The organism is Nocardia sp. NPDC003726 (assembly GCF_053586955.1).
Genome location: NZ_JBSFNF010000018.1, coordinates 1 through 113,136 on the forward strand (window position 1 = coordinate 1; position 113,136 = coordinate 113,136).

The following is a 113,136-nucleotide window of genomic DNA, read 5'->3' on the forward strand; positions in this document are numbered from 1 at the left end:
CATTCCGAACCCGGAAGCTAAGCCTGCCAGCGCCGATGGTACTGCACTCGACAGGGTGTGGGAGAGTAGGACACCGCCGGAACATCCTTTCACGATAGGGGACCCAGAATCTGGGTCCCCTATCGTCGTTTGAGCACCTGGTGGAGCTCCGGCGAACCGCCGTGACCGCGCCCCACCGCAGGTGCGTGATTCAATTTGTGGCGAATACCGACTTTTCGCGGAACAAAGAAAGGGAGCACCGTGCCGGAACAAAACGACGATCGGAAGCCCTTCCGGCGCGGCGCTCCCGATCCCGGGTCCGGCCGGCGAGGCGACAACCAGGGCGCGGACCGCCGCGGTGGGGGATTCAGCCGTCGCGGTGACTCGGGGGAACGCGGCGGCTACAACCGCCGCGGCGAATCGGGCGGTTACGGCGCGCGGGAAGGCTCGTCCGACCGGGGGAATTTCCAGCGCCGCGACAATTCCGGTGGTTTCGATCGTCGCGGAGACAGCGGCGGCGCCGACAAGCGCGGTGGATTCGGACGCCGGGACTCCGGCGACCGGACCAGCGACACCGGTGGCTTCCGCCGGGGAGGCGACGCACCCAAGCGCGGTGGTTTCCAGCGTCGGGACGAGTCGGCAGGCCGTGGTGGGCCGGGCGAGCGCGGCGGCTTCAGACGGTACGACGATTCCGGCGACCGTGGTGGCTTCAACCGCCGCGGCGATTCCGAAGAGCGGCGCGATGAGTCACGCGGTGGTTTCCGTTCGGGCGGTGATTCCGGCGCTCGCGGTGGTTTCCGCTCGGGCGGTGACTCCGGCACACGCGGTGGTTTCCGCTCAGGCGGTGACTCGGGTTCTCGCAGCGGATTCCGCTCGGGCGGTGACTCCGGCACTCGTGGCGGTTCCCGCTCCGGCGATGCCTCCGGCGCTCGTGGCGGGTTCCGTCGTGGTGACTCCCCCCGTGGTGAGTCCCCCCGGGGCGGGTTCGACCGCCGCCGTGACGATTCCGGTGACCGGGGTGAAGCACGCCGCGGTGAGGCGGGCGAGCGCGGTGGATTCAAGCGTCGTGGCGACTTCGATGATCGCGGTGACGCCGGGCGGCGCGGTGAGTCCGGCTTCCAGCGCCGCGATGACGATCGCCGTCGCCAGGGATCGGAGCGTGAGGGTCGGCGCGACGCGGACCGTGAGAGTTCGGCACCGCGTGGCGAGACGCCGCAGGATCGGCGCAGGGGCGGCGAAGGAGCCCGTGTGGGCGCCGGCCGTTCCCTCGACCGCCGCCCGCCGCGGCCGGAGGAACCCGATCTGCCGGACGAGGTGCAGGCGGCCGATCTCGACTCCGCCGTGCGGCGCGATCTGCTCAGCTTGGACAAAGGCAACGCGGAGACGGTCGCCAGGCACCTGGTGATGGCGGTGCGCCTGCTCGACGACGATCCCGGGCTCGCTCTCGCGCATGCCAGAGCCGCACGGCAGCGTGCCGGGCGGATCGCGGTCGTGCGTGAGACTGCCGGAGTCGTCGCCTACCACGCCGGTGAATGGGCGGAGGCCTTGTCGGAGCTGCGGACCGCGCGCCGGATGTCCGGTGGTTCCGGATTGCTGGCCGTCATGGCCGACTGCGAGCGCGGCCTCGGCCGTCCCGAACGCGCGATCGAGCTCGGCCGCAGTGACGAGGCGCGCGCCTTGCGCGGCGATGAAGCCGCCGAACTGCGCATCGTCGTGGCGGGCGCGCGCATGGACCTCGGTCAGTACGACCAAGCCGTCGTCACTCTGCAGACCTCGGATCTCGACCCGTCCCGCACCGGATCGGCCGCGGCTCGCCTCTTCTACGCCTACGCCGATGCCCTCGTGGCGGCGGGACGCACCGACGAAGGCCTCACCTGGTTCCTCAACGCCGCCTCCGCCGACCTGGACGGAGAGACGGACGCCGAGGAACGCGCCGCCGAACTCACCGGCGACAGCGACATCTGATTCTTCTGTGACCGGGCGCAGTCGCCGATGCCCTATGGCGTCGGCGGCCTAGACCGGAAAGTCTTCGGTGACGGGTAGTTCCGGGACCATACGTCGATGCCCTTGTGGCGGCGGGGCGCACTCACGAAGACCCCACCCTGGTTTCAAGGCCGCTTCTGCCGACTTGGACGGGGAGACGGACGCCCGGGAGCGTGCCGCCGAACTCACCGGGGACAGCGGCATCTGATACGTCCGTCGACGCGGCCGCGGTCCACCTGCCGCCGCGACGGCGGTTATAGAAGTCAGGTGACGCACGTGGTGTTCGCGGCGGTTGAAGGTGACGGCCGACCCGCGAGGCGGTGCAACAGCGAATATCGGGCTGACGATGTGGCCCTTGTTCAGGTGCTTCTGTCCGGAACACGACAACGGGACGTGGGTTCGTCGGCTTGCCATACCTTGATGACATCCTGGATGGCGAGCGTGTGGAGAGTGGCTGACGCCATGTCTTTTCGGTCCGCTCGCTGGCGTAGTGTCGATGTCCCGGACTCGGCGGGTCCGGTGGTGATGAGTCGGCACGGCGCCGATCGGTGACACGGAGTGAGAGTGGTGTGACGCGACTACGAGATCGCTACCGAGCCCTGCTGCTGGATCTGGACGGAACGCTGTATCGCGGTCACGAGGTGATCGAGGGGGCGCCGGAAGCGCTGGTCGCGGACGGGCAGGCGGGCCAGCGGCTGGTGTATGTCACCAACAACGCCAGCCGCGGGCCGCAGGTGGTGTCCGCCCATCTGTCCGAGCTCGGCTTTCCCGCGTCCGGCGACGACGTGGTGACCAGTGCGCAGGCGGCGGCGCGGCTGCTGGCCGAGCGGCTCGACCCGGGCGCGCCGGTGCTGGTGGTCGGCACCGACGACCTGGCCGCCGAGGTGGAAGGTGTCGGGCTGCGGCCGATCCGGCGCTTCGACGGTGCCGCGCCCGCCGCTGTGGTGCAAGGACATTCGCCGCACACCGCTTGGCCGGACCTCGCCGAAGCCGCCTACGCTCTGCGTGCGGACGCGCTGTGGGTCGCGGCGAACACCGACCGGACACTGCCGAACGAACGCGGCCTCGCGCCGGGCAACGGTGCGATGGTCGCCGCGCTGCGCGCCGCCTCCGATCGGGAGCCGATCGTGGCGGGCAAACCCTATGCCCCGCTGCTGGAGGACGCGCTCGTGCGGGCCGGTTCCCGCGCCGCGTTGGTGGTGGGCGACCGTCTCGACACCGATATCGAGGGCGCCAACCGCGTCGGTCTCGACTCGTTGCTCGTGCTCACCGGTGTCAGCACGCTGGACGAATTGCGCAAGGCCCCGGACGGGCAACTCCCGACGTTCGTCGCCGACTCCCTCGACGCTCTCAATCACGCCGCCGTAGCCGCCGAGCCGGAAGCCGATCTCGGCGAATCGCTGCAGCGCCATCCGGGACGAGCTGTGACGGTGCGCGCGTCCGATTCGGAAATCCGATAGCGTTGACGCCACGATGACTACTGCTACGCCTCGTCCGAACGGCCCCGGTACGGCCGCCGGTGCGCCGGGCCCCCGTCCTGGGGTCCCACTGCCCGGCCGGCACCTGCCGGGTGCGCAAGGACACCAGGAGCCTGCCGACCCGGATCGCGTCCGCGGTGAGGTCGACAGCCTGCTCGCCGAACTCGACTTTCCCGGCCGAACCGGGGTGGCGACCGACAGCGCCGAGGCCGGAGTCGACATCACCCGTCGCGCTCGCATCCTGGAGCAGGCACATGACGTGCTGGTACAGGCCTTGGCCACGGTGGACAAGATCTGAGGTGGCCAGACGCGCGCGGGTGGACGCGGAACTGGTTCGCCGCGGGTTGGCGAGATCGCGGGAACACGCGGTCGAGCTGATCGGCGCGGGCCGCGTCCTGATAGCTGGAACGGTAGCGGTGAAGCCGGCGACCGCGGTCGAGGCGGGCACGCCGCTGGTGGTCCGGGAGGAGCCGGACGAGGTGTCGTGGGCCTCGCGCGGTGCGCACAAACTGCTCGGAGCGCTGGAGCGGTTCGAGCCGGAAGGGCTGTCCGTAGCGGGTCAGCGCTGCCTGGACGCGGGGGCATCGACCGGAGGTTTCACCGACGTGCTGCTGGCACGCGAAGCGCGGGAGGTCGTCGCGGTCGACGTCGGCTACGGCCAGCTCGTCTGGCGTCTGCGCAACGACGAGCGGGTCCGGGTGTTCGACCGGACCAACGTGCGCAACCTGACGCCCGAGATCATCGGCGGCACGGTCGAGGTGGTGGTTGGTGATCTGTCGTTCATTTCGCTGAGCCTGGTGCTGCCCGCGCTGGCCGCGTGCGCCGCGCCGGGCGCCGACCTGCTGCCCATGGTGAAACCGCAGTTCGAGGTCGGTAAGGAGCGGGTCGGCTCGGGCGGTGTCGTGCGGGATCCGGCGTTGCGCGCCGAAGCGGTGCGCGCGGTGGCGGCGGCGGCCGCACAGCTGGGCCTGCGCACCGCCGGTGTCGTGGCGAGCCCGCTGCCGGGCCCGTCGGGCAACGTCGAATACTTCTTGTGGCTGCGCAATGATGGGCCGTTCGAGTACGACGGCGAGCAGGTCGCCGCGTTGGTGGAGCGGGCGGTCGAGGAGGGTCCACAGTGAACGCGCTGGCCCAGCCCTGCGGCCGGGAGATCCTGCTGGTGTCGCATCCGGGTCGCGCGGAGATCATCGAGACCGCGCACCGGGTGGCGAAGATCTTCGCGGAGGCGGGGATCTGCTTGCGCGTGCTCGCCGATGAAGCGGACAGCACGCGGTTCGAGGAGCAGCCGGGCGGTTTTCCGGTGCGCGTGGTCGAGCACAGCCCGCAGGCCGCCGTCGGCTGCGAGATGGTGCTGGTGCTCGGTGGCGACGGGACGTTCCTGCGTGCCGCCGAGCTGGCGCGCCCGGCCGGAGTGCCGGTGCTCGGCATCAACCTCGGTCGCATCGGATTCCTCACCGAGGCCGAGGCGGAGCACTTGGACGAGGCGCTCGCCCAGGTGGTGCGGCGCGACTACACGATCGAGCACCGGATGACCATCGACGTCACGGTGCGGGTCGAGGACGAGGTCGTCGAGAGCGGATGGGCGCTGAACGAGGCGAGCATCGAGAACGCTTCCCGCATGGGCGTTCTGGAAGTGGTGCTCGAGGTCGACGGCCGCCCGGTGTCCTCGTTCGGCTGCGACGGCATCCTCATCTCCACACCGACCGGGTCGACCGCCTACGCCTTCTCCGCGGGCGGGCCGGTGGTGTGGCCGGAACTCGAAGCGTTGCTGGTGATTCCGAGCAATGCCCATGCCCTGTTCGCGCGACCGCTGGTGACCAGCCCGGATTCGCGGATCGCGGTCGAGTCGGTGGCGACCGGACACGATGCGATAGTTTTCCTGGACGGCAGGCGCACGCTCGCACTGCCCAGCGGTGGACGGGTCGAGGCGGTTCGCGGCGCTCGACCGGTGCGCTGGGTGCGGCTGGACTCCGCACCGTTCGCCGACCGGATGGTGCGCAAGTTCCAGTTGCCCGTGACAGGCTGGCGTGGCCGACGGCGAACGGAGAGCACAAGTGCTGACAGAGATCAGGATTGACGGGCTTGGCGTCATTTCCACGGCGACCGCGCAGTTCCACGCGGGCCTGACCTGCCTGACCGGCGAGACCGGCGCGGGCAAGACCATGGTGGTGACCAGCCTGCATCTGCTCAGCGGTGCGCGCGCGGACGCGGGCCGGGTCCGTCTCGGCGCCTCCCGTGCCGTGGTCGAGGGCCGGTTCACCATCGACGATGTCAACGATGCCGCGCGCGCCGAGGTCGCGCAGGTGCTGGAGGCGGCCGCGGCCGAGCAGGACGACGACGGCAGCGTCATCGCGATCCGCACGGTCGGCAGCGACGGACGCTCGCGTGCGCATCTGGGCGGGCGCGGCGTGCCCGCCTCGGTGCTGGCCGATTTCACCGCACCCTTGCTGACCGTGCACGGTCAGAACGATCAGCTGCGTTTGCAGCGCCCCGACCAGCAGCTGTCGGCACTGGACCGGTTCGCCGGCGACACGGTGGGCGCGCTGCTGCGGAAATACCAGGTGCTGCGCCGATCGTGGCTCGACGCCCGTACCGAATTACTCGAACGGACCGCGCGCAGCCGGGAATTGGCGCTCGAGGCCGAACGGCTCGAGCACTCGTTGCGCGAAATCGACGCCATCGCGCCGGAACCCGGCGAGGACGTGCGCATCGTCGACGAGGTGCGCAGGCTCAGCGATCTGGACTCGCTGCGGGAAGCGGCGGCCACCGCGCACGACGCGCTGGCCGGGCCCGCCGACGCGCCGGAAGACGGTTCCGGCGCGCTGGAAGCGCTCGGCGCCGCGCGCGCCCGCATCGAAGCCGCCGACGATCCGGCGCTGGTCGCGCTCGCGCCGCGCCTGGCCGACGCCATCGCCGTTGTGGTCGACGTGACCACCGAGCTGAGCGGGTATCTGTCGGATCTGCCTTCGGATCCGGGTGCGCTGGATTCGCTGCTCACCCGCCAGGCCGAACTGAAGACGCTGACCCGCAAATACGCACCCGACATCGACGGCGTACTGGTCTGGGCGCAGGAGGCCCGCGCTCGGCTCGGCTCGCTGGACGTCTCGGAGGAGGCGCTGGCGAAGCTGGCCGCCGAGGTGGACACCGCCGCCGAGCGGGTGCGGGAGGCGGCGAAGAAGCTGAGCGCCGCGCGGGCCAAGGCGGCGGGCAAGCTGGCGGCCGCGGTGAGCGCCGAACTCGGTGGTCTGGCGATGGGCAAGGCGCGTCTGGAGGTGGAGGTGCGGCCGGTGCCCGCGGGCGCGCAGGACTCGGCGCCGCTCACCGTCGACGGCACGGAACTGCACGCCGGGCCCACGGGTATCGATGAGGTCGAGTTCCGGCTGGCGGCGCATTCGGGCGCGCAGTCGTTGCCGTTGAGCAGAAGCGCCTCCGGCGGTGAGCTGTCCCGAGTGATGCTGGCGCTGGAGGTGGTGCTCGCCGGGTCCGAGCACGGCGCGACCATGGTGTTCGACGAGGTCGACGCGGGCGTCGGCGGGCGAGCCGCGGTGGAGATCGGTCGCAGGCTGGCGCGGCTGGCGCGCACGCATCAGGTGATCGTGGTGACCCATCTGCCGCAGGTGGCGGCGTTCGCCGACACTCACCTGGTGGTCGACAAATCCGACGACGGCAAGGGCACTGTCAACAGCGGCGTCCGCGCGCTCACCAACGACGAGCGGGTGGTCGAGCTGGCGCGGATGCTGGCCGGTCTCGACGACACCGAGACCGGCCGGGCGCACGCGGAGGAACTGCTGGCGACGGCACGCGCGGAGAAAGCGGGCGCCGAGGTGGCCGCGCGCTGAGCGCGCCGGTCAGCGCACCGCCTTCTGCGCGCCCTTGATGAACACGCCGATCAGGTTCTTCAAACCGAACTCGAGCACCTTGGCGGGCACCGGAAGCGACGGGTCGGACTCCATCGTGTAGGAGACCCGGGTGCCGTTGTCGGCGTCGGCGAAGGTGACGATGCCGACGTGCCGCTTCACCGGCGCTCCCTTGACGATCTTGTACTCCATCCGCTCACCGGGCACCAGCTTGGTGATCTCTTCCGTCACACCGACCGGGCCGAGGCCGATCAGGTGCTGCGCGCCGACGCCCTCCCGCTCGGTCAGGCCGGGCTTGACCAGCTTGACCTGGGCGGGAATGTACGGGCTGATGCTCTCGCGGTCGGCGAAGAGCCGGTAGACGACCTCGCGCGGGGCGGCGATGACGGCGTCGACGGTGGTGCTGGCCATGAATTCTCCTCTTCCAGTTACGTGTGACCGGCAGCATATAGGTACACCGGTCGCGGCTCGGTGATCGTGTCGTTCGCATCACACTCGAAGGTGAGCCGTCCGGGTTGCCCGGCTACCGCGCGGGCACGCAGTGTCGTAGTCCGCCGGGTGTGAGGCGCACGATCGGACGATCTACTGAGGATACTCGTGGAAAAGCCCGTTTCGGGCACTGCTGGCCGTCGCAGGCCAGGGCTCTCATGGGCAGTTCGCTGTGACAAAGCTCAGAGCGATCAACGGCTTTCGTACTCGATGCTCAACTCTTGGCCAACTTGTGCCCGTAATGTCCGATTCATCATCTACTATTGAACTCAGTAGATGAACGGCGGGTGAATTCCGCCGGACAGCGGGAAGCGCCGAGGCGAAGGGGCCATCATGCGCAGTGTTCTTCCGATGACGATCGAGGCGGGCGGAGCGCGCTTTCGCGGCTCGGCGACGGGAGGGAGCGGGGGACGGTCGAAGAAGGGCGCGTTCGCGCTGTTCATCGCCGGTCTCGCCGCGGGAACGGTTGCCGCGGCGGGTGGTGCCGCGGCGGAGTCGCTGTCTCGTGGCGACCACTCGGGACGCTCGGGTTCGCACGGCGACTCGACGGGGTGGCACAAGATCGATCCGTTCGGATATCAGCACTCCGATCCGAATCCGCTGCGGCAGAACGAGCATCAGCATGCGCTGCGGGAATACCACCGGCAGAGCAAGCCGCGGCCGGATGAGAGTGGTGCGGGCAACGAGGCGGGGGAGTCGGCATGGACGCGCACCGAACGTCCGGACGGCAGTGGCTGGACCGTGTGCCGTCCGCAGGCGAAGTGGTGCTGAGGATCCGATTCGATCGAACCGTACGGCGAGTGCTCGAGCCGCTTCACCTGGCGGATCGGTTCTCGTACATGTAGCTGGCAATTCGCCGTCGGCTTGGGGGTGGGTGCGGACCTGGCATTGCTGGAACTCGAAGCGGGATTCGCGACTTGATTGCTGGTGGCGAAGCATGTGCTCGTTGCGTCGAGCTGGCCCTCGGTCGAAGCGGTCGGAATCGCCGCACGAGGACGCAAGAGCTGGAGCTGGAGCGTGGATCGAGGGCGGTGATCGTAGCTGAGGTGAGATTGCCGCCTTATAGCGAGAGGTCGGATCGAGCCAGGAGATAACGGCGCGCCTCCACCAATGGTTGAGAGTTAGCGGTCATCATCGCTTCATGAGGATGCCGGCGCTGTTGTCGCGAAACACCGAAACGCTTCCTGGTCTGATCGGGACGGCCCGGGTGGATCGCAACACCCGGCGGCTGCTCGGACGGATCGGGCCGGGGGACATCGTCGTCCTCGACGAGATGGACCTCGACCGGATGACCGCCGACCGGCTGGTCGAGGCGCGCGTCGGCGCGGTGATCAACACCTCGCCGTCCATCTCCGGCCGCTACCCGAACCTGGGGCCCGAGGCGCTGGTGTCCCACGGCATCCTGCTGCTGGACACGGTGAGTTCGGATGCGTTCAAGAAGATCAAGGACGGCGTCAAGGTCCGTGTCGACGGCGGCGTGGTCTACGCCGACCGGCTGATCAAGAAGGACCCCGAGGTGCTCGTCGAAGGCATCGAACTAACCGAGGCCGCCATCGCGGAGCGGATGATCGAAGCGCGCAACGGCCTCGCCGATCACCTCGAGGCCTTCGCGGGCAACACCATCGAGTTCATCCGGACCGAGAGCGCGCTGCTCATCGACGGGTTCGGCGTCCCGGAACTGGATCTGGTGATGAGGCAACGGCATGTGGTGGTCGTCGCCGACGGCCCGGAGCACGCCGAGGACCTGCAGCGGCTCAAGCCGTTCATCAAGGAGTACGCCCCCATCCTGATCGGCGTCGGCCGAGGCGCGGACACCCTGCGCAGGCGTGGGTACCGGCCCGACGTCATCGTGGGCGACCCGGAGGAGATCACCACCGCGACGATGAAGTGCGGCGCCGAGGTGATCCTGCCCGCCGACACCGACGGCCACGCCAAGGGGCTCGAACGCATCCAGGACCTCGGCATCGGCGCGACGACCTTCCCTTCTTCCGGCTCGCCCGCCGATCTGGCGCTGCTGCTGGCCGACCATCACGGCGCCGCGCTGATCGTCACCGCCGGAGCGCCCGCCTCGCTCGACGACTTCTTCGACCGGGGACGCCGCGACAGCAACCCGGCCACCTTCCTGACCCGGCTCAAGGTGGGCACGAAGCTGATGGACGCCAAGGCGGTGGCCACCCTGTACCGCACCCGCGTGTCCGGGGTCGCCGTCGCGCTGGTGGTGCTCGCCGCGCTGGTGGCGGTGATCGTCGTGCTGCTGGCCTCCAACAGCGGCGGTGACGCCCTGGACTGGGGTGTGGACACCTGGAACCGCCTCGCGCGGTGGGCGCAGGGGCAAGTCGCCGCTCGTCAACTCTGAAGGAGAACGATGATTTCGATGCGCCAGCACGCCATCTCGATCGTCGCGATCTTTCTCGCGCTCGCGATCGGTGTGGTGCTCGGATCCCAGACACTCGCGGCCGATCTGCTGTCGGGATTGCGCGCGGACAAGGCCGATCTGCGCCAACAGGTGGACGCTCTGACCGAGCGGAACCGGCTGCTCGACGACCAGACCGCGGCCGCCGACCGTTTCATCGCCGGTTCGTCGGGCCGCATTCTCGGCGGTACGCTCGCCGACCGCGGTGTCGTCGTGTTCACGACCCCCGACGCCGACCCGGGAGACGTCGACGCGGTGAGCGCAGCGCTCGCGGCGGCGGGCGCGACAGTCACCGGCCGGATCGCGCTCACCGAGGCGTTCGCCGACGGCAGCGAGGGCGATCGGATGCGCACGGCCCTGACGAACGTCATCCCGGCCGGTGCGCAGCTGCGGACCGGCGCGGTGGATCAGGGCAGTATGGCCGGCGATCTGCTCGGCCTGGTGCTGCTGCTCGATCCGGCCAGCGGGCAAACTCGGAGCACCCCGGAGGAACTCGGGCTGGTCCTGGAGACCATGCGCGGCGGCGGTTTCCTCGCCTACGGTGACACGCCGGTGCGGCCCGCGCAGCTCGCGGTCGTGATCACCGGCGACGGCGCCGCCGCGGCCGAGGACGGCGCAGGCCCGAACATCGCGCGCTTCGCGGGCGCCCTGCGCGGCCGCGGCGCGGGCGTGGTGCTCGCCGGTCGCGCTGGCGCCGCCGACGGGCAGGGGCCGATCGCCGTGGTCCGTGCCGACGCCGCGCTCGCGGCCCAGGTGAGCACCGTCGACAACGTCGAGCGCGAACTCGGCCGGGTCACGACCGCGCTGGCGCTGGGCGAACAGCTCAACGGGGGCGCCGGGCGCTACGGCACCGGCGCGAAAGCGGCCTCGCTCACCCTGGCCGTCGTGCCGGGCTGACCGGTCGCCGACAGCATCGCGGCCGCCGGTCGACCAAGGGGTTGTCAGCTCCGGGCCTCGATCGAACGCTGTCACGGCACCGACTCCCGCCGGACACCGGCGGCCCGGGAGAGACCCGCCCCACACTCCGGACGCGCGGGCTCTCATCGACCTCCCGCGATCGGCGGGCAAACGCGCGTGGCAGTCGAACGGACGGGCGGATCCGTGTTACCGTGAAGACCCGTGGGTCAAACACGGATTCAGGCGCGAACAGACACGAAGCACATCTTCGTCAGCGGTGGTGTCGCCTCCTCATTGGGTAAAGGTCTTACCGCCTCCAGCCTCGGTCAGCTGCTGACGGCGCGTGGGCTGCGCGTCACGATGCAGAAACTCGACCCGTACTTGAACGTCGATCCCGGCACGATGAACCCCTTCCAGCACGGCGAGGTGTTCGTGACGGAGGACGGCGCGGAGACCGACCTCGACGTCGGCCACTACGAGCGTTTTCTCGACCGGGACCTGTCCCGCGACGCGAACGTGACCACCGGACAGATCTATTCGTCGGTCATCGCCAAGGAGCGCCGCGGCGAGTATCTCGGCGACACGGTGCAGGTGATCCCGCACATCACCGACGAGATCAAGCACCGGATCCTCGCGATGCGCGGCCCCGATCTGCAGGGCCAGACCCCGGACGTGGTGATCACCGAGATCGGCGGCACCGTCGGCGACATCGAGTCGCAGCCGTTCCTGGAGGCCGCCCGCCAGATCCGCCACGACGTCGGCCGCGACAACGTCTTCTTCCTGCACGTCTCGCTGGTGCCCTACCTGGCGCCCTCCGGTGAGTTGAAGACCAAGCCGACCCAGCACTCGGTGGCGGCGCTGCGCAATATCGGCATCCAGCCCGACGCGCTGATCCTGCGCTGCGACCGCGAGGTCCCGCAGTCGCTGAAGAGCAAGATCGCGCTGATGTGCGACGTCGAGGTCGACGCCTGCATCTCCACCCCCGACGCGCGGTCGATCTACGACATCCCGCGCGTGCTGCACCGGGAGGGCCTGGACGCCTACGTGGTGCGCAGGCTGGGCCTGCCGTTCCGCGACGTGGACTGGACGGTGTGGGGCGACCTGCTCGACCGGGTGCACTCGCCGCGCGAGACCGTCGAGGTCGCGCTGGTCGGCAAGTACGTCGATCTGCCCGACGCCTACCTCTCGGTCACCGAAGCGCTGCGCGCGGGCGGGTTCGCCTCGCGGGCCAAGGTGAACATCCGGTGGGTGCCCTCCGACGAGTGCGAGACGCCCGCGGGCGCGCAGCACGCGCTGCGCGACGTGGACGCGGTGCTGATCCCCGGCGGCTTCGGCATCCGCGGCATCGAGGGCAAGGTCGGCGCGATCGGCTACGCGCGCACCCGCGGCATTCCGCTGCTCGGCCTGTGCCTCGGTTTGCAGTGCGTGGTGATCGAGGCGGCGCGCAGGGTGGGGCTGGTGGAGGCCAACTCGGCCGAATTCGAACCGGACACCCCGCACCCGGTCATCTCCACCATGGCCGACCAGGAGCAGGCCGTGGCCGGGGAGGCCGATCTCGGCGGCACCATGCGGCTCGGCGCCTACCCGGCGACCCTGGAGAAGGGCTCGGTCGTCGCCCAGGCCTACGGCAGCGAGCACGTCTCCGAGCGTCATCGCCACCGGTACGAGGTGAACAACGCCTACCGCGACAAGATCGCCGAGAGCGGCCTGAGGTTCAGCGGCACCTCGCCGGACGGCCACCTGGTCGAGTTCGTCGAGCTGCCCGCCGACGTGCACCCGTTCTTCGTCGCCACCCAGGCGCACCCGGAGTTGAAGAGCAGGCCGACCCGCCCGCATCCGCTGTTCGCGGCGCTCATCTCGGCGGCGCTGAAATACAAAGCGGCCGAACGGCTCCCGGTGGACATTCCCGGCGAAGAACTGGCGGGTGCGGCGGAACAGGCGTAGCGGCATGAGCAACGGGGGCGCTGCCGAGCCGGGCAGCCACGATTTCGAGATCGAATCCAGCAAGACGGTCTACACCGGTGCGATTCTCGCGTTGCGACTCGACCAGGTGCGCATGCCGGGCGGCAAGGTCGTGGAACGCGAGGTGATCGAGCACCACGGCGCGGTCGCCGTCGCCGCGATCGACGACGACGGCAATGTGGTGCTGATCAACCAGTACCGCCACCCGATCGGCAGACGGCTGCTCGAACTGCCCGCCGGGTTGCTCGACGTGCCCGGCGAGGACCCGCTGGTCGCGGCGCGCCGTGAGCTGGCCGAGGAGACCGGGCTGGCCGCCAGGGACTGGGCGGTGCTGGTGGACGTGGCGCTCTCGCCGGGGTTCACCGACGAAGCGCTGCGGGTCTACCTGGCCCGCGGGCTGTACGAAACCGAGCGCCCCGACCCGGAATTCGAGGAGGCGGACCTGGAAGTGGTCCGCATGCCGGTCGACGCGGCGGTCCGCGCGGCGCTGAGCGGGGAGATCGTCAACGCGACCGCGGTCGCCGGCGTGCTCGCCTTGGCGGCGGCGCGGGCGGCGGGCATCGAACCGCGGCCGCCGGACGCGCCGTGGGACGGGCAGCCGACGACCTTCCTCCGCCGCAAGGCGGCCGAGAAGTCCGAAGACTGACCGCAGGTGCTCGGTCGCGAGCTCGACACCTATCTCGACCACCTCGCCGTCGAGCGCGGCGTCGCGCCCAACACCCTGGGCGCCTACCGGCGTGACCTCGGCCGGTATCTGGACTTCCTGACCGGCCGCGGCATCGAGTCGCTCGACCGGGTCGACGAGTCCGACGTCGCGGAGTTCACCATGGCGCTGCGCTCGGGCGGTCCGGGACGCCCGCCGCTGGCGGCGAGTTCGGTGGCCCGCGCGCTGATCGCGGTGCGCGGGTGGCATCGCTTCGCCGCCGCGGAGGGACTCACCGACACCGATGTGGCGCACGCGGTGAAACCGCCGGCGTCGGGGCGCAGGTTGCCCAAGGCGCTGCCCTATGACCAGGTGCTGAAACTGCTGGAGGCGGCCGGAGGTGGTCAGGGCGACCCCGCCGCGGGCGTGGACGGCGGGCCGCGCGGCCTGCGCGACCGAGCGCTGCTGGAATTGCTGTACTCCACCGGCGCGCGGATCTCGGAAACGGTCGGGCTGGACGTCGACGATCTCGACATCGACCAGCGGGCGGTCGTCCTGCGCGGCAAGGGCGGCAAACAGCGTCTGGTACCGATCGGGCGGCCCGCGCTCGCCGCCGTGGACGCCTACCTGGTGCGCGGGCGGCCCGTGCTCGCCGCGCGCGGAAAAGGCAACGCCGGAGCCCTGTTCCTGAATGTCCGCGGCGCGCGGCTGTCCCGGCAGAGCGCCTGGCAGGTCCTGCACACCGCCGCCGAACGCGCGGGCATCGCGGCGGCGGTGTCGCCGCACACGCTGCGCCATTCCTTCGCCACCCATCTGCTCGACGGGGGCGCCGACGTCCGGGTGGTGCAGGAACTACTCGGCCACGCCTCGGTGACCACGACGCAGATCTACACCCTGGTCACGGTCAACACCCTGCGCGAGGTGTGGGCCACCGCGCATCCCCGCGCGCGGTAACCGTTGCCCCGCCGCGAGCTTCACGCATGGGTAAGGCGCGGAACAAAGTGGACTGCAGTCCGGTTGTGCTGGTCTGCCGGGTGCGCGGCGTGCCGCCGACGGTCCGGTTCCCGACCACAACGCGAGGTGAAGTGCATGGCAAAGTCTTTCATCGTCCACGAGGCCGATGTCGAAACGATTCCGCTGCCCGGCGGCGGTTCCTTCCGGCTACTGGAGGACAGCGAGAACTCCGAAGGGCTCTTCGGCGCCAACCGGCTGACCCTGGCCGCGGGTGCGGACGGCACCCGGCCACACCACCACACGAAGTCGACCGAAATCTTCTATGTGCTCGGCGGCACAATGGATTTCCTCGTGGACGGCACCCGCAGCGCCGTCCGCGCAGGTGGCCTGGTGGTGGTCGCGCCGGGCACGGTGCACGCCTTCGGAGCCGCCGCCGACGGCCCCGCCGAGTTTCTGGCTGTGCTCACACCCGGTATCGTCCGCTTCGAATACTTCCGGCAACTCGGCCGGATCGCGCGCGGGGAGGCGGACTGGGACAGTATGAACGAGTTGCACGACCGGTTCGACGTTCATTTCGATGGCGGACCGCAATGGCGCTGACCAGCGCGGCACGAACACGCCGCGCCGAGGCGCGGCACTCGAGTGCCGTCAAGCGGTAGCGTCTATCGAGAGCTGGACCGCACGAAAGCGAGGTCGGCCCATGATCGGCCTCGCTACGCTCGGCGAGGCAACGGGCAGGAACGTATAAGGAGCAGCGGATCGTGACGACAGCCGGCGCGGCAGAGCCGCCGATGGGTGCTGGGGCGGAGCCGCTTACGGGCTCGCGACCGGGTCCGTACTCGGACGCCGCGGCGGAAACGCTGTGGGGCCACGGAGTGGAGCCGGTCCCGGAGGACGCGACGCTCGGCCCGACCGGACGGCCGTTGCGGCTGGTGCCGGACCCGCCGCCGGTCGGCCAGCACGGGGACGCGCTCATCGTGGCCATGTGCAACCAGAAGGGCGGCGTCGGCAAGACCACCTCCACCATCAATCTCGGTGCGGCACTGGCCGAATACGGCCGCCGCGTCCTGCTCGTCGATCTGGACCCGCAGGGCGCGCTGTCGGCCGGGCTCGGTGTCGCCCACCACGATCTCGACTCGACCGTGCACGACCTGCTCATCGGTTCCAAGGTGTCGATCGACGACGTGCTGATGCAGACCCGGGTACCGAACATGGATCTGCTGCCCAGCAACATCGACCTCTCCGCCGCCGAGATCCAGCTGGTCAACGAGGTGGGCCGGGAACAGTCGCTCGGCCGCGCGCTGGAGCCGATCCGCAACCGCTACGACTACATCCTCATCGACTGCCAGCCGTCGCTCGGCCTGCTCACGGTCAACGCCTTGGCCTGCTCGGACGGCGTGATCATCCCGATGGAATGCGAGTACTTCTCGCTGCGCGGGCTGGCGCTGCTCAACGACACCGTGGAGAAGGTGCGGGACCGGCTGAACCCGCGGCTGAGCCTGTACGGAATAGTGGTCACCATGTTCGACTCGCGACTGCTGCATTCCCGCCAGGTGATGGCGCGCGTGGTCGAGGTGTTCGGTGATCTGGTCTACGACACCGCCATCGCGCGCACCGTCCGTTTCCCGGACGCCAGCGTCGCGGGCGAGCCGATCACCACGTGGGCGCCGAAATCCAGTGGCGCCGAGGCGTATCGGTCGATGGCTCGGGAAGTCATCCACCGATCCGGCCGGTGACCGGCCGCTCCGACCCCTCGTCTGCGTCCCACCACGACCCGTCCGGCCAGGGGTCTTCCGCGGCCGGACCGACTCCAACGCGGGACGATCAGGCACCCGAGGCCGGTGAGCGGCCCGAATCCAGGCAGGCCGCGCCCGCGCTCGGAAACGCGGCGGCGGCGTTCATCGCCGCGGGCCGCGACGCCGCCCCCCGTCGCCCGAGCCCGGCCATCGCCGGAGGTTCCACCGGACGAACCGCGCCGGAGACGGCGGCGGACGCCCCGCTCGCGTGGGACCGTAGGGACGAAACCGTCCCGAAACCACCCCCGCGGCCTGGCGGGACGATCGTCCCGGAGAGACCGGACGATCAGTCCGTCGACGCACCTGATGTCCCTGTCGTGGGTCACGATGCGCCGGAGGAGCCCGGCTCCTCGCCCGACCCGCTAAAAGCACCGGCCCTCTCGCAGGACGCGCCCGGCGCACCGGAGGCCGGAGCGGCAACGTCGCCCGAGCCGCAGGCGACCGGGTTCCGTCTGCGCCTGAGCAACTTCGAGGGACCGTTCGATCTGCTGCTCACCCTGATCAGCTCGCGCAAGCTGGACGTCACCGAGGTGGCGCTGCACAAGGTCACCGACGAGTTCATCGCCTACACCAAGGCGCTGACGGCGAACATGGCGCGGCAGAACACCTTGCGCGCGGACAAGATCTTGGACCAGACCACGGAATTCCTGGTCGTCGCCGCCACGTTGCTGGATCTGAAGGCGGCGCGGCTGCTGCCGTCCGGCGAGATGACCGACGCCGAGGACCTGGAGTTGCTCGAGGCCCGCGACCTGCTGTTCGCGCGGTTGCTGCAGTACCGCGCGTTCAAGCAGGTCGCCGAACTGCTCGGCGAGCTGGAGGCGGCCGCGCTGCGCCGCTATCCGCGCGCGGTCGGCCTGGAGGAGCGTTACGCCGGACTGCTGCCCGAGGTTAGGCTGGGTGTCGGGGCGGCCGAGTTCGCCGCGATCGCCGCGGCGGCCTTCCGGCCCCGTCCGGTGCCCAAGGTCGGGCTCGACCACTTGCACACGCACGCGATCTCGGTGGCCGAGCAGGCGGCGCTGGTGCTGGAGCGGCTCAAACAGCGTGGTGCGGGCGCGTGGACCTCCTTCGGCGAGCTGGTCGCCGATTGCGAGGTTCCGGTCCAGATCGTCGCCCGCTTCCTCGCGCTGCTCGAGCTGTATCGCGGCAAGACGATCGAGTTCGACCAGCCCGATCCGCTCGGTCCCTTGTCGGTGAGCTGGATCGGCGACGACGCCGCGCAACAGGTGGAGACCGTGACGATCGAGGAGGACTACGGGTGAGCGAGCACAGCGCGAGGGCGCGGAGGCGCGATCGTGAGTGAGGCAGTGGTGGAACTCACCCCCGAACCGCTCGCCGACGCCGATCTCCGTTCGGCGCTCGAGGCCATGCTGCTGGTCGTCGACTCGCCCGCACCGGTTGACCAGCTCGCGGCCGCTCTCGGCGAGAGCGCCGAGCGGGTCGAGCGGACCCTGCGCGAGATGTCGGCCGAACTGTCGGCGCGGTCCAGCGGGATAGATCTGCGTTTCGTCGGTGACGGCTGGCGCTTCTATACTCGCAGCGAGTACGCGCCGTATGTGGAGCGGATGCTGCTCGACGGCTCCCGATCGAAATTGACCCGGGCGGCCTTGGAGACGCTGGCGGTGGTGGCATACCGTCAGCCGGTGACCAGGACCAGGGTCAGCGCCGTGCGCGGCGTGAACGTCGACGGGGTGATGCGCACGCTGCTGGCCAGGGGCCTGATCGCCGAGGCAGGCGTCGACCCGGAGACCAACGGAACGCTGTACTGCACGACCGAGCTGTTCCTGGAACGGATCGGACTGGCTTCGCTGAGCGATCTGCCGCCGCTGGCGCCCCTGCTTCCGGGCGTCGACCTGATCGATGAGATCAACGAGAGCCTGGAGACGGACCCCCGCTACACCAGGTCGAGGAAACCCGCCGAGGCCGATTTGGACCTCGGCACCGAAGAGTGACAGGACAACATGAATACGCCCGCTCGCCGAGATGGCACACCGGATCGTAGGAAACGCGGCGCACAGCCCGAACGCGGCGGCGCGAGCCGCGGCTCGAGTTCACGCGACGCCCGTTCGGCCCAACGGGGGATCACCGCCCGTGGCGCCCAGCAAGGCGGCGCAGGCCGGACGGCACAGCGCGGATCCGCCGCCGCTCCCAGCCCGCAGCGGCACACCGCCGCGGCGAGCAAGAAGAAGCCCAAACCGCAGCGGCAGGTCGCACCGCCGCCGCTGCTGAGCAACGCCAAGCCCGCGCGCCACCAGAACGTGGAGCCCGCCCCGTCCGGCGGCCACACCAAGCTCCCGTGGGGCGAGGGCGAGCGGTTGCAGAAGGTGCTCGCCAAGGCGGGCGTGGCCTCGCGCAGGGCCGCCGAGGAGATGATCGCGCAGGGCCGCGTCGAGGTCGACGGCATGATCGTGCGCGAGCAAGGCCTGCGCATCGACCCGCAGCACGCGGTGGTGCGCGTCGACGGCACCCGCGTGGTGGTGCGCGAGGAACTGGTGCACGTCGCGCTGAACAAGCCCAAGGGCTGGCAGTCGACCATGTCCGACGATCTGGGACGCCCGTGCGTCGGCGACATCGTGGCCGAGCGGATCGCCGCGGGCCAGCGGCTGTTCCATGTCGGAAGGCTTGATGCCGACACCGAGGGCCTGCTGCTGCTCACCAACGACGGCGATCTGGCCCACCGGCTGATGCACCCGTCCTACGAGGTCTCCAAGACCTATCTGGCGACGGTGCAAGGCGAGGTCAACAATCGCGCGGTCGGCAAGCGGCTCAGAGAAGGCGTCGAGCTGGAGGACGGTCCCGCCAAGGTCGACCGTTTCCAGGTGCTGGAACTGGGGGAGGGACGTTCCTTGGTGAAGGTGGTGTTGCACGAAGGGCGCAAGCACATCGTGCGCCGCCTGCTGGACGCGGTGGGCCATCCGGTCGTCCGGCTGGTCCGCACCCATATCGGTCCGGTCGCGCTGGGCGACCAACGGCCCGGCACGCTGCGTGTGCTCGGCCGCGATGAAATCGGCAAACTCTACGAGGCGGTGTCGTTGTGAACGGTGTGGAGATCCCGGTGCAGGCGCCGGCGCGGATGGCCGGTACGAGCCCACTGGTGGTCGCCATGGACGGGCCTTCTGGTACCGGGAAGTCGAGCGTGTCACGGCGCCTGGCCACCCGGCTCGGCGCCCGCTACCTCGACACCGGCGCGATGTACCGGGTGGCGACGCTGCGCGTGCTGCGCGCAGGCATCGAACTGACCGACACCGCGGCCATCGCCGCCGCGGTCAAGGAGCTGCCGCTGTCCATCGGCACCGATCCCAGCCGCGAGGTGATCGAGCTGGACGGCGAGGACGTGCGATCGGAGATTCGCGGCGACGCCGTCACCAAGGCGGTCTCCGCGGTCTCCGCGGTGCCGGAGGTGCGTGAACTGCTGGTCGCCATGCAACGCGAGATCACGGCGGCGGCGGGCCGCATCGTGGTCGAGGGCCGCGACATCGGCACCGTCGTGCTGCCGGCCGCGGACGCCAAGATCTACCTGACCGCTTCCGCCGAGGCGCGGGCGCACCGGCGCAATCAGCAGAACATCGCCGAGGGCCGGGGCGACGACTACGCGGGCGTGCTCGCCGACGTGCAGCGCCGCGACACGCTCGACTCGACCCGCAAGGTGTCCCCGCTGCGTCCCGCCGAGGACGCGGTACCGGTCGACACCAGCGAACTGTCCATGGACGAGGTGATCGACGAGCTGTACGGCGTGGTCGCGCAGCAGGTCGCCGCATACGGAGCCGGAGGGGACCGATGAACGGGGACGTGCTGGCCGGCGACGGCGTCTGGAGCGACGAAGCCGACTGGGAACTGACCGATCTCGAGGGTGAGTTCGAGGACTCCGCGCATGTCGCGATGCCGACGCTGGCCGTGGTCGGACGCCCGAACGTGGGCAAGTCGACCCTGGTCAACCGCATCCTCGGCCGCAGGGAAGCGGTCGTGGAGGACATCCCGGGAGTAACCCGCGACCGCGTGTCCTACGAGGCGAACTGGGCCGGTCGCCGGTTCCTGGTGCAGGACACCGGCGGCTGGGAGCCCGACGCGAAGGGATTGCAGCAATCGGTGGCCCGCCAGGCCGAGCTGGCCATGCAGACCGCCGACGCGATCCTGCTCGTGGTCGACGCCGTGGTCGGCGCCACCGCCACCGACGAGGCGGCGGTGAAGAAGCTGCGCCGCTCCTCGGTGCCGGTGATCCTGGTCGCCAACAAGGTCGACGACCAGCGGGTGGAAGCGGAAGCGGCGGCGCTGTGGTCGCTGGGACTCGGCGAGCCACGCATGGTCAGCGCCGCGCACGGCCGCGGCACCGGTGACCTGCTCGACGACGTGCTCGCGGTGCTCCCGGAGACCCCGCGCGAGGGGACCGGGGGTGCCGGTCCGCGTCGGGTGGCGCTGGTCGGCAAGCCGAACGTCGGCAAGTCCAGCCTGCTCAACAAGCTGGCCAACGACGAGCGTTCCGTGGTGCACGATGTCGCGGGCACCACGGTCGACCCGGTCGACTCCCTCGTCGAACTGGGCGGCAAGGTGTGGAAGTTCATCGACACCGCCGGGCTGCGCCGCAAGGTGGCCAATGCCAGCGGCACCGAGTTCTACGCCTCGCTGCGCACCAAGTCCGCGCTGGAGGCATCGGAGGTGGCGATCATGCTGATCGACGCCTCCCAGCCGATCACCGAACAGGACCTGCGGGTGATCAGCATGGTCGCCGATTCCGGGCGGGCGCTGGTGCTGGCGTTCAACAAGTGGGACCTGGTCGACGAGGACCGCCGCCTGCAACTGGAACGCGAGGTCGACCGCGAACTGGTTCGGGTGCCGTGGGCGCAGCGGGTGAACATCTCCGCCCACACCGGCCGCGCGGTGCAGAAGCTGGTGCCCGCGATGGAGACCGCGCTGGAATCGTGGGACAAGCGCATCCCGACGGGCAGGCTCAACACGTGGCTGAAGGACGTGATCGCCGCGACGCCGCCGCCGATGCGCGGCGGCAGGCTGCCCCGCGTGCTGTTCGCCACCCAGGCGACCACGCGGCCGCCCACGTTCGTGCTGTTCACCACCGGCTTCCTCGAGGCGGGCTACCGGCGTTTCCTGGAGCGCAGGTTGCGCGAGGAATTCGGTTTCGACGGCTCGCCGGTCCGTATCTCGGTGCGGGTGCGCGAGAAGCGGGATCGCTCGAAGAAGTAGGCGACGACGGCGAGGCCTCTGGCATGTCCCGGCCTCGCCGCCCGCAGTCTGGCTACCTATTGGCGAGTCGCTTTTCTCCGCTGATGATTCGGGCAAAATGCCTAATGGGAGCCGATATTCTCTCGTATACGTGACGATATGGCCAGTACGCTTCGCGATGGCGGCAAACACCTGGCATCATCCGGGCATGGTCATTCCCAGCGTCCTGCCGGAACCACCGGCCGTCCTGACTCCGTTCGAGACGGGATGGCCCGTGCGCCTCGCCGACACCGATCGCGAGCAGCGCCTGCGCTTGGACGGTGTCGCGCGCTACCTGCAGGATGTCGGCTACGACCACCTCGACGTCCTGGAGGACGGCGATATCCATCGCCTGTGGGTGATCCGCAGGACGGTGATCGACGCGCTCAAGCCGCTCGGCTTCGGCGAGCGGGCGACGTTGCGGCGGTGGCCTTCGGCGACGTCCACCCGGTGGTGCGCGATGCGGGTCCAGATCGGCGGCAGCGCGGGCGGGCTGGTGGAGACCGAGAGTTTCCTGATCCATTTCGGCACCGAATCCGGCGTGCCGACTCGGATGAGCGACCGGTTCCTCGCGCCCATGCTGGCCTGCACGACCGAGCACCGGCTGCGCTGGAAGGCCGAACTCACCGATCCCATGCCCGCGGCGGACGAGCCCGGCGTGCAGATCCGGCCCTTCCCTCTCCGGGTCACCGACATCGACCTGCTCGACCATATGAACAACGCGGTCTACCTCACCGCGCTGGAAGAAGTGCTCGCTGATCACGCCGAACTGAAATCGGGCCCGCACCGCGTGGTGGTCGAGTACGGGAAACCGGTGCGGTCCGGCGAGGACGTCGAACTGGTCGCCCGCCGCACCGACTCGAGCTTGGACGTGTGGTTCGCCGTCGGCACGGACTGCCGGGCGGTCGCCCGGGTCACCTCGCGCTAACCGGCCAACTGTTCGACGGTGGCGCGCGCTCCTCGGGTGCGCAGGCTCTCCAGAGCCGCCAGATACGCGGCCACGAACCGGGGATGATCGCCCAGGTCGCCGAACAGCGAGCGCTCGCCCAGGAAAGCGGTCGGCTGCTGCCGTTGCCGCCGGGCCAGGGGAACCAGCCGATCGCGGAGCTGGTCGACGACCTCGATCGGCTGACCCTGCTCGTCCACGCCCTCGGCATAGCGGGCCCAGCTCGCGACGACCGCCGCCGCACAGTCGATCGGGCCGCCGGCGGCCAGCTGTGCCCGCACCACCGGCAGCAGCCACTTCGGGATCCGGTCGGAGGATTCCGCGCACAACCGGGCGATGGTGTCGCCGATCGCGGGGTTCGCGAACCGGTCGAGCAGCGTCCGCTTGTAGTCGCCCAGGTCTACGCCGGGTACCGCGCGCAGCGTCGGCGTCGCCTCGGCGTCCATGTAGCGCGTCAGGAACCGCCGGAAGGCCGGATCCTGGGCGGCTTCGTGCACCAGCCGGTATCCGCTGAGGTACCCGAAGTAGCACAGCGCCTGGTGGCTCGCGTTCAGCAACCGCAGTTTCATCAGTTCGTACGGGGTGACGTCGGCGACGACCTGCACGCCGACCTCCTCGAGGGCCGGGAGGCCGAGAGCGAAGGAATCCTCCAGCACCCACTGGGCGAACGGCTCGGTCACCACCGGCCAGCGGTCGGTGAGCCCGTAGCGCCGCTCGATCTCGCCGGTCGCCCCCGGCGGGGTCACCGGGGTGATCCGGTCCACCATCGAATTGGGGAAGCGCACCTGCTCGGCCACGAAGGCTCCGAGCCCGGGATCGCGCAGCCCGGCGAACGCGCCGAACATCCGGCGCGCGACGTTCCCGTTACCCTCGATGTTGTCGCAGGACAGCACGGTGAACGGCGCGACACCGCGGGATCGGCGGCGGGCCAGCGCTTCGGTGACGAGGCCGAAGACGGTACACGGCGGCGCGTTCCCGGCCAGGTCGGCGCGGATTCCGGGGTCGTCCGGGTCGAATTCCCCGGTAGCGGCGTCGATGTGGTAGCCGCCTTCGGTGATGGTCAGCGAGACGATGCGGGTGGCCGGATCGGTGAGCTTCGTCACCACGGCCTCGGGATCGTCCGGCGCGTAGCGGTATTCGACCAGCGAGCCGATCGTGCGCGTGGTCCACGTGCCGTCCGGCGCGACCGTCGACAGCGTGTACAAGCCGTCCTGCGCCCGCAGCACGTCGCGCATGCGCCGATCGCCGGGGAGCACGCCGACTCCGCAGATGCCCCACTCGTCGCCGAGGCCGCGTTCGAGCAAGCGGTCGACGTACATCGCCTGGTGAGCCCGATGAAATCCGCCGACACCGAAATGCACTATGCCCGTGCTGATCCGAGATCGGTCGTAGCCCGGTGTCGAGACACGATCGGCGAAGCCGGTCATCGTCGCCGCCCGCAAGGGCGTGGCCGTGGGTTCCGGCATCCCGCACCTCCCGTGTCGTGTGGATCACACCATAGTGCAGCGGCGGCCCGTAAACCCTCGTCACGCGGCCCGCATGGGCGGTTGATCGGGCCGGGGCGATTACCCCGTTTCGCCCGGTGGGGTCGGCCACCGGGAGGTTTATCGCCGTGGAGCTGGGTAGACCGTCCGTGACCCGATCGACGGCAGAAAGGCTGAATGCGATGTCTCAACCCATCACCAGCACGCTGGACCCGGAGCAGCAGCGCATCGCGGGCGAAACGCTCCAGGCAACCGTGGTCGACCTGATCGACCTGTCGCTGATCGCGAAGCAGGCGCACTGGAACGTGGTCGGCTCCAACTTCCGCTCGGTGCACTTGGCGCTGGACGAATTGGTGACCGTGGCACGGGAGTTCACCGACTCCGCCGCGGAACGCGCCACCGCCGTCGGCGTGAGCCCGGACGGGCGCGCGGCGAGCGTGGCCAAGAGTTCCGGCGCGATCGGCATCGGCGAGGGTTGGCAACAGGACACCGACGTCATCGACGCGATAGTCGGCAACCTCGCCGCCGTCATCAAGCGGCTGCGTGAGCGCATCGCGGCGACCGAGAAGGCCGATCCGGTGACCCAGGATCTGTTCCTGGCGATCGCGGCGCGGCTGGAACAGTTGCACTGGATGTGGCAAGCGCAGCTCGCCACGGCCTGATGCGGGTGATCACGTGCGCGTTCGGCGCGCCTGCCACCGAGACCGCGGTCGCGGTGCGGATCCCCGCCGAAGCGCGACAGCTCGCCCTGATCCGCGCGATGACCGACACCGTGTGCCTGGTGGCCGAACTGCCCCTCGACGCGGCGTCGGACATCCGCTTGGCGATCAACGAGGCGGCCACGATGCTGCTGGCGGACGCCATGCCCGGCTCGATGCTCGGCTGCGCGTTCACCTACGGCGCGGGCCGGATGAGCGTGCGCGTCGACGCCGTGGCCGCGTTCGATGACGACGTGCACGGCGATCCGCTGAGCTGGGAATTGGTTCGCATGCTCACCCGTTCCCTCTCGATTTCTCGTGACCCTTTTGATTCCGAACTCGGCGGGTACCCGACCGTTATCGAATTCAGTTGGGAACGAGGACCATTTGATGACACGTGAGTTCACGACCGACGGAAATGACGCGGCAGGCCGCGCCCGTGGCGGCGACAGCTACGACAACATCGAGCCGTGGTTCGAGAAGCTGGCCGCGATGGACGAGGGTGATCCGCATCGCGCGGCGCTGCGCGAGGAGGTGACCCGGCGGTGTCTTCCGCTGGCCGAGCACATCGCCAGGAAGTTCTCCGGCCGCGGTGAGTCCTATGAGGATCTGCTGCAGATCGCCCGGGTCGGGCTGGTGCTCGCGGTGGACCGTTTCGACGTCTCGCGCGGCAGTTCCTTCCTGGGATTCGCGGTCCCCACCATCATGGGCGAGGTACGCAGGCACTTCCGCGACCACACGTGGTCGCTGCGAGTGCCGCGCCGCCTCAAGGAGATTCAGCTGCGCATCGGCCCGGCCACGGAGACGTTGTCGCACCGCCTCGGGCGGATGCCGACGGCGAGGGAGATCGCCGAGGAACTGGACGTCGACCTCGGTGAGGTCACCCAAGCGCTCATCGCGGGCAACGCCTACCAGGCCAACTCGCTGGACGCGGCCGGGCGGGAGGACGCCGACGGCGCGCCGCAGTCGCTGGCCGACACGCTGGGCGCCGAGGAACCCTGCTACGACCTGCTGGAGCAGGCGATGGCCGTGCGTCCGCTGATCGCGGAGTTGCCGCCGCGCGATCGGCAGGTGCTGATCATGCGTTTCTACGAGTCGCGGACCCAGAGTCAGATCGCCGAAGAACTGGGCGTTTCGCAGATGCAGGTCTCGCGCATCCTCGCCAGGATTCTCAAGGACCTGCGCGAACGAGCGCTCGGCCCGGAAGAACAACTCGTGTCGAGCGCGGCGTGATCCATCACGTGCTCGGACGGACGACCGAGCCGGTCATCGGCGTCGCGGACACCTCACCGGTCCAGCCGCAGGGTAAGGCGCAGCTGGCGATGACTTTGGTCTCCAGGTCGCCGTTGTCGTAGCGCACCGTGGTGGTCTCCGCGTAAGCGGGATATCCGCACGCTCGGCATTTGCCGAAGAAGTCGAGGATCTCCTCGGCGCGGGAGTGCGCGATTCGTCGTGCGGGCTTGTCGTCCATAACCTCTCCAGCCAGCGTGCGGTCCTGCCGAGCAGGCGTCTGCGACGTTAGGATCGGCGCCCGGCGCCCGGCGGGAGTTTCGGTGATCATTGGGCTGATTCACAGGTGCCGCGCGGGTGATTTGGGCCGGTTCCCAGGCGCAGGTGAATGCTGGGCAATCGCAGCGTATTCCCTGCGTATCGCTGGTAGTGGGGACGGCGCCCCGGCTACTTGACCTCGCCTGTGACTGACGTTACAAAGGAGCTACCCGCCGACCCGAAGTTCTTCGAACCGGCCGACGAGAAGTGCACAAGTTGGTTACCGATGTCATCGACGTAGTCGCCGAATTCGCGATCGCCCGCAAGACCATCTGGGATCTGCTGCTCGAACCGCAGACGTATCCGCGTATGTTCACCGGTATCGGCGCGTGCGAGCAGATCCAGTCCGCCGACGGCAATGTGGTCTGGCAGATGCGCGTCGGCACCTACGCGTCGGGCATTCGCACCCACCAGATCCGGGTGAGCGTGGGCCGGTGGTACGAGAGCTTCGAGATGCAGTACGCCGCTTTAGGCAGTTTCGCGTCGGTGCGGCTGCACGGCGACGAGGAGCGCACCAAGATCACGGTCACCTATTTCGCGCCGAGCCGGGTGCACCCGCGGGTGGCCGAGCTGTCCAACGTGGCGATCGCGGAGTGGACCAAGAGCGGACTGAAGCGGGTGGCCGACGTCGCCAAGGGCGCGCGGACCTCCCTGGTCGTCAACGGCGAGGATTCGCCGATCCGGCGCAACGCGGGCGTGGCGCGGCAGATGGTGGCCACCGGCGTCGTGCTGCCGGTTCGCCTGGATCGGAGTCTCAAACAGCTTCGCTCCCTGGCGAAGTGGGGTTTCAACCTGGCGGGCGGGTACGCGGCGGGCGCGGCGTACGCCCCGGATCGGACCGCGATCATCGACGACCGCGGCACCCGGTCCTTCGCCGACATGCACGAGCGCACCAACGCGCTGGCCGGCGCGATGGCCGCGCACGGCCTCGGTCCTGGCGACGCCGTCGGACTGCTGGCGCGCAACCACGCGGCCATGGTCGAATGCATGGTCGCCGCAGGTAAATTGGGCGTGGACGTGGCCCTGCTGAACGCCGGGCTGGCCGGGCGAACCATCGAGGAGATCGTCCAGCGCGATCGCCTCTCGGCGCTGTTCGTCGATGGCGACCTGGAGGAATTGGTGCGCTATCTGCACGCCGACATCCCGCGGTACAACACCGACGAGCGTCCTCCCGCGCCGGACCGGACGACCGTGAACCAGCTCGTGGCCGAGGGGCACACGACGTTCCGCACGCCTGCCCAGCCGGGACGGCTGATCGTGCTCACCTCCGGGACCAGCGGGACGCCGAAGGGCGCGCGCAGGCCGCATCCGAAGGGCTTCGGGTCCATCGCGGCACTGCTGTCGCGCATCCCGATGCAGATGAACGAGACCATGCTGATCCCCGCGCCGCTGTTCCACACCTGGGGGCTGGCCGGCCTGCAACTGAGCACCGCGCTGCGCGCGACCGTGGTGCTGGCCGAGCGGTTCGACGCGGAGGACTGCCTGCGCCGCATCGCCGAGCACCGGGTCAACACGGTGATCGTGGTGCCGACCATGGTGCAGCGCATCCTCGACCTGCCCGCGCACGTGCGCGCTCGCTACGACACCTCCAGCCTGCGGCACATGATCAGCTGCGGTGCGCCGCTGGCCGGTGCGACCGTCGAGCGATTCATGGAGACCTACGGCGACGTCCTCTACAACGTCTACGGCTCCACCGAGGTCTCCTGGGCGACGATCGCCACGCCCGAGGACCTGCACACCTCGCCGACCACGGCGGGGCGGCCGCCGCTCGGCACGAAGGTCGCCGTGCTCGGACCCGACCACCGCAGGCTGCCGATCGGCGCGACCGGGCACATCTTCGTCGGCAACCACATGCTGTTCGACGGCTACGTCAACTCGGCGCCGCCGGACGAGGCGCACGGCATGCTCGACACCGGCGACCTCGGCTACCTCGACGCCGCGGGCCGGCTGTTCATCGCCGGACGGGACGATGAGATGATCATCTCCGGCGGCGAGAACGTCTTCCCCCGCCCGGTCGAGGAGGCGCTCGCGCACCTGCCGCAGGTCAGCGACGTCGCCGTGGTGGGCGTGCCGGACCGCGAATTCGGTCAGCGACTGGCGGCGTTCGTGGTGAAACGCGAAGGCTCCGGCCTCGATTCGGATATGGTGCGCACCTACATCCGCAACCGCTTGAGCCGCTTCTCGGTGCCGCGCGATGTCACCTTCCTCTCGGCGCTGCCGCGTGGCGACACCGGCAAGATCCTCAAGCGCTTGCTCGCCGGTCCCGGCGCGACCGAGCCGGAGCTGCCGCCGTCGATCAACGGTCTCGGCACCGCCGGATCGCCCTGACCTTTCCGGCGGCGCTCCCGCCTGCCGGGCCCGGCAGGTCTCAGTAGACGGTGTCCTCCAAGTCGGTCAGCGCGGTCTCCAGGTGATCGAGCAGCCTGGCCACGTCCGGCACGCCGCGACGGCAGGCGACGATGCCGATGTCCAGGCTGTCGGCATTGCTGGTGAGGGTGATGTTCACCGCCTGCCCGTCGAGCGGGATCGACAGCGGATAGCTGGCCGCGACGCGCGCGCCGTTCCAGTACTGCGGTTCGCGCGGCCCGGGGATGTTGGAGATGACGATGTTGAACGGCGGGCTGGTCAGCGCGGCCGTGGCGGGAAGCAGCAGCGACAGGGCGAGCGGACTGAGCGTCAGCGCCGACAGCGAGACGGCCTGGACGGGGGACAGCGCGCGGTAGATCTCTTTGCTGCGATGCATCGAGGAGCTGATCGCCGCCAGCCGCGCGGCCGGATCGGGCAGGTCGGTGGCCAGATTGCACAGCAGCGCGGCCACTGCGTTGCCCCCGCCGTCACCGTCGTCGGATTCGGGACGCAGCGAGACCGGCACCATGGCGATCAGCGGCTTGTCCGGCAGGGCGAGGTGTTCGAGCAGATAGGCGCGCAGCGCGCCGGCCGACATGGCCAGTACCACGTCGTTGAGCGTGGTGCCGGTCATCTTCTTGACCTGCCGGATCCGGTCCAGCGGCCAGGAGCGGGCTGCGCAGCGGCGGGCCCCGCCGATCGGGACGTTGAACATGGTGCGCGGTGCGGCGAAGGGCAGCGTCAACTGCTGCTCCAGCAGCGCGGTACGGGCCAGGCGCAAAGCCGATGGCGCCGAGCCCGCGGCGGCGAGCAGTGCGCGCGCCCGGCCGGTGAGGGTCTGCCGCTCCCGCGGTGCGTGCGCGCTGCGGCCGGTCGAGGGCGGAAGATGCCAGGGCACCAGCGCTTCGCCGGATTCCGGGTCGGTGGTGAGCGTTCGCTGCAACAGCCGTTGGGCGCCGACGCCGTCGATGAGTGCGTGGTGCATCTTCGCGTACAAGCCGACCCGGTCGCCGGCGAGCCCTTCGATCAGATGCGCCTCCCACAGCGGCCGGTGCCGGTCGAGCAGCCTGCTGTGCAGTCCCGCGGCCACCTCGGTCACGGCGTCCAGGCCACCCGGTTCCGGCAGCGCCCATCGCTGCACGTGGTAGTCGAGTTCGACGGCGCTGTCCACGGTCCAGGCCAGCTGCGGGGTCCCGAACAGGCGAGCCGGGCGCTTGCGGAACGTGGGGTGGAAGTTCTGGTCGGCCGCCAGTGTGGCGTACGCGCGCCTGGCGAATTCGGGTCCGGTGCCATCGACCGGGTCGAAGATCGACAGCGAACCGACGTGCATCGGATGCTCGCGTGATTCCGCGATGAGGAACAGGGCGTCCACCGGCGAGATGAATTCCATGGGCAGTTCCCTCCTGGCGACGCCGCGGCTGCGCCACGGTTCGGTTGCGCCACGGTTCGGTTGCGGACGTGGAAGGTCGCCGGACTGCCCACGGCGCGGGAGAGCTGTGCCGGTCGGCCGACGATCCATCACCCGATTGATTCGGTGCCGAATCCGGACCGGCTGGGCGGTTCGTCGCGGAATTGTGCGGGCCTGCCTCAGGACAGGCGGCTGACCGGCCAGTCCTGCGGCAGTTCGAGACGTTCGCTGATCATGCTGATCGCGGTGTGCAGCGCCTGGATCTCGTCGACGCCGCTGGCCAGCGACGCGCCCTGCCTGCTGATGTGGAATCGGCACAGGTGCTCGCGCCGGTCGGCCGCCAGATACGGCCTGCCGATGATGATCGACAACGAGCTGTCGGCATCGTGCAGGGTGCGCGCGGCGATGAGCGCCTGCGGCTCGCTGGTCACCGTCGTGGCGGCGCGCGAGGGCCGGGTGGGGGCGGCGGGGAAGCCGGGATCGGAGGGATCGGTCACCGGGAAATGCGCGCCGTGGCTGTTCGCTTGCCGCAGCTCGTGCGCGATCTCCTGGAACGCGCGGTAGAGCGCGGCGATGGAATCGACGCCGTGCGCCCATCGTTCGCCGATGCCCTGGATGCGGAAACCGCACACCACACCGGTGTCACCCGGCGCCATCTGCGGTTTGCCCACCTCGATGGAGACTTCTCGCGTGGCATCGGAGACGGTGCGGGTGGCGATCACCTCTCTGATCCGCCGCCACTTCATGCTCGCGATCGCACCGCTGTGCTCGGATTCGCGCACTGCGGACGTGGTCGTGTCACCAGTGACCCGCGCCGATATCGCTCTCATGCAATGTGGAGTACCCAAGTTCGCCCCGGGTTTATCCTGCGGTTGCAGGTGACCTTGACCGCAGCGCGGAGACACGCCGTATCGGCAAAAGGGCTACCGAACGGTTAACACGCCCCGCGTTTGGCAGGCTGTCGCCGAGGGTGTGTTGGTGGGGCCGCGACGATGAGGAGGGGCGGACGAAGTGGTAACGATTGCGCAGTTGCGAGCGGTTCTGTCGATCTTGCGCGTCGACCCGGACGAGGTCGGCGCACGCGTGGGCGACACGGGTCTGCACGGTCCTGACGCCGAACGTGTCCTACTGATCGGTTTGCTACACCGGATCGCGAGCAGCGAACTGCGCCACGTGGTCACCACGACGATGGACGAGGAGGAGGCGGCACGGGCCGCCGCGGTCAGCACCCTGCCGGTGAACGGCGAGAACCCCACGGAGCAGGTGCGTTTCGACGCGCACTGGCTGCACGACCGCATCGGCGCGCTGGCGGCGGGCACCACCGTGGATCCGGTGCCGGTCCTGCTGGACGCCGCCGCGCGGTCGACGGACGCGGCCGAGGCGCTGCTGCTGCTGAGCCGCAATCCGCGCGGCCGGGACGCGGACACCAGATGGGAGCGTGCGCTCGACGATCTGGGGCGCGCCTATCACCTGATCAACGACGAGCGGGTGGGCCGCTCGAACACGACGACCGCGCCGCTGTAGCGGCGCGGTCGGTCGGAGGTCTCGCCCGGCGGCATGCGGCGCGCCGCCGGGATCGAGCTACTTGGCGGGTTGGGCCGGAGCGGACTGGACCGGCTTGTCGGCGAAGCGAGTGGTGCCGTCGGCCGCCTGCAGCGTGGTGAGCAGATCGACGCCGGCCACGACGAGCGTGGGTCCGCCGACCGCGATGGTTCCCAGGATGCCGCCGAGGCTCGCGCCGGTCAGCAGACCGGCCACGCAACCGACGGCGATGGTCACCAGGCAGCCGATCGTGGCGCCGATGGCGGTGCCGACGAAACCGCCGATGGCGGTGGCGAGTCCGAACTGGCTGGCGAATTCGTCCCTCGCGCGCTGGTTCTCGGTCATGGAGGCGACCGGCTTGGCCACCAGCGGCTCGGTGATCGCGATGCCGTCGGGCCTGGTCGGCTTCAGCTCGAGCACCGTGCTGTCCTTCTTCAGCTCCGGGCGGACCGGGATGACGGTGCCCGCGATCCGGAAGTCGAGCGGCAGCGTCATCGCGACGTGGCCGTCGCGGTCGCGGACGTCGACCACGTCGATCACTTGCGCGATGTCGGCCGGGGCGCCGGTGTGATCGACGAGCACCCCGTCGCGCTCGGTTAGTCGAGCGTTCTCGTCGCCCGCGGGCTGATCGCGCAGCGCCTTGGACAATTCGAAGGTTCCGCCCCTGAGCGCGGCGACCACCGTCTGATCGATGAGCTTGGCCGAGTAGGTGATGTCGGGGGCGGGCTCGGCGTGCGCGACGCCCGCGCCGACGGTCAGCGAGCCGATGGCGAGTATCGCTGCCGCAGTGATGCCGCGGAGTTGCATGTTTCGTCCATTCCTTCATCGGGTTCACACCTGCGTCCAGCACGGCCGGACCCGCGCACTCCGGCGGCGCAAGAGCAGTCGTCTAGGGTCGCTGAGCAGCCTAGCAGCGCCCACAGCAACCTATGAGCGTTCCGGCTCGACCGGTCGGAGATAGCGAAAAATTCTCCGACCGGCCGTGATTCGGATCCTCCGGCTCAGCGGGCAGCGGCGAGTTCGCTTGCCCGCTCGGCGCGCAGGATCGTCGCGCTGGTGCCGGGCGGCCATTCGAGTCCCGTGTCGAGCCGGTCGAGGACATCGGCATCCGGCCGTGGATTGCGGGACCGCTCGATCTCGCTGATCACCTTGGCCGGCGGGCCGCCGTTGCCCGCCACGTCCGCCTGGGTCCATTTCATCTCTCGCCGCCGCGCACGCACGCGCGTGGCCAGCGCGTCGAGATCGAACGCGACGGCCGTCTCGGCTGCCTCATCCCGCGCCGGCCGCGCCGGTGCGACCGTCTCCTCCTCGCGGTGCTTCTCCCGCAGCATTCCGCTGGTGATCAGCCTGGACCGCTTCCGCCTACCCATTTTCGCCACACGCTCTCCCATCCTCGGTCGAGTCGATCGATTGCGTCGCACTGCTCCGGCGGGCGGGCGGCGCCCACCGCGCCGGGAACGCTGAACATCATGGGGGAGCGCGGGTGCGGACCTCGCTCGACGCGCCGGGTCAGTCCGAGCTGTCCTCCGGTTGCAGAATCAGCACCGGTATCTCGCGCTCGGTCCAGGATTGGTAGGTGTCGAAGTCCGCGTAGAGGTCTACGAGCAAGGGCCACAAGCGATTCTTTTCCTCCGGGCTCGCCACCCTGGCGCGGACGCGACGGTGCTCGGCACCGATCTGCACCCGGGTCGTGGGGTGTGCCAGGAGGTTGAAGTACCACTGCGGATGATCGGGCAACCCGCCTTGGGAGGCGACCACCACCAGGTCGGGGCCGTCGACGAGGTACAGCAGCGGGGCGGTGAACAGCTTGCCCGATTTGCGGCCCCGATGCTCGAGCAACAAGGTCGGTACCGGCTTACGGAAACCGGCGCCGATCCGCCATCGACCGCCGACGCGCCCTCCGGTCCGGCGGTATGCCCAGGTCTGCGCCCTGGACATGTATTTGATGACGGTCGTGACCAGCGGCGAATCGAGGTTGCGCGGTCGGTTCGGCATCAGCGCTCACCCCCTTCGGGCCGGAGTGCGGCGGTGGCATCGGGGGCGGTGTCGAATGATTGATCCATACCTTTGTCCGTAGTATCGTCCAGACAGTTGTCCGGTTACTATTCCATAGACGTGCCGGGCGCGTCGCAGGGGTCACGGCAACCGGCGGAGAGCACGGTGGAGGAAACATGGATCGGGTCAGTGGCAAAGTCGTCCTGGTGACCGGTGCCGGACGCGGGCAGGGCCGCAGCCACGCGCTGGCCCTGGCCGAAGAGGGCGCCGACATCATCGCCTTCGACATCTGCGCCGATATCGCCAGCAACGAATACCCGCTGGCGACCGAAGCGGATCTCGCCGAGACCGAGGATCTGGTCGCCGAGACCGGTCGTAGGGTGGTGGCCAGGAAGGTGGACGTGCGGGATCGGACCGCGGTGCAGGAGGCGATCGCGCAGGCGGTGGCCGAACTCGGGCGCTTGGACGTGGTCGTGGCGAACGCCGGGATCTGCCCGCTGGGGCACCACGTGCCGTTGCAAGGCTTCGTCGACGTCTTCGACGTCAACTTCGTCGGCGCGGTGAACACCGTGCACGCCGCGCTGCCACATCTGGGCGCGGGCGCGTCGATCATCGTGACCGGCTCGGTCGCGGGCCTGGTGCCGCAGACCGGATTCAACGGCCAGCAGGCGCTGCAAGGTCCCGGCGGCGACGGCTACGGCTTGTCGAAGAAGATGATCCGTTCCTACACGCAGACTTTGGCATTGACGCTCGGGCCGAGTTCGATCCGCATCAACGCGGTGCACCCGACGAACGTCGACACCGACATGCTGCACAACCCCGGGATGTACCAGATCTTCCGTCCGGACGTGCGGAATCCGACGCGGGAGGACGCCGAGGTGACCTTTCCGTTCATGCAGGCCATGCCGATTCCCTTCGTCGAATCCTCGGACATCTCGCATGCGGTCACGTTCCTGGCTTCCGACGAATCGCGCTATGTGACGGGCTTGCAGATGTTCGTCGACGGCGGGGCGTCGCTGAAACTGGGTCTCGCCGGGCAGTGACGCGAAAAGCGCTGTCACTTCAGAATGAGCATCGCGGACCGCTCGAGGCGGTCCGCGATGTCGGCATAGGATTCATAACCCATACCGGCGTGTACCAGCGCCCCCGCATAGAGTAATTCGAGCGATTTCACGATGTCCGGGTCCGGATTTCCGGACAACGCATGCGCGATCCGCTCGCGAATTTCCAGGCCGATGCGGGCCCGCAAATGTTCCACGTCGGGATCGCGGCCGAGCAGCGCGCTGGTGACCGCGCCGGACAATGCGGGTTCGTCGGCGACGAGCAGCGCGATGCCGCGGAGTTCGGCGATCACGCGCACGGTGGCGTCCCGGTCCTCGCTCACCGGCGACGGCGCCGCGCGCAGCCTGCGCCAGAAGATCTCCGCGACCAAATGCTCCTTGGAGGAGAAATAGGTGTAGGCGGTGGCGGTGCCGACTTTGGCGTTGGCGGCCACCATTCGGATGGTCATGCCCGCGAAGCCCTCGCGGGAAAGCACTTCCATCGCCGATCTGGTGAGCTTCTCGACGGTGTCGGCCTGCTTTCCGGACAGGCGCCGCCGCGTTGCCTCCACGGTTCTGGAATACTTTTCGGACATGTGTCTAGATGGTAGTGTCGCGATGTCGTTCCAGCAACTTCCACGCTGCGGAAATCGATCGCCGTCTGGGACCGTCGGCGCTACGCCTGATGTGCCGCGCCGAGCGGCAGGCCGAGGCCGGTGAGTTTGCCGGACAACCGCTCGAGGTAGGCGAGCGCCGCGGGCTCGTCCTTGTCCGGCAGTCCGTACACGACGTCGGTGACGCCGGCGCGGTCCCACTCGGCCAGGCGTCGCGCGTCCGGCTTGTAATCGAGGGCCACCACGCGCGGACGTCCCGGCCGCCCGGCCTGCCGCCAGATCTCGTGCAATGACGCGAGACGATCGGAGATCTGTGTTTCCCCCGGCGTGGTGATCCAGCCGTCGGCGGACTCGGCTATCCAGCGGAACGTGCGTTCGGTGCCGGCCGCGCCGATCAGCACCGGAACCGAACGCCGCACCGGTTTCGGCCATGCCCAGCTCGGGCCGAAGCTGACGTACTCGCCGTCGAAACCGGCCTCGTCCCGGCTCCACAGCGCCCGCATCGCCGCCAGATATTCGCGCAGCACCGTGCGCCGCTTGTGCGCGGGCACGCCGTGGTCGGCGAGTTCGTCGGTGTTCCAGCCGAATCCGGCCCCGAGCACGACCCGGCCGCCGGAGAGGTGGTCCAGGGAGGCGATCGTCTTGGCCAGGGTGATCGGGTCGTGCTCCACCGGGAGCGCGACGGCGGTGGCCAGCTCGATGCGCTCGGTGACGGCCGCCGCCATGGACAGCGCGACCCATGGGTCGAGCGTGCGCAGGTAGCGGTCGTCCGGGAGCGAAGCGTCACCGGTCTGCGGGTGCGCCGCGTTGCGCGCCACCGGGATGTGGGTGTGTTCGGGGACGTAGAAGGAGGCGAAGCCCGCTTCCTCGGCGGCTCCGGCCGCCGCGGCGGGGGTGATGCCGCGATCGCTGGTGAACAGGACGATGCCGAAGCGCATGGGGATCCTCGCCTTGTCTGGTCGTTCGACGAACTGTCGTGGCGGTGAGGCGCACGGCGACACGCCGTGTCTGGACACCTGTGTGGAATATAGTCCGAATGGCGATACGCCTACAAGAACGTGTTCTTGATTTTCCTGCGAGTCGGCCTGGTGGCGCCGCGGCGACTTTCTTCTCGCGAGTTCTCGCTTTCGGGATTGTCCTGAAAAACTGTCAGTGGTACCGTCCAGACACATGTCCAGCTATGTGTCTCTTCGGCGGGTCGTGCGGACGATCATCGTTGAGAACTTGTTATCGAATTCGGAGGGTGGGCGATGACGGCTGAGGTGGACCCGCTGGTGTTCGGCCCGTACGACGACTCGCATCCGGCGTATCGGCGGCCGCCGGAAGAAGCTGCGCGGTATGCCGACCCTGACCTCGGACTCCGGGCGTTGTCGCGGCACGGACACCCGACGCGCCGCCCACCCGGGCGGCTCCGCGAATCACTGTGCGAACCCGTGCGGAGCCGGTCGTGAGAATCCGCGCCGACCTGGATCTGTGCCAAGGGCACGCGGTCTGCCAAGCCGAGGCTCCCGAGGTGTTCACGGTGCCCAGACGCGGCCAGGTCGAAATCCTGCGCGACGTGCCGGACGCCGGACTGCGGGCCGCCGTGGCGGACGCGATCCGCTACTGCCCGACCCAAGCCCTGTCGATCGCCGACGAAGACGCGACCGACTCCTCTCCGAAAGGTACCGACTGATGCCAGGTTTCGACCGCGCCGAGCTCGACGAGATGATCCAGCGCTGGATCACGGAGAACCAGCGCTGCGAGGAAAAGGGCGACTGGAAGCCCCTCGCGCAGATGTACACCGAGGACGCCACCTACGGCTGGAACTACGGCCCGACGCAGGAGTTCATGGCCGTCGGACGCGACGAGATCCGCGACCTCGCCCTCGGCCAGGAGATGGCCGGGCTGGAGGGCTGGACCTACCCGTACCAGGAATTCGTCGTCGACGACCGCACCGGCACCGTCATCGGGTTCTGGAAGCAGATCAGCGAGGCCAAGCGGCCCGATGGGCGCAACTATTCGCCCGAGGGCATCGGCGGCAGCTGGTTCCGCTACGGCGGCGACTTCCAATGGTCCTGGCAGCGCGACTTCTTCGACTTCGGCAACGTCTCGGCGCTGTTTCTGGAGATGATCACGAACAAGGCCATCACCCCTGGCATGCAGAAGCGCATCGAGCGCTCGGTGTCGGGGCAGCCGCTGCCGGGCTGGTATCGCATCGGCGAATCGCCCGTCGCGCTGTGGTGACCGACATGACCGGATCACCGAGCCGATTCGCCTGCCTCGACCGCGCGACGCTGGCCGCGCTGCTGCCCGAACTGCTCCTGTGCGGGCACCTCATCGATCGCTCCGGCATGGCGCACTCGATCGCCGCGTTCGGCCGCGAAGGCATGACCGCGATCGCCATCGAGGAGTGGCAGGTGGCCAGCCCGGTCTACACCCGGCGCATGCAGCGCGCGCTCGGCTTCACCGGCGACGGCGTGGAGACCATCTTCAAGGGACTGCAATTGGACATCGGCGCGCCACCGCAGTTCATGGACTTCCGTTTCCGGGTCGACGACCACCACCACGGCGAGTTCTGGCTCGACCACTGCGGTGCGCTCGCCGACGTGGAACCGATGGGCGAGGACTTCGTCGTGGCGATGTGTCACGACATCGAGGATCCGACCTTCGACGCGACCGCGCTGGCCACCAATCCGCACGCCCAGGTCCGGCCGATCCACCGCCCGCCCCGCCGTCCGGCCGATCGGAAACCGGTGTGCGCGTGGACGGTCGTCATCGACCCGGCCCACGTGCCGCCGCCGGTGCCGCCCAACGCCGAGTTGGTCGCCGGGTCGGTGGCGGCCGGACTGGAGCTGGCCGCCATCGACCCCGCCGACGAAGGGCGGCCGGACTACTCGGGACCGTTGCTCAGCGATGTGCGCTTCGCGGACTTCTCCCGCTCCGCGCTGGTCCGCCTCGCCGACGAGGTCTGCCTGCAACATCACCTGCTCACCCTCGGTTTCCTGATCGCGGTGCGCGCCCGGGCCGACGCCGATGCGGCGCTGGAGATCGGGCGCAAGCAGTTCACTGGTATCGCCGGCCTCACCAGTGAACGCCTGCGCGATTGCCTCGGCCTCGGCGACGACGCCGCCGCGCTGGCGACGGTGCTGCGGTTGCATCCGGCGCTGAATCCATTGCCCTACAACGGAATCGAGATCGCGCACACCGGCGACACGGTCACGGTGACGTTCCCGGCCGCCAGCGGCGCGCACACCGACGGCACGTGGCCGTCGATGCTCGACCCCGAGCACGTGCAGCCGCTGAATGCCCTGGTCCGCGGCGTGAATCCGCGTTTCTCCGCCGAGGTCGTCGCCGCGGGCGAGGACGGCTGGCGCGCCGCCGTCACGCTCGGTGACACACCGTTCCGGGAGGCGACGGAGGTCGCGCTGACCCGGTTCAGCACCGGCGCCGCCTTCACCTTCACCGACCGGGGGATACCCCTTCCGCTCACCGTCGTCTGACCGCACCCAGAGATGGAACGACATGGCCAACAACTTCGCCGACCTCTTCGAGCACTCCGTGGACGCCATGCCCGAGCGGGTGGCTCTCGTCCGGTCCGGCCGCCGCGTGACCTACCGTGAGCTCGACGTCCGCGCCAATCGGCTCGCGCACCATCTGGCGAGTATCGGCGTCGGCGCCGGGACGCACGTGGGTTTCCAGATGCACAACAGCGTCGAGACGATGGAGACGCTGATCGCGTGCTTCAAACTCGCCGCCGTGCCGATCAACATCAATTACCGGTACGGCGTCGCGGAACTGGCCTACGTCTACGACAACGCCGACCTCGAGGTGCTCGTGCACCACTGCTGTTACAGCGAAGCCGTCCAGGAGGCCCGGCAGCGCACGCCGGGGTTGCGGCACACGATCCGCGTCGCCGACGAGTTCACGCCGGAAGCGGACGATGCCGCGGCGACGCAGTACGAGTCGGCCCTCGCCGCCGCGGCGACAGACCGTCCGATCGTCGAACGCAGCGCCGACGACCTGTTCATGATGTACACCGGCGGGACGACCGGCATGCCGAAAGGCGTCATGTGGCGGCAAGAGGACATGTGGCGCGTGCTCGGCGGCGGCATCGACTTCTACACCGGCGAGCCGGTCGCCGACGAGTTCCAGCAGTCCCGCACCGGCGCTCAGGCGGATCCGAGCGCCTGGCTGGTGCTGCCGCCGCTGATCCACGCCGCCGCCATGATGCCGACCTTCACCGCGCTGTGGTCGGGCAACACGGTGATCTTCGAATCCCGCTTCGACGCCGCCCGCGTCTGGCGGACCGTCGCCGAGCAACGCCCGCAGGTCATGGTGATCACCGGCGACGCCATGGCCAGACCCTTGATCGAGGCGTACCGCAGCGAGCCGGTGGACGCCTCCTCGCTGCTGGCGATCGCCTCCGGCGCCGCGCTGCTGTCGCAGCCGGTGAAGAACACGCTGCTGGAGATGTTCTCGTGGGCGGTCGTCTCGGACTCCATCGGATCGTCGGAAACCGGGTTCGGCGGCATCGGTTTCGCCCAGAAGGACGATGATCCGGCACGCGGCCCCCGCGTGCAGACCGGTCGCGGCGCGGTCGTGGTGGACGACGACGGCCGCCCCGTCGCGCCCGGCTCGGAAGGCTGGCTGGCCAAGACCGGCAACGTGCCGATCGGCTACTACAAGGACCCCGGCAAGACCGAGCGGCTGTTCAAGACCGTCGACGGCGTGCGCATGGTCGTCACCGACGACCGGGCCCGCGCCGAGGCCGACGGGTCGATCACGCTGATCGGCCGCGGCAACATGGTGATCAACACCGGCGGCGAGAAGGTGTTCGTCGAAGAGGTCGAAAGCGTGGTGAAGGCGCACGACGCGATCTTCGACGCGGTGGTGATCGGCGTGCCGCACGAACGCTGGGGGCATCAGGTCGCGGCGGTGGTGTCGTTGTCCGGCCCCGGGCCCGTGGAGTTCACGGAACTGCAGGCGCACGTGCGCCGCTTCCTGGCCGGATACAAAGTGCCCAAACAGATCTGGGTCGCCGACGCCATCGTGCGGGCGCCCAGCGGCAAACCCGACTACCGGTGGGCCAAGCAGTACGTCGCCGCGCGCGGGCCCGACCACAAGGCGGACTGACATGATCCGGGTGATCCAATGGGCCACCGGCGGAGTCGGGCGGGCCGCCATCGAGGGCATTCTCGACCATCCGGAGCTGGAACTGGCCGGAGCCTGGGTGCACAGCGCGGACAAGGACGGCATGGACCTGGGCGAACTCGTCGGCCGCGCGCCGATCGGGGTGCGCGCGAGCACCGACGCCGACCGCTTGCTCGCCACGCAGGCCGACTGCGTGCTCTACAGCCCCTTCACGGCCGCCCCGGAGACGATGCGCGCGATTCTGCGGTCCGGCAAGAACGTCGTCACACCGCTGGGCTGGTTCCATCCGCGCCGCGCGGAGCGGCAATGCTACGACGAGCTGTGCCGTGCGGCCGGAGTCACCTTGCACGGTACCGGGATACATCCGGGCGGCATCACCGAGAAGATCCCGCTGGTGGTATCGGCGCTGTCGGGCTCGATCACCGCGGTGCGCGCCGAAGAGTTCTCCGATATCCGCACCTACGGCGCGCCAGAGGTGGTCCGGGACTGGATGCTGTTCGGCGCCACGCCGGAACAGGCCGCGACCAGCGTCATGGCGAACGTGCTCGCAGGCGGCTACAGCCAGTCGGTGTGGATGATCGCCGAAGCGCTCGGCATCGCGCTCGACGAGCGGTTGCGGGTGACGCACGACATGGCGGTGGCCACGGCGCCGATCGATTCGCCCATCGGACCGATCGCGCCGGGGCGTGTCGCCGCGCAGCGCTTCCGCTGGGAAGGGACCGTTCGCGGCGCTCCGGTGATCACGGCCGCGGTGAATTGGTTCATGGGCACCGAGCACCTCGATCCACCGTGGACCTTCGGGCCGGCGGGGGAGCGATACGAGGTCGAGGTCGTGGGTGATCCCGGCGCGACGGTGACGTTCACCGGCATGCACGCGCACAGCGCCGCCGCCGGTCTGGTGCGCAACCCCGGCATCGTGGCCACGGCCATGCACTGCGTGAACTCGATCCCCTACGTGGTCGCCGCCGAGCCCGGCGTGCGGACCTATCTCGACCTGCCGCTCGTCGCCGGTCGCGCCGCCGCATGGCTGCGCGGAACCGGCGGCGACGCGGCCTGCGCTTCGCCCGCCGCGGCGGATACCGGCGTCGCGCGTCGTCCTTCGCGCTGACCGGCTCGCACGTTTTCATCCAGGAGGTAGCAATGGCAGCACCGGCATTACCCGTCGGATTCGATTTCACCGACCCGGCGCTGTGGGAGAACCGAAGTCCGGTACAGGAATTCGCGCAGCTGCGCCGCACCGCCCCGGTGTGGTGGAACGCGCAATCCGACGAGACCTCCGGTGGTTTCCGCGACGGCGGCTACTGGGTGGTCAGCAAGCTCGCCGACATCAAGGAGATCTCCAGACATCCCGAGCTGTTCTCCTCCGAGCGGAAAGGGGCCATCATCCGCCTGCCCGGCGACATCACCCCGGAGCAGATGGCGCTCACCGGCGCTCTGCTGGTGAACATGGACCCGCCCAAGCACTCCAAGATCCGGCGGATCATCGCCAAGGGGTTCACCCCGCGTGCGGTGGAGAGCCTGCGGGCGGCGCTGACCGAACGCGCCGCGCGGATCGTGCACGAGGCCAAGAAGTCCGGCGGCGGCGACTTCGTCGAGCAGGTCGCGTGCGAGCTGCCGTTGCAGGCCATCGCCGAGCTGATCGGGGTGCCGCAGGAGGATCGGCGCAAGTTGTTCGACTGGTCCAACCAGATGCTCAACTACGACGATCCCGAGTACGGCGATCCCGCGATGGCATCGGCCGAGATCCTCGGTTACGCCTGGAACATGGCCGAGCAGCGCCGCGCGTGCCCGGTGGGCGACATCGTCAGCGAGCTGGTGCACGCCGACGTCGACGGTGAGGCGCTCGGCTCCGACGAATTCGGCTTCTTCGTCATCCTGCTCGCCGTGGCGGGCAACGAGACCACTCGCAATGCCATCACCCACGGCATGAAGGCGTTCGTCGACCGGCCCGAGCAGTGGGAGCTCTACCGGCAGCAGCGTCCGCGCACCGCGCCCGACGAGATCGTGCGGTGGGCGACCCCGGTGACCGCCTTTCAGCGCACCGCGACGGAAGACCTGGAACTGGGCGGGCAGCGGATCCGGCAGGGACAGCGGCTCGGATTGTTCTACAGCTCGGCCAATTTCGACGAGGACGGGTTCGCGGATCCGTTCACCTTCGACGTGCTGCGCGACCCGAACCCGCACGTGGGTTTCGGCGGCACCGGCACGCATTATTGCGTCGGCGCGAACCTCGCCCGGCTGGAGATCGATCTGATGTTCAACGCCATCGCCGACGCGATGCCCGGCCTGCGCCAGGTGTCCGAGCCGGTGCGCCTGCGGTCGGGGTGGATCAACGGCATCAAGAGCTGGCGGGTGCGCTACGAATAGCGCCGGGCGCGGGCTCCCCGTCACCCGACGGGGAGCCCGCCGCGTGTCCGGCCGGTCAGCTGTCGCCGTCCTTGCGGCGCCTGCGGTAACGGACGGTGCATGGCTGCGCGAGCTGCACGACCATCTTGGAGTGGTCGTTGCGGTAGCTGTCCGGCGGCTGGGTCATCTCGAATTCCCAGTCCCGCAGCAGCAGGGAGAAGATCGCCTTCAGCTGCATCAGCGCGAACGCCGCGCCGACGCAGCGGTGGCGGCCCGCGCCGAACGGAATCCAGGTCCAGCGGTTGACGAGGTCGGCCTGGTTGGGATCGATGTAGCGGCCGGGATCGAACGTGTCCGGATCGGGGAAGTCCTCCGGGATGCGGTTGGAGATGGCGGGAGTGGCAGCGACGTGATCGCCGGGTTCGATGCGATGACCGCAGACGTCGAATTCGCCGCGCGCCACCCGCATCAGGATGATCAGCGGCGGGTGCAGGCGCAGCGTCTCCTTGAGCACGGATTCCAGTACCGGGATCTGGCGCAGCGCGCCGAAGCTGATGTCCGAGCCGTCGGCGTAGAGCTCGTCGAGTTCGGCGACGACCCGGTCGAGCACCTCGGGGTGGCGCAGCAGTTCGATGATCGTCCAGGCCGCCGTGCCGGAGGTGGTGTGATGGCCGGCGAACATCATGGAGATGAAGATGCCGGTGATCTCGCTGGCGCTGAAGCGCGGTGCGCCGTCCTCGCCGGGGATCGAGATGAGCACGTCAAGCATGTCCCGGTCGTCCTTGCCGGTCGGCGGGTCGGCGGCCCGCCGATCCATGATCGCCTGCACCAGTTCGACCAGCTCGGCCCGCGCCTGGTCGCGGCGGCGGAAACTGTCGATGGGCGCGTAGGGGTCGACGTAGGCCAGCGCGTCGGTGCCGCGTTCCAGGTCGTGGTAGAGGTGGGCGAAGCGGTCGTCGAGGTCGTTGCGGAACTTCACGCCGATCAGGCACGCCGAGGAGGTGTAGATGGTCAGTTCGGCGAAGAAGTCGAGCAGGTCGATCTCGCCCTCCTCGCCCCAGCGCGCCAGCATCCGTTCCACCTCGCGGGCGATGGTGGCGGCGTGCCCGCGCATGTGCTCGGCGCGCAGCGCCTGGTTGTGCAGCATTTCCTTGCGGCGTTCCGGACTGGCGTCGAAGACGACGCCCTCGCCGAAGATCGGCTTCATGAAGGGGTAGGCGGCGGCCTGGTCCAGATCATCGTCGCCTGCGCGGAAGAAGAATTCGTTGGCCTCCGCGCCCGACAGCAGGATGACCTGGCGCCCGGCCAGATCGAACGAGCCGACGTCACCGCATTCCGCGCGGACCCGGCGCATCAGCCCGATCGGATCGACGCGGAACTCCTCCAGATGACCGTGCTCGTGGTCGCCTCCGGATACCCGGCGTGGTTTCACCAGAGTCATTGGAAATCCTTCCCCAGATAAGTGTCCGAGTTTTATGATGGACACGTGTCTGGACAGTACTACGGTTAGCGAGCCTCCGGCAAGACGCCGACCGTGACCGTCGTCTGTCCGGCCACAGGTGTGCCGCCGTCTGCGCACAGCCCGCGACGAGAAGTGATCGGTGGTTTCGAGATGAGGTTCGGCAGCCGAGCCATGCTGGTGACATGGCGGTTACTGCGGTTGAAAATCGCCGGAGCGGCGTTGATCCTGCTCGTCGTCGCGGTGGTCGCGGTCGCCGCGGCGATGTACGCCGGGCGCTTCCGCTCGACGGTGGCCGTCACCGTGGAGACGCCCCGCTCCGGCCTGGTGCTCGACACCGATGCCAAGGTGCGGATGCGCGGCGTGGAACTCGGCACGGTGAGCGCCGTCGAGTTCCGCGGCGACCGGGCGCGTCTGCGCCTCGCGCTCGATCCCGAGCTGCTGCGGCTGGTGCCCGCCAACGCCACGGTGGATATCCGTTCGACCACCGTATTCGGCGCCAAATACGTGAATTTCGTGGTGCCGAGCGCTCCGTCGCCGACGCCGCTGCGCCCGGGCGCGACGATCCGGGCCGAATCCGTCACCGTCGAATACAACACGCTGTTCCAGCGTCTGAGCGAGGTGCTGGCGAAGGTCGAACCGGGTGAACTCAACGCCACGCTGGCCGCGTTGGACACCGCGCTGCGGGGACGTGGCGAGCGGTTGGGCGATCTGCTCGCTCGCGCCGACGACTACCTGCGGCAGATCAACCCGAGCCTGCCCGCGCTGCGGCGCGATCTGTCGTCCGCAGGGCGGGTCACCGGACTCTACGCCGACACCGCCCCCGACCTGCTGCGCACGGCCGCCGACGCCACCGCGACCAGTGAGACGCTCGCCCGCGGCGCGGACGATCTGGATGCCGTGCTGCTCAATCTCATCGGTTTGGCCGACACCACCCGGTCGGCGCTGACGGACAACGAGCAAGGACTCACCGCCGCGCTGGAGACCCTGCGACCAACGGGCTCGCTGCTCGATACCTATTCGCCCGTGCTGTTTTGCGTGGTCACCGGCATCGCGAAGGCTCTTCCCGCGGCGGAAGCCATTATCGGCGGGAACAAACCCGGGGCCATCTTCAACGCGAGTTTCATGTATGGCGCGCAGCCCTATGAATATCCCGGCGACCTGCCGAAGGTGAACGCGACCGGCGGGCCGCGCTGCGACGGGATTCTCGACCGGGTTCCCGATAGTCACGCCGATTATGTGGTCACCGACACCAACGAAGGCGCGCCGTTCACTCCGTCCATGACGGTCGTGCCCAACGCCCCCAAGGTGTTTCAAATCCTTTTCGCCGGCATGCCGGGAGTGCCGCGCTAGTCGACGGCGGCTGCTTCCGGTTCGGAAGTGTGCTCACGTAGGACGGTGTGCGGAGTGCCGTGATCGGCGACCCGGCCGTCTCGCAGCAGCAGGCAGTGGTCGGCGCGCAGGGCGTCTTCGCGCCGGTGTGTCGCGTGCACGACCGTCACCCCGTGGGCTCCGACCAGGCGGATGGCGTCGGAGATCTCCCGCTGCGCGGCCGCGTCCAAGCCGGTGGTGGGTTCGTCGAGCAGGAGCAGGTCGGACTCCTGGGCCAGTGCCTGGGCGAGCAGCGCGCGTTGGCGCTGGCCGCCGGAGAGGCTGTCGAGCCGGCGCTCCGCTAGGTCGGCGATGGCCATGCGGTCCAGGCACGCGCGCACGATGGCGCGATCCTGGCGGGTGAGACGCCGCCATGCGCCGCGCCGCGCCCAGCGCCCCATGGCGACCGTTTCGCCGACGGTGAGCGGCAGGGTGGCGGGAACGGCGCTGTGCTGCACCACGAATGCCGGTCGCCGCAGATGTTCCCTGCGCACGGTTCCCGCGGTGGGTGCGATGACACCCGCCAAGACGCCGAGCAGGGTGGATTTGCCGGAGCCGTTGGGCCCGACGAGGGCGGTCACCTGGCCGCCCGGGATCGTGGCGGTGACCTCGCGCAGCACCGGATGTCCCCGGTAACCGGCCGTCACCGCGGCGACATGGACAGCTGACGGCATGAGACTCCGATCACTCATTGAAATGAAAACCGTTATCATTGTAGAGTGCTGCGTCATGGAGTGGTTGGCCCCGTTCGAGGTGTCGTTCGTGCAGCGGGCGCTGTGGGGCGGATTGCTCGTGTCGTGCCTGTGCGCGCTGGCGGGGACCTGGGTGGTGGTGCGCGGCATGGCGTTTCTCAGCGAGGCGATGGCGCACGGCATGCTGCCCGGCATCGCGATCGCCGCGCTGCTGGGCGGGAATCCGCTGCTCGGCGCGGCATTCAGCGCGGCGGCGATGGCCGTCGGCGTATCGGTGCTCGGCCGCAGCACGCGCTTCGCCGCGGACATCGGCATCGGGTTGCTGTTCGTCGGAATGCTGTCGGCGGGCGTGATCATCGTGTCGCGCTCGCCCTCGTTCGCGGTCGACCTCACCGGCTTCCTCTTCGGTGACGTGCTCGCCGTCGGCGAGCGTGACCTGTGGTATCTGGTCGCGGCCACGGTGCTCGCGGCGGTGCTCGCCGTGCTGGGCCACCGGGCGTTCGTGGCACTCACCTTCGATCCGCGCAAGGCGCACACCCTGGGTTTGCGGCCACGTCTGGCGAACGTGGCGCTGGTGGCTCTGGTGACTCTGGCGATCGTCGCGTCCTTCCATATCGTCGGAACCCTGCTGGTTTTCGGTCTGCTGATCGCGCCGCCCGCGGCGGCCGTCTACTGGACGCATCGCATTCCGTCGATCATGCTCACCGCCGCGGCGCTCGGCGCGGTGGCCACCTTCGCCGGGCTGCTGATCTCCTGGCACGCGCGCACCGCCGCTGGGGCGACCATCGCGGCGACGGCCGTCGCGCTGTTCTTCGTCTCGGCGTTGTCGTCCCGGTTGCGTGATCGGATTCGAGGCCGGCGCGTGCCGCCGCAACCGCTTGCCGTCCTGCTGGCCCTGTCCGCGATCACACCGCTGATCGGTTGCACGACAGAGGATTCCACCGATCCTGTGGAGACGACGCCGCACGGATACGTGGCCGGCGCGCAAGAGGCCGATGAGGCGCAGCCACGGCTGGTCGTGGCAGACGCGGCGACCGGCGCCGTGCGGGTGGTCGACCTCATCACCGAGGAGGTCGTCGACCTCGGGCGGGCGGAAGGCGCGGGCCGCCTGACCGCCGACGGGCGCTTCGCCTTCTTGCCCGCCCGCGACGGCGTGCGGATCGTGGACGCGGGCACGTGGACGGTCGACCACGGCGACCACGTGCACTACTACCGCGCACCGGTGCGCGATCTGGGCGCCGTCGCCGGCGGTCCGCTGTCGGCCGCGCACGCCGAGGGCGCGGTGACGGCACTGATCGCCGAAGCCGGTGGCACCACGCTGCTCAACCGGTCCGCGCTGGGCAGCGGCTCGCGGCAGGTGCACGGCGTGATCGCGGACGCGGCCGCGGTGCCGTACGCCGAGCGCCTGCTGGTGGCCGCGCCCACCGGTGACCGGATCGAAGTGCGCACCCGAGACAACGCGCCCGCAGGGGTTCTCGCGCAGCCGTGTCCACGCCCGCGCGGCTCCGCGGTGACCAGGCGTGGTGTCGTCTTCGGTTGCGCCGACGGCGCTTTGGTGGTGAGGGCCCGCGACGCGGTCTTCACCGGCGAGAAGATCCCCTATCCGCCCGGCAGCTCCGAAGACGATCGCGCGATCGAGTTCTTCCATCGTCCGGGCAGCGCGACGCTGGTGGCCGAGGCGGGCCGGCGCGGCGTGTGGGTGCTCGACGTGCGGCGCAAGACCTGGACCGCCGTGGACACCGGTCCGGTGGTGGCGGCGAACACGGCGGGGGAGGACGCGGCACTGCTGGTCCTCACCGCGGACGGTCTTCTGCACAGTTACGACGTCGGGTCCGGCCGGGAGTCCGCCGCGGCGCGACAGCTCACCGCGCCGGTGCGCGACGGCGCACCCGCGCCGGTGATCCTCGTCGACGAGCATCGCGCCTACGTCAACGATCCCGCGGCGCGGGTCATCCACGAGATCGACTACACCGACAACCTGCGCACCGCGCGCACCTTCCGCCTCGACATCGCGCCCACGACGATGGTGGAGACCGGCCGATGAGACGAGTCGCCCGGTGGTGCGCGCTGGTCGCCGTCGCCCTGCTCAGCCTGACCGCATGCTCGAATGCCGACGCCGATCGCGGCGGAATCGTGGTCACCACCAACATCCTCGGCGATCTCACCCGCGCCGTCGCGGGCGACGCGGTCGAGGTCACCGTGCTCATGCAGCCCAACGCGGACCCGCACTTGTTCGCCCTCTCCGCCCAGCAGGCGGCCCGGCTCGAACGCGCGAACCTGATCGTCTACAACGGTCTCGGCCTCGAGGAAAGCGTGCTGCGCAACGTCGAGGCGGCCGAGAAATCCGGGGTGGCGGCGGTGGCCGTCGGCGCGGCGATCGATCCGATCGACTACTCCGCGGACGAAGCGGACGGCGGGCCGGATCCACACTTCTGGACCGACCCGCGCCGGGTGCGCAAGGCGGTGGAAGTCATCCGGGACCGGATCGTCGAGCGGGTCGACGGCGTCGACGCCGCGGCCGTACGCGCCGGAGCCGACCGCTACCTGACCGAACTCGACGGGCTCGACCGTTGGATGACCGAGCGGTTCGCGACGATTCCCGTCGAGCGGAGGAAGCTGGTCACCAACCATCACGTCTTCGGTTATCTCGCAGAGCGATTCGGCTTCGAGGTGATCGGCGCCGTGATCCCCGGCGGGACCACGCTCGCCTCACCGAGCCCGTCGGATCTGTCCGCCCTCGCCGGAGCCATCCGGGTCGCAGGAGTGAGCGCGATCTTCGCCGACTCATCGCAACCCGACCGATTGGCCCGTGTGCTCGCCGAACAGGCGGGCGTGCACGTGCGGGTGATCTCCCTGTTTTCGGAATCGCTCACCGAACCCGGCGGCGGCGCGGGCACCTACCTGGAAATGATGCGGGCCAACACCGAGTCGATCGTGCGCGGCCTCGCCCCTTAGTACCCCGAACACCAGAACGAAAGACGGAGTAGCTCATGCCCGTTCGGTCAACCACGAAATCGACCGCCCTGATCGGTCTGCTGACCTTGGTGCTCGCCGGTTGCGGGGCCGGCACTACCGCCGAACGCGACGCCCCGCGAATCGCCGATCCCGTGGCGATCACCTACGACGGCGGCATCCACGTACTGGACGGCGCCACCCTCGAACTCGCGGGCACGGTCGAACTGGACGGCTTCAACCGGCTCAATCCCGCCGGCGACGACCGCCACCTGATCGTCTCGACGAACGCGGGTTTCCGCGTCTTCGACGCTCGCGCGGCGAAATTCACCGATGTCCAGTTCCCCGGCCCGCATCCAGGGCACGTGGTCCGGCACGCCGGACGGACCGTGCTGTTCAGCGACGGCACCGGCGAAGTCGTCGCGTTCGACTCGGCCGATCTCGCCGATGGCGCGCCCGAGACCGCGACCTATCGCGCGGCCGCCCCGCACCACGGCGTCGCGATCGAACTCGCCAACGGCGAACTCGTCGTCACGCTCGGCACCGAGGAGAAGCGGACCGGCATCGTGGTGCTCGACCGCGACCGCGCCGAGAAGGCGCGCAACGAGGACTGCCCCGGTGTGCACGGCGAGGCGACCGCCGCGGGCGAGGCCGTGGTGATCGGCTGCGAGAACGGTGTGCTCGTCTACCGCGACGGCGTGATCAGAAAAGTCACCAGCCCGACCGAGTACGGCCGCATCGGCAACCAGGCGGGCAGCGCAGAGTCGCCGGTCGTCCTCGGTGACTACAAGCAGGACAGGGACGCCGAACTGGAACGCCCGCAGCGGGTTTCGCTGATCGACACGGTCACCGGCACGTTGCGCCTGGTCGATCTGGGTACCAGCTACACCTTCCGCTCGCTGGCTCGCGGCCCGCGCGGCGAAGCCCTGGTGCTGGGCACCGACGGCCGCATTCACGTCATCGATCCCGTCGCGGGGGCCGTCGTGCGGACCATCCCCGTCACTGGTTCCTGGCAAGAGCCGCTGGAATGGCAGAAGCCGCGACCCGCGCTGTTCGTCCGCGGCGACATCGCCTACGTCTCCGACCCCGGCGCGAAGCAGCTGCACCGCGTGGACCTGAACACCGGAGCGAAGACGGCGAGCGTCACGCTGCCGGACACGCCGAACGAAGTGAGCGGCGTGGCCGGGCACTGAGTGCGCGCCCAGCCGGACCTCGGCCGGCGTTCGCAGGCGCTGCCACGCGAACGCCGACGATATTCGTGCGAGGAATCGCGTCGCGACGGGTTAGGTTGACACGATGCCGCTGCGACACGAGCCGGACGTTTCGAAGGCCGAGTGGTTCACCAAGGGCGACGATCCGTGGACGCAACTGTGTTCGATCGGACCGAGTGGATTCGCCAGGTATGCCCGGCTGTTCCATCCGATCGCGCCCGAGGAGGATTCGTCCGATCCCGGCATCCTGCTCAACTACGAGGGCGACCTCGACGTCGAGACGCTGCGGCGACTGTGCGGCATCCTCGCCGGGCACACCGCGACGCCGGAGGAGTGCTATTTCGGGCTCTGGGAGGGCTTCGGCGATATCTACGGCGGCTCGTCGGTCGCGGTGGCGTTCCGCGTGGACGGGGAAGCGGATCTCGCCTCCGCGCCCACCGTCGGACCGGCCTTCCCGCCAGAAGTGATCGATGGGCCGCGGGTGCGCATTCCCGCCCGGGACTATCTGCTGTTCCGTGGGCCGCTCGACGAGGCAGGACAGTGGGGGGCCGCGGACCTGGTTCCGGGCTGGTCGCGGACGATCAACAGCCCGAATCTCATCTGGCCCGCCGACCGGGCCTGGTTCGTGGCGACCGAGATCGATGTGCCCTGGACCGGCGTAGCGGGCAGCGCCGCGCTGATCGAGGCATTGCGCGACGATGCGGAACTGGACGTGGAGGAGGTCGTGCCGTCGGGCGAGCTGTCCTATTGGCGGAACGGCACGTGAACGCCTCGTAGTCGCCGAGGCGTGAATCCGCGGCCCGACCGCCGCTACGGTGGGATGGCATGGACACCGCTGTGCTCGCGCCGCCAGGGTCCGCGCGCGTCTCCCCGGCGTCGGCGTGGGGCCGGTTCTCCAGGATCGCGCAGCTGCGGCCGGTGGTCCTCGCGGCCGGGTGCCTGGTCGTGGTGCAGCTGGCGATCCGCTGCTGGGTGGCAGGCAGCGGGTTCTTCTACTGGGACGATTTCATACTGGTCGGCCGGGCGGCCCGCTACGGACCGTGGTCCACCGATCTGCTGCTGTACGACCACGACGGGCATTTCATGCCGCTGGCCTTCGTCACGGCGTGGGCGGTGAACGCGGTGGCGCCGCTGGTCTGGGCCGGTCCGGTGGTGGCGCTGCTGATCATGCAGCTCGCGGCGTCGGCCGCCGTGGTCCGCATGCTGCTGCTGTTGGCGGGCCCGCGCCTGCCCATCCTGATTCCGCTGGTGTTCTACCTGTTGTGCCCGTTGACCATCCCGGCGTTCGCCTGGTGGGCCGCCGCCTTGAACGCACTGCCGCTGCAATTCGCCCTCGCGTGGGTGATCGGGGACGCGGTGCTGCTCGTGCGCACCGGTCGTCGCCGGTACGCGGTGTCGGGGATCGCGGTGCTGGTGGTGGCGCTGCTGTTCTTCGAGAAATCGGCGGTCGTGCCGTTCGTCGCCTTCGCCGCCGCCGCGCTGGCCCGCCACGTCGACGGCGACGCGGCCCCGATCGGCGCGGTGGCGCGGCGGGGTGCGGCGCTGTGGATCGGATCGGCCGCCGTGCTCGGCTTCTGGTCCATCGCGTACCTCGCGGTGGTCGACGGCCCGGGTCTGCCCGACGATTGGAACGAGTTGCGCGACCTGCTGCCCACCGCCGCTTCGCTGGGGATCGTGCCCGCGCTGTCCGGCGGGCCGTGGGTGTGGGAGCGGTGGCTGCCGTCGACGCCGTGGGCCGATCCCCCGGGCTGGGCGGTGGTCGCGGCTTGGCTGGCGCTCGCCGCGGCGGTGGCGCTGACCATGCGCGCCCGGCAGCGGATCGCAGCGGTGTGGCTGACGGCGGCGGCCTACGTCGTGATCGCGCAGCTGGCCGTGGCGCTGGCTCGTGGCGGGCCGAACACCGCGGCGGAGGTGATGCAGTCGCTGCGCTACTTCGCCGACCTGGCGGTGGTCGCGGCGGCCGCGGGCGCGCTCATGCTGCGGGCTCGTCCCCGGCCGTCCCGCGGGCGGCCGCGCATGGCGCTTCCGGTCCGGCCGCTCGCGGTGGTGGTGACGGCGGTGTTCGTCGTGAGCAGCCTCTGGTCCACCTGGACGTTCGTGCGATCCTGGCGGGCAGGCCCGTCCGAGACGTACATCACGAACGTGAGGTCGGCGCTGCGCGCGTGGGACGGCGCGCCCCTGCTCGAGCAGGAAGTGCCGTGGAACGTCTTGAATCCGATGGCCTATCCCCAGAATCTGACCAGCAGCGTGCTGGCCTCCGTAGCCGCCCCCGGCACGTTCGCGGCTTCGACACCGCACCTGCGCATGATCACCGACGACGGTGCGATCGTCGACGCGGCCGTCTGGTGGAACCGGTCCATCCTGCCCGGACCGGAGCCCGGCTGCGGCTACCGCGTCGACGGAACCCGGTCGACGCTCCTGCGCCTCGACGGCCCCATGCTCGCGAACAAGTGGACCGCGCAACTCAACTACGTGGCCGGTCGTGACGGGGTGGTGAGCGTCGCCATGGAACACGGCGAACCAGTGTCGGCGCCGGTGCGGAAGGGGCTGAACACGGTGTTCGTGCGACTCATAGGTAGTGGGTCGGCACTGCGGATCTCCGCCGGTACCCCGGGGCTCGACCTGTGCGTCGGCGTCGGACCGGTCGGCGTCGCGTCGTACGACAACTGAGCCGCCGCCCCCCGGCAAGCCCGTGGGTCGATTCGTTCGGGCTGACCGATCGGCTTGCGGACCGATCCGCCTGATTCCGAAGCGGTCCCGTGCGGAGCCGAGTCGAAGCCGCCTCGGCGCGGTTCGCCGCGTCGCCTCGACACGCAGCGTCAGATCGCGAACTTCTACTACGACACCGCGCTGAGCGGATCGGCCGCCGCGATGGCGAGCGTGCTCGCCGTCACCGCGCGCGAGCACATCGTCTTCGGCTCCGGCTGGCCCTTCAGCGCGCTCACCCTGCCGCAGACCGGCACCCACGGTCCGGCGCCGGGGCTCACGACATCTTCGACGCCGATCAGCGGATGGAGATCGAGCGGATCAGTCCGCTGCGGCAGCTGCTCCGGCTGGCCGCCGCGGTCGGCGCGTGAGCGCTCGCTCAGTTCAACGCGACGACGGTCTCGGCCGCGGCGCGGGCGCGCGACAGCGCCTCCGGCACCGGAATCCGGCCCAGATACATCTCGGCGAGGATCGGGTCGACGGCGCGCAGCGCGGCCGAAAAGCCGGGGCCGCCACCGGATGAGATCCGCGGGCCGCGCAGGACGTCGAAGAACGGGGAGACGTCCACTCCCTTCCCGGCCCAGTAATCGCGGTAGCGCTGCTGTTCGGAGACAACCGCCGGGATGGTGGCGCCGCCCTCGGCCAGGTGGCGATTGCCCGCGCCGCTGCCGAGCCAGGCCAGCACCCGGCGCACCGCCTCCGGATGCCGGGTGGCCGCGTTACCGGCGACGCCGATCGCGTTGTTCGTGCTCACCCGCCCCGCCGGGCCCGCGGGCAGCAGAGCGACGCCCCATTCGAAGCGGGCCTGTGCTGCGATCTGCGCGAGAGTGAACGTCCCGGACTGCAACAGCGCCAGTTTTCCTTGTAGGAAGGCATTTTTCGCGAAATCGGGATTGGCGTTGGTGTCCGCGGGCGATGGCGCGAGCCCATCGGCGATCAACCGCACCACATAGTTGAACGCGGTGACGCCCTGCGGGCTGTCGAAGACGAAGTGACCGTCGTCGTTCTGGAAGCGGGCTCCGTTCGAGCCCAGATACGGCAGCTCGATGGACTGGAAGTCGTGACCGGCGTTGTACGCGTACGGCGCGACCGCCGCCAGCCCGCGCAGCAACGGGCGCAAGGTGTCCTCGCCACTCGGACTCCACCGCGCCGTGTTCAGCTCGGTGGGATCGATGTGCGCGGCAGCGAGCAGGGCGCGGTTGTAGTACACCGCGGTGCCTGCATCGACGAATTGCGGGACGGCCCACAGCTTCCCGGCGCGGGTGTACTGCGCGACCGCCGAGGGGTCCCACGCTGTCGCGGCATCGGGACCCAGCGTCGCCCCGATGTCGAGCAACCGGCCCGCGTCGGCGTAGTCCTCGTACAGATTGGTCAAGAACAGATCGTCGGCGGTGCCACCGGCCACGTCCAAGCGCAATTTCTGCTGGTAGGACGACCACGGCACCACCGTGATCCGCACCGCGACGTCCGGATTCGCCCGTTCGAACTCCGCGAGCGAGGCGCGGTAGGCGGGCACGAGACTCTCGTCCCAGATCCGCAAACCCACCACGGTGCGGCCGGACCCGTCGACGTCGCGGCCGAGCCACAGGGCCGCCGCGACCAGCAGCGCCGAAGCGAGCGCGAGGGCGAGCGCCACGCGGGTCGAGGTCCTCATTTGACTCCCGTCCACGCGATCGAGCGCAGCACCTGCCGCTGGCAGATCACGAACAGCACCACCAGCGGCGCGATGGCCAGCGTCGTGGCCGCCATCACCAGGGTCCACTGCGCGTTGTAGCGGGTCTGCAGATTCGCCGTCGCCACCGTCAGCACTTGCCACGAGCGCCCGCTGCCGGCGACCAGCGGCCACATGAAGTTGTTCCACTGCGAGACGATCGTGATGAGCGTCAAGGTCGCCAGCACCGGCCTGCTCATCGGCACCATGACGTGCACGATGATGTCGAGGGTGTTCGCGCCGTCCAGGCGCGCCGCGCCGATCAGCTCCTGCGGAATCGCGCGAAAGTACTGGCGCAGCAGGAAGATCGCGTACGGCGATCCGAACACGAAAGGCAGCACCAGCGCCCAGAACGTGTTCAGCAACTCCAGCCGCGCGAACATCAGATACAGCGGGATCAGGGTCACCATCGGCGGCACCATCATGGTGCCCAGATACACCCAGAACAGCGCGTCGCGGCCCGGGAATTCGGTGCGCGCGAAGGCGTACGCCGCCAGCACCGACGTGACCAATTGCCCCCCGGTGACGAACACCGTCATCAGCGCGGTCACCAGCACCGCACGCCCGAACCCGTAGTCGAGCACGGTCCGGAAATTGTCCGCGGTGACCGGATGGGGGAGGGCCAGCGGTGACCCGGTGGCGAACTGCCCGGGTGTCTTCACGGCGGTGAGCGCGCTGAGCAGCAGGGGCGCCACGGTCAGCAGCGCTCCGGCCGAGAGCACCGCGTAGGCCGCCGCCGAACGCAGCCGATCAGATCTCATACGTGGTCCGATCCCGGAAGTAGCGGTGCTGCGCCACGGTGATCGCGAACATCACCGCGAACACCACGAGCGCCATGACGGCGGCGCGACCGGGACGCGCGGCGTCGAACGCTTCGGTGAAGATCCGCATCGCGAGCACATCGGTGCGGTCGCCCGGTCCGCCTCTGGTCAGCGCGTACACGGTGTCGAAGGTCTGGAACGCGGTCAGCACACCGGTGACCAGTACGAAGAACATCGTCGGGCGCAGCAGCGGCAGGATCAGCCAGCGGATCCGTCGCCAGCCCGTGGCGCCGTCCAGCGCTCCGGCGTCGAGGATCTCGCTCGGAATCGCGCGGATCCCGGCCACGAAGAACAGCGCCACGTATCCGAAGTTCGCCCACACGCTCACCGCGGCCACCGACGGCAGCGCCAGCGCCGGGTCCGACAGCCATTCGACGCGCCTGCCGAGCGCGGCGTTCACGGCGCCGCCGGTGGGAGCGAACATCCACTGCCAGACCACGCCGACCGCCACCGGCGCGCACATCCACGGCAACGCGTACATGACCCGCAGGCTCGTCGCGCCGCGCCGCCGGGCCAGCAACGCCGCGACCGCGAAACCCAGCACCGTCTGCGCGGGCACCACGATCGCGGTCAACGCCAGCGTCACCAGCATGGCGTGGCCGAAGGCGGCATCGCCGAGCACCGACCGCCAGTTGCGCAGCCCGACGAACTCCATCGGTCCCAACAGGTTCCAGCTGTGCAGACTGAGCCAGGCCACCACCAGAATCGGCAGCACGAGGAACGCGCCGACGCCGATCAGGCTCGGCAGCAAGAGAACATAGCTCGTCACGCCGCGACGAGCCCCACGCCGGTTCATGTGCTGCGACGTTACCGCCCTCGCCCGCCCCGGCACGGCGGGCGGGGGCCGGTGGTCAGTTGGTCGGACCGCCCGCCACGTAGATCACCTGGCCGGAAACGAAACCGGCGCCCTCGCTCACCAGGAACGAGGCGGTGTGCGCGATGTCCTCCGGCGTGCCGACGCGCTGCACCGGGATCTGCGCGGCGGCGGCCTTCTGGAAATCCTCGAAGGAGACGCCGACGCGCTCGGCGGTGGCGGCGGTCATGTCGGTGACGATGAAGCCGGGCGCGATGGCGTTGGCCGTGACGCCGAACTTGCCCAGCTCGAACGCCAGCGTCTTGGTGAAGCCCTGCAAACCGGCCTTCGCCGCCGAATAGTTCACCTGGCCGCGATTGCCCAGCGCCGAGGTGCTGGACATGTTGACGATCCGTCCCCACTTCTGTTCGACCATGTGCTTCTGCACCGCGCGGGTGAGCAGGAAGGCGCCGCGCAGATGCACGTTCAGCACCGCGTCCCAGTCGTCGACGCTCATCTTGAACAGCAAGTTGTCGCGCAGGATGCCGGCGTTGTTGACCACGACGGTCGGGGCGCCCAGTTCGCTCTCCAACTGCGCGACGGCGGCGGCGACCGACTCCTCGTCCGACACGTCGGCGCCGAGCGCGACGGCCCGCCCGCCCGCCTCGGTGATCGCGCCGACCGTGTCGGCGCAGGCGGCCGCGTCGAGGTCGAGAACCCCGACCCGAAGCCCGTCCGCCGCCAAACGCTTGGCGATGGCCGCGCCGATCCCTCGCGCGGCGCCGGACACTACTGCAACTCGCTCGCCCATGAGCGCGTCCCTTCGTCGATCGGATGTCGGATCGGATCAGTCATACCGCACCGCCCCGCATGGCCGGGGGCGGACAGGTCGCCGAATCGCCGCCGGGGAATCAGCGCAGACCTCGAGCGGAAGGCTTGCCCTGCTCTCGACCCGGATGCTTCGATCGGCACGTGACCGATCAGAACGAGGTTCCCCGTATCGTCAGCGCCAGCCGTGAGATCAACGCGGGTCAGGCGGAGATCTTCGAGCTCATCGCCGACCCCGCCGAGCAGCCGCGCTGGGACGGCAACGACAACTTGGCCGAGGCAGCGGCGGGGCAGCGGGTGCGGGAAGCCGGAGCGGTGTTCAGCACCACCTTGACCAACGGGGCCGTGCGCGACAATCACGTGGTGGAGTTCACCGAGGGCAGCCGTATCGCGTGGCGTCCGTCGGAACCGGGAAAACAGCCGCCCGGTCACCTCTGGCGCTGGGAGCTGGAGCCGGCGGCCGAAGGCCGCACCCGGGTCACCCACACCTACGACTGGACGTCGCTCACCGACGAGAAGCGTCAGGTCCGCGCACGCGCGACCACCGCGGACAAACTGTCGGCCTCCCTCGACCGGCTCGCCGAACTGGCCGAGCGGCAAGCGGTTTCGCCGCGGCAGTAGTCCCGCCAGCGGTGGGCAGGAACCGGGACGGTCGCCGAATATCGTGGTCTCGGAACACGCACGCCGGACCGCCGCGCGGTCCTGCCCATTCCGCAGGGAGGACGCTATGAAGGCTTCGAGGATTCTGCTCTGTGCCACTTCGTTCGTGGCGGCATCGGTCATCTCGGCGGCCACCGCTGGCATCGCCGCCGCGCAGCCGGTGGTGGACGTCGTGGCGGGCAAGAAGTGGATCGTGGTCAGCGTGACGCCCCAAGGCGGGGATCGCCCGGAGTGGTGCCGAGTGGATCCCTATTTCGGCACGCCCGAGACCGTCAGCCTCGAAGTCGCGCCTTCCGGCAATCTCTTCGTCGACAACGTCGCCCCCGGCCCGCACCGGGTGTCGGTGTGGTGCCCGAACGGGGGCGCGAGCACGCACGACGTGGTGGTTCAGGGCTGAGAGGCACGGCCGCGCGGGTGACCCGGCGACAGGACACATCGCCGCCCGGTACACCTCAGCGCGGTGCGGCCCCTCGGGACAGCAGCAAGCCGATGAGACCGGCTTCCTGCCCCTGAGCGGTCATCATGTCGCGGACCAGCTGCTCGAACCATGCCGCCGTTCAGCAGGCTGTCCGCCGCCTGCGGGCCGGTCGGCGACAGTCCGGTAACCTTGCCCCAATGACCTCGCCACGCCGTGGGAACAGGGGGCCGAAGGCGGCGGCCGGCAATCGAGCGGCCTTGATCCAAGCGGCGCGAGAGGTCTTCGCCGACAGCGGGTTCGACGCGCCGTTCAGCTCCATCGCGCGGGCCGCCGGGGTGGGGCAGGGCGTGCTCTACCGGCACTTCCCGACGCGCGAGAGCATCGCGCTCGCGGTGTTCGAGGAGAACATCGATGGCATCGAGGCGCTGGCGGCCGATTCCGCGGTGACCGTCGACGATCTGCTGGCGATCATGGTCGATCAGATCACCACCTCGGCGGCGTTCATCGCGATGATCCATCCCACGAACACCGACGACATGCGCCTGTTCGAGGTGGCGCGCAGGCTGATCACCCTCATCGGGGAGAAGCTGGAGGATCCGCGCCAGCGCGGCACGGTGAGTGCCGACATCACCACCACGGACGTGGTGCTGGCGTTGGCGATGCTGGCGGCCGTGCTGTCGAAGACCGACGCGCAGTCGAAGAAGGAGACCGCCCGGCAGGCATGGGCGTTGCTCGACCGCGCGCTGCACGACTGACGGCGCGGACGGGCCTGTCGCGTTTCACGCCGCGCGATCGATCGACGCCAGTGCGTCGGCGACGCGCTCGAGCGAACGGATCACGTGCAGAAGTCCATTGCCGAATTCGCGCTGCGCGAAATCTATTCCGGTTTCCGCCGACCAGCGAGCGAGCAACCGGTGTACCGTGGCGTCGGCGCCGCTGGTATGCGATTTCACCGCGGCGGCGTGTGCGTGTCGTTGTGCCGGATCGTGCACGGCGGCAATGCCTTCGGCGGTATGTGCGGCGGAGTCACCGATGATGTCCACCAGTTCGACGAGTTCGTCGGCCAGCCCGATCAAGTCGTGGATCTGGGCGATCTCGGCGGCGATCGCCATGTGGTCGATGCAGCAGCGCAGCAGGACGGCGAGCCGGCGCAGGTGCCGGGGCAGCGGGCCGACCGGCGCGCCAGGGGGGATGAGGCCGGCCAGGCGATGCCGGATGCTGAACGGATCGACCGGGGGAGTGCGGAACTCGGCGAGGACGATGGCGCCCGCGCGTAGATCGAAGGCGGTCGCGGTGAGCGGGTCGTCCGGATCGGCCCGGCTCGTAGACGTTCGCATACCTCTCCTGGGATCGTCGCCGAGACGCCGACTTGCCCATGCCGCCCCCTCGGTCGCCGGTGGAATCGTCGCGTCGCGCACTGCCGACAGGCTATTGCTGGCAGATAGCTCATGACTGTATGCCGGACCTGTGCATGATCCGGATAGTGTTGTCCGGTAGGTGATCAGTCTGAACCATTCGCGCGATGTCGTCAAGCCGTCGGCGCGTCGTGTCTCATGGCCGATCTGGCTGCCCGCAGAGCGGTGGATCAGGATGCAAGGTTCGAAATTGGCTGGTGTATCGGGCCATTGGGCAATTCTTCCGACGTAACGCGGTCAGGTTTCGCGCGGTGCCGATGGTGCGCGGCCGTTTGTGTCCCCCTTGTCTCGCGGCGAGGAAGGTGATGTCGGACGGTGGGGGTGTCCGGATCGGTAGGTGAATCGACCAGTTTGGCCAGTTGGTTGCCAGATGGTGATGCAGGTCACAATTCGACTCGTTCGAAGCGGCGTCATCGAATCCGCGTCCGCCTTAGTGTGTGTGCGGCAGAACCTTCCGGCGAGGGCGCGGCGACCCACTTCCACCCGCCGTCTCCGCTCACCGGATCCTTCGCTGGTTCGGCACGCGGCCGCCCGACGGCGGCGCGACTCGCTGATCGCTCTGGCCGGCGCGATGGCTGGTACCCCATCGCAGTCGGTGTCCGCGGCCGGACCTGTCGGTACTTTCGTTGGTGCTACCGGGATGGGAACCATGGCTGTACGATCCGTCGATTACGTTGACCGAGGCGCCCCAGCATCGCGCTCCTTCACGCAATGGCGAGCCCAGGCTCGCCGGTGCCCACATCGGTACCGCCTGGCGGTGGTCGCCCCCGATATCGCGGACGTCGTGCGCTGGACCGGCGGGTGGCTGTTCGATCGAACCGTCGCGGGCTGGGAGGTCACCGTGCTCGTGGCCGAGCGCGCGGATACCCGCCCGCTGCGCATCCTGGGGGCCGCGGTGCTCGACCTCGAGCAGTTCTCGGCCGCGCCGGTGCGGGAGACCTGGCCGCAGGCGGTCGCCGTCGCCGCCGAAGCGTATCGGTCCGACGGCAGGGTCCGGGACGGCGTGCTCGACTGTCTCGACCGCGGGCTCACCGAGGTGACGATGTGGGGAGAGGATCTTCCCGCCGAACTCGACCGTCGGGTCGGCACGGTGCAACACCGCGTCAGCTCGGCCGGCCGGGCGTTCAAGACGTGCGCGCTACGAGCCGCGGGGCTCGCCACCCATACGGCCGGCCCCATCGAGGTGTTCCGGACCGCGATGACAGCGCGGACACACCCCGGCTACGGCGTCGACCTCGTGCCCGCCGGGTGATCTGCTCGCGTGCCCGCTCGGCTGATCGTCACGTCGCCGTGCCGGACGTGTACCCACGTCAGGGGGCACGGTAGGCCGCCGGGCAGTAGCGGCCGGTTGTCGAACCGTGGCCGTCCGACTTCTCGGGACCGGCGCGCGGAGGCCGGTCCCGCGTATGGCGACCTCAGACGCAGAAGCTGACGCTTACCGGACCCAGCGGAATGTTGAGGCAGACCGCGACCGACCCGAGGGCGTTCGTCGTCGGCGCGGGTGACGCCGGTGCGGCCGAGGCCGCCGGGGCGAAGAGGGCGCCGATGGTCAGCGTGAGAGCGGTGGCGGCGATCGCTTGCGTGGCTTTGGTGATCATCGTGATGTTCCTTGGCTGAGCGATTGGGCGATCCGGAACCCGACCCGGCGACGACGATCCGAGTCCGGGGTGACTCTGCTCAGATCATCCGCTTATGAGGTGGTGGGGACAAGTGCTCGCGCGACGCACCAACGGCGGGCGAGGTCACGACGGGAAGTGGATCACCTGGTTGGAGAACAGCGCGTCGGGGTTGGTGATGTGATTCGCCGCTGCGACGACTCCCACTCTGGTGTCCAGGTCCCCGGGGCCGTACACGTCCTCGCACAGCGTGCGCAGCGTGTCGCCCGCGATGGCGTGACGGCGGTTCAGGCCGGGCACGATGAGCACGTGCCCTGGATCCGGTTCGGCGCCCTCGGGCAGGTGGTTGGCCCGTTCGATCATCAGGGCGAGGTGCGCGTCGCCGTACCAGCGCTCGGCGAGGATCGCGAGGCTTTCGCCTTCGACCACCGTGTGGTGACCGACATCGGCCAGCTCCGGCATGTGCAACCACGCGCCGCGCTGGATCGCCCGTTGCGCCACACCGTTGACGACTTCCCAGATGAGCTGGGTGCCGGTGTCCTCGGTTCCGTAGTAGCGCTGGGTGATCTGCTTGCGCGCCGCGGTCGAGTCGGTGGTGGTGACGAGATGCCGCCGCGTGATGTAGGGGATCAGGAGTTGCTGTCCCACGTCGATCGCATTGGGATCGGCGAGATGGTTCTGGCGTGCGATCGCCGGGAACAGGCTGCTGTCTCCGTATTCCCGGTGCGCGATCGCGGAAAGGGTGTCGCCGGGTTGTACTTCGTACTTCTTCATCTCTTCGGCCTTTCTGGAAGTGCCGACGGCCGGCGGCGTGTACCTCGATTCCGATTGTTTCCACCGCGCGCCTGCCGTCCACGAACGGTTGTCGCGCTACCGAATGCTCGTCGCGTTCGGCGGCGGGATCGTGCGTAGACGACTACTCGTTTTCGGCGGCTCTCCCTTCCGCTGCGCCGGGCGGCGTGCCGGGTACCCGGATGCTCGCGCGGATACGCGGGCCGGGTCGCTCAGCCGGTGCGGGGCTCGGACGGCGGATCACGGCGTGTCCGTGCCGGGGAGCCAGCTGTGACCTGGGCGGGTCCATTGCCGGTCCTTGATCATGCGGCGGGCGGCTCGCTTGTTGCGTCCGATGAGGCGTTCGAGATAGAGCAGGCCGCCGAGATGATCGGTTTCGTGCTGAAGGCAGCGGGCGAGGTAGCCGGTGGCCTCTACGGTGACGGAGCGACCGGTCACGTCGACGCCGGTGACCTCGGCCCGGTGCGCTCGCCCGGTGGGGTACCACTCGCCCGGTACCGACAGGCATCCCTCCACGTCGTCGTCGGGGTTCGGCATCGTCTCCGGGATCGGGGATGTCCGCAGGACCGGATTGATCACGTGCCCGCGGTGCCGCCGGCCCCCGTCGACGAGGTCGTAGACGAACACCGCTCGTGGGTCTCCTACTTGGTTCGCGGCCAAGCCCGCGCCGTTGGCCGCGGTGTTGGTGTCGAACAGGTCGTCGATGAAGGCGGCGAGGTCGTCGTCGAAAACGGTGACGGGGACCGCGGGCGTGGTCAGTCGCGGATCGCCCGCGATGAGGATCGGTCGAACAGCCATAACCGGCAGGGTACTCAAATGCGAGTAGTCGTGTCAGACTAGATCGGTGAACGAGACCCGGTTGTTCGTCCTCGCCGCCCTCGCCAAACGCGGTCCGATGCACGGACATCAGCTGCGCCGCGATGCTCGCCTCGACCGTGCCGACCTGTGGTCACGGGTCAAGCCGGGGTCTCTCTACGGCGCCCTGCACCGGATGGCGGGCGAGGGATTGATCCGGCCGCTGCGCACCGAGCAGGACGGCGCGCTTCCCGCTCGCACCGTCTACGAGATCACCGCCGAAGGGCGCAGGGAACTGCGCGCCCTGCGTGACGAAGCCTTCACCGAAGTCGACATCCGGCCCGACCCGGTGGATCTCGCGTTGGCGGTCAGCGACGACCTCGACCGCGAACTGCTGCGCGGATACCTCGAAGACCGCCTCGCCGCACTGCGGGCGCGACGCTCCAGGATCGAGCATCAGCTCGACCGCCGCTGGCCCGACCAGACCATGGCCGACGACCTCATCGTGGAACATGCCACCATGCGGATGGAAGCCGAAATAGCCTGGCACGAACGGGTTCTCGGCGATATAGACAAGCTCGACGCACGTCGCTCCTGACGGTGGCGCACGTGGTCGCGCGTGGCGATGTTCGTGCGGCGAGAAGCGGTCGGCGACAGGTGTTCGCGTAAGCGGTGACCGGACAGTTCTTTTCGATCGTGTGAAGAAGCTCCGCGGCTGATTCGACGGCTGCGGGCCGGGTAGCACCAAGACGTGGCGCGAAGAGCCACAGTCGGTTTCATCCGCTACCGAAAGGAGCAAGTGATGGCAGACCAGAACAACCCGGGCCAGTTCGGCAACCGTTCCGACACCGAGGAACAGGCGCGTCGCGGCGGCCAGGCCAGCACCGGCAGCTTCGGCGATCGTCACTCCGCCGATCCGAGCGAGGCCGGCCGCAAGGGCGCCGAAGCGCAGCCCAACGAAGCGAAGGTGCGTGGCGGACAGCACAGCCACAGCGGTCGCTGACCGCGACCGAACACGGGCCGGGCGGTACAACCGCCCGGCCCGTTTCGTTGTGCCGGGAACTCTTCGGTCGCGCTGGGGGACAGCGCGGGCGCTGCTGCTTCTATGTGACTAGTAATTAGCAGAGAAAAGATCGACCGATGGGCCCTGTTTTCCTGCCGTCTCGTCGGAGATCAGCCCGGAGCCGGCTTGCTGGACCTGCGTCCGACTGCATCGAACATGCTGATCATGCACGCGAACTGGGTGATCCGGCTGGTTGCGCGCCGTGGTGTGATCGGTACCGCGAAGTTGCGGAAAAGTAAGGACAACTGGCCGTGTTGCTTGCTAAGTTAATGACTGTTCTTATCGCTGCGACGGCGATGAACGAGTGTCGCCGGCCTTTCGTCGCATCATCACGGCGGCGCTCGGCTCAATGAGGAGTGGCGCAGACATGGATGGATTCAGCAGGCGCGACGCGTTGAAGGCCGGTGGGGTGCTCGGCGCGTTCGGCGCCCTGGCCATGGTGACCCCGGCACGCGCGGAGCCGTGGACGTGGTCGCCGCAGGGTTCGGTGGCGGGCTACGGCGAAGGAGCCGACCCGCTCACCGTCTGGGATCCGGAGGCGGATCAGTTGGTCGCCTCCGTGATCGACCGGGGGGAAGTGCCGAGGGTCAACGAGTTGTTGCGCACCTGGACCACGAACGGTCAGCCTCTGCCGGACGGGTTGCCGGCGGATCTGCGCGACTTCATGGAGTACGCGCGTCAGCTGCCGCAGTGGGCCGATCGCGGCAAGCTGGCCACCGCCGTCGATTTCAACAAGAAGCGCGGGCTGTACCTCGGCGTGCTCTACGGGCTGGCCAGCGGCATGATGAGCACGGTCATTCCCAAGGAGGCGCGGGCGGTCTACTACTCCAAGGGCGGTCACGACCTGAAGGACCGCATCTTGAAGACCGCCAAACTCGGTTACGACATCGGGACCGCGAATGCCTATGGTCCCGACGGCGAGATGGTCGTGACCTGTGTGAAGACCCGGCTGGTCCATGCCGCCGTGCGTCACCTGCTGCCGCAGTCGCCGCACTGGGTGTCCTCCGCCGAGGAGGACATTCCGATCAGTCAGAACGACATGATGGTCACCTGGCACAGCCTGCCGACCACCGTGATGAAGCATCTGACCGCGTGGCAGGTGCCGATCCCGCCCGCCGAGTCGGAGGCGTTCCTGCATTCCTGGCAGGTGGGCGCGCACATGCTCGGCATCAAGGATGAGTACATACCCAACTCGTGGGCGGAGGCGAACTCGCAGGCCGCGCAGGTGCTGGATCCGATCTTGGCGCCGACCCCGGAGGGCGCCAAACTGGCCGACCGGCTGCTGCGGCTCGGGGCCAACCTCGACTTCACCGTCCTCACCAAGCCGGTGCTCGGCGCCTTCACTCGCTTCCTGCTCGGCGACCGGATCGCCGACGGGCTTGCCATCGCCAGGGAGCCGGTCTGGGACCCGCTGCTGCGGGTGAGCTGGGGGCCGTTCATCGCCGTGCGCGAAGGCCTGCTGCCCGTGGTGCCGCTCGCGCCGGACGCCTACTGGCTGTTCGACGAATTCCTCCGCAGGGCGGCGCTGCTGTATCTGGCGGAACTGCGGATGCCGATCAGCATCGAGATCCCGACCATGAATCGAGACATGAGCCAGCCGCCGCGCTGAGTCGCCGGACGCCGATGCGCTCCCTCTGGAGTGCATCGGCAGTAGCTGGTAAGTTACTCGTTATTCTTTGTAGTACATTGCCGAGGTGGGTGACACCTCTCCGCAGGGGCCGGTCCCACGGCCGCCGATCGGGAAGTGAACAGCGCCTCCCACTCTAAGTTATGAGGAGTTCCGCAACGTGAGCCATAGGATGTCCGGTCCGGCGCATGGCTCGACCGCCTTGCGATCGATGTCCAAGGGTGGCGCGGAGCAGGCCGGACGGACAGTGCGGTCAGCATGACGAACCCGCAGCATATCCGACACATTCATATCGAATCCGGCGCGTTGGTCCTGGACTACCGGGCATGCGCGGAACAGGCCAGGAGCGTGGCCGCCGACTTGGCGCACAGCCACCCGGAGCTGATCGTCACGATCGATGACGACGTCCACGTCGAGTTGCCGGAGCTGCCCTGCGGCGGTCTGTGGCGGTGATCGGGTTCCCGGGAAGGTCGATCTCGCCGGCCGCGGTCGGCCGGAGTCGCTGCCTACGCGCATTCGCGTAGACGACGGCGATCGGCTGCGTCGGTTGTCGTAGCCGCTCGCGCATCCGGGGCGCGGCGCGGGAGCGCGCGAATGCCGTACGCTCACGGCATGGGTCAGCAGGCGGCGTCACGACGGCTGTCCGCCTGGTTGTCACGTCGGCCCGCCTGGTTCCCCGATGTCCTGCTGGCGCTGTTCGTCACCGTGATCCAGGTGCAGAGCGCCGCGATACCGGTGCCGCTGGAACCGGCCTACACGCCGGTGACGGGTTTCGGCTATGTGCTGCTGATCGCCAGCGGTCTGGCCGTCGCGGCGCGACGCCGGCAGCCGGTCGCGGTCTTCGCGGTCACGGCGGTGGCCAGCCTGATCTATTTCGGTCTCGGCTTCCCCGACCGGCTTTCATATCTCGGGCTCTTCGTCGCCTTGTACACCCTGGCCGCCTACGGCGACGGGCGGCGGTCGCTGATGGTCGCGGGCGCGGGCATCGCGGTGCTGTCCGTCGGCTGGTTGATCGCCGCGGCGGATGTCGAGCCGCTCGTGGCCATCGGGTGGGTGTTCTTCCGGATCGGCGCCTCCGTGATCAGCACGATCCTCGGCGAATCCGTCCGATCCCGCCGGGTCATCGCCGCCGACGCGCAGGAACGCGCCGAACTCGCCGAGCGCTCCCGCGACGAGGAGGCCAGGGCGCGGGTCGACGCCGAACGGCTGCGGATCGCCCGCGAAGTGCACGACACCGTCGCCCACGCGATCGCCATCATCAACGTGCAATCCGGTGTCACCGCACACGTGCTCGACAAGCGACCGGAACAGGCCAGGGAAGCCTTGCGCACCATCGAGCAGACCAGCTCGCGGGCGCTGCGGGAGATGCGCGCGATCCTCGGTGTACTCCGCGACGGCGACGAGCGCGAACCGTACCCCGGGCTCGGCCAGATCGATGAACTCGTCGGCAAGGCCCGCGAAGCCGGGCTCGACATCGCTTTCCAGCAGACCGCCCCGGTGACGCCGCTGCCGAGCGCGGTGGGCAGCGCCGCGTACCGCATCGTGCAGGAATCGATCACCAACGTGATCCGGCATGTCGGCCCGACCAGGGTGACGGTGGCGCTCGAACCCGGCATCGACGCCGTGCGGATCCGTGTGGTCGACGAGGGCCGTCGCGACGCCGCCGGGGCACGGACCGACAGCGCGGGCACACCCGGACGCGGCATCGCCGGGATGCGCGAACGCTGCCGGTTGCTCGGCGGTGAACTCGACGCGACACCGCGTCCGGAGGGCGGGTTCGAGGTCACCGCCCGCCTGCCCCTGACACCGGTCGGAACGCGCTTGTGAACTCGACACCGCCGATCAAAGTCCTGCTCGCCGACGACGAACGCCTGGTCCGTTCCGGCTTCAAGGTGCTGCTCGACCTGGAAGACGACATCACGGTGGTCGGTGAGGCCACCACCGGTGCCGAGGCCGTCGAACTCGCCCGCGCCACCCGCCCCGACGTCGTCCTGATGGACATCCGCATGCCACGGCTGGACGGCATCCGCGCCACCGCGCAGATCGCCGAGGCCGGCGGGATGGAGCGGGTGAAGGTGCTCATCCTCACCACCTACGACACCGACGAGAACGTCTTCGACGCGTTGCAGGCGGGGGCGAGCGGGTTCTTGCTCAAGGACGCGGGCCCGGCCGAACTCTTGCACGCCATCCGGGTGATCGCCGCGGGTGACGCACTGCTCGCGCCCCGGATCACCCGGCGGCTCATCGGCCAGTTCACCGCGCGGCGGCGGGCGGCCAAGTCCGCCGAGGACCGGCTCGCCGTGCTGACCGACCGCGAGCGCGAAGTACTGGCGCTGGTGGGGGAGGGCATGAGCAACGACGAGATCGGCGCCGCGTTGTTCCTCAGTCCCGCCACCGCGCGCACCCATGTGAGCCGCGCGATGGTGAAACTGGGTGCGCGCGACCGCGCGCAGCTGGTCGTGATCGCCTACCAGACCGGTCTGGTGGGGTTCTCCTCGTAGTGATCGGGTCCGCGACGCCACGGGATCGCGGCATCCTGCGAATCCCGGTGCCGCACAATGCCGTAGACCTCCGTGATCGACTACGACGACCGGCGCAGCCGAGCGGCGTTCTCGTACGCGCGTTCACGTAGACGGTGACTCCTGTCGCCGGAAGCCGAGTGAGCCAGGACGGCGCGACCATCGACGCATGATTCTGGATCCCGAACTCGAGGCCGCTGTCTCGTTCTTCCCCCCTGCCGATCTGAGCGACCCCGCCATCGCCCGGAAGCATCTCGCCGAGTTGGCCGCCGCGATCCCGGTGCCGGACATCGCGGGCATGTCGGTCGAAAACCGCACGGTGCCGGGCGATGCCGAGGTGCCGATACGGATATACCGGCCGGCCAGGGCCGAGGGCGGCGCCCTCATCTGGCTGCACGGCGGCGGTTTCGTCATGGGCGACCTGGACACCGAACATCCGTGGGCCACGCTGCTGGCGGACGACTCCGGCGTGACGGTGATCTCGGTCGGCTACCGCCTGGCTCCCGAGCATCCGTTCCCCGCCGCGCCCGACGACGTCTACGCCGTGCTGGCCTGGACCGCCGAGCACGCGACCGAACTCGGCATCGACCCGGCGCGGATCGCGATCGGCGGGCACAGCGCGGGCGCTGGGCTCGCGACCGCGGTCGCGCTGCGGGCCCGGGACGAGCAAGGGCCGCCGATCCGCTTCCAACTGCTCAACCAACCCGTCCTCGACGATCGTCAGCTGGCGTGGTCGGCGCGCAATTTCACCGATACCCCCTTCGTGACCCGGGCGAAAGTGGCCCAGATGTGGCAGCACTACCTGGCCGGCGCGCCCGCGACGCCGTATGCCGCACCGGCGCGCGCCACGGATCTGTCCGGCCTGCCGCCCGCCTACATCGCCACCGCCGAGTACTGCCCGAACCGCGACGAGGACATCGAGTACGCGCTGCGCCTGCTGCGAGCGGGCGTGCCGGTGGAGCTGCACCAGTGGCCCGGCACGTTCCACGGATCGCAGGCGATCCGGTCCGCCGACGTGTCCCGGCGCCAGAGCGCCGAATTCGCCGCCGTGCTCCGCCGCGCGCTGGTTCCGGCGCCCGGCTCGAAAACGGCGTAGGCGCAGAGCGATCGGTCGAGAGGAGAGCACGATGACCACCATCGACATCGCCGAGGCGAGCAAGCAATCCACACCACCCTCGCCGGACGGCGATTCCCCGGCGGGCGGAGGTATGACCGCGCTGCTGCGCCCGTACCTGGGCGGATTCGCCGCGGTCGTCGTCCTGCAGATCGTCGGTGCCGTCGCCGGTCTGGCGCCGTTGCTCGCGGTCGTCGAATTGGGCCGGACGCTGTTGTCGCCCGGCCCGGTCGATCACGGCCATGTCCGGATGATCGTCGTCGCGGGTGCGGCCGGGTTGTTCGTCCGGCTGCTGTTCACGGCCGCGTCGTCCGGAATCGGGCACCTGCTCGACAGCCGGGTGCAACTGGCCTTCCGCCGGGAACTCGCCGCGCGACTGGGGCGGGTGCCGATCGGCTGGTTCGCCCGGCGCGGCGCCGGCGAGCTGGCGAAGATCGTGGGCAAGGACGTCGGTACCGTGCACCCGCTCATCGCCCACACGCCCGGCGAACTCGTCGCCGCATTCGTCGTGCCGCTGGTGTCGCTGATCTATCTGTTCACCGTGGACTGGCGGCTCACGGTGATCACGCTGCTGCCGGTGGCGCTGGCAGTGGCGCTGGTGCCCTTGATGATGACCCCCGCCCGCCTGCGTGAGCAGAAGGAGTTCGACGCGGGAATGGCGCGGATCGCGAGCGCGACCGTCGAATTCGTGCAGGGTATCCGGGTGGTCAAGGCGTTCGGCTCCGGTGAGCGCGCGCACCGGAAATTCCGCACCGCGGCAGACGATTTCACGGACTCCTTTCTGCGTATGGTGCGCGGTCTGGCCGGACTCGGCGCGGCGATGCAGGTGGTGCTGTCGCCGCCGTTCGTGCTGCTGGTCGTGCTGACCGGTGGCGCGGTCCTGATCACGGGCGGCGCCATGGCCCCGCCGGACCTGCTGCCCTTCCTGCTGCTCGGCCTGGGGTTGACCGCTCCGGTGGCGGCGCTCGGCCACGGCTTCGACGATCTGCAAGCGGCCCGGCGCGCCGTCGGCCGGATCCGGGAAGTGCTCGCGGTGCCGTCGCTGCCGGAGCCTTCGCGTCCGATCGCGCCGCGGGGACATCGGGTGGAACTGCGGGACGTGCGGTTCGGCTACCACACCGAGCACGAGGTGCTGCGCGGCATCGACCTGGTGCTCGAGCCGGGGACGGTCACCGCGGTCGTCGGGCCGTCGGGCAGCGGGAAGTCCACGCTGGTTCAGCTGCTTCCCCGATTCTTCGACCCCACCCACGGCGCGGTCCTGCTGGGCGGTGTCGATCTGCGCGAACTCGGCAGCCGGGCGCTCTACCGGATGGTCTCCTTCGTCTTCCAGGACGTGCGGCTGCTGCGCGCGTCGGTCGCGGACAACATCGCGCTGGCGGTGCCGCACGCCGACTTCGGCGACGTGGTGCGCGCGGCCCGGCTGGCGAACATCCACGATCGGATCCTCGAACTGCCGCGCGGCTACGACACCGTGCTCGGTGCGGAAGCCGAGCTGTCGGGCGGTGAAGCGCAACGGCTTTCGATCGCACGCGCGCTGCTGGCCGACACTCCCGTGCTGGTGCTCGACGAGGCCACCGCCTTCGCCGATCCGCACACCGAGCAGGCGGTGCGCCGAGCCCTGGCGACGCTGGACGGCGATCGGACCATCCTGGTCATCGCCCACCGGCTGGAAACCATCGCCGACGCGGACACCGTCGTCGTGCTGGAGAACGGGTCGATCGTCGAGCGCGGCAAGCCGGGCGAACTGCTGGCCGGCAACGGTAGGTTCGCCGAATTCTGGCGTTCCCACCGGCCCCCGCTCACCGAGAAGACCGAAACCCTCGGCGCCATGCTGCGGCGTGAATTCGGGCCATGGAGCAAGCATGGTGTGCGCGCCGTCGTTCGCCGACCAGACACCGCGAGGAGATGAGCTGCGATGATCCGGATGTTGCTGCGCGTGCTCGGACACGAGTACGCCCCGGCCGTACGTCGCACCGTGGCCCTGATGACGGCGACCTCGGTGGCCGAAGGGCTGTCCTACGCTCTCCTGGTTCCGGTGCTGCGAGCCCTGCTCGGGAGCACGCCCGCCGACGCCTGGCCGTGGCTGATCGCCTTCGGGGCGGCGATCGCCTGCTACACGGCCTTGCGCTATCGCAGCGATCTGTCCGGGTTCCTGGTGGGAACCACGTTGTTGCGCGGCGTCTATCACCGTTTCGGCGATCACCTGGCCCGGCTGCCGCTCGGCTGGTTCACCGCCGGTCGCGTCGGCGAGGTGTCGGTCCTCGCCAGCGAGGGTGTGCTGCAGGCGATGAGCGTGATCGCGCATCTGCTGGCGCCGATGATCTCCGCCTGCGTGACGCCGCTGACGATCGTCGCCGTGCTGCTCGCCTTCGACTGGCACATGGGGCTGGCCGCGCTGGTCGCCGTGCCGGTGGTGGCGGCCATCCAGATCTGGACCGGACGCGCGATGGCCGCCACCGACGCCGACCGCGTCGAGCGCGCCGAGGAGGCCACCGCGAGGGTGGTCGAATATCTCCAGGCACAGCCGGTGCTGCGCGCCGGTGGCCGCACGACCGAACGGTTCCGGCTGCTCGACGACGCGCTGTCGGGACTCGAGCGCGCCTCCCGCCGCGCCGTGCTGTCCGCGCTGCCCGGCATGGTCGGCCTGACGCTCACCGTCCAAGCGCTGTTCACCGTGCTGCTGGCCCTCGGCGCCTACCTCGCGCTCGGCGGTGACGCAGGCGCGGCGGAGATGCTGGCGCTGCTGGTGCTGGTCGCCCGCTGCGCGGATCCGCTGCTGTCGCTGTCGGAGATCGGTGGCAAGCTGCGCAGCGCGCGGACCGTGCTGAGCGGGCTCGACACCGTGCTGCGCGCCGAGCCGCTGCCCGAACCTCGCGAACCGGTCCGGCCGGCCGGCCACGACCTGGCATTCGAGTCCGTCGTGTTCCGGCACGGCGACCGTACCGTGCTCGACGGCGTGTCGCTGTCGGTCCCGGAGGGGCAGCGGGTGGCCATCGTCGGGCCGTCCGGCGCGGGCAAGAGCACACTGCTGCAATTGCTCGCGCGGTTCTACGACGTGGACGGCGGCGCGGTGCGCGTCGGCGGTGTGGACGTGCGGACGATCAGCACCGAAGCGCTGCGGGAACGGATCGCCGTGGTATTCCAGAACGTCTACCTGTTCGACGGCACGATCGAGGAGAACGTGCGTCTGGGCCGTCCCGGCGCCGCCGAAGCCGAAGTGCGGGCGGCGGCGACCGCGGCCGGGCTGGACGAAGTGATCGAGCGCCTGCCCGGCGGCTGGGCGACGAACGTCGGCGAGGGCGGCGCGCTGCTGTCGGGAGGTGAGCGCCAACGCGTCTCGATCGCGCGGGCGTTGCTGAAGAACGCGCCGATCGTGTTGCTGGACGAGGTGACCTCCGCGCTGGACCCGGTGAACGAGGCCGCCGTCCACGACGGCATCGAACGGCTCATGGCGGGCCGGACGGTGGTGCTGGTCGCGCACCGGCTGCGGACCGTCCGACGGGCCGACCGCATCGTCTTCCTGGACGACGGCCGAGTCGTGGAAGAGGGCACCCACGACGAGCTGTTGCGCCTCGGTGGCCGCTACGCCGGCTTCTGGGAGTCGTCCACGGTGGGCGCGGCTGCCGAATGAGCGCGGATGTCCGCACCCCGGCGCCACGGCCGCGGTGCGGACATCCCGGCTCGAACCGGACCGATCACGGGGTGCGCTCGTCGTCCTGCGCTGCCCCGCCGCGGGCCGCCCAGCGGCGCAATCCCGCCGGGCTGCGCAGCATCAGCACACCGATGGCGGCGACGGCGATGCCGCGGGGCGCCTCGTAGATGAAACCGGACAGCCCTTGGGTGGCGGGTATCGGCAGGAAGAAGCCGACCATGCCGAGCAGCGTGAGCACGGCGATCCAGCGGGGAATCGCGTTGTGGCGCAGCAGGCTCGCGCCCAGCAGGCCCATACCGGCCAGCATCACCACGCCGCCGATCGAGTTGAACAGCGCGAACGCGGTCGTGTCGATCATGTTGTCGTTGCCCGCGATCAGGTGCGCGGTCCGCGGATCGGACGCGAACGGGTAGGCGACGAACAGTTCGACGGTGAGATGACCGGTCGCGGTGACGATATTGCCGAGCAGATAGGCGACCGTGCCGGCGAATCCGGCCGGGCCGAGTCGCGGTCGCAGCCAGGCGTACATGCCCGGCAGGCCGAGCACGAGCAGGACGGTGCCGATACCGAGCAGCGTCTGCGCGATCGGCGTGCCGGGACTGGTGAGCGCCTCGACCGAATGGCCCTTGCCCGCGACGATCGGGTGCAGTGTGCCGCCCGCCATGCACAGGGCCCCGCCGATGGTCAGCGCGGCGCCGCACATCCGCAGTACAGTCTCGCGAGAGGGGCGGCCGGCCACGGTCCGCTCGTCGCCGGTGGTCGGGGTTGGCAGGAGTGCTTGCGTGTGTGTCATGAGCCAAGGGTCGGCGAGGGCGCTGGTGTGACGCTGGTGCGCGGCGGGTCCGGCGCCGACGCACCCGCCATCGCGGTGCTCGGCCCCTTGGAGGTGCGCGGGCCGGACGGCGCCCGCCGCACCATCCCGGCGCGCAAGCACGCCGACCTGCTGGTGATCCTCGCCGCCGAGCGCACCTCCCGCAGCGCGGATCATCTGTGCGAACTTCTGTGGCGGGGCAACCCGCCCGACAGCGCCCTGGTCACCCTGCAGGGCTACGTGTCGCGGTTGCGGCGGGCGCTGCGGCCGCTGCCCGAAGTCCGGATCGAGACCAGCTCGAACGGCTACGTGCTGCGCTGCGGCGGATCGGGCACCGACCTCGATCTGCTCGACGTGCTGTCCAGGGACGCCAGAGCCGCGTACGCCGACGGTGACGTGGCCGGCGCGGTCGACCTCCTCGAACGGGCGTTACGGCTGTGGCGCGGCGAGGCGCTGGCCGATGTCGGCGACGTCGCCGAACTCGCTCCCGAACGGGCGCGTCTGGACGAGTTGCGCTGTGAACTGGTGGAAATGTGCGCCGAGGGCTTGCTGGTGCTCGGCCGGGCGCGGCACGCGGTCACGCTGCTCACCGACGAACGCGCCCGGCATCCGCATCGCGAGGGCACGGCCCGTCTGCTGGCGTTGGCGCTGCGCGACTGCGGGCGGATCGCGGAGGCGCTGGATGTCCTCGCGCGGTTGCGGCGCACGCTGCGGGACGATCTCGGGCTCGATCCCGCGCCCGACACCGCGCGGGTGGAGAACGAGATCCGTAATCCGGCCGCACCGTCGACGACTCCGGCGGCGGGACGATCCGCCCTCGTCGGACGGGAGGACGTCGCCGCGGTGCTCGACCGCGCCAGGCAACGGTCGCGGCGCGGGCTGACCGTCGTGACGGTGCGCGGCGCGCCCGGCATCGGCAAGACGGCCGTCGTCGAGGACGCCGTGCGACGCCACGGCGACTCGGCCTTCTTCACCGCGGGCAGCAGCGGCGTCGGCGCTGCGGCGCAGGCGACGCTCACGCCGTGGCTGGATCAGGCCGCCCTGGCCGGGCGCGCGGTCCCGGACGTCCCGACACCGCGTGCGCTCGCGGCCTTGTTCGCGGACGTCGCCCGGGAGACCGGCCGCGTGGTCGCGGTCATCGACGACGTGCAATGGGCGGACCCCGACTCGGTGCGGACGATCGCGGCGGCGATGCGGGTGCTGCGCGCCCATCCCGTCCTTCTGTTGCTCACCGTCCGGCCCGAGCCGCTTCCGGCCGAGGTGGAGGCGGCCGTGCGCTTGCTGTGCCGCGCGGGCGCCCATGTCGCGATCGATCTTTCGCCGCTGCCCGACGCGGCGATGGACGAGCTGGTGCGCGCAGGCGCGGGTGCGGCCGGCCTGCGGGTGCGCGCCCAGATCGTCGAGTTGAGCGGCGGCAGCCCTTTCGTGGCGGCGCAACTGTGCGATCTGGTGCGGGCGGGGCGTTCGCTGGACGCCGGGGGCGCCGCCACCGAGATCACGGCGGCGAAACTCGGCGCGGTGTCACTGTCGGCGCGAGCGCTCGCCGAGGTGCTGGCCGTCATCGGCCCGCGGGCCCCGATCGGACTGGCCGCCGCCGCCGACGGCGCGCCCCGCTTCGACGACCGGATCGCCGAACTCGTCGCCGCGCGAGTCGTCACAGTGCGCGACGACGCCGTCGTCTTCGGACACGAACTCGTGCGCGCCGCCGTGCTCGCCACGCTCGGCCGCATGCGAAAGGCGCTGCTGCACAAGCGCATCGCGGAAGCACTTGCCGACCTGCGACCCGGCGCGCTCACCGCGCAGGCGTTGCATCGCAGCGCCGCCGCGCTCGATGCGCCGGACGCCACGGCGGCGCGCGCCTGCGCCGCCGCCGCGCGGGAGGCGTTGTCGCGGGACGCGGCCACCGAGTGCGCCGAGCTCGCCGCCCGTGGCATGCGCCACGCCGATCCCGGCGACGCGGGGTCGGTGATCGAGTTGAATCGGCTGGCGGGACAAGCGCACAACCGCCTCGGCCACTACGACGAGGCCGCCGCGTGCTTCGACCGGGCCGGGCGGCGATGTGGTGAGCGCCGCGACTGGTCTGGGCTGGCGCGCACCGCCCTGCTGGCCGCGCCGCGCGGGGTGGCCGGGTACTTCTCCGGATACGGTGTGGTGCAGGCGGGTTCGTCGGGACTGCGGGCGCAGGCGCTGGCTCATCGCCTCGACCTCGACGCCGATCTGGTCGCGGAGGTGGAGGCGATCGAGGCCGCCGATCGCGCGATTCACGGACTCCCTGGCGATCTCGACGCCCTGGCCGAGGCGCGGGCGCGCAGCGCACCGGGCAGCCGGTCGTGGCCGCAGGTCCTGCTGGCGGAGTTCGTGTGCAATTGGGATCCGGTCACCGTGGCCGACCGGCGCAAGATCGCCGAGGAACTCGAGGAACTCGCGGGTCACGACCGTGCGGTCCGGGCGACAGCGGTTCATCTGCGGCGGATCTGCGCGTTGGAGGCGGGTGACATGCGGCTGGTCCGCCGGTTGTCGGCGGAGTTCGCGCGCTTGGCCGCCGACGGCGGCACCGACCTCGCGGCCACCCAGTTGTGGTGGCAGGTGATGCTCGCGGTGCTGCGCGGCGACTACGGCCGGTCCCAGGAGTTGATGGCGCGCTTCGCCGCCGACCTCGGGACGGTCGACGATCGGGCCCGCCTGCTCGCCGAGGCCTCGGTGCTGACGAGCAGTTCGATCGAGTTGTGGCACCGCGGACGCCTCGGCGAAGCACTGGCCGAGGCCGATCGCATGGCCGAGGATTTCGACGAGGACTTCGCGCTCGTGGTCGCGATGGCCGCGGCGGAACTGGGTGACCACGAGCGGGCGATGGCGTCGATCGAATCGATCGTCGCCCTGCCGGGAAGGTGGCACGGTCCGCGTGTCGTCGTGCGGGTGCCGCTGCTGATCGAAGCGTTGCTCACGGTGGGTCAGCGCGCGCCAGGGCAGCGCGACCGGGTGGTCGAGCTCACCGCCGGACTGGAACCGCTCACCCAGGGGTGGGGCGAGACGCTGCTGGTGCAGTGGCCGGGACTGGTGTGTCTCGGTCCGTCCGGGCTCTACCGCGGAACCGCGCGCGGAATCCTCGGTCTCCCCGGCGCGCGCGACGAAGTACTCGCGGCACGCGACCGCGCGCGGGCACTCGGCGCGCGACCGTACGAGTCACGCGCCGACGACCGCCTGACCCGATGGCCGTTCGCCTGAGAACTTCGTTCAGTGCTGCTTCTCCAGCCAATCCCGGTAGTGCGTCGGGGCCAGACGCGCGCCGGTGCCGGCGGTGAGAACGTCGCCGGAGACGGCGGCGAACATGCCCGCGGTGTCGTCGGTGACGACGGTCCTGCTGTCGCGCCGGGCGGCCAGGGTGAGCCTGCCCAGGTCGTCGAGACGGAAGACCTCCGGACCGGCGACATCGCGGACTCCGCCCAGCGGCGCGCCGGTGGCGACCTCCACGACCGCGTCGACCACGTCCGCGGCGGCCATCGGCTGGATCGGGGTGGCGGGCAGCCGGACGGTGTCGTCGTCGGAGGTCCAGGACAGCACCGCGTCCACGAACTCGAAGAACTGGGTGGCGCGCACGATGGAGTACGGCGTCGGGCCCAGCCGCACCAGGTCCTCCTGCAAGGTCTTGGCCCGGTAGTAGTCCAGCTCGGGCACCCGGTCGACGCCCACGATCGACAGCACGACCTGATGTCCGACACCGGCCTTCTCGCCGGCATCGAGCAGGTTGCGCATGGAGATGCGGAAGAAATCCACCGACGCCTCGTCGAAGGTCGGGGAGTTCGCCAGGTCGATGACGACGTCGGCTCCCTCCAGCGCCCGGTCCAGGCCCTCTCCCGTGATCAGGTCGACACCGGTGGACGGCGCCGCAGGCACGGCCTCGTGCCCGGCCGCGGCCAGCTTCCCGACCACCTGCGAGCCGATCCGTCCGGTGCCGCCGATGACTGTCAGTTTCATGGTTGTCGCCTTTCCCGGCGCGGCAGGCACGCGAGCCGCGATTCACGCAACCGTTACCGGTTCGTTCGGTCGCCGTTGTGCTCACTCCTCGGTTTCCATGTGCGAATCCATCCGCGAGAGGATCTCCTCGATCCGGTCGCGCACCCACAGGATCAGCCGGTCGCTGCCCATGGCGGTGGCGATCGGCGCCGGGTGATCCAAGGGCATCACATAACGTCCGTCGTCGGGCAGGTCCCGCCACAACAGGCCCGCTTCGATCCGTCCCCGCGGCCCGTACTTCGAGCGGCCCTGCAGCACTTTGACGATTCCCGTGCTGACGGCGGGGGTGTCGAAGAACGCGGCGCTGCGGAACACGTCGTCGGCATCGTCGTCGTTGTCCGAGATCGTGGCGGCGGGGCGGTCCGGCTCGGGTTCGGGCCGGGCGGCGGGGAGCGCGAGACGGATGGCGTCCAGCCCACCGGCCCCGCAACGGGGAAGGAGCCCGACCACCGTGTCGGCCAAGGCGTGTGGATCGCATTCGAAGGCGTCGAATCCGCCGCTGTGCGCGAGCGTCTCACCCGGCCGCTGGGTGATCACGTACCCGCGCGCCCGGTGCCGGACCGCGTGCACCCTGACGCGCGTTTCGGGATTGCCGAAGTCCTGGTCGTTCCACGCGTGCGCGACGAGGAAGACGTCGGGTTTGGCGATCGCGCCCGCCAAGGCGTCCAGATCGTGGTCGAGCCGCCGCAGCAGCCGCTGCCGGACCTCGGCCTTCTCCTGCTCGTAGTCCGCCGCCAGCCGAGTGCGGCTGGTGAAGACGAACGGCGCGGGCAACTCGCCCTGCCTGACCTCCTCGCAGAGCAGATTGAACTCCAGATCGGTGAATTCCCAGAGCCGGTTCACGAGTCGACCACCGGCTTCACGCGGTCGGGCACGGCGCCGATGGCGTCGTCGAGATGGACCTTGGACTGCAGGAATTTGGCGGGCTTGTGGGCGGTGTTGCCCTGCCCGGCGCCACCACCCGCGGCGCCGGGCGCTCCCATCATCGGCGCGCCCGCGGGCACGCCGTCGTGCCGCGCGGCCGCCGCGGCAGGATAGACCGGAGCCTCGGCGCCCGGCAGCGACGCACGCGGAAACAGCTGTGCCGCACGGGATTGCTGCGTCGGATGCTCCGAGAGTCCGGCCCCGACTCCGGTTCCAGGACCGCCGGGGGCCGAGCCCGCACCGCCCGCGCCCGCGGCGTCGACGGGCGGGTGCCCGGCCGCGAGCGCGTCGGGATCGAACTGCCGCAACAGTTCCTGCAATTTCTCCGCGCCCGGCAGCGTGCTCCCGAATCGGGTCAGCGTGTCCAGACCCTCGGTCAGCGCCTTTCCGAGCTGCCCGAGGAATTCCCGGCCCGCGGAGGCGAGCGAACCGGCGCCTTGCGCCGCCCCCGACGCCGTGTCCTGCGCGGCGAGGCCGGCCCCTGCGGAGGACGGGCCGTCCGTGCGGGTCGCCGCCGCGAGCGCCTGCTCGTCCAATGCCCGGGGCAGGTTCTCCAGGACCGACCGCACGCCCGCCGGGTCCACTCCGCTGAGTTCCGACAGCGCGTTCTCGTCGACGACATCGGGAATGCTGTCCAGGATCGAGCGCACCTGCTCCGGCGGCAGCCCGGTGAGTTGCGCCAGGGTGTCCTCGTTCAGCAGGCCCGGGAGGTTGTCGAGCACCGACCGCACCTGTGCCGGGTCCGCGCCCGTCGCCCGCGCCAGCGCGTCTTCGAGGGACGCCGGATCCGCGCCGGAAGCCGTGCCACGGGATCTCGCCGGTGACCCGCCGGACGAGCCGTCCGTTCCGGCGGACATGCGCGGCAGCGGGACCGAACCCAGCGAGGGCACCTCCGGCATGCCGCTGCTCGCGGCGGATTCGGGCTGTCCGCCGGAGGACACACCGCCACGAGGCAGCGCCGAACTTCCCGTCCCGCCGGACCCGCGCGGGGGCGGTGTGTTGCCCTGGGACCCGGCGGCGCCGCCGAACAGGCCTGCGGGACCGGAACCGGACGCGCCGCCCGGCGATCCGTCTTCCGACTGCGAGCCGAGGCCGGCGGCGTCGTAGCCCGCGGGCAGGGAGCCACCGGTTCCGGGCGAAGCGCCCGCGGTCTGCGTGTCGGCGCCGGGGACGCCGGCTCCGGAACCAGGACCGGAACCGGCGCCTTCGGAGCCGCCCTGGCCCTGTCCGGCTGCCAGCCCCTCGCGGTAGCCCTCTTGGTAACCCGCCTGATAGTCCTGGCTCGGGTTCTGGTTGCCGGCGCCTTCGTCTCCGTAGCCGGTGCGCTGCCTGCGGCCCGCGGTCGTCTGATCCTGCACTTGTCCGTTGGGGTTGTCACCGGGCGCGTTCTGGTTGCCGCCCGGCTGGTTCTGGTTGCCGCCCGGTCGGTTCTGCCCCTGCCCGCCGGGCTGCGGTGTGGCGATGGGCCCGTTCACCACCGGCATCACCGACACCGTGTTCTTCATGCCCTCGCCGTAGTGCTTCTGCCACTCGTTGCGGTACCGCCGGGTCACCCTCCCCGGGCAGCAGTCCCCGGGATCCGGTGTCGCCGGCATGCTCAGTTTGGTCAGGTGCAGCCACTGCGCCGTGTAGTCGAGATTCTGGCTCATCGCGATCATCGACGTGATCAGCGGCTGCACGCCGTCGGAGTAGGACCTGGCCGCGTCCGCGGCCGCGGCGGCGCCCTGCCCCTCCCACGCCTCGGTGCCGGCGGAGATCACGGTCACGAAATCGTTCAGCCTGCTCAGCAGGTCGTTGGCCAGGCTGTGCCAGGCGCCGGCCGCGGCGAGCACCGGTTGCGGATCGAGATCGCGCCCCAGCTCGTACAGTTCGGCGAAGCTGAGACTGTCCTTGTTCTCGATGTTGGCCGTGACGCCGGAATCCTTCGCGCCCTGATAGTCCTTCAACGAGGAAGGAAAACTCTCGGCGTTCGCCTTCTCGACGTGGGTGTTGCCGTCCCCGTCCGTCCAGGAGAAACCACCGTTGGGTTTGTCGAATTCGGCGTCGGGCGCACCGGGGGCCTTCTTGCCCGGCGTGTAGGGCGTCGCCTCGGTCGGCATCTTCAGCGCGCTGAGCGCCTTGAAGGTGTCCCCGGAATCCCCGTCGGTCTTCGTGTACGCCTTGCCCGCGGCGATGTAGGTCTCACCCATGTCGGTGACGATCTTCGCGTGGTCACCGAGGATCGTGTGCAGGCGAGAACCTTTGGTGGTGAACGCCATCGCCAGCTGCGCGCCGGAGGTCAGCGTGCCGATCGGCGCGAAGTTGTTCAGCCGCAGGTCGGTCACCGCGGCGGCCATCCCGAGCAGATCGTCGACCAGCTCGGCGCAGGCCCGGGCCGCGGCGAGGGCATCGGCCGGGTCGAACGTCAGATACCCCGCCTTCGCCTGGTTCTCCAGGCCGGACCACGTGTTGGATTCGAGGGCCATCGTCATCTTCCTCCGCCGGGGATCGGGTCCCCGCTCCTTCGGATGTGCACCGCGTCGTCAGTCGTCGTTGTCGGCGACCACCGACCGCGGTCCCGCGACGCCGGAATCGTCGACGGGCCAGCACGCCGGATCGGGCGGCGTCGTCGGCGGGGCGGGTGCGGTCGGCATGAGCGCGCCGAGATCGGGAGCGCCTTCGATGATCTCGGACAGCTTGGGCAGCGCGTTCTTCCGTTCCAGCAGCGGCGCCATCAGGTCCCTGCTCCGCTGGGCGACCTCGGCCGCCGCCTGCTGCACGGCCGCCGTCACGGTGTCGGCGATCTCCTCGATGCTCAGATCGAGGACGTCGTCGGCGAACCTGGTGGCGATCAGGATGCCGTCGGCGTTCACCGTCACCTCGATGCGTTTGTCGCAGGCGGTCACCGTCGCGGTGAGCTGCGAACGCTGCTTCTGGAGTTCGGCGATTCCGCGCAACTGCTCGCCGAGCCCCTCCAGCATCGTGGCCATGTCCGCGTGCAGGCGTTCGTTCACCATGTGCCGCTCACCCGCCCAGCTGTCCGCCCGACGCCTGGTCGGTGCCGGTCAACGAGTCCGCGGCCGCGCGCTGGCCCTCCGACATGTCGTGGAGGGTTTGCGCGGCGCCCGTCGCGCCGTCGAGCAGGTTCTTTCGAGCCGCCTGATAACCCTTGTCGCCTTGCGCGAACTTCCTGCCCCGTTTGTCGTCGCCCCACGGCATCGTGGTGGCATCGGATTCGATACCGCCCAGCGTGTTCCGCAGTCTCTCCGCGATGGCGGTGACCTTGGTCGACAACTCCCCGGTCAGCTCCGATGCCCGGCGCAATTTCTCCGGGTCGACCTCTACTCGATCGGCTGCCATGGCACTCCCTTCGATGTCGGCGGTCTAGAGGGTGAACGAAACATCGACGTCCTCGGGGCCTGCGGGGGCGGCTCGTGTGTCGGCCTGCGGGGGAGGGGGCCCCGGCAGCCAGTCGCTCGGCTGCGAGGCACCGCCGGGAGGCGGCTGGAAGGGGCCGGGCAACGGCTCCACCGAGGGCCACTGTTTCGGACGGGCCTTGCCGCGCAGATCTTTACCCTCACCGAGGAACGGCTCGTCGGCGCTGGTGGCGATCGGGTTCCCTTGCGTGCCCGAGGAACCGGTGACCTGCGAACCCGCGGGGCTGGGGCCGCCACCGGACGAGGCGTGTCCGCTGGGTGCGGGCGTCGCGGGCGGTGGCGTAACGGGGGGCGGGGACACCGGAATACGCGCTGCCCCGGAAGATCCCGATCCCGTGGTGCCGGGTGGCGGGCCTCCGGTGGAACTCCAGCCGTCCACCGACGACTCCCACGAGGTAGGGGGCCGACCGGTGAAGTGACCGGACCCGCCCGCGCCGGAACCGGTGGAGTAGCTGGAGTTCGATCCCGAGGAACTCGTGCCGACGTCGTGGTAGACGCTGTGGCCTGATCCGGTGCTGATGGTGTCGGGGGTGCCGGGCCGGATGGACGGTCCGCCTCCGCTGTATTGACTGGTGGCGTCGTGATACACGCTGTGTCCAGAGCGGCCCGAGTGGGTGGACGCGGCACCGCCGCTGCCGACAGCGGAGACCGGGCGCGAGCCGCCGGATGCCGAGCCGTCGGGATGCGGTGCCGGTGTGCCGGGTCGGGCGGACGGTCCGCCTCCGCTATATGTACTCGGGGGGTCGTAAAACACGCTGTGCCCGGACCCGCTGCTGATGGTGTCGGGGGTGCCGGGCCGGAAGGATGGTCCGCTTCCGCTGTATTGACTGGTGGCGTCGTGATACACGCTGTGTCCAGAGCGGCCCGAGTGGGTGGACGCGGCACCGCCGCTGCCGACAGCGGAGACCGGGCGCGAGCCGCCGGATGCCGAGCCGTCGGGATGCGGTGCCGGGGTGCCGGTGGAACCGGCGACCGTGGACGCCGCGGGCGACGACCGCCCGGCCGACGCGCCGGTGGCCGTCGACGCGGGCCTGCTCCCGCCCGCGCCGGTGTGCGACGCCGACCTGCTCCCGCCGGTTCCAGTGGACGACCCGTCGTGGACCGGTGGGCGTCCGGTGTTGCCGGTCGACGGTTTCGGCATCCAGACGTAGGAGCGGATGTCCCCGCGCCCCGGCGGAATCGGTGTGCCGAGCGCGAATCCGCCGCGTGCTCCGCCGACCAAGCCGCCGCGCGCGATGCCGCCGACCCAGCCCGGACCCGATGAGAACGACGACCAGTCACCGGTGACCGCCCCCGCGGCCACGTTCCCGAACACGGTGCCGACCGCGCCGGAGGCGCCGCCGATCACGGCGCCGCGGCCGACCCGACCGAATACGTTGTCGAGGTTCTTGCCCGCGACTTTGTCGATGCCTTTGCCGAGATACCGCCCGAACTCGCGGCCGGGGATCACGCCCGCGACACCGGCGAGGATGGACAGTCCGAACTCGCCGCCGTTGAAGTGGCGGCGCTTGCCCGCCGCCAGCTGGCCGACCTGCACCGCTCCGTTGATCGTTCCGGTGATGGCGGCGGCCTCGATCGCCCGCACGCCGTAGACGCCGTAGCCCTTCGCCGTCGGCAGCACCGGCCGCAACTGCACCGCGCGCGTCCAGAAGTGCCGCTTGACCGTCGGGGCGCCGAGCCGGGCGGCGATATTCGTGATGATCTTCTGGACGAAGTCCTCGAACACTTTGAGAAAGGACCGGGTGGTGGTGATCGCGGCCGCTTCGACGGCGGGCGCGGTCGGCGGGAACAGCCAGGCCCAGAGGATCTCGAGCGCGAGCCAGGCCAGGGTGACGATCACGGTGATCTTGGTCGCCTGGATCTCGGTGCCCATGTCGAACGCGCTGTCGCCGACCGTGCTCATCAGCTTCGCCAGCTCCTCCAGGGATTGATCCCCGGCGCGCAGGACGTCGTAGCGGGCGCCCATCGCGGCCCCGCCTTCACCCTGCGAGTAGGCCGACACCGTGGTCTGCTCGGCCTCATCGATGGCCGTGAGCAGCGCCTGGAGTTCCTTGCTCGCCGTCTTCCATGCCTCCGAGACCGCCCATGCGGCGTCCTCGTCACCCTTCGGCCAGGTCGTGCCCGCCACCCAGGCCAGCCACTGCAACCCGTCGGGCAGGTAGATGGTCACCGTTGCTCCACGGCGGTGCCGAAGCGCCCTCTCGGGTTGCTTCCCACAGTTCGCCTCCTCGGCGGTCGACGTCATCGGATTACACCGCGGTGAGTTGAACCTTCATCAAAGACCGGGCGAATTCTCGTCGCGCACAGCATGAATCGATGGGCCGACTCGAAAAGTCGCTTTCGACAGCACCATTCGTTTCCCGCGCGGTGGTAGCCTCGCGCCGCGAACGAGGAGGTGCCACGTCGTGACCGCAGCCGAGCCGCCGTCCGCGGACGGACCCACCCCACCGGATCCGGCGAGCCGCCGGATCGCCGAGTTGCTGACCGGGCTCGCGCCGCGGGGCGGCCACGAGATCCACGCGGTCTTCGTGCTGACGGTCGCCGCCGAGCTGGCGTCGGTCGTCGCCACCGACGCGGAGGGACGCACGGTCCAGATCCTGCCTCCGGAGGAGGTGCTGGCGTTGGTTCGCAGGCACCGGGAAGCGTCGGCCGCCCAGCCCGGTGGCCCCTGGTGGCGGTATCTGCTTCTGGTGTCGGCATCCGGTGAAGTGCGGACGGATTACGACTACGGCGACGAACCGTTCCCCGACGACCACCTTTTCCCGGCCGAGGTCTATCGAGCGGATCTCGAAGTATTTCCGCGGGACCGGCTACCGGTGTGGCTCGCCGCCCATATCGGGCATGCCGATCGGCAGTCGCGGCCGGCGGAGACGGCGGCCGGGGCGGAGCCGGGCGCGGCGGTGGTGGAGGAGGGACTGCCCGCGCTGCCGTTGCTCGTGGCGCGCTGGGCGGTGCTGTCGGCGGCCTTCGTGGCGGTGGGCTCCCCGTGGGGTCCGCGGGTCCTGCCCGCGCTCGGCTTGTTCGAAGGGGCCGAGCACAGCGGTTCCTCGCTGTGGATCGTGCCCGGCGACCGGGCGGTGCTGTCCGGCGGCGTGTGGAACGACCCTGTTCTCGACGCCGTCTACAACGCCGGGGCGCCGATGCCGGACCTCTACGCGGGCGCGCCGATCTGGGTGGCGAATCCGCTGCTGAACCCGCGCGCGGGCATCGGGCTGCTGTCCTTCTGTTACTGGTGGGATGGCGGCCGGTGGTTCCGCGGTGCCTCGCCGCCCGCCGCGGAGGTCGCCGCGGCCGTACCCGCTGTGTGGAGCGGGGAGAACACCGCCGCCATCGTGGCCGCGCTGGTCGAGGACCAACCGGGCGCCCCGGCCCGCGAGGCGGCGTTCGGTCTGGTGCTCGCCGCCGAGCGCGGGGAGATCGATCGCGCCGCGCTGGCCGAGGTCTTCGGCGCGGGCGATATCGAAGACGCCCACCTCCAGCTGATCATGGCCGGAGTCGCCAGCGGGTGATGGGGTCCGCGCAGACCGGGTCGCCCGGCTTCGCCCCCCGAGGGTCCGAGGACGACGCGGCCCTACCGTCGGCGCGCGGGAGTCCGGAGGATTCAGAAGCTGCGCGGTGGGTGCCAGATCCCTCGTCAGCGGCACACACCGCGCGGTCGCCGGGCCGCGACGTGCGCCCTGGCCCGGTACGCGAGCTGGCGGACCGCCGCCGGGCTCCTGCCGACGGCTTCGGCGATCGCGTCGTAGCTCAGATCGAACACCTCGCGCAGCACGAACACCGCACGCTCGATCGGCGTCAACGTCTCCAGCACCAGCAGCATCGCCATCGACACGCTGTCGGCCGGTTCGACGTCCTCGGCCACGTCGGGCGCGGTGAGCAGCGGTTCGGGCAGCCAGGGGCCGCCGGAGGACTCTTTGCGCCGCCCCAGCGTTTGTAGCCGGTCGAGCGATTGGCGGGTGACGAATCCGGACCAGGTAGGCCCGCTGATCCCGGACGGTGCCGAGGTCGACGCCCGCCCACCGCAGCCAGGTCTCCTGCAGGACGTCTTCGGCGTCGGCGGCCGAGCCGAGCATCTCGTAGGCGAAGATCGTTCGGGGTCAGCCGGAGTTGTGCAGGGCGCTGGCCAAAGCGCGTAGGGCGGGAACCGCGGCCAGCAAGGCGTCGACCTCGTCTTCATCGACGGTGGACAGCGCGTCGACAACCAGCTGGGTGCGTGCCGCGTCGATGCGGGCGGCATTCTCGATCGCCTTGGACGTGGGCAGGATCCGGCTGCTGCGCCGATCGGCCGGGTCCGTCTCGCGTTCGATCAGTCCCAGCTCGGTCAGGTGGCGCAGCACGGTGCTGACGTTGCTGGGTTGCATGCCGGTCACGGCGGCCAGGCGCCCGGGGACCGCGCCCGGCTCGTGCACGATCACGCGGAGCACCTCGGCTTGGGCCTGGGTGAGCGGCTCCACCCTGGTCAAGCGCTCGGCCGCGCGATGAACGGCGCGTGACAGCTCCCGCAGTGCGGCGTCGAGTTCGCGGAGGTCGGATTCACGACTCATGCCCCCATGGTAAGTTACTTATGCATAAATAAGTATTTGGAGGTGTCAACGTGCTGAAATCGACCGCACCGGGGGTCAACGGACCGCTGCTGGTGGTGCTCGGCCTGCTGTCCGCGGTGGCGCCGTTCGCGACCGACATGTATCTGCCCTCGTTCACCGGGCTGGCCGCCGATCTGCACACCAGCGCGTCGAGCGTGCAATTGACGCTGACGACCTTCCTGATCGGGTTGGCGCTGGGGCAGCTCGTCATCGGGCCGCTGTCCGACCGGTTCGGACGGCGGCGGCCGCTGTTGCTGGCCACGGCGACCGCGACCGTGCTGACGGTGCTGTGCGCGCTCGCGCCGAACATCTGGCTGCTGGTGGTGCTGCGCTTCGCGCAAGGCTTCTCGGGCGCGGCCGGGATCGTGATCGGTCGCGCGGTGGCGGCCGACCGCGTCAGCGGCGCGGCCGCGGCGCGGATCTTCACCCTGTTCGCCAGCATCGGAGGCATCGCGCCGGTGGTCGCGCCGCTGCTCGGCGGCGCGCTGGTCCCGGTCGGCTGGCGCAGCGAGTTCTGGGTCCTCAGCGCGATCTTCCTGGTGATGTTCTGCGGTGCGCTGCTGGTCGTGCCGGAATCACTGCCGGTCGAACACCGCCACGTCGGCGGGCTCGCCGCCACCGCCCGTGTCGTGCGAACCCTGGTGGCCGACCGCGGCTACCTCGGCTACACCCTCGTGTTCGCGCTCGGCTTCGCCGGGTTGATGGGTTACATCTCGGCGTCCCCGTTCGTGATCGAGAACGTGCTCGGGCTGTCGACCACCGAGTACACCGTGGTCTTCGCCGTCAACGCGCTGGGCATGATGGCCGTCGGGGTGCTGAGTTCGCGGCTGACCAAGCGTGTGCGCCCGCAGGTCATCCTCTCCGCCGGGCAGGGCGTGATCCTGGCCCTGAGTGTCGTGCTGCTGGTCCTGTTCGCCGCGGGCGCATCGGCGGCGCTGATTCTGCCGGTGCTGTTCTTCCTGGTCAGTTCGTTCACGGCGATTCTCGGCACGGCCAGCGCGCTGGCCGTCGGCCGGGCGCCACACGCCGCGGGTAGCGCGTCGGCATTGCTGGGCGCGCTGCAATTCCTGCTCGGCGCGCTGGTGTCCCCGCTGGTCGGGCTGGGCGGCACCGCGACCGGCATCCCGATGGCGGTCACCATCGTGATCAGCGCCGCGCTGGCGCTCGCCGCCCGGCTGCTCGTCCGTGGCACGGCTGCGGTCGTGGCGGTGCGGCGCGAAAACGAGACCGTCGCCGCATGATCCGCGGGGGTCGGCGCTGCGCTCCCCGATGCCGCCCGAGGACGACGTGACTCCGTCCAGCGCGCCGGGAGGCTCGGCACCGGTGCTTGTCACTCGGCCCGCAGCCACGGGTCCCGCATCACCCGCTACGTGTCGTCCTCGGGAGCGGCGATCGTCAGAACCGCGTCGGCGATATGCGGATTGCGTTCGAGCTCCCGCTCGAGCGAGCGCAGCGTGAGCGCGATGCTCGACTCGGCCGGATCGCCGACCAGGTCGACGCTGGCGACGAGGAAGACCTGCCGGGGCCCGACGTACTCCAAGCGCACGAAGCGCACCGCGGCCACTTCGGGCATTTCCTCGATGCGGGCCGCGGCGGCGGCGCGGAGTTCGGGCGAGGCGGGCTCGCCGGTCAGGAAGCGCCGGTTGCGGTCGATGAGTACGACGGCGATCACCCCGAGCAGCACGCCGACGAGCACCGATCCGAGCGCGTCCCAGACCGCGGCGCCGGTGAGCTGGTGCAGTCCCATTCCCGCGAACGCGATGACGATGCCGATCAGCGCCGCGCTGTCCTCGGCGAAGACCGCCCGCAATGTGGGATCGGAGGTCTCCAGCACGTACTCGAGGATGTCCTGATCGAAGCTCTCGGCCTCGCCGCCGAGTTGCCGGGTGGCCTGCAGCCACGAGGCGCCCTCCAAGACGAACGCGAGCCCGAGCACGAGGTAGGCGATCGCGTAATCCTGTCCGCTGTCACCTTCGTGCAGCAGTTCGGTGATGCCGTGCCACACCGATACCGCGGCGCCTGCGACGAAGAGACCCACCGCCGCAAGCAACGACCAGACATACGCCTCGCGCCCGTACCCGAGTGGCCGTTTCGCGTCGGCGGTGCGAGTGCTGCGACGGTTGGCGACCAGGAGGAAGATCTGGTTGCCGGTGTCGGCCCACGAATGCGCGGCCTCGGCGACCATCGACGCCGAGCCGGACAGCGTCGCGGCGACCGTCTTCGCCACCGCCACCGCGACGTTGGCGCCGAAAGCGACGATCACCGTGCGCGTGCTCCCCCCACCGGCCGTCGGCGCGGATTTCTCGTCGTGGAAGGCGTTCGCTCGCTCCATCTACGCCAGTCTGGCACGAACCGCCCCGGACTCTGTTTGCCCCACCACATGCCGGGTACGCGCGGGTGGTGATCAGGCATGACCGCATAGCCGAACCCTGGGGTCACCGGACACCGTACCAACCAGGGGAGCCGTGGCCCGTCCGCGTGGACATGCATCTGGCCGACGGAGTCGACGAGCGGGACGTCGAGAAGTGGGTGCCCTCGGCGTCGATCCTGCACAGCAATGGCGACGCGATGGACATCGCCGTGCGGGACGGCGGCATCGTCGGGGTGCGCGGACGTGCGGGAGACCGGGTCAACCACGGTCGGCTCGGACCGAAAGACCTGTTCGGATGGCAGGCGAACGCCTCGCCCGACCGGCTGACGAAGCCGTTGATCCGCGTCGGCGGGCGCTTGGTGGAGACCGACTGGGACACGGCGATGAACCGCATCGTCCAGCGCAGCAAGGAATTGCTCGCCGAGCGGGGGCCGAGTGCGCTGGGTTTCTACACCAGCGGACAGCTGTTCCTGGAGGAGTACTACACCCTCGGTGTGATCGCGCACGGGGCGATCGGCACCAACCATGTCGACGGCAACACGCGGTTGTGCACCGCCACCGCGGCCCAGGCCCTCAAGGAATCGTTCGCCAGCGACGGTCAGCCCGGCAGCTACACCGATGTCGATCACGCCGACGTCATCGCCCTGTTCGGACACAACGTCGCCGAAACCCAGACCGTTCTGTGGACGCGCATGCTCGACCGCCTGGCCGGAGCGAAACCGCCCGCGTTGCTGTGTGTCGATCCGCGCCCGACACCCGTGGCCAAGGCCGCCACCGTGCATCTGGCTCCGCTGCCGGGAACCAACGTCGCGCTGATGAACGGCCTGCTGCACGAGATCATCGAGCACGACTGGATCGACCGCGACTACATCGACGCCAACGCCGTCGGATTCGACGAATTGGCCGCGGCGGTAGCCGAATACACCCCCGAGCGCGTGGCCGAGATCTGCGGTGTCGCCGCCGCGGACGTGCGCAGGGCGGCGGAATTGCTCGGCACCGCGCGGCGGCTGCTGTCGACCGTGTTGCAGGGCTTCTACCAATCCCACCAGGCGACGGCAGCGGCAGTGCAGGTCAACAACATTCACATCGTGCGCGGGATGCTGGGCAAGCCCGGCTGCGGGATATTGCAGATGAACGGCCAGCCCACCGCCGAGAACACCAGGGAATGCGGAGCCGACGGCGACTTGGCCGGCTTCCGCAACTGGGCCAACGACGAGCACGTCGCCGAATTGGCGAAGCTGTGGAACATCGAGACCCACCGCATTCCGCACTACGCGCCGCCGACGCACGCGATGCAGATCTTCCGCTACGCGGAGCAGGGCACGATCCGAATGCTGTGGATCAGCGCCACCAACCCCGCGGTGTCGCTGCCGCAGCTGTCGCGCATCCGGTCCATCCTCGCCCAGGAGAGGCTGTTCGTGGTGGTGCAGGATCTGTTCCGCACGGAAACGGCCGAACTGGCCGATGTCGTCCTGCCCGCCGCGACCTGGGGCGAGAAGACCGGCACCTTCACCAACGCCGACCGGACCGTGCACATCTCCGAGAAAGCGGTCGATCCGCCGGGCGAGGCGCGAGCGGATCTGGAGATCTTCCTCGACTACGCCCGGCGCATGGACTTCCGCGACAAGGACGGCGACCCGCTGCCGCCGTGGCGCGACCCCGAATCGGCGTTCGAGGCATGGAAGAGGTGCAGCGCGGGCCGGCCCTGCGACTACACCGGGATCACCTACGAACGCCTGCGTGGCGGCGGCATCCAATGGCCGTGCAACGACCGGTATCCCGATGGCGCCGAGCGATTGTACGAGAACGGCGAGTTCTTCGCTGCCCCGCAATACTGCGAAAGCTACGGCAAGGACCTGATCACGGGAACGCCGGTGGAACCGACCGAGTACCGCGCGCTCAATCCCGACGGCAAGGCGATCATCAAGGCGGCCCGCTTCGTGCCGCCGCATGAGCAGCCCAGCGAGGAGTATCCCTTCGCCCTGATCACCGGCCGCACCCTGTATCACTTCCACACCCGCACCAAGACGGCTCGCGCGCCGCAGTTGCAGGCCGCAGCGCCGCAGGTGTGGGTGGAACTGTCCAGCCGCGATGCGGCGGAACTCGGTGTGGCGGAGGGCGATATGGTGCGGATCTCCTCGCCGCGCGGCGCGATCCGGGCACGGGCGCGGATCACGGGCATTCGTGCCGGCGTGCTGTTCGTGCCGTTCCACTACGGCTACTGGGACCAGCCGGACGGCGAGCGCGAGCACCAGCGGGCAGCCAACGAAATGACCGTCACCGATTGGGATCCCGCCTCGAAACAGCCGATCTTCAAGACCGCAGCCGCCCGGCTCGAACGGCTCGCGGGCGCGCACGGGCACCCGGCGCCCGCGCCCACCGCCACCGCGTCCGCGCCGACCACACCAGGCATCGCCGCCACCGTGGGCGGCAGCGCGGCGCTCGACGACGAACTGCTCGAGGTCCCGAACCGATGAAACTCCGCATCGCGCTGCGCGAACTGCACCGATCCGAACGCAAACTCGCCCGGGAGTTGTCCGGCATCGCCGCACGCCACGTCACCGAGCACGAGGTCCGCCACGTGGCCCTGGATATCCGGCGCTGGTCGGTAGACCACATCGCGGCTCTCGCCGACGTAGGCCGTCGATACGAACTGAACCTCCGGGCCGAGCCCCGCGCCGAGACCTTCGGCGCGGGACTGCAAGAGCGCGTGAGCACGCTGCTGGGCCGCCGGCCGGAACCGGCTCTGCTGCTGCTGGCGGATCTGCGTCGTCTGCACCGCGTCGCGGCCGGTGTGTCCTTGGATTGGGAACTGCTGGCCCAAGGGGCCCAAGCGGCACAGGACATCGAGTTGGTCGAACTCTGTCAGCGTTGCCACCCGCAGACGCTGCGGCAACTGCGCTGGGCGAACGGCATGCTCAAGACGCTGTCGCCGCAGGCGTTGGTCAGCTGACGGCGCTCGCCTGCCTTCTGTCGTCGACAGCTGCGGCGCCGACGAGCCGTTGTGGCCTGGGAATCGCCGAAGGGGGGCCATCGCCACCGAGGTTCCCCGCTGAAGATCGGGTGTGTCGATAGCCGTCATATATCGGGCCGTTGTCCAGCGGTAAATGAACCTGGTTTGCTGCCGGTCGCTCGTCTGCTTGCGTGACGAAAACCTAAGGTTCTGCGAGAAGCCTTGCTGGCCATCACAACTCGCCGAACCGCAACTCGCTTGGTTGCGCCGTCAACTTTGGTTCCCAAACGACCGTCTCCTTCCTAGAATAAGCCGACAAACAACGGCACACTGATTGAGTGCACGGTGGTCAGGCTGGGCCGGCGGTTCCTCCCACCGTCGACGATGGGATTCGACATGGTTGTGAGTTCAGCGGAACCGTCGGACTGGTCCTTCGAGCGCAAAGGCGCCGAGTGGGTCGCGGACGAGGAGCGCCGAGGCAAGCCACGCGCCCTGTTCTGGCCGTGGGCGGGTACCAGTTGCAATGTGGTGCTGGTGTCGTTCGGTCCGTATGTCACCGCGCTGGGCCTGGACTGGCATCTGGCGGCGCTGGCCGCGGCGGTGGGTGGGGTGCTCTCCTTCCTGCTGCTCGGTTTGGTGTCGCTGGCCGGGCAGCAAGGGGGCGCGGCGACCATGGTGGCGGGCCGGGCCGCGTTCGGATTCCACGGCAACAAGATCCCGGCGCTGCTGAGCTACCTGGCGCTGGTCGGATGGGAGACGTTCTCGGCGGTGCTGGCGACCCTCGCGGCCCGCACGGTGGCGCATCGGCTCGACCCGGATATGGACACCGCGCCGCTCATGGTCGCCACGCTGGTGACCGTCATCGTGGTGACCACGGTGATCGGCATCTACGGCTGTCATGTGATCCTGCGGATCCAGAAGTGGTTCGCTCTGGCATTCACCGCGCTGTCGGTGGTCTATATCGTGCTGACGCTGCCCAGGATCTCGTTCGCCACACACGGGCAGGTGAGCGTCGGCGCGTTCGTGGGCGGGGTGATGCTCGTCGCGAACACGCTGGGCTTGAGCTGGGTCAACTGCGCGGCCGACTACACCCGCTATCTGCCGCGCACCGCGCGGAAGGGCGCGCTGGTCGGCTGGATCACGTTCGGTGGCACCGCTCCCGCCCTGGTTCTGATGGGATTCGGCACGGTGCTCGCGGCGGGTGATCCCGAGGTGGCGGCGACGGCCGCCACCGATCCGATCAGCGCCCTGTCGGCCCACTTGCCCACGTGGTTCCTGGTGCCCTATCTGATCCTGGCGCTGGTGGGCTTCGTCTCGGGCTCCATCATCGGTCTCTACTCCTCGGGGCTGGCGCTGCAGACGTTGGGCGTGCGGATCTCCCGGCACTACACCGTCCTGATCGATGCCGCCCTGATCGCCGCCGCCGGTGGCTATGTGGCCTTCGCGGCGCCGGGTTTCTTCGCGCCGTTCCAAGCGTTCCTGACCACCACCGGCGTGGTGATGGCCGCGTGGGCCGGAATCTTCGTGGTGGACCTGTGGCAGCGCCGCCGTATCGGCTACGACCGGACGTCCCTCTACAGCCCGCTCGGCGGCTACGGAAAGGTCAACCGCGTCGGGGTCGGCTGTCTGATCGTCGCGACCATCGCCGGGCTCGGCCTGGTCACCTCGCCCGATCCGCATGTCGGTCCGCTGCTGGGTTACCTGTTCACGCCTGCCGCCCGCGCGGGCGGCCTCGGCAGCAGCAATCTCGGGGTCTTCGTCGCGCTGGTCGTCGCGAGCGTGGGCTACGCGGCGCTGCACCGGGTGCGTCCGCTCGCGCGGGCGAGCGCGGCCGAGCGGATCGGGCACCGCGACGCGGAGCCGGTCCGAGTCACCGTGTAGAGCGCCGTCCCCGTCCTCACGTGTGTGCGGCGATCCGCCGGTCGATCACCGACAGCGCGAACTCCGCCCAGCGAATGTTCTCCTGCTCGAAGGAGATTCCGCGCAGCAGCGTGAGGTAAGGGCCGACTCGCTCGGCCTCGGCCAGGTACGCCTGCTCGCTGCGGCCGTCCAGCAGCCGGGAGCGCAGGCGTTCGTACCGGGCCAGTTTCGACTTCGACCACTCCAGCTTGCCTGCCACCGCGGCGCGCACGGCGGGGGCGTCCTCGGCGACCATGCCCTGCACCTTCACCATCAACTCGTCGCGGATGGCGGTGGGCTTGGCCGGCTTCTCGACGAATTCCCGCAGGGCCGCCCGCCCGGCCGGGGTGATGGCGTGCAGGCGCTTGTTGGGCCTGCGCTCCTGCTGCACGACCCGGGTCTCGATGAGGCCGTCGGCGGCCATGCGTTCCAGTTCCTTGTACAGCTGCTGGGGCGTGGCCATCCAGAAGTTGGCCACCGAGGCGTCGAAGCTCTTGGCCAGGTCGTAGCCGGACGCCTCGCCCTCCAGCAGGGCGGCCAGCACCGCGTTGCGTAGCGCCATCCGCCCAGGCTAACACTTCGGATGATTATTCAAATATCTGTCCGGATGGATCTGGACATAGCTGCTGCACCTCGATAACGTGCGCATCACCTATTAAATTCTTTGAGTAGGAGAATGCCATGCACCCGTTCCGGGCAGCCGTGGAAGCTCGCGACGAGGCCGCCATCGAGGCGCTGCTGGCCGACACCGTGGTGTTCACCAGTCCGGTGGCGTTCCGGCCGTACCCGGGCAAGGCGATCACCGCGGCCATCCTGCGCGCGGTGATCCGCGTGTTCGAGGATTTCCGCTATGTGCGCGAGATCGCCGACGCGAACGGTCGCGACCACGCGTTCGTGTTCGAGGCAACCGTCGACGGGAAGCGGCTGACCGGCTGCGACTTCCTGCACTTCGACGAGGAGGGCAAGATCGACGACTTCATGGTCATGGTGCGTCCGCTGTCGGCGGCCCAAGCCCTCTCGGCGCGCATGGGTGAGCAGTTCGAGCGCATCAAGGCCGAGGCCGCCGCGCAGCTCGAACGGGAGGCGCGGGGAGCGTGAGCGACCTGTCCGAGCGCCCCTCGTACTCGCGCTATGTCGCGCTCGGCGACAGCCAGACCGAAGGAGTCGGCGACGGCGACGATCGGACCGGATTGCGCGGCTTGGCCGACCGGCTGGCCGAACGTCTCGCCCGGTCCGATCCCGGCCTGCTCTACGCCAATCTCGCGGTTCGAGGCAAACTCGCCGGTCAGGTTCGCGCCGAGCAACTCGACGCCGCAGTGGCGCTGCGACCGGATCTGGCGACCGTGGTCGCGGGCGTCAACGACCTGCTACGGCCGGGTTTCGACGCCGACGAGGTCGCCGGGCACCTGGACGCGATGTTCGCCGCCCTCACCGCAGGAGGCGCGGTCGTGGCGACACTGACCTTTCCCGACCTCGCGCGCATCACCCCGCTCGCGCGCCCGCTCGGCGGTCGTGTCACCGCGCTCAACCAGCGCATCCGCGCCGCGGCGGCGCGGCACGGCGTCGTCGTCGCCGAAACCGAGCAGCGCGCGGCCGTCACCGATCCCCGTCTGTGGAGCCATGACCGGCTCCATGCCAACCCGCTCGGACACCAGCGCATCGCCGACGCCCTCGCCCACGCCCTGGGCCTGCCCGGCGCCGACGAAACATGGGCCGAACCGTTGTCGCCGCCGCTGCCCGCCGCCACGCGGTTGGCCACGGTGGTGGGCGAAACACGCTGGGCCGCGACGTTTCTCGGCCCTTGGCTGGGCAGGCGGATCACCGGACGCTCCTCCGGCGACGGACGCGCCGCCAAACGCCCGCACCTACTTCCGGTCGACGGTACGGCGACCGCCGCGCCAACGGCCCGGACCCAATCGTGAGCGCGGAATTCACCGGTCTCGCAACGCATTGCCGGTCATCGCGCTCGCCCAGCACACCGCCGCCGCACGTGCGCCGCTTACCTCGCGGGTAATCGACCCTGGTCGATCGCCATGTCACGATCACACCATGACCGCCTACGTCATAGCCCACCTGCAAGACGCCGCACCGCACCCGGAGATCGCGGACTACATCGAGCGCCTCCCCGCCACTTTCGAGCCCTACGGTGGCCGCTACCTCGTGCACGCGACACCGCACGAGGTGAAGGAAGGCAGCTGGCCCGGCGGCGTGGTGATGATCGGCTTCCCCGGCATCGCCGAGGCGCGGGCATGGTGGGATTCGCCCGCGTACCGGGAGCTCGCGCCGCTGCGCTCGCGGCACATCGAGGGCGACATCATCCTGGTCGAAGGCGTCCCGGCCGATTACGCCCCGACCGCCGCCGTAGCGGCGATCCGGAAGGCGGTGTCCGGCTAGCCCGTGTCGGCTGCAAGGCCTCCGGAATGCCGGGGCCGTCGTCGGTCACGCGCAGCACGGCTCCGCCGTCGCCGTGGGATTTCGACCTGCGCGCCGGGCCCCCGCCCACGCAGAAGCATCCGAGGCACGCACGCACGTTCCTGTCCGGCACTCGAGCACCGAATCCCGGCCTCCCCATAGGGTTGTGACCGACGGGCCCGGTCCGCCGAGAGGAGTTGCCGATGGACGCCGAACACTACCTGCCGTTCCGCAAAAGCGCGGTGATCTCGCTGTGCGCGGACGAACTCCCCGAGTCGGAACGCGAGTCGTTCGTGGAATTCGCGCGTCTGCTGTCGGCACTGGCGCACCACGAGTTCCATGTGCGTGGTGAGACCGTGCTCGATGCCTATCAGCTGGTCGATCCCGCGCAGGACGAACGGGCGCTGTGTGCCGCTACCCCCGAGGACCGGGCCGCGGCGCGGGCACGCGTGGAGCGTGAGCTGGTCGCGCTGGCCGAGTCGGCGGATTTCACGCGCATCGATGCCGCCGAGATCGAGCGAGCGTTCGCCGAGCACTCCCTGGTGAAGGTGCGGTTGGAGGTCGACGCGGAGGACATCGATACGGTGATGTTCTTCCGGCGCGGGGTGGCGCAACGCACCGAGCAGGTGCGGTGGCTGTTCGGTCTGCGGCGGCGCGGCATCGAGTTCACCAGCTACGCGAAGGTCCTTGTCTACGTCGCGTTCACCGAGCGCGCGGAGGCGGTCGCGGACCGGCCCGACGGCGGTGTGCTGCTGAAGCTGTTCCAGAACGTCCCGCGCAACGACCTGGAGATGCTGTATCCGAGCGTTCGCGTGCGGATGCGGCCACTGGACAAACTGCTGATCGGGGTGCCCGCGGTGGTCTCCGGGATCGTCGTTGTCGTCACCAAACTGGTCGCCTCGCTGGGCCCGCTGCTGTTGCTGCTGGCGTTCTGGGCGGGGTTGCGCGAGGAGTCCGTGCGGCTCGATCAAGCCACGCTGGTCACTCTCGGCGCCGGGCTTGCGGCCTTCGGCGGTTATCTGGTGCGGCAGTTCGCCAAGTTCTCCAACCGCAAGATCAAGCTGATGAAGACGCTGTCCGAACACCTCTATTTCCGCAATCTCGACAACGACGCGGGAGTGTTTCACCACTTGCTCGGCGCCGCCGAGGATTCGGAGGTGAAGGAAGCTGTCCTGGCCTATCACTTCCTGCGCACCGCCGACCGGCCGCTGACCGCCACCGAACTCGATCAGCGGGTGGAGCAGTGGTTTCGCCGACGGTGGGGGACGACCTTCGACTTCCAGATCCGTGACGGCCTTGGCAGGCTCCGCCGGTGGCGGCTGCTCGTCGAGGACGAGCACGGCACCGTGGGCGCGGTGCCGCTGACCGAGGCGATACAGCGCTTGAATCACCACTGGGACAACTTGTTCCGTGTTCGCCCGCCGTCGGGCGACGCCATCGGCCGGGCCGCGGTCACATCCGGCTGAAGAAGCAGGTGCAGGCTGCGCGGTGCGATGTCAGCCAACGGCTTGACCTTTCCCCAGGGGCAGGGTTCGAGCATGGTGACATGAACGAGCTGACAGAGAAATTGGCGGAATTCGTCGCGGCGTCGGCCGAGCAATCGGGTGTACCGGGTGCGGCGGTCGGGGTCTCGATCGGCGGTGAATCGTCCTTCGCGTGCCATGGGGTGACGAGCATGGACAACCCGCTTCCGGTCGACCCGGACACGATGTTCGTGGTGGGCTCGGTGAGCAAGACGTTCACCGCGACCGCCTTGCTGCGGCTGGTCGCCGCGGGACGGGTGGAGTTGGACGCGCCGGTGCGGCGGTATGTCCCGGAATTCGCCCCCGCCGACGCGGCTGCCGACGAGATCACCGTGGTGCGGTTGCTCAACCACACAGCGGGGCTGGAATGGCGGGTCGGTGACGACACCGGCGAAGGAGATGACGCGTTGGCGCGGCACGCGGTCGAACTGGCCGAGTCGCGGCTGATCGCGGAACCGGGAGCGCGGGCGTCCTACAGTCAGGCGGGGTTCAACCTGGCCGGCCGGATCGTCGAGAACGTCACCGGCTCGACCTTCGAACGGGCGGTCGCGTCGCTGTTGCTCGAACCGCTCGGCCTGGCACATACCTGTTACGCGGTCGGTGACGTCATGACCCGGCGGTTCGCGGTGGGTCACAACGTCGATGCGGGCGGCACGCTCGTCGTCGCCCGCCAGTGGAAGGACAATCGCGCCGATAATCCCGGCGGGGGTGTGGCGACGTCGGTCGGTGATCTGCTGCGGTGGGCGCGGTTCCATCTCGGCGACGGCCGGACCGAGGGCGGCGAGCGCGTTCTGCCCACCGAACTGCTGCACCGGATGCGGGAGCGAACCGTCGAACTGCGGGGGAGCACCTTGGGTGACGCGTTCGGCCTCTGCTGGTTCCTGCGCGAGGTGGACGGTGTCGCGACCATCGGGCACGGCGGCTCCGGCAATGGTCAGTTCGCCGACCTGCTCATCGTGCCGGAGCGGGATTTCGCCGTCGCCGTGATGTCGAACGCGGGCCCGGACGCGGGGCTGGCGTTCAACCGGACCGTGGTGCGGTGGGTGCTCGAGCACTACCTCGGCGTGGTCGAACGCGATCCGGAACCGCTGCCCCACGATGCGGCACGGGCAGGGGAGATCGTCGGGCGCTACGAGAACGAGATGATGCGGCTGACGCTCGACACCGATGGGGCGGGCCTGACGATCGAATGCGCCATCAAACCGGAGATCCGTGCCGCCGCGACGACCGAGCTGCCGCCCGACCTGCCACCCGCTACCCTCGGCCTGCTGCCCGGCGCGGGGGACGAGTACATCGTCACCGAAGGCGGTCTGCGAGGACAACGCGGGTTCTTCACACGGGACGAATCCGCCGCCGTGAGCGGAATCGATCTCGCCGGTCGATTGTTCGCTCGGGTGCGATGACGGTCACGGAAGGAAGACGCGCATGATCACCATCGGGCAGCTCGCGCGGTACGCGGGCGTGACGATCAAGGCCGTGCGGGTCTATCACGAGCGCGGGCTGCTGCCCGAGCCGCCGCGCGACTCCTCCGGCTATCGCCGCTACCGCGCCGAGGACGCCATCGATCTGGTCAAGATCAGGACGCTCGCGCGATCGGGCGTGCCCCTGGCGCGGATCAAGGAGCTGCTGACCGCGAACTCCGGCGAGTTCGCGGCGGCCATCGCCGAGGTCGACCGCATGCTCGCCGAACGCGCCGAGGAGATCCGCCGCACCCGCGAGCAGATCGCCCAATTGGGGTCCGGCGATCGGCTGTTCGTGTCTCCCGAGGTCGCCGAGTACCTCGAGCGCCTGCGCGAGCTGGGAGTGAGCGACCGGGCGGTCCGGATGGAACGCGACATCTGGATTCTGCTGCAATCGGTCGCCCCGCAACAGGCGTCGGACTGGGCCGCCGACAAGCTCGACGCCATCGGCGATCCGCGCTTCCGGTCCATCTACCTCGACTACGACGCGGCGTTCGACTGGTCCCCCGACGACCCGCGCCTGGCCGACCTCGCCGACCGCACCCGGCGGTGGATCACCGGCAGGCGCACCGGAGCGGGCCGGACCACACCGCGGCTGGATCCGGAACTCGTCCGCTTGGTGAACGATTCGGTGGGGATCACCTCCCCCGCCTGGGAAAGGTTGACGCGGATCGCCCAGAACGCGACGACCGAGTGACAGCCCCGGACCTGTGCGGGTAAGGCAAGCGGGACTGGATATTTCGTGGCGGCTGTGGGGCTCGGTCGATCACGCGCGGATTGCCCCCGGCCGCGACGGAAAGGCAAACACACTGCGGTACAGAGCCTTCCAGAGTGCGTTACTGTCCTGCGGACCCGTGCGCCGGTGACCCGGCCGCGCGGGCGCTCATGTCGTACTCCGGAATCGAGGCAAACGAATGAACCACAAGCTCTGGTTGCTCGGACGGTCCGTCACAGTCGGTGCGCACATCATCGGCGAGAAAGTGTTCCGGCCGAAGGCCAGGGATGCCGGGGACGTCCCGGTGTCGGGCGAGACGCTGACCCCACAGTGGCTGACGGCCGTCCTGTGCCGCGATGTCCCCGAGGCCGAGGTGGTCGGGTTCGAGACCTCCAACGGCAGCCGCGGAACATCCACCCGCGTCGCGATTCGCGTCGACTACAACGACGCGGGGCAGCGGGCCGGATTGCCGACCCACCTCTTCGCGAAGACCACGACAGCTTTCTCGCAGCGCATCCTGCTCGGTGGCGGGAAGATGATCGACGGGGAGACCCGTTTCTTCCGGGACTTCCGCCCCCAGCTCGACATCGAAGCGCCGTTCGGCTATTGGGGCGCCGCCGATCCGGCGTCGTGGCGATCGATCGCCCTGATGGAAGACATCGCCTCCACCCGCGGCGCGCGGTTCGTCGAGCCGAACGCCCCGGTCGCGCGGGACCAGATCGAAGATCTGGTGCGCAATCTCGCGCGACTGCACCGCACTTTCTGGGAGCACCCGTCGATCAAGGACCTCAAGACCACGACCGAGGCACTGCAGGCATACCTCGCCGCCATCGACATGAAGAAGCGCTGCGAGGTGGGGCTGCGCCGCGCCGCGGAAGTGGTTCCGGAGTCCCTGCACGGCGAAGCGGACCGGCTGTGGGCCGGTGTCGAGCGGGCGATCGACAACGCGACCAACGAGCTCCCGCAGACGCTGCTGCACGGTGACCCGCACATCGGGCAGACCTATCGAACCGCCGCAGGGCGCATGGGTTTCGTCGACTGGCAGGTGGTGATGCGGGGCGGATGGGCCCACGACTTCGCCTATACCGTCAATTCGGGATGCGAGCCCGAGGACCGCCGTGCCTGGGACCGTGAACTGCTGGCGGCGTATCTGGACGAACTCGGAAGCCTCGACGGCCGGGCTCCGTCGTTCGACGAGGCGTGGCTGGCGTACCGGCAGCAGTCCATGTTCGCTTACGCCGCTTGGGCTTTCACGATCGGCAGGGCGGCGTATCAACCGGAGATGCAGCCCGTGGAGACTTGCTTGACGTTGTTGAAGCGCATCACCACGGCCATCGACGATCACGATTCCCTGCAGGCCCTCGGAGTCTGACACCGAGCCCCGCACCACCGCTGTGGCGTCGCGGCCGGATTCTCGTGCGTGGTGATGATCGCGCGTCCACGCGCTATACCATCGACCGGCCCCGGCGTAGTCCCGGTGAGTTCGCTCCGATGCAGTGTCGCGGTACGGAGCGGTAGTTCAGCAGTCACGTAGTGCAACACCAACAGTTTGGAGTTCGCTCTTTGAGTACGCCGCAATCTCAGGCCCCGGTTCGGACGTGCCCCGTCGTCCACGGCTCGCCGACCGATTCCGACGACCAGCGAGTGCCCATCTACTCGCCCGAATTCGCGGCCGATCCGCACCGTGTGTACCGCGAGATGCGCGGCCGCTACGGATCTTTGGCGCCGGTGGAGTTGGCGCCGGGTGTCCCGGCCACCTTGGTGATCGGCTACAGCACCGCGGTGCGGATCCTCAATGATCCCGAGCACTTCCCCGCCGACCCGCGCGCCTGGCAGAAGGACATCCCCGCCGACTGCCCGATTCTTCCGCTGCTGGAGTGGCGGCCGATGGCCAGTCGTAGCACCGGAACCGACTTCACCCGGTATCGAGGGGCGATCACCGCCAGCATCGATGAGGTCGATCTGTATGCCCTGCACGACATCGTGGAGGGACTCGCCATCCCGCTGATCAACTCCTTCTGCCGAGAAGGGAGCGCCGAACTGATCCGTCAGTACGTGTTCCCGCTGGTCTTCGAGGTGGTGAACTATCTGCTCGGCTGCCCGCCCGAGATCGGGGCGCAGGTCGCCGCCGGTACGGCCGCCCTGCTCGAGGGCGTCGACGCCGAGAAGGGCAATCAGATGCTCGGGGAGGCGCTGATGAGCCTGGTGGCGCTCAAACGAGCCGAACCCCAGCGCGACATCACCTCGGTGCTGCTGCAGCATCCCGCCCAGCTCGATGACGTGGAGGCGTCGCACCACGTGTCGCAGGTCTACGGCACCGGGATCGAATTCCAGCTGAATCTGATCGCCAACACCCTGCTGCTGATCCTCACCGACGAGCGCTTCGGCGACAGCATCCTCGGCGGGAACCTGTCGTCCCGCGACGCCATCGACGAGGTCTTGTTCAACGACCCGCCACTGGCGAACCTGCTGATCACCTACCCGCGCCACCCGATCCTCATCGACGGCGTCTGGCTGCCCGCGCACCAGCCCGTCGTCATCAGCATGGCCGCGTGCAACAACGATCCCGCGATCCGCACCGGCGACTTGACCGGCAATCGCTCGCATTTGGCCTGGGGGCTCGGCCCGCACGCCTGCCCGGCGCGTCCGCTGGCCTACCTGATCGCGCAGGAGGCCATCGACCAACTCCTGGACGCGCTGCCGGAGATCGAACTGAACCTGCCGAACCGGACGCCCGACTGGCGGCCCGGTCCGTTCCACCGGGCCCTGACCGAATTGCCGGTCACCTTCCCGCCGACCGCTCCGCTGAACATCTGACCCAGCCGCGGGCACAGGTCGCGTGGCACCGGTTGTCTCGGCTCGAAGCGCGGCCTGCTCGACGGGCCGGTCGTGGTGTAGTTGCCGGACCGGGCTGCGATCGTGCGGCGCGAGCGGACGGCGGCCGGAAGGATCGCCGCCGGCGGCGCGGTGTCCGGATCTCCGCTGCGGCCCCGCTACTCGGTGGCGGGGCCGCATCCCCGCGCCGTGCACATCAGCCGGGAACTATCAGACCTGCGGCCGGAAATGCGGCCGGTTGGGCGCGCCGGGAGTGAGGTTGGTCGCGCCCCCAGGGGTGAGGGCGGTCTGGCCGCCGGGTGTCAGATTGGTCTGCGGGCCGCACACCAGGTTGGGCCAGCGACAGGTCGGTAGGTTGGGGTCCTGATCGGCATGGGCAACGCCGGCCGTCACCAGGCCCACCCCGAGCAGGACGGGCGCCGCGGCGATCGTCATGGCGCGGGCGAAGCGGCGGGTGCGACGGGTCGAGCGCTGGTCGGTGGCCATAGGGGTGCTCCTTCGTGTCGGTGCTGCGGGGCGGTCCCGCTGTCGTTGTGACGTTGTCCAGCCTCATCGACACAGGACATCGCCGAAAGGACACTCAGGGTGCGCGACGACCACCCCTGCACATGGTTCGATCCCACCAAGGTGGGTCACCGGCTGCCGCAGGCCAGTCGCTCGCGCAGCACCGTGCGCAGGCCGATGGGTTCGCGGCCGAGCAAGGTGGCCAGCGCCGGGTCGACGGTGGCGAACTCGCCCGCGCGGCTGGCCGCGAAGATGCCCACCAGCTCGGCCGCCCGCTGCGCGGGAACGCCCTGGCCGGTCAGCTGCTGCTGGAACTGCTCGTCGGGGGTGGTGGTCCTCGTCATGGTCCGGCCCGTGACCTCGCTCGCGATAGCCGCGATGTCGTCGAAGGTCAGCGCGCGCCCTCCGGTGAGCGGCGGCGTCGGTCCGTCGAAGCGGCCTTCGTCGGCCAGGATGATGGCGGCTGCCTCGGCGAGGTCGGCATGCGCCGTCCAGCTGACCGGCCCGTCGGCGGGGAGCGCGATCCGGCCGGAGTCCACCGCGTGGTCGAGGAAGTGCACCGCGCTGGCGGCGTAGAAGCCGTTGCGCAGTGAGGTGAACGGCACGCCACAGGCGCGCAGCACCTCCTCGGTAGCGGCGTGGTCGCGGCAGGCCTGGAAGTGCGACGAGGCGCCGGCCCCCATCTGGCTGGTGTACAGGATGCGGCGGGCGCCCGCCGCGACGGCCCCTTCGATCGCGGTGCGATGTTCTGCGACGCACTCTTCGCCCATTTTGTCCACGGAGATGATGAGCACCTGAGAGGCGCCCTCGAAGGCGTGGGCGAGGCTGCGCGGGTCGGTGAAACTTCCCTGCCGTACCCGCACCCCGCGTTCGGCGAATGTCCGTGCCTTCCGTGGGTCGCGGACGCTGACCCCGACGTGCTCCGCGGGTACGCGCGTGAGCAGTTTCTCGACGATCTGACTCCCCAGCTGCCCGGTCGCTCCGGTCACGACGATCATGTGGCACTCCGTAATTCGACTGATGTTTCCAATGGAATCGTAATCACGATATCATTGATACTAACGATGGAATCAACACCGCGATATCGTTGATCCATGACCTCGCATCCAGGCGGCGGCGACGATGCCGCGACCGTCAGATCCGACGCCCCGGCCACGGCACGTGAGCAGACCCGCCGGCGGGTCATCGAGGCCGCCATCGATCTGCTCACGCGCGGGGGTCGCGACGCGGTCACCACACGCGCGGTCGCCGATGCGGCGGGCTTGCAGCCACCGGCCATCTACCGGCTGTTCGGCGACAAGAACGGGCTGCTCGACGCGGTGGCCGAGTACGGTTTCGTCGCGTTCCTCGCCACCAAGCACGTCGATCCCGACCCGCAGGACCCCATCGAGGACCTCAGAGCAGGCTGGGACGTCGCGGTCGAGTTCGGTTCGGCCAATCCCGCGCTGTTCACCTTGATGTACACCGAACCCGCCGGGACCTCGTCGGCCGCCTTCCAAGCGGGCATGGAGATCCTGATGGGACGCATCCGGCGTCTCGCCGCCCGTGGCCTGCTGCGCGTCGACGAGGAACTCGCGGCGCAGATCATCAATGCCACGGCGCGCGGTGCGGTGCTGACCTGGCTTTCGCTGCCCGAGCAGCGGCGCGATCCGGCCTTGTTCACCACGCTGCGGGAGTCCATGGTCGCCGCCGTCACCTATGAAAAGCCGGCCGTGCGTGACCCGGGCCCGGCAGGCGCCGCCCGTGCCTTGCGCGCCGCACTGCCCGAGCAGACGACCCTCAGCAGCGCGGAGCGGCATCTCCTGCGGGAGTGGCTCGACCGCCTTGCCGCCGATGGTTAGATCGCGGGCGTAGTCACCACGCGACCGTCGTGGCCCGGTTGCTACCCGAGATCACGAGATCGCCGTTTCCCGCTCCGTCGGCCACCCCGGCACGCGGATGCCGAGCCGCGGCCATCCGCTGGAGCGCGGCCTCGGTGAAGACCGACAACCCGAGGTCGGGGTTGTAGCCGTGGATTTCCTTGACATCGAGTTCGGCCAGGAAATACAGGATCTCCCTGGAGACCACCTGTCCTGGAACCAGTATCGGGAAGCCGGGCGGGTACGGGACGACGAAGGTGGCCGACACCAGGGACTTCCCCTTGGCGAGCCGTCGCCCGGCGTCGCCGAGCAGCACGTGTTCGCGGTCGGACTCCTCATATCCGGCGTAGAAGGCCGATCGCATGTCGCCGAACGAGCTGGCGCCGTCGGGGCGGAAGGCGCTGTTGAACTCGCTGAAGTCGGGCAGCGCGGGCAGATCCTTGGTGATCTCGTCGATCCGCCGTTGCTGCAGGGCCCGGTCGGCCTTGCCCGCCGCGCTCACGCTGCTGTCGAAGTCGGTGGCCACCCGGCGCAGCACGTCCAGCAGGTGGTGCACGCTGGACCAGGTGACGCCGATCGTGAAGATCAGCAACACGCTGTTGATCGAGGTCTTGTTGATCTGGATGCCGAACCGGTCCATCAGGATCTTCTCGCGGAAGTCGAACCCGTTCATGCCGGTCTTGCCGATGAACAGGGTGACCCTGGTGGGATCGAGCACGAACTGATCGGACCGCCACGCCTCGTTCCACTCCGCCAGGCCACCCTGTCTGACCTGCCGGTAGGAGCTGACGGCGGAGGGACGGAACTGCTCTGGCACCAAGTCGTCCTCGTCGAGGATGCGGAACCACTTGCCGATCAGCCGGTCTTTGCGGACGCGGTGCCGGAACACCAGCGCCATGTCGTAGACGCTGCGGACCAGCTGGAAACCCTCGATGTCGACCTGCCTGCGCGCCAGATCCAACGACGCCAGCAGTTGCTGGTTCGGCGAGGTCGAGGTGTGGGTCAGGAACGCTTCGGCGAACGTCTCGCGGACCAGCGCTTTGAAATCCTGGTCGCGAACATGGATCATCGACGCCTGCCGCAGCGCGGACAGCGACTTGTGGGTGGAATGCGTCGCGTACACCCGGACCCGGGCGCGCGCCGGGTCGGGAAGCAGCCTGCGGTCGCTCCACTCGGCACGGTCGACATCCCGCATCGAGGCGCGCCACTGGCGGTACTCCTCGGCGTACCCGGGCGAGGCCAACATCGCTTCGAGTTGCTCGGCGGCGACCATCGCGGTCCGCTGTCGAGCCCACGGCACGGCGGTCGCGAACGCGTACCACGCCTCGTCCCACAGGAAGCAGATGTCCGGCTTGATCGCGAGGACCTCTTCCATCACCCGCCGGGGGTTGTAGACGATGCCGTCGAACGTGCAATTGGTCAGCAACAGCATCCGCACTCGGTCCAGCTGTCCGGCGGCCTCGAGGTCCAGGAGCGCCTTCTTGATGGTGTGCAGCGACACGGCCCCGTAGATCGCGAACTGTTCCAACGGGTAGGCGTCCAGATACATCGGGTACGCCCCGGCCAGCACCAGGCCGTAGTGGTGCGATTTATGACAGTTGCGGTCGATCAGGACGATGTCGCCTGGCCGGGTCAGTGCCTGCACGACGATCTTGTTCGCCGTGGATGTCCCGTTGGTGACGAAGTAGGTCTGGTCGGAGCACCACGTCGCGGCGGCTTTGTCCATCGCCGCCCTGATCGTGCCGTGCGGATCCAGCAACGAGTCGAGTCCGCCCGAGGTGGACGACGTCTCGGCCATGAAGATGTTGCGGCCGTAGAACTCGCCCATGTCCTGCAGCGACTTGGAGTTGAAGATGCTGGCGCCACGCGCGACGGGAAGCGCGTGGAACTGGCCGACCGGTGCGGCGGCGTAGGCGCGCAGGGCGTCGAAGAACGGCGTGGCGTAGCGGCCGCGGATGCCGGCGAGCACCGTGCTGTACAGGTCGGTGACGTCGTTGAGCCGATAGAACGTGCGATCGTAGACGTCCGGCTGGTCCTCGGTCTCCGCGGCGATCGACTCGTCGGTGAGCAGATACAGGTCGATATGCGGCCGCAGCTTCTTGATCCACTCGCCGCATTCGATCCAGTCGTGGGTGCGGTCGGTCACGTCCACCGCGTCGTTGGCGCCGAGCAGCGTGGTCATCAGCGGGACCCGGTCGCCCGAGCGGAGCGGGAGGTCGTGCCGGATGATCGCGGCCTGGATCTCGCCGTTCAACGCGGCCGCGGTGATGGCGTCCTCGATGCTGGGCACGACGAGCAGTTCGAACCGCACATCGTCCGACGGGGCGCGCAGCGCCCGCAGGCTCGCCGCGAGGCCATCGGGGACCTCGGGTGGGGAATCGTCGCCGAGCAGGACGGTGTAGAACTGCTGCCGTTCGGCCCTGGCCACGAGCTCCTGATCGGCCAGCGGGGCGGAGGTGTCGAACACCGCCGCGCGGTCGCCGTACTCCGAGAGCAGGCGCACGGCCAGCGACACCTCCTCGGTGAGCCGCACCGTCGCGAGGTCGTCGAGATAGTCACGAAAGGTCGTCAGTCTCGCCGGGCCCGGGTACAGCCAGTACCGCTCGTAGGTGCCGAGGCGATCGAGCAGACGCCGCACCCTGGCGGCCACATGGGTGGTGTCCAGCCCGGCCCGATCGATATCGGCGAGCCTGCGGCACGCGTCATCGAGCAGATTCCACGTGTCGATGCGGGAGTACGACGGGTTCGCCACCGCCGCAAGCGCGGAAACAGAAAGCCCTTTCGGGCGCTCGCCGTCTCGATGCATGTCGTCAGCTCCGCCCCTCGGTGGGCTCTCCGAACAGCCATCTCTGCCAACATTCTGCTCCGCCGACGAGCGAATTCCTAGCCGTCGGTCACCGAGCACGGACCGGGCAGTGCGGAAAAACAGGTATACCCCCGGGCCATTCGGCCGTCGCCGGACGCGGCTTTCCGGGGGAGTCTGGAGCGGAACTTGCAGCATCGTTCCTGGGAGCTTCTGTGCACATGAACCAGCTGAAGAGCAGTCCGGATGCCGTCGGGAGCGGCAGCGCACCGTGCCTGGACATGTTGATGATCAACCGCTGTCTGCGGTGTGAGAAGCTGCTCGCGCCGATCACGTCCGGATGTTCGTCCTGCGGATCCGGCGAACTCGAGCGTGTGCCGTCGTCGGGTGCGGGGTCGGTCGTGTCGTGGCGGATTGTGGACCGGGCCCCGACCGATCGGCCCGGCGGGTTGGTGCCGCTGACGATCGCCATCGTGGCGCTCGACGAGGGCCCGTGGGTCTACACCTCCCTCGAAGGGGAGATCCCCTCGGTGCCCGGCCGGTCCGTGCGCGTTCGATTCCAGCCGCATCCCCCGGAAGGGGGGTTCCCGGTCTTCGCGGTCAGCACCGATTCGCCCTGATCGCGCCGCGCCGCTGCCGGGCACAGCGTTTGCCAGCGCCGCTGTGGTGCGGGAAGGGTATACGACCCCACCGCATCCGACCTGGCGATATCCTGGGGATACGTCCTCGAGAGGTGGGCAATGGTGGGTTGCCGTGGATGGGGTGAATCGGTGTAGTCGATGACCGATGCCGATCCCTTCGCGACACAACGCGATGTGTCCGGTTCGGTCGCGGCGGAGTTGGCGGCGGCCGGGTTCTGCGACGCCGTGGAGATCGGCCGGGGTGGTTTCGGCACTGTCTATCGCTGCACGCAGGTCTCGCTCGACCGGGTCGTGGCCGTCAAGGTGCTCACCGCCGATCTGGACGAGGACAACCGGGCCCGGTTCTTCCGCGAGCAGCGGGCCGCAGGCAGGCTGACCGGACACCCCAATATCGTGAACATCCTGCACGCCGACGTCGCCGATGACGGTCGCCCCTACATCGTCATGCCGTACTACCCACACGGCTCTCTGGACGCACGGCTGCGCGGCAACGGGCCGCTGGGACTCGAGGAAACGCTGCGGCTGGGGGTGAAGATGGCCGGGGCGCTGGAGGCGGCGCATCACTCCGGCGTGCTGCATCGTGACGTCAAGCCGGGCAACATCCTCTACACCGACTACGACGAGCCCACGCTGGTGGATTTCGGCATCGCACATATCGGAGGCGGGTTCGTCACCGGTTCCGGCATCGTGACCGGCACGCCCGCCTTCACCGCTCCGGAAGTGATCGCGGGCGAGGCGGCGAGCCCGGCCGCCGACGTCTACGGTCTCGGCGCCACCTTGTTCGCCGCGATCACCGGCCATGCCGCGTTCGAACGCCGCGACGGTGAGCAGGTGGTGGCCCAGTTCCTCCGGATCACCTCCGAGCCGGTACCCGACCTGCGCGAGCACGGCATACCGGAGGACGTGTGCGCCGTCGTCGAAGGCGCCATGGCCGCCGATCCTGGCAGCCGCCCTTCCGCCGCGGAACTGGGCGAGCAGCTTCGAGCGGCGCTGACCGGGCACGGTTTCCCCGTCGATGACATGGCTCGGTACGCCCCGCCCGCGGGCGGGTCCTCCGACCGGAAGTTTCCTTCGACGGGCTCGCGGCCGTTGCGAGCTGCGGAGGCTTCTCCGGCTTCGGGGAGCATCCCGCTGGAGCTGACCAGCTTCATCGATCGGCGGACAGAGTCGACGCGAGCGATGAACGCGTTGTCGAGTTCGCGGTTGGTGACCCTGACCGGGATCGGGGGAGTGGGCAAGACGCGGCTCGCGGTGCAGGTCGCCACCGCCGCGAAACGCGATTTCGCCGACGGTGTGGTGTTCGTGGAGATCGATGAGCTGCGGGACGAATCGCTGCTGCCGAGCGTCATCGCGGGCGCGCTGGGCCTGCAGGACCGGTCGGCGCGGCCGTTACGCGACGTACTCGCCGATTTCCTCGCCGATCGTGAACTGTTGCTCGTGCTGGACAATTGCGAGCAGTTGGTGGCAGCGGTGGCCGACCTCGCCGAGTCGTTGCTTCGCGCGTGTGGTCGATTGCGGATTCTCGCGACGAGCCGTGAGCCGATCGGCATCGCGGGGGAGGCGATCGTGCCGATCCACCCGCTGGCCGTCCCCGACCCCGATCGGCTGCCGAGGAACCCGGCCCGTAACGACGCGATGAGATTGTTCGGCGACCGGGCTGCCACGGCAGTGCCCGGCTTCGAGCTGACCGAGGACAACCAGGTCACCATCGCCAGGATCTGTCAGCGGCTGGACGGGTTGCCGTTGCCGATCGAGCTGGCGACGGCTTGGTTGCGGGTGATGTCGCCGGAGCAACTGCTGGGGCGCTTGAACGATCGGTTCGCTTTGCTCACTCGCGGCAGCAGGAGCGCCCCGCCGCGGCAACAGACATTGCGCATGTGCATCGACTGGAGCTACGACCTGTGCACCCCCTCGCAGCAACGCGTCTGGGCTCAGTTGTCGGTGTTCGCGGGCAGTTTCGATGTCGAGGCCGCCCACTATGTCTGCGGCGACGACCTGTCAGCGGGCGACCTCCTGGACATCGTGGCGTTCCTCGTCGACAAGTCGATCCTCACCCGCGAGGAGCCGGGTGACATGGTGCGGTTTCGAATGCTGGACACCGTGCGTGACTACGGCCGCGAAAAAGTAGAGGGGACCGGCGAATACGACGAACTGTGCCGCCGTCACCGCGACTGGTATCGACAGCTGGCGCTCGACGCGTATGCCGACTTCATCAGCCCCCGCGACTTCGAATGGATCGGCCGGTTGCGCCGGGAACAGGCCAACCTTCGGCAAGCGCTGGAATTCTGCGTTTCCGACGATCCCGAAGCCGGACTTCGGATCGCCATTGCGCTGTTGCCCTTCCGGTTCTCCCACGGCTCACTCGTCGAAGAGCGTGGCTGGCTGGAGCGCCTGCTGGCCCACCGCACCGGCCGCGTCACCGTCGACCAGGCCGAAGCGGTGTACGCCGCCTGCCTCATCGCCGCGGTACAGGGCGACCTGCCGGGGGTGGCCGATCTGGTACGCGACGGACACGCGCTGGCCAGGCAGGCGAGCGACCCGCTGATCGACGCGCACATCGACTTCACCGAGGGACTCCGCGCGCTGTTCGGCGGGAGTCCGTCCGAAGCACGCCCATATCTCGAGAGAGCCCTTCGGGTCTACACCGAGCGTGGCGGCCTGCTCCTGTTCCGGATCGACGCGCTGACCTTCCTGGGGCTCACCCACGGATTCGACGACGACAGCGCGCGGGCTATCGCATGTTACGAGCGCGCGCTCGCGATCATCGAAGAGCACGGAGGGACGATGTACCAGGCCTACGCGCTGTGGGCGCTCGGCATTTGCTGGTGGCGCTGCGGCGAACCGGCGCGCGCGTCTCGCCTTCTCACGCGAGCACTTCGGGTGAGCAGCAGAGCGGACGACCGTACGAACATCGGCATGTGCCTGCAAGCACTGGCCTGGATCGCCGCCGACCAGCAGGATGCCGAGCGCGTGGTCGTATTGACCGCGGCCGCTGAACAGATCGGCCGGTCCGCGGGCACCACGCCGACGCAGTTTCCGGACCTGCTGCGCTACCAGGAGGAGTGCGAGCGCCGAACACGAATTTCGCTCAGCGAGCAGACCTACGCCGCGGCCTATCGGGAGGGCGCCGCGCTGGATATCGATGCCGCGATCGCCTACGCCCTGGGTGAACAGGCCTCGCCCGTTGCGGGCGATCCCACCGGCCGCAAACTGACCAAACGCGAGCGGGAAGTCGCCGAACTCGTCGCCGAAGGCCTGACCAACAGGGAGATCGCCGCTCGCTTGGTGATCTCGCCACGCACCGCCCAGGGGCATGTCGAGCACGTGCTGACCAAACTGGGGTTCACTTCCCGGACCCAGGTCGCGGCGTGGATAGCGGCATCGCACGACAACCGCTCCGGAACATGAGCGACCCCCGCACCTCTGTGCCCGCGGCGTCGCCGAGGCCGGAGCCGCCTGCGAGCACGAGCCGGACCACGCCGCGGCACCGCCGTGCGGAACATTTTTCCTATGACCGGCGCGGCCGGCCGGTCGATAGTGGTGGCCCCGAACAGCGAGAAAGGGCCACACATGAGCGACGACGATCTGCTCGACTTCGAGCGCGATACGTTCACCTACGACGGCAAGACCCGCGCACTCTTTCGCCGGGGCAGCGGTCCCGCCGTGATCGTCATGGCGGAATTTCCCGGCATCTCACCCGAGGTGTTCGATTTCGCCCGCCGAGTGGCGGGCCTTGGATGCACGGCGGTGGTGCCGCATCTGTACGGCAAGCCCGGTCGCGACCCGAGCCCGGCGGCGCACGGCTTGGTCTCCGCGCTGGCGAACGTCGCAGGCCAGTTCGGGCCGATCTGCGTCAGCCGTGAGTTCGTCGTGCTGGCCACCGGCCGCACTTCACCGGTCGTGCACTGGCTGCGGGCGCTGGCCGAATACGAGCACGGCCGGTGCGGCGGACCGGGAGTTGGCGCGGTCGGAATGTGCTTCACCGGTGGTTTCGCCCTCGCCATGGCGGTCGACGACCGTCTGATCGCGCCCGTGCTGTCCCAGCCGGGACTGCCGCTGGGGCTGACCTCCCGGCAGAAGTACTCCATAGATCTGTCCGCTTCCGACCTCGCTCGCGTGAAACAACGCTGCGGCGAAGGACTTTCGGTGATGGGGCTGCGATTCCGCGGGGATCGGCGCTCCCCGGCCGAACGATTCGACTTCCTGCGCGACCAACTGGGTGACGCCTTCATCGCGATCGAACTCGACGACGCCGCCGCCAACCCCGACGCGGTGCTCAGTCCCCACTCGGTCCTGACCGAACACCTCATCGACGAACCCGGCCAACCCACCCGAGCCGCCCTCCATCGGGTACTCGACTTCCTCGGCGGGCGGCTGCTGCCGGATCACCGGCCGATCGGCGAGCGCTCGTAGCCTCCTCGCGCTTCGAGCCCGCC

At 69.5% G+C, this 113,136-nt stretch carries 102 protein-coding genes, 1 rRNA gene and 2 pseudogenes; 70 read left to right on the forward strand and 35 right to left on the reverse strand.

Annotated elements, in window-relative coordinates; genetic code table 11:
* From rrf to recN, 7 genes and pseudogenes are all read left to right on the forward strand, one after another.
* A 5S ribosomal RNA gene (rrf, locus tag ACWDMM_RS22545) occupies window positions 1–82 on the forward strand; the annotation flags it as partial.
* 899 nt (window positions 83–981) lie between these two features.
* Window positions 982–1,944, forward strand: a pseudogene (locus ACWDMM_RS22550) (hypothetical protein); the annotation flags it as partial.
* Between the two features lie 587 nt (window positions 1,945–2,531).
* Window positions 2,532–3,422 (forward strand): HAD-IIA family hydrolase, encoded by an 891-nt coding sequence (locus tag ACWDMM_RS22555; protein WP_195081447.1) that lies wholly within the window; start codon window positions 2,532–2,534, stop codon window positions 3,420–3,422.
* A 13-nt stretch (window positions 3,423–3,435) separates the two neighbouring features.
* The gene (locus ACWDMM_RS22560; protein ID WP_195081448.1) at window positions 3,436–3,738 is read left to right on the forward strand and encodes a hypothetical protein; all 303 of its coding nucleotides are present in this window, start codon (window positions 3,436–3,438) and stop codon (window positions 3,736–3,738) included.
* A gap of 1 nt (window position 3,739) precedes the next feature.
* Window positions 3,740–4,561, forward strand: coding sequence for a TlyA family RNA methyltransferase (locus tag ACWDMM_RS22565; RefSeq protein ID WP_195081449.1), 822 nt, complete (start codon window positions 3,740–3,742; stop codon window positions 4,559–4,561).
* On the forward strand, window positions 4,558–5,517 hold the full coding sequence (locus ACWDMM_RS22570; protein ID WP_195081450.1) for an NAD kinase: 960 nt from the start codon (window positions 4,558–4,560) through the stop codon (window positions 5,515–5,517). Before ACWDMM_RS22565 ends, ACWDMM_RS22570 begins: the two co-directional genes overlap by 4 nt.
* Entirely contained in the window at window positions 5,495–7,279 is a 1,785-nt protein-coding gene (gene recN, locus ACWDMM_RS22575) for a DNA repair protein RecN (RefSeq protein WP_357113123.1), read from the forward strand. Before ACWDMM_RS22570 ends, recN begins: the two co-directional genes overlap by 23 nt.
* 9 nt (window positions 7,280–7,288) lie before the next feature.
* Here recN and ACWDMM_RS22580 read toward each other — a convergent pair whose 3' ends face one another.
* Entirely contained in the window at window positions 7,289–7,708 is a 420-nt protein-coding gene (locus tag ACWDMM_RS22580; protein ID WP_195081452.1) for an SRPBCC family protein, read from the reverse strand.
* Between the two features lie 411 nt (window positions 7,709–8,119).
* On the opposite strand from ACWDMM_RS22580, the gene ACWDMM_RS22585 reads away from it, so the two are divergent.
* From ACWDMM_RS22585 to ACWDMM_RS22650, 14 genes are all read left to right on the forward strand, one after another.
* A complete protein-coding gene (locus ACWDMM_RS22585) occupies window positions 8,120–8,557 on the forward strand; it encodes a hypothetical protein (RefSeq protein ID WP_195081453.1) in 438 nt (145 codons plus the stop codon).
* Window positions 8,558–8,927: 370 nt separating this feature from the next.
* A complete protein-coding gene (gene steA / locus ACWDMM_RS22590; protein WP_195081454.1) occupies window positions 8,928–10,142 on the forward strand; it encodes a putative cytokinetic ring protein SteA in 1,215 nt (404 codons plus the stop codon).
* Between the two features lie 9 nt (window positions 10,143–10,151).
* A complete protein-coding gene (locus tag ACWDMM_RS22595) occupies window positions 10,152–11,096 on the forward strand; it encodes a copper transporter (RefSeq protein WP_195081455.1) in 945 nt (314 codons plus the stop codon).
* A gap of 222 nt (window positions 11,097–11,318) precedes the next feature.
* Window positions 11,319–13,040 (forward strand): CTP synthase, encoded by a 1,722-nt coding sequence (locus ACWDMM_RS22600; protein ID WP_195081456.1) that lies wholly within the window; start codon window positions 11,319–11,321, stop codon window positions 13,038–13,040.
* A gap of 4 nt (window positions 13,041–13,044) precedes the next feature.
* Complete coding sequence (locus ACWDMM_RS22605) at window positions 13,045–13,704, forward strand: NUDIX domain-containing protein (RefSeq protein WP_449939351.1); 660 nt, start codon at window positions 13,045–13,047, stop codon at window positions 13,702–13,704.
* Between the two features lie 6 nt (window positions 13,705–13,710).
* Window positions 13,711–14,655, forward strand: a complete 945-nt coding sequence (xerD, locus tag ACWDMM_RS22610; RefSeq protein ID WP_357106024.1) for a site-specific tyrosine recombinase XerD — start codon at window positions 13,711–13,713, stop codon at window positions 14,653–14,655.
* Between the two features lie 135 nt (window positions 14,656–14,790).
* Window positions 14,791–15,255: a cupin domain-containing protein gene (locus tag ACWDMM_RS22615; RefSeq protein ID WP_449939354.1), complete on the forward strand. Its 465-nt coding sequence runs from the start codon at window positions 14,791–14,793 to the stop codon at window positions 15,253–15,255.
* A gap of 191 nt (window positions 15,256–15,446) precedes the next feature.
* Window positions 15,447–16,391: a ParA family protein gene (locus ACWDMM_RS22620; RefSeq protein ID WP_195081774.1), complete on the forward strand. Its 945-nt coding sequence runs from the start codon at window positions 15,447–15,449 to the stop codon at window positions 16,389–16,391.
* A gap of 377 nt (window positions 16,392–16,768) precedes the next feature.
* The gene (locus ACWDMM_RS22625; RefSeq protein WP_397071057.1) at window positions 16,769–17,710 is read left to right on the forward strand and encodes a segregation/condensation protein A; all 942 of its coding nucleotides are present in this window, start codon (window positions 16,769–16,771) and stop codon (window positions 17,708–17,710) included.
* 33 nt (window positions 17,711–17,743) lie between these two features.
* Window positions 17,744–18,400: an SMC-Scp complex subunit ScpB gene (scpB, locus tag ACWDMM_RS22630; RefSeq protein WP_195081460.1), complete on the forward strand. Its 657-nt coding sequence runs from the start codon at window positions 17,744–17,746 to the stop codon at window positions 18,398–18,400.
* Between the two features lie 9 nt (window positions 18,401–18,409).
* Window positions 18,410–19,486 carry a pseudouridine synthase gene (locus ACWDMM_RS22635; RefSeq protein ID WP_195081461.1) on the forward strand — a complete coding sequence of 359 codons (1,077 nt, stop codon included), beginning with the start codon at window positions 18,410–18,412 and terminating at the stop codon, window positions 19,484–19,486.
* Window positions 19,487–19,521: 35 nt separating this feature from the next.
* Entirely contained in the window at window positions 19,522–20,229 is a 708-nt protein-coding gene (cmk, locus tag ACWDMM_RS22640) for a (d)CMP kinase (protein WP_195081776.1), read from the forward strand.
* Complete coding sequence (gene der / locus ACWDMM_RS22645; protein WP_195081462.1) at window positions 20,226–21,644, forward strand: ribosome biogenesis GTPase Der; 1,419 nt, start codon at window positions 20,226–20,228, stop codon at window positions 21,642–21,644. Before cmk ends, der begins: the two co-directional genes overlap by 4 nt.
* A 187-nt stretch (window positions 21,645–21,831) precedes the next feature.
* Complete coding sequence (locus ACWDMM_RS22650) at window positions 21,832–22,590, forward strand: acyl-[acyl-carrier-protein] thioesterase (protein ID WP_195081463.1); 759 nt, start codon at window positions 21,832–21,834, stop codon at window positions 22,588–22,590.
* Here ACWDMM_RS22650 and ACWDMM_RS22655 read toward each other — a convergent pair.
* Window positions 22,587–24,074 (reverse strand): mannitol dehydrogenase family protein, encoded by a 1,488-nt coding sequence (locus ACWDMM_RS22655; protein ID WP_397071053.1) that lies wholly within the window; start codon window positions 24,072–24,074, stop codon window positions 22,587–22,589. The two genes, ACWDMM_RS22650 and ACWDMM_RS22655, sit on opposite strands and share 4 nt — an antisense overlap.
* Before the next feature lie 200 nt (window positions 24,075–24,274).
* Here ACWDMM_RS22655 and ACWDMM_RS22660 point away from each other — a divergent pair, with 200 nt between their 5' ends.
* Genes ACWDMM_RS22660 through ACWDMM_RS22670 form a run of 3 tightly spaced genes read left to right on the forward strand, consistent with a single transcriptional unit; the run spans window position 24,275 to window position 26,023 of the window.
* Window positions 24,275–24,754 (forward strand): Dps family protein, encoded by a 480-nt coding sequence (locus tag ACWDMM_RS22660; RefSeq protein ID WP_195081464.1) that lies wholly within the window; start codon window positions 24,275–24,277, stop codon window positions 24,752–24,754.
* Window positions 24,727–25,191, forward strand: coding sequence for an anti-sigma factor (locus ACWDMM_RS22665; RefSeq protein ID WP_449939359.1), 465 nt, complete (start codon window positions 24,727–24,729; stop codon window positions 25,189–25,191). The genes ACWDMM_RS22660 and ACWDMM_RS22665 overlap by 28 nt, the downstream gene beginning before the upstream one ends.
* Window positions 25,181–26,023 carry an RNA polymerase sigma factor SigF gene (locus ACWDMM_RS22670; RefSeq protein ID WP_449939360.1) on the forward strand — a complete coding sequence of 281 codons (843 nt, stop codon included), beginning with the start codon at window positions 25,181–25,183 and terminating at the stop codon, window positions 26,021–26,023. Before ACWDMM_RS22665 ends, ACWDMM_RS22670 begins: the two co-directional genes overlap by 11 nt.
* A gap of 4 nt (window positions 26,024–26,027) precedes the next feature.
* Here the strand turns inward: ACWDMM_RS22670 and ACWDMM_RS22675 are convergent, their stop codons facing one another.
* Window positions 26,028–26,261 (reverse strand): hypothetical protein, encoded by a 234-nt coding sequence (locus ACWDMM_RS22675; RefSeq protein WP_195081467.1) that lies wholly within the window; start codon window positions 26,259–26,261, stop codon window positions 26,028–26,030.
* Between the two features lie 293 nt (window positions 26,262–26,554).
* On the opposite strand from ACWDMM_RS22675, the gene ACWDMM_RS22680 reads away from it, so the two are divergent.
* The gene (locus ACWDMM_RS22680) at window positions 26,555–28,666 is read left to right on the forward strand and encodes an AMP-binding protein (RefSeq protein ID WP_397071049.1); all 2,112 of its coding nucleotides are present in this window, start codon (window positions 26,555–26,557) and stop codon (window positions 28,664–28,666) included.
* A 40-nt stretch (window positions 28,667–28,706) separates the two neighbouring features.
* Here ACWDMM_RS22680 and ACWDMM_RS22685 read toward each other — a convergent pair whose 3' ends face one another.
* Window positions 28,707–30,074 carry a WS/DGAT/MGAT family O-acyltransferase gene (locus ACWDMM_RS22685; protein WP_195081468.1) on the reverse strand — a complete coding sequence of 456 codons (1,368 nt, stop codon included), beginning with the start codon at window positions 30,072–30,074 and terminating at the stop codon, window positions 28,707–28,709.
* Window positions 30,075–30,271: 197 nt separating this feature from the next.
* Window positions 30,272–30,838, reverse strand: coding sequence for a DUF6968 family protein (locus ACWDMM_RS22690; RefSeq protein WP_195081469.1), 567 nt, complete (start codon window positions 30,836–30,838; stop codon window positions 30,272–30,274).
* Between the two features lie 283 nt (window positions 30,839–31,121).
* Between ACWDMM_RS22690 and ACWDMM_RS22695 the strand changes: the two genes are divergently transcribed.
* Window positions 31,122–31,616 (forward strand): hypothetical protein, encoded by a 495-nt coding sequence (locus ACWDMM_RS22695; RefSeq protein ID WP_195081470.1) that lies wholly within the window; start codon window positions 31,122–31,124, stop codon window positions 31,614–31,616.
* Between the two features lie 57 nt (window positions 31,617–31,673).
* Here ACWDMM_RS22695 and ACWDMM_RS22700 read toward each other — a convergent pair whose 3' ends face one another.
* The 3 genes from ACWDMM_RS22700 to ACWDMM_RS22710 all read right to left on the reverse strand — a co-directional run bounded on the left by ACWDMM_RS22700 (window position 31,674) and on the right by ACWDMM_RS22710 (window position 33,629).
* Complete coding sequence (locus ACWDMM_RS22700) at window positions 31,674–32,441, reverse strand: hypothetical protein (protein WP_195081471.1); 768 nt, start codon at window positions 32,439–32,441, stop codon at window positions 31,674–31,676.
* A 194-nt stretch (window positions 32,442–32,635) separates the two neighbouring features.
* Entirely contained in the window at window positions 32,636–33,004 is a 369-nt protein-coding gene (locus ACWDMM_RS22705) for a helix-turn-helix domain-containing protein (protein ID WP_195081472.1), read from the reverse strand.
* A gap of 139 nt (window positions 33,005–33,143) precedes the next feature.
* Window positions 33,144–33,629 carry a nitroreductase family deazaflavin-dependent oxidoreductase gene (locus tag ACWDMM_RS22710; RefSeq protein WP_195081473.1) on the reverse strand — a complete coding sequence of 162 codons (486 nt, stop codon included), beginning with the start codon at window positions 33,627–33,629 and terminating at the stop codon, window positions 33,144–33,146.
* A gap of 176 nt (window positions 33,630–33,805) precedes the next feature.
* On the opposite strand from ACWDMM_RS22710, the gene ACWDMM_RS22715 reads away from it, so the two are divergent.
* On the forward strand, window positions 33,806–34,672 hold the full coding sequence (locus ACWDMM_RS22715) for a mycofactocin-coupled SDR family oxidoreductase (protein ID WP_357106045.1): 867 nt from the start codon (window positions 33,806–33,808) through the stop codon (window positions 34,670–34,672).
* Between the two features lie 14 nt (window positions 34,673–34,686).
* Here the strand turns inward: ACWDMM_RS22715 and ACWDMM_RS22720 are convergent, their stop codons facing one another.
* The gene (locus ACWDMM_RS22720; RefSeq protein ID WP_195081475.1) at window positions 34,687–35,265 is read right to left on the reverse strand and encodes a TetR/AcrR family transcriptional regulator; all 579 of its coding nucleotides are present in this window, start codon (window positions 35,263–35,265) and stop codon (window positions 34,687–34,689) included.
* Window positions 35,266–35,345: 80 nt separating this feature from the next.
* Window positions 35,346–36,221 carry an LLM class F420-dependent oxidoreductase gene (locus tag ACWDMM_RS22725; RefSeq protein WP_357106049.1) on the reverse strand — a complete coding sequence of 292 codons (876 nt, stop codon included), beginning with the start codon at window positions 36,219–36,221 and terminating at the stop codon, window positions 35,346–35,348.
* 509 nt (window positions 36,222–36,730) lie between these two features.
* Between ACWDMM_RS22725 and ACWDMM_RS22730 the strand changes: the two genes are divergently transcribed.
* The 6 genes from ACWDMM_RS22730 to ACWDMM_RS22755 are packed head-to-tail and all read left to right on the forward strand — an operon-like array spanning window position 36,731 to window position 42,783.
* Entirely contained in the window at window positions 36,731–36,958 is a 228-nt protein-coding gene (locus ACWDMM_RS22730) for a ferredoxin (RefSeq protein WP_195081477.1), read from the forward strand.
* Window positions 36,958–37,509, forward strand: a complete 552-nt coding sequence (locus ACWDMM_RS22735; RefSeq protein WP_195081478.1) for a Cif family virulence factor — start codon at window positions 36,958–36,960, stop codon at window positions 37,507–37,509. The genes ACWDMM_RS22730 and ACWDMM_RS22735 overlap by 1 nt, the downstream gene beginning before the upstream one ends.
* A 5-nt stretch (window positions 37,510–37,514) precedes the next feature.
* Entirely contained in the window at window positions 37,515–38,765 is a 1,251-nt protein-coding gene (locus ACWDMM_RS22740) for a hypothetical protein (protein ID WP_449939365.1), read from the forward strand.
* A 22-nt stretch (window positions 38,766–38,787) separates the two neighbouring features.
* Window positions 38,788–40,398 (forward strand): acyl-CoA synthetase, encoded by a 1,611-nt coding sequence (locus tag ACWDMM_RS22745; protein ID WP_195081480.1) that lies wholly within the window; start codon window positions 38,788–38,790, stop codon window positions 40,396–40,398.
* 1 nt (window position 40,399) lies between these two features.
* On the forward strand, window positions 40,400–41,524 hold the full coding sequence (locus tag ACWDMM_RS22750) for an NAD(P)H-dependent amine dehydrogenase family protein (RefSeq protein ID WP_449939368.1): 1,125 nt from the start codon (window positions 40,400–40,402) through the stop codon (window positions 41,522–41,524).
* 32 nt (window positions 41,525–41,556) lie between these two features.
* A complete protein-coding gene (locus tag ACWDMM_RS22755) occupies window positions 41,557–42,783 on the forward strand; it encodes a cytochrome P450 (protein ID WP_449939371.1) in 1,227 nt (408 codons plus the stop codon).
* 55 nt (window positions 42,784–42,838) lie between these two features.
* On the opposite strand, the gene ACWDMM_RS22760 is transcribed toward ACWDMM_RS22755, so the two are convergent.
* Complete coding sequence (locus tag ACWDMM_RS22760; RefSeq protein ID WP_449939372.1) at window positions 42,839–44,203, reverse strand: cytochrome P450; 1,365 nt, start codon at window positions 44,201–44,203, stop codon at window positions 42,839–42,841.
* A gap of 171 nt (window positions 44,204–44,374) precedes the next feature.
* Here ACWDMM_RS22760 and ACWDMM_RS22765 point away from each other — a divergent pair, with 171 nt between their 5' ends.
* Entirely contained in the window at window positions 44,375–45,574 is a 1,200-nt protein-coding gene (locus ACWDMM_RS22765; RefSeq protein ID WP_449939374.1) for an MCE family protein, read from the forward strand.
* Here ACWDMM_RS22765 and aztA read toward each other — a convergent pair.
* Entirely contained in the window at window positions 45,571–46,266 is a 696-nt protein-coding gene (gene aztA / locus ACWDMM_RS22770) for a zinc ABC transporter ATP-binding protein AztA (RefSeq protein WP_449939376.1), read from the reverse strand. The two genes, ACWDMM_RS22765 and aztA, sit on opposite strands and share 4 nt — an antisense overlap.
* A gap of 55 nt (window positions 46,267–46,321) precedes the next feature.
* Here aztA and aztB point away from each other — a divergent pair, with 55 nt between their 5' ends.
* From aztB to ACWDMM_RS22795, 5 genes are all read left to right on the forward strand, one after another.
* Window positions 46,322–48,328: a zinc ABC transporter permease AztB gene (aztB, locus tag ACWDMM_RS22775; RefSeq protein ID WP_449939378.1), complete on the forward strand. Its 2,007-nt coding sequence runs from the start codon at window positions 46,322–46,324 to the stop codon at window positions 48,326–48,328.
* Entirely contained in the window at window positions 48,325–49,239 is a 915-nt protein-coding gene (gene aztC / locus ACWDMM_RS22780) for a zinc ABC transporter substrate-binding protein AztC (protein WP_449939381.1), read from the forward strand. The genes aztB and aztC overlap by 4 nt, the downstream gene beginning before the upstream one ends.
* 35 nt (window positions 49,240–49,274) lie before the next feature.
* Window positions 49,275–50,429, forward strand: coding sequence for a zinc metallochaperone AztD (aztD, locus tag ACWDMM_RS22785; RefSeq protein ID WP_449939383.1), 1,155 nt, complete (start codon window positions 49,275–49,277; stop codon window positions 50,427–50,429).
* A gap of 103 nt (window positions 50,430–50,532) precedes the next feature.
* On the forward strand, window positions 50,533–51,213 hold the full coding sequence (locus ACWDMM_RS22790) for a hypothetical protein (RefSeq protein WP_357106071.1): 681 nt from the start codon (window positions 50,533–50,535) through the stop codon (window positions 51,211–51,213).
* 59 nt (window positions 51,214–51,272) lie between these two features.
* Window positions 51,273–53,117, forward strand: a complete 1,845-nt coding sequence (locus ACWDMM_RS22795; protein ID WP_449939385.1) for a hypothetical protein — start codon at window positions 51,273–51,275, stop codon at window positions 53,115–53,117.
* A 167-nt stretch (window positions 53,118–53,284) separates the two neighbouring features.
* Here ACWDMM_RS22795 and ACWDMM_RS22800 read toward each other — a convergent pair whose 3' ends face one another.
* From ACWDMM_RS22800 to fabG, 5 genes are all read right to left on the reverse strand, one after another.
* Window positions 53,285–53,434, reverse strand: coding sequence for a hypothetical protein (locus ACWDMM_RS22800; protein ID WP_195081489.1), 150 nt, complete (start codon window positions 53,432–53,434; stop codon window positions 53,285–53,287).
* A gap of 98 nt (window positions 53,435–53,532) precedes the next feature.
* Window positions 53,533–54,807, reverse strand: a complete 1,275-nt coding sequence (locus ACWDMM_RS22805; RefSeq protein WP_449939386.1) for an ABC transporter substrate-binding protein — start codon at window positions 54,805–54,807, stop codon at window positions 53,533–53,535.
* Window positions 54,804–55,625 (reverse strand): carbohydrate ABC transporter permease, encoded by an 822-nt coding sequence (locus ACWDMM_RS22810; protein ID WP_195081491.1) that lies wholly within the window; start codon window positions 55,623–55,625, stop codon window positions 54,804–54,806. Before ACWDMM_RS22810 ends, ACWDMM_RS22805 begins: the two co-directional genes overlap by 4 nt.
* Window positions 55,615–56,481 carry a carbohydrate ABC transporter permease gene (locus ACWDMM_RS22815; protein ID WP_195081492.1) on the reverse strand — a complete coding sequence of 289 codons (867 nt, stop codon included), beginning with the start codon at window positions 56,479–56,481 and terminating at the stop codon, window positions 55,615–55,617. Before ACWDMM_RS22815 ends, ACWDMM_RS22810 begins: the two co-directional genes overlap by 11 nt.
* Before the next feature lie 55 nt (window positions 56,482–56,536).
* The gene (gene fabG, locus ACWDMM_RS22820; protein WP_195081493.1) at window positions 56,537–57,289 is read right to left on the reverse strand and encodes a 3-oxoacyl-ACP reductase FabG; all 753 of its coding nucleotides are present in this window, start codon (window positions 57,287–57,289) and stop codon (window positions 56,537–56,539) included.
* A 161-nt stretch (window positions 57,290–57,450) separates the two neighbouring features.
* On the opposite strand from fabG, the gene ACWDMM_RS22825 reads away from it, so the two are divergent.
* The 3 genes from ACWDMM_RS22825 to ACWDMM_RS22835 all read left to right on the forward strand — a co-directional run bounded on the left by ACWDMM_RS22825 (window position 57,451) and on the right by ACWDMM_RS22835 (window position 59,139).
* Complete coding sequence (locus ACWDMM_RS22825; protein WP_195081494.1) at window positions 57,451–57,927, forward strand: SRPBCC family protein; 477 nt, start codon at window positions 57,451–57,453, stop codon at window positions 57,925–57,927.
* A gap of 106 nt (window positions 57,928–58,033) precedes the next feature.
* Window positions 58,034–58,363 carry a hypothetical protein gene (locus tag ACWDMM_RS22830; protein WP_195081495.1) on the forward strand — a complete coding sequence of 110 codons (330 nt, stop codon included), beginning with the start codon at window positions 58,034–58,036 and terminating at the stop codon, window positions 58,361–58,363.
* A gap of 218 nt (window positions 58,364–58,581) precedes the next feature.
* Window positions 58,582–59,139, forward strand: a complete 558-nt coding sequence (locus tag ACWDMM_RS22835; RefSeq protein ID WP_195081496.1) for a TetR/AcrR family transcriptional regulator — start codon at window positions 58,582–58,584, stop codon at window positions 59,137–59,139.
* Between the two features lie 24 nt (window positions 59,140–59,163).
* Here the strand turns inward: ACWDMM_RS22835 and ACWDMM_RS22840 are convergent, their stop codons facing one another.
* Window positions 59,164–59,721 (reverse strand): hypothetical protein, encoded by a 558-nt coding sequence (locus ACWDMM_RS22840; protein WP_195081497.1) that lies wholly within the window; start codon window positions 59,719–59,721, stop codon window positions 59,164–59,166.
* Between the two features lie 835 nt (window positions 59,722–60,556).
* Between ACWDMM_RS22840 and ACWDMM_RS22845 the strand changes: the two genes are divergently transcribed.
* A complete protein-coding gene (locus ACWDMM_RS22845; RefSeq protein WP_195081498.1) occupies window positions 60,557–61,051 on the forward strand; it encodes a hypothetical protein in 495 nt (164 codons plus the stop codon).
* Window positions 61,052–61,214: 163 nt separating this feature from the next.
* On the opposite strand, the gene ACWDMM_RS22850 is transcribed toward ACWDMM_RS22845, so the two are convergent.
* From ACWDMM_RS22850 to ACWDMM_RS22860, 3 genes are all read right to left on the reverse strand, one after another.
* On the reverse strand, window positions 61,215–61,397 hold the full coding sequence (locus ACWDMM_RS22850) for a hypothetical protein (RefSeq protein ID WP_195081499.1): 183 nt from the start codon (window positions 61,395–61,397) through the stop codon (window positions 61,215–61,217).
* Window positions 61,398–61,541: 144 nt separating this feature from the next.
* A complete protein-coding gene (locus ACWDMM_RS22855; protein ID WP_195081500.1) occupies window positions 61,542–62,189 on the reverse strand; it encodes a LysM peptidoglycan-binding domain-containing protein in 648 nt (215 codons plus the stop codon).
* Window positions 62,190–62,447: 258 nt separating this feature from the next.
* Window positions 62,448–63,005, reverse strand: coding sequence for a peptide deformylase (locus ACWDMM_RS22860; protein WP_357106097.1), 558 nt, complete (start codon window positions 63,003–63,005; stop codon window positions 62,448–62,450).
* A 46-nt stretch (window positions 63,006–63,051) separates the two neighbouring features.
* Between ACWDMM_RS22860 and ACWDMM_RS22865 the strand changes: the two genes are divergently transcribed.
* From ACWDMM_RS22865 to ACWDMM_RS22905, 9 genes are all read left to right on the forward strand, one after another.
* Window positions 63,052–63,600 (forward strand): PadR family transcriptional regulator, encoded by a 549-nt coding sequence (locus tag ACWDMM_RS22865; protein WP_195081502.1) that lies wholly within the window; start codon window positions 63,052–63,054, stop codon window positions 63,598–63,600.
* A gap of 204 nt (window positions 63,601–63,804) precedes the next feature.
* Complete coding sequence (locus tag ACWDMM_RS22870) at window positions 63,805–64,005, forward strand: hypothetical protein (protein ID WP_195081503.1); 201 nt, start codon at window positions 63,805–63,807, stop codon at window positions 64,003–64,005.
* 427 nt (window positions 64,006–64,432) lie between these two features.
* Complete coding sequence (locus ACWDMM_RS22875) at window positions 64,433–65,674, forward strand: oxygenase MpaB family protein (protein ID WP_357106100.1); 1,242 nt, start codon at window positions 64,433–64,435, stop codon at window positions 65,672–65,674.
* A gap of 276 nt (window positions 65,675–65,950) precedes the next feature.
* Entirely contained in the window at window positions 65,951–66,145 is a 195-nt protein-coding gene (locus ACWDMM_RS22880) for a hypothetical protein (protein ID WP_195081505.1), read from the forward strand.
* 159 nt (window positions 66,146–66,304) lie between these two features.
* On the forward strand, window positions 66,305–67,519 hold the full coding sequence (locus tag ACWDMM_RS22885; RefSeq protein WP_449939396.1) for a sensor histidine kinase: 1,215 nt from the start codon (window positions 66,305–66,307) through the stop codon (window positions 67,517–67,519).
* A complete protein-coding gene (locus ACWDMM_RS22890) occupies window positions 67,516–68,193 on the forward strand; it encodes a response regulator transcription factor (RefSeq protein ID WP_195081507.1) in 678 nt (225 codons plus the stop codon). Before ACWDMM_RS22885 ends, ACWDMM_RS22890 begins: the two co-directional genes overlap by 4 nt.
* A 187-nt stretch (window positions 68,194–68,380) precedes the next feature.
* Window positions 68,381–69,307, forward strand: a complete 927-nt coding sequence (locus ACWDMM_RS22895) for an alpha/beta hydrolase (RefSeq protein WP_195081508.1) — start codon at window positions 68,381–68,383, stop codon at window positions 69,305–69,307.
* 31 nt (window positions 69,308–69,338) lie between these two features.
* Window positions 69,339–71,234: an ABC transporter ATP-binding protein gene (locus ACWDMM_RS22900; RefSeq protein ID WP_449939399.1), complete on the forward strand. Its 1,896-nt coding sequence runs from the start codon at window positions 69,339–69,341 to the stop codon at window positions 71,232–71,234.
* 6 nt (window positions 71,235–71,240) lie between these two features.
* Window positions 71,241–72,956 carry an ABC transporter ATP-binding protein gene (locus ACWDMM_RS22905; RefSeq protein ID WP_449939401.1) on the forward strand — a complete coding sequence of 572 codons (1,716 nt, stop codon included), beginning with the start codon at window positions 71,241–71,243 and terminating at the stop codon, window positions 72,954–72,956.
* A 64-nt stretch (window positions 72,957–73,020) separates the two neighbouring features.
* On the opposite strand, the gene ACWDMM_RS22910 is transcribed toward ACWDMM_RS22905, so the two are convergent.
* Window positions 73,021–73,770, reverse strand: a complete 750-nt coding sequence (locus tag ACWDMM_RS22910; RefSeq protein WP_195081511.1) for a hypothetical protein — start codon at window positions 73,768–73,770, stop codon at window positions 73,021–73,023.
* Window positions 73,771–73,797: 27 nt separating this feature from the next.
* Here ACWDMM_RS22910 and ACWDMM_RS22915 point away from each other — a divergent pair, with 27 nt between their 5' ends.
* Window positions 73,798–77,013, forward strand: a complete 3,216-nt coding sequence (locus ACWDMM_RS22915; RefSeq protein ID WP_357106116.1) for a BTAD domain-containing putative transcriptional regulator — start codon at window positions 73,798–73,800, stop codon at window positions 77,011–77,013.
* 9 nt (window positions 77,014–77,022) lie between these two features.
* Here the strand turns inward: ACWDMM_RS22915 and ACWDMM_RS22920 are convergent, their stop codons facing one another.
* The 6 genes from ACWDMM_RS22920 to ACWDMM_RS22945 form a co-directional block, all read right to left on the reverse strand.
* On the reverse strand, window positions 77,023–77,763 hold the full coding sequence (locus ACWDMM_RS22920; RefSeq protein WP_195081513.1) for an SDR family oxidoreductase: 741 nt from the start codon (window positions 77,761–77,763) through the stop codon (window positions 77,023–77,025).
* Window positions 77,764–77,844: 81 nt separating this feature from the next.
* Complete coding sequence (locus ACWDMM_RS22925) at window positions 77,845–78,645, reverse strand: ESX secretion-associated protein EspG (protein WP_195081514.1); 801 nt, start codon at window positions 78,643–78,645, stop codon at window positions 77,845–77,847.
* On the reverse strand, window positions 78,642–81,191 hold the full coding sequence (locus ACWDMM_RS22930; protein ID WP_449939405.1) for a PPE domain-containing protein: 2,550 nt from the start codon (window positions 81,189–81,191) through the stop codon (window positions 78,642–78,644). Before ACWDMM_RS22930 ends, ACWDMM_RS22925 begins: the two co-directional genes overlap by 4 nt.
* Window positions 81,192–81,248: 57 nt before the next feature.
* Entirely contained in the window at window positions 81,249–81,722 is a 474-nt protein-coding gene (locus ACWDMM_RS22935; RefSeq protein WP_449939406.1) for a YbaB/EbfC family nucleoid-associated protein, read from the reverse strand.
* Between the two features lie 7 nt (window positions 81,723–81,729).
* On the reverse strand, window positions 81,730–82,065 hold the full coding sequence (locus ACWDMM_RS22940; protein WP_195081517.1) for a hypothetical protein: 336 nt from the start codon (window positions 82,063–82,065) through the stop codon (window positions 81,730–81,732).
* Between the two features lie 24 nt (window positions 82,066–82,089).
* Complete coding sequence (locus ACWDMM_RS22945; protein WP_449939408.1) at window positions 82,090–84,312, reverse strand: WXG100-like domain-containing protein; 2,223 nt, start codon at window positions 84,310–84,312, stop codon at window positions 82,090–82,092.
* 235 nt (window positions 84,313–84,547) lie between these two features.
* On the opposite strand from ACWDMM_RS22945, the gene ACWDMM_RS22950 reads away from it, so the two are divergent.
* Complete coding sequence (locus tag ACWDMM_RS22950) at window positions 84,548–85,651, forward strand: hypothetical protein (protein WP_357106130.1); 1,104 nt, start codon at window positions 84,548–84,550, stop codon at window positions 85,649–85,651.
* Window positions 85,652–85,785: 134 nt separating this feature from the next.
* Here ACWDMM_RS22950 and ACWDMM_RS22955 read toward each other — a convergent pair.
* Window positions 85,786–86,215 (reverse strand): annotated as a pseudogene (locus ACWDMM_RS22955) (sigma-70 family RNA polymerase sigma factor); the annotation flags it as partial.
* A 24-nt stretch (window positions 86,216–86,239) separates the two neighbouring features.
* Window positions 86,240–86,686 carry a MarR family winged helix-turn-helix transcriptional regulator gene (locus ACWDMM_RS22960; RefSeq protein WP_357106134.1) on the reverse strand — a complete coding sequence of 149 codons (447 nt, stop codon included), beginning with the start codon at window positions 86,684–86,686 and terminating at the stop codon, window positions 86,240–86,242.
* Window positions 86,687–86,736: 50 nt separating this feature from the next.
* Between ACWDMM_RS22960 and ACWDMM_RS22965 the strand changes: the two genes are divergently transcribed.
* A complete protein-coding gene (locus tag ACWDMM_RS22965) occupies window positions 86,737–87,966 on the forward strand; it encodes a multidrug effflux MFS transporter (RefSeq protein WP_323124296.1) in 1,230 nt (409 codons plus the stop codon).
* A gap of 125 nt (window positions 87,967–88,091) precedes the next feature.
* On the opposite strand, the gene ACWDMM_RS22970 is transcribed toward ACWDMM_RS22965, so the two are convergent.
* Window positions 88,092–89,057, reverse strand: coding sequence for a cation diffusion facilitator family transporter (locus ACWDMM_RS22970; protein WP_357106140.1), 966 nt, complete (start codon window positions 89,055–89,057; stop codon window positions 88,092–88,094).
* A 71-nt stretch (window positions 89,058–89,128) separates the two neighbouring features.
* Here ACWDMM_RS22970 and ACWDMM_RS22975 point away from each other — a divergent pair, with 71 nt between their 5' ends.
* The 3 genes from ACWDMM_RS22975 to ACWDMM_RS22985 all read left to right on the forward strand — a co-directional run bounded on the left by ACWDMM_RS22975 (window position 89,129) and on the right by ACWDMM_RS22985 (window position 93,930).
* Window positions 89,129–91,573, forward strand: coding sequence for a molybdopterin oxidoreductase family protein (locus ACWDMM_RS22975; RefSeq protein ID WP_195081782.1), 2,445 nt, complete (start codon window positions 89,129–89,131; stop codon window positions 91,571–91,573).
* The gene (locus ACWDMM_RS22980) at window positions 91,570–92,049 is read left to right on the forward strand and encodes a hypothetical protein (RefSeq protein ID WP_195081522.1); all 480 of its coding nucleotides are present in this window, start codon (window positions 91,570–91,572) and stop codon (window positions 92,047–92,049) included. The genes ACWDMM_RS22975 and ACWDMM_RS22980 overlap by 4 nt, the downstream gene beginning before the upstream one ends.
* A gap of 402 nt (window positions 92,050–92,451) precedes the next feature.
* A complete protein-coding gene (locus ACWDMM_RS22985; RefSeq protein ID WP_449939413.1) occupies window positions 92,452–93,930 on the forward strand; it encodes a purine-cytosine permease family protein in 1,479 nt (492 codons plus the stop codon).
* A gap of 16 nt (window positions 93,931–93,946) precedes the next feature.
* Here the strand turns inward: ACWDMM_RS22985 and ACWDMM_RS22990 are convergent, their stop codons facing one another.
* Window positions 93,947–94,510 carry a PadR family transcriptional regulator gene (locus ACWDMM_RS22990; RefSeq protein ID WP_195081524.1) on the reverse strand — a complete coding sequence of 188 codons (564 nt, stop codon included), beginning with the start codon at window positions 94,508–94,510 and terminating at the stop codon, window positions 93,947–93,949.
* A gap of 119 nt (window positions 94,511–94,629) precedes the next feature.
* Here ACWDMM_RS22990 and ACWDMM_RS22995 point away from each other — a divergent pair, with 119 nt between their 5' ends.
* The 8 genes from ACWDMM_RS22995 (at window position 94,630) to ACWDMM_RS23030 (ending at window position 102,875) form a co-directional block, all read left to right on the forward strand.
* Complete coding sequence (locus tag ACWDMM_RS22995) at window positions 94,630–95,046, forward strand: nuclear transport factor 2 family protein (protein ID WP_195081525.1); 417 nt, start codon at window positions 94,630–94,632, stop codon at window positions 95,044–95,046.
* Window positions 95,043–95,870 (forward strand): SGNH/GDSL hydrolase family protein, encoded by an 828-nt coding sequence (locus ACWDMM_RS23000; protein WP_449939417.1) that lies wholly within the window; start codon window positions 95,043–95,045, stop codon window positions 95,868–95,870. Before ACWDMM_RS22995 ends, ACWDMM_RS23000 begins: the two co-directional genes overlap by 4 nt.
* Window positions 95,871–95,997: 127 nt before the next feature.
* Window positions 95,998–96,342 carry a DUF1330 domain-containing protein gene (locus ACWDMM_RS23005; RefSeq protein WP_195081526.1) on the forward strand — a complete coding sequence of 115 codons (345 nt, stop codon included), beginning with the start codon at window positions 95,998–96,000 and terminating at the stop codon, window positions 96,340–96,342.
* Window positions 96,343–96,563: 221 nt separating this feature from the next.
* On the forward strand, window positions 96,564–97,826 hold the full coding sequence (locus tag ACWDMM_RS23010; RefSeq protein ID WP_357106145.1) for a TMEM143 family protein: 1,263 nt from the start codon (window positions 96,564–96,566) through the stop codon (window positions 97,824–97,826).
* Between the two features lie 80 nt (window positions 97,827–97,906).
* On the forward strand, window positions 97,907–99,286 hold the full coding sequence (locus tag ACWDMM_RS23015) for a serine hydrolase domain-containing protein (protein ID WP_357206431.1): 1,380 nt from the start codon (window positions 97,907–97,909) through the stop codon (window positions 99,284–99,286).
* A gap of 22 nt (window positions 99,287–99,308) precedes the next feature.
* Window positions 99,309–100,040 carry a MerR family transcriptional regulator gene (locus tag ACWDMM_RS23020; RefSeq protein WP_195081529.1) on the forward strand — a complete coding sequence of 244 codons (732 nt, stop codon included), beginning with the start codon at window positions 99,309–99,311 and terminating at the stop codon, window positions 100,038–100,040.
* A 217-nt stretch (window positions 100,041–100,257) separates the two neighbouring features.
* Window positions 100,258–101,430 (forward strand): aminoglycoside phosphotransferase family protein, encoded by a 1,173-nt coding sequence (locus ACWDMM_RS23025; RefSeq protein ID WP_195081530.1) that lies wholly within the window; start codon window positions 100,258–100,260, stop codon window positions 101,428–101,430.
* A gap of 191 nt (window positions 101,431–101,621) precedes the next feature.
* On the forward strand, window positions 101,622–102,875 hold the full coding sequence (locus tag ACWDMM_RS23030) for a cytochrome P450 (protein WP_195081531.1): 1,254 nt from the start codon (window positions 101,622–101,624) through the stop codon (window positions 102,873–102,875).
* Window positions 102,876–103,103: 228 nt separating this feature from the next.
* Here ACWDMM_RS23030 and ACWDMM_RS23035 read toward each other — a convergent pair whose 3' ends face one another.
* Window positions 103,104–103,379, reverse strand: coding sequence for a hypothetical protein (locus ACWDMM_RS23035; RefSeq protein ID WP_195081532.1), 276 nt, complete (start codon window positions 103,377–103,379; stop codon window positions 103,104–103,106).
* Window positions 103,380–103,525: 146 nt separating this feature from the next.
* Window positions 103,526–104,395 carry an NmrA family NAD(P)-binding protein gene (locus ACWDMM_RS23040; protein WP_195081533.1) on the reverse strand — a complete coding sequence of 290 codons (870 nt, stop codon included), beginning with the start codon at window positions 104,393–104,395 and terminating at the stop codon, window positions 103,526–103,528.
* 96 nt (window positions 104,396–104,491) lie between these two features.
* Here ACWDMM_RS23040 and ACWDMM_RS23045 point away from each other — a divergent pair, with 96 nt between their 5' ends.
* Window positions 104,492–105,238 carry a TetR/AcrR family transcriptional regulator gene (locus ACWDMM_RS23045; protein ID WP_195081534.1) on the forward strand — a complete coding sequence of 249 codons (747 nt, stop codon included), beginning with the start codon at window positions 104,492–104,494 and terminating at the stop codon, window positions 105,236–105,238.
* A 13-nt stretch (window positions 105,239–105,251) separates the two neighbouring features.
* Here ACWDMM_RS23045 and ACWDMM_RS23050 read toward each other — a convergent pair whose 3' ends face one another.
* A complete protein-coding gene (locus tag ACWDMM_RS23050) occupies window positions 105,252–108,062 on the reverse strand; it encodes an aminotransferase class I/II-fold pyridoxal phosphate-dependent enzyme (protein ID WP_449939426.1) in 2,811 nt (936 codons plus the stop codon).
* Window positions 108,063–108,280: 218 nt separating this feature from the next.
* Between ACWDMM_RS23050 and ACWDMM_RS23055 the strand changes: the two genes are divergently transcribed.
* From ACWDMM_RS23055 to ACWDMM_RS23065, 3 genes are all read left to right on the forward strand, one after another.
* On the forward strand, window positions 108,281–108,679 hold the full coding sequence (locus ACWDMM_RS23055) for a Zn-ribbon domain-containing OB-fold protein (protein WP_195081536.1): 399 nt from the start codon (window positions 108,281–108,283) through the stop codon (window positions 108,677–108,679).
* Between the two features lie 159 nt (window positions 108,680–108,838).
* Complete coding sequence (locus ACWDMM_RS23060) at window positions 108,839–112,108, forward strand: protein kinase domain-containing protein (RefSeq protein WP_449939429.1); 3,270 nt, start codon at window positions 108,839–108,841, stop codon at window positions 112,106–112,108.
* 162 nt (window positions 112,109–112,270) lie between these two features.
* Window positions 112,271–113,113 (forward strand): dienelactone hydrolase family protein, encoded by an 843-nt coding sequence (locus ACWDMM_RS23065; protein ID WP_195081538.1) that lies wholly within the window; start codon window positions 112,271–112,273, stop codon window positions 113,111–113,113.
* The last annotated feature ends 23 nt before the right edge of the window (window positions 113,114–113,136 follow it).

What these genes read in the sequence shown, in the direction of transcription:
- ACWDMM_RS22560 (WP_195081448.1), top strand. Translation starts at nt 3,436, where the DNA reads ATGACTACTGCTACGCCTCGTCCGAACGGCCCCGGTACGGCCGCCGGT.
- ACWDMM_RS22580 (WP_195081452.1), bottom strand. Translation starts at nt 7,708, where the DNA reads ATGGCCAGCACCACCGTCGACGCCGTCATCGCCGCCCCGCGCGAGGTC.
- ACWDMM_RS22585 (WP_195081453.1), top strand. Translation starts at nt 8,120, where the DNA reads ATGCGCAGTGTTCTTCCGATGACGATCGAGGCGGGCGGAGCGCGCTTT.
- steA (WP_195081454.1), top strand. Translation starts at nt 8,928, where the DNA reads ATGAGGATGCCGGCGCTGTTGTCGCGAAACACCGAAACGCTTCCTGGT.
- ACWDMM_RS22595 (WP_195081455.1), top strand. Translation starts at nt 10,152, where the DNA reads ATGATTTCGATGCGCCAGCACGCCATCTCGATCGTCGCGATCTTTCTC.
- ACWDMM_RS22605 (WP_449939351.1), top strand. Translation starts at nt 13,045, where the DNA reads ATGAGCAACGGGGGCGCTGCCGAGCCGGGCAGCCACGATTTCGAGATC.
- ACWDMM_RS22615 (WP_449939354.1), top strand. Translation starts at nt 14,791, where the DNA reads ATGGCAAAGTCTTTCATCGTCCACGAGGCCGATGTCGAAACGATTCCG.
- ACWDMM_RS22620 (WP_195081774.1), top strand. Translation starts at nt 15,447, where the DNA reads ATGGGTGCTGGGGCGGAGCCGCTTACGGGCTCGCGACCGGGTCCGTAC.
- ACWDMM_RS22635 (WP_195081461.1), top strand. Translation starts at nt 18,410, where the DNA reads ATGAATACGCCCGCTCGCCGAGATGGCACACCGGATCGTAGGAAACGC.
- cmk (WP_195081776.1), top strand. Translation starts at nt 19,522, where the DNA reads ATGGCCGGTACGAGCCCACTGGTGGTCGCCATGGACGGGCCTTCTGGT.
- der (WP_195081462.1), top strand. Translation starts at nt 20,226, where the DNA reads ATGAACGGGGACGTGCTGGCCGGCGACGGCGTCTGGAGCGACGAAGCC.
- ACWDMM_RS22650 (WP_195081463.1), top strand. Translation starts at nt 21,832, where the DNA reads ATGGTCATTCCCAGCGTCCTGCCGGAACCACCGGCCGTCCTGACTCCG.
- ACWDMM_RS22655 (WP_397071053.1), bottom strand. Translation starts at nt 24,074, where the DNA reads ATGCCGGAACCCACGGCCACGCCCTTGCGGGCGGCGACGATGACCGGC.
- ACWDMM_RS22660 (WP_195081464.1), top strand. Translation starts at nt 24,275, where the DNA reads ATGTCTCAACCCATCACCAGCACGCTGGACCCGGAGCAGCAGCGCATC.
- ACWDMM_RS22670 (WP_449939360.1), top strand. Translation starts at nt 25,181, where the DNA reads ATGACACGTGAGTTCACGACCGACGGAAATGACGCGGCAGGCCGCGCC.
- ACWDMM_RS22675 (WP_195081467.1), bottom strand. Translation starts at nt 26,261, where the DNA reads ATGGACGACAAGCCCGCACGACGAATCGCGCACTCCCGCGCCGAGGAG.
- ACWDMM_RS22685 (WP_195081468.1), bottom strand. Translation starts at nt 30,074, where the DNA reads ATGGAATTCATCTCGCCGGTGGACGCCCTGTTCCTCATCGCGGAATCA.
- ACWDMM_RS22690 (WP_195081469.1), bottom strand. Translation starts at nt 30,838, where the DNA reads ATGAAGTGGCGGCGGATCAGAGAGGTGATCGCCACCCGCACCGTCTCC.
- ACWDMM_RS22700 (WP_195081471.1), bottom strand. Translation starts at nt 32,441, where the DNA reads ATGCAACTCCGCGGCATCACTGCGGCAGCGATACTCGCCATCGGCTCG.
- ACWDMM_RS22705 (WP_195081472.1), bottom strand. Translation starts at nt 33,004, where the DNA reads ATGGGTAGGCGGAAGCGGTCCAGGCTGATCACCAGCGGAATGCTGCGG.
- ACWDMM_RS22710 (WP_195081473.1), bottom strand. Translation starts at nt 33,629, where the DNA reads ATGCCGAACCGACCGCGCAACCTCGATTCGCCGCTGGTCACGACCGTC.
- ACWDMM_RS22715 (WP_357106045.1), top strand. Translation starts at nt 33,806, where the DNA reads ATGGATCGGGTCAGTGGCAAAGTCGTCCTGGTGACCGGTGCCGGACGC.
- ACWDMM_RS22720 (WP_195081475.1), bottom strand. Translation starts at nt 35,265, where the DNA reads ATGTCCGAAAAGTATTCCAGAACCGTGGAGGCAACGCGGCGGCGCCTG.
- ACWDMM_RS22725 (WP_357106049.1), bottom strand. Translation starts at nt 36,221, where the DNA reads ATGCGCTTCGGCATCGTCCTGTTCACCAGCGATCGCGGCATCACCCCC.
- ACWDMM_RS22735 (WP_195081478.1), top strand. Translation starts at nt 36,958, where the DNA reads ATGCCAGGTTTCGACCGCGCCGAGCTCGACGAGATGATCCAGCGCTGG.
- ACWDMM_RS22740 (WP_449939365.1), top strand. Translation starts at nt 37,515, where the DNA reads ATGACCGGATCACCGAGCCGATTCGCCTGCCTCGACCGCGCGACGCTG.
- ACWDMM_RS22745 (WP_195081480.1), top strand. Translation starts at nt 38,788, where the DNA reads ATGGCCAACAACTTCGCCGACCTCTTCGAGCACTCCGTGGACGCCATG.
- ACWDMM_RS22750 (WP_449939368.1), top strand. Translation starts at nt 40,400, where the DNA reads ATGATCCGGGTGATCCAATGGGCCACCGGCGGAGTCGGGCGGGCCGCC.
- ACWDMM_RS22755 (WP_449939371.1), top strand. Translation starts at nt 41,557, where the DNA reads ATGGCAGCACCGGCATTACCCGTCGGATTCGATTTCACCGACCCGGCG.
- ACWDMM_RS22760 (WP_449939372.1), bottom strand. Translation starts at nt 44,203, where the DNA reads ATGACTCTGGTGAAACCACGCCGGGTATCCGGAGGCGACCACGAGCAC.
- ACWDMM_RS22765 (WP_449939374.1), top strand. Translation starts at nt 44,375, where the DNA reads ATGAGGTTCGGCAGCCGAGCCATGCTGGTGACATGGCGGTTACTGCGG.
- aztA (WP_449939376.1), bottom strand. Translation starts at nt 46,266, where the DNA reads ATGCCGTCAGCTGTCCATGTCGCCGCGGTGACGGCCGGTTACCGGGGA.
- aztB (WP_449939378.1), top strand. Translation starts at nt 46,322, where the DNA reads ATGGAGTGGTTGGCCCCGTTCGAGGTGTCGTTCGTGCAGCGGGCGCTG.
- aztC (WP_449939381.1), top strand. Translation starts at nt 48,325, where the DNA reads ATGAGACGAGTCGCCCGGTGGTGCGCGCTGGTCGCCGTCGCCCTGCTC.
- aztD (WP_449939383.1), top strand. Translation starts at nt 49,275, where the DNA reads ATGCCCGTTCGGTCAACCACGAAATCGACCGCCCTGATCGGTCTGCTG.
- ACWDMM_RS22790 (WP_357106071.1), top strand. Translation starts at nt 50,533, where the DNA reads ATGCCGCTGCGACACGAGCCGGACGTTTCGAAGGCCGAGTGGTTCACC.
- ACWDMM_RS22795 (WP_449939385.1), top strand. Translation starts at nt 51,273, where the DNA reads ATGGACACCGCTGTGCTCGCGCCGCCAGGGTCCGCGCGCGTCTCCCCG.
- ACWDMM_RS22805 (WP_449939386.1), bottom strand. Translation starts at nt 54,807, where the DNA reads ATGAGGACCTCGACCCGCGTGGCGCTCGCCCTCGCGCTCGCTTCGGCG.
- ACWDMM_RS22810 (WP_195081491.1), bottom strand. Translation starts at nt 55,625, where the DNA reads ATGAGATCTGATCGGCTGCGTTCGGCGGCGGCCTACGCGGTGCTCTCG.
- ACWDMM_RS22815 (WP_195081492.1), bottom strand. Translation starts at nt 56,481, where the DNA reads ATGAACCGGCGTGGGGCTCGTCGCGGCGTGACGAGCTATGTTCTCTTG.
- fabG (WP_195081493.1), bottom strand. Translation starts at nt 57,289, where the DNA reads ATGGGCGAGCGAGTTGCAGTAGTGTCCGGCGCCGCGCGAGGGATCGGC.
- ACWDMM_RS22830 (WP_195081495.1), top strand. Translation starts at nt 58,034, where the DNA reads ATGAAGGCTTCGAGGATTCTGCTCTGTGCCACTTCGTTCGTGGCGGCA.
- ACWDMM_RS22835 (WP_195081496.1), top strand. Translation starts at nt 58,582, where the DNA reads ATGACCTCGCCACGCCGTGGGAACAGGGGGCCGAAGGCGGCGGCCGGC.
- ACWDMM_RS22840 (WP_195081497.1), bottom strand. Translation starts at nt 59,721, where the DNA reads ATGCGAACGTCTACGAGCCGGGCCGATCCGGACGACCCGCTCACCGCG.
- ACWDMM_RS22850 (WP_195081499.1), bottom strand. Translation starts at nt 61,397, where the DNA reads ATGATCACCAAAGCCACGCAAGCGATCGCCGCCACCGCTCTCACGCTG.
- ACWDMM_RS22855 (WP_195081500.1), bottom strand. Translation starts at nt 62,189, where the DNA reads ATGAAGAAGTACGAAGTACAACCCGGCGACACCCTTTCCGCGATCGCG.
- ACWDMM_RS22860 (WP_357106097.1), bottom strand. Translation starts at nt 63,005, where the DNA reads ATGGCTGTTCGACCGATCCTCATCGCGGGCGATCCGCGACTGACCACG.
- ACWDMM_RS22870 (WP_195081503.1), top strand. Translation starts at nt 63,805, where the DNA reads ATGGCAGACCAGAACAACCCGGGCCAGTTCGGCAACCGTTCCGACACC.
- ACWDMM_RS22875 (WP_357106100.1), top strand. Translation starts at nt 64,433, where the DNA reads ATGGATGGATTCAGCAGGCGCGACGCGTTGAAGGCCGGTGGGGTGCTC.
- ACWDMM_RS22880 (WP_195081505.1), top strand. Translation starts at nt 65,951, where the DNA reads ATGACGAACCCGCAGCATATCCGACACATTCATATCGAATCCGGCGCG.
- ACWDMM_RS22885 (WP_449939396.1), top strand. Translation starts at nt 66,305, where the DNA reads ATGGGTCAGCAGGCGGCGTCACGACGGCTGTCCGCCTGGTTGTCACGT.
- ACWDMM_RS22895 (WP_195081508.1), top strand. Translation starts at nt 68,381, where the DNA reads ATGATTCTGGATCCCGAACTCGAGGCCGCTGTCTCGTTCTTCCCCCCT.
- ACWDMM_RS22900 (WP_449939399.1), top strand. Translation starts at nt 69,339, where the DNA reads ATGACCACCATCGACATCGCCGAGGCGAGCAAGCAATCCACACCACCC.
- ACWDMM_RS22905 (WP_449939401.1), top strand. Translation starts at nt 71,241, where the DNA reads ATGATCCGGATGTTGCTGCGCGTGCTCGGACACGAGTACGCCCCGGCC.
- ACWDMM_RS22910 (WP_195081511.1), bottom strand. Translation starts at nt 73,770, where the DNA reads ATGACACACACGCAAGCACTCCTGCCAACCCCGACCACCGGCGACGAG.
- ACWDMM_RS22920 (WP_195081513.1), bottom strand. Translation starts at nt 77,763, where the DNA reads ATGAAACTGACAGTCATCGGCGGCACCGGACGGATCGGCTCGCAGGTG.
- ACWDMM_RS22930 (WP_449939405.1), bottom strand. Translation starts at nt 81,191, where the DNA reads ATGGCCCTCGAATCCAACACGTGGTCCGGCCTGGAGAACCAGGCGAAG.
- ACWDMM_RS22935 (WP_449939406.1), bottom strand. Translation starts at nt 81,722, where the DNA reads ATGGTGAACGAACGCCTGCACGCGGACATGGCCACGATGCTGGAGGGG.
- ACWDMM_RS22940 (WP_195081517.1), bottom strand. Translation starts at nt 82,065, where the DNA reads ATGGCAGCCGATCGAGTAGAGGTCGACCCGGAGAAATTGCGCCGGGCA.
- ACWDMM_RS22960 (WP_357106134.1), bottom strand. Translation starts at nt 86,686, where the DNA reads ATGAGTCGTGAATCCGACCTCCGCGAACTCGACGCCGCACTGCGGGAG.
- ACWDMM_RS22970 (WP_357106140.1), bottom strand. Translation starts at nt 89,057, where the DNA reads ATGGAGCGAGCGAACGCCTTCCACGACGAGAAATCCGCGCCGACGGCC.
- ACWDMM_RS22980 (WP_195081522.1), top strand. Translation starts at nt 91,570, where the DNA reads ATGAAACTCCGCATCGCGCTGCGCGAACTGCACCGATCCGAACGCAAA.
- ACWDMM_RS22990 (WP_195081524.1), bottom strand. Translation starts at nt 94,510, where the DNA reads ATGGCGCTACGCAACGCGGTGCTGGCCGCCCTGCTGGAGGGCGAGGCG.
- ACWDMM_RS22995 (WP_195081525.1), top strand. Translation starts at nt 94,630, where the DNA reads ATGCACCCGTTCCGGGCAGCCGTGGAAGCTCGCGACGAGGCCGCCATC.
- ACWDMM_RS23005 (WP_195081526.1), top strand. Translation starts at nt 95,998, where the DNA reads ATGACCGCCTACGTCATAGCCCACCTGCAAGACGCCGCACCGCACCCG.
- ACWDMM_RS23010 (WP_357106145.1), top strand. Translation starts at nt 96,564, where the DNA reads ATGGACGCCGAACACTACCTGCCGTTCCGCAAAAGCGCGGTGATCTCG.
- ACWDMM_RS23015 (WP_357206431.1), top strand. Translation starts at nt 97,907, where the DNA reads ATGAACGAGCTGACAGAGAAATTGGCGGAATTCGTCGCGGCGTCGGCC.
- ACWDMM_RS23020 (WP_195081529.1), top strand. Translation starts at nt 99,309, where the DNA reads ATGATCACCATCGGGCAGCTCGCGCGGTACGCGGGCGTGACGATCAAG.
- ACWDMM_RS23025 (WP_195081530.1), top strand. Translation starts at nt 100,258, where the DNA reads ATGAACCACAAGCTCTGGTTGCTCGGACGGTCCGTCACAGTCGGTGCG.
- ACWDMM_RS23035 (WP_195081532.1), bottom strand. Translation starts at nt 103,379, where the DNA reads ATGGCCACCGACCAGCGCTCGACCCGTCGCACCCGCCGCTTCGCCCGC.
- ACWDMM_RS23040 (WP_195081533.1), bottom strand. Translation starts at nt 104,395, where the DNA reads ATGATCGTCGTGACCGGAGCGACCGGGCAGCTGGGGAGTCAGATCGTC.
- ACWDMM_RS23045 (WP_195081534.1), top strand. Translation starts at nt 104,492, where the DNA reads ATGACCTCGCATCCAGGCGGCGGCGACGATGCCGCGACCGTCAGATCC.
- ACWDMM_RS23050 (WP_449939426.1), bottom strand. Translation starts at nt 108,062, where the DNA reads ATGCATCGAGACGGCGAGCGCCCGAAAGGGCTTTCTGTTTCCGCGCTT.
- ACWDMM_RS23055 (WP_195081536.1), top strand. Translation starts at nt 108,281, where the DNA reads ATGAACCAGCTGAAGAGCAGTCCGGATGCCGTCGGGAGCGGCAGCGCA.
- ACWDMM_RS23060 (WP_449939429.1), top strand. Translation starts at nt 108,839, where the DNA reads ATGACCGATGCCGATCCCTTCGCGACACAACGCGATGTGTCCGGTTCG.
- ACWDMM_RS23065 (WP_195081538.1), top strand. Translation starts at nt 112,271, where the DNA reads ATGAGCGACGACGATCTGCTCGACTTCGAGCGCGATACGTTCACCTAC.